The following is an 82296-nucleotide window of genomic DNA, read 5'->3' on the forward strand; positions in this document are numbered from 1 at the left end:
CCTCCGCGGCACCACAGGCTTGCTCAGCGGCCCGGTCCTCCGCGGCACCACAGGCTTGCTCAGCGGCCCGGTCCTCCGCGGCACCACAGGCTTGCTCAGCGGCCCGGTCCTCCGCGGCACCACAGGCTTGCTCGGCGGCCCGGTCCTCCGCGGCGGCACGGGCGCCCTCGGTGTTCGGGACCTCATGCTCCGCAGGAGCCTGACCAGCCGCCGAGGCGGCCCCTGCGACGCCGGCACCCGAGACCGCCTGAGCTCCTCCTGCGACACCAGCCCGGCCGGCATCCGCGGCAACCCGGTCCTGATCCGCTGCGGTGTCCCGGCCGGCCGCCGGAGCCTTCGCGGCGGAACCGGTCTCTCCCCAGGTCGGGACAGCGGGCTGATCCGCCCTCGAGCGCCTGCTCCCCGGATCCGGAGAAGGTCCGGGGGTCCAGTCGTCGGCCGCGCCCCCGTCGGCCTTGCGGCGTGCGGGCGTCGTCATGGCGTCTCGGCCTCGTCCGCCCAGCGAAGGGCGAGCGCGGCCGCCTTCCGGGCGGCTTCGGCCACGGCCTCGGCTCCGCTGCCGTCGCCGCTCGCCTTCGCCGCCGCGTACCCGACCAGGAAGGTCGTCAGGGGCGCGGCGGGCCGGGCCACACCGTGGGCGGCATCACGGGCGAGGTCGAGCAGGACGTCGGTGTCGACGTCGAGTTCGATGCCCAGTTCGTTCTTGACTGCGGTGATCCATTCGTCCAGCACGGTCCCATGCTCTCTGATACGGGCCCGGGCTGCGGCAACGTCCTCCCAGGTGTCGCAGTCGAAGGAGGCGAGCGGATCGGCCTCGACGCGGGCGAGGTCCAGTTCGTGCGTCAGCAGGCGCAGCGGGAGCCCGGCCAGGCTGCCGTGCTCGGCGGCCAGCAGGGCCAGCTCGCGACGGAGCGGCTCGGAACGGTAGACGGCGACCAGCGGCTGGTCCCGCCCGTCCTGATCCACGCACAGCGCCCCGTCACGCTCCCCGTGAGCAGCTGCGGCCAGCAGTTCCTCGACCGTGCTCTCCCCCAGGAACGGCAGATCGGCGGAGAGCACGAGCAGATGCCCGGCCGACGTGAGCCGCACCCCGGCACCGAGCGCCGCCAACGGCCCGCCGCCCTGCGGCTCCTCGCGCGCCCAGGTCACTGGGCGTACGGTGGGCCGCCGACCGCCCACCACGACGGTGGCTGCGGCGTCCGGGCAGGCGGCCAGCACCCGGTCGAGCAGCGCCCGGCCGCCCACCCGCAGGGCCGGCTTGTCAGCACCCCCGAGGCGCTTGGCGGCCCCTCCGGCAAGGACGATGGCGTCATACACGGTCATGTCCCGAGTATGAGTGCCACACGCTCCGGTTGAACCTCCCCCTCCCTTCCTCCGCTTCCTCTCCTCTTCTCCTCTTCTCCTCTTCTCCTACAACGTGCGCAGCAGCAGCGCGGGCTGTTCCACGCAGTCGGCCACGTACCGCAGGAAGCCGCCTGCCGTGCCGCCGTCGCAGACCCGGTGGTCGAAGGTCAGCGAGAGCTGAACAACCTGGCGCACAGCCAACTCACCCTGGTGCACCCACGGTTTGGTCACGATGCGACCGACACCCAGCATGGCCGCCTCCGGGTGGTTGATGATCGGCGTCGAACCGTCGACCCCGAACACCCCGTAGTTGTTCAGCGTGAACGTTCCGCCGCTCAGATCCGCCGGGGTCAGCTTCCCCATCCGGGCAGCCTCGGTCAGCCGGCCGATCTCGGCACCGATCGACTCCACGTTACGGTCCTGCGCCTTCCGCACGACAGGGACGACGAGCCCTCGGTCGGTCTGGGCCGCGAACCCCAAATGGACGTCGGGCAGCCGCACGATCTCCCGCGCGTCCAGGTCCACCGTGGAGTTGAGCTCGGGGAACCGGGCCAGCGCAGCCGTGCAGATACGGGCCAGCAGGGCGAGCACCGACACCTTCGGCCCCGCAGCCGGACCGCCGACGCCGTTCATCGCGGCTCTCGCGGCCATCAGCTCGGTGGCGTCCGCGTCGACCCAGCACGTGGCGTCGGGTATCTCGCGCCGGCTGCGTGCCAACTTGTCGGCGACCGCGCCCCGTACACCGCGCAGCGGAATCCGCTCGCCGGCGAGCCCACGGGCAACCGAAGGGGCCACCGATGCCGCGGACGACACCGAAGCCGACGCCGGGACTGCGGACGCAGGAGCCGACTCCACTGCTCCGCTTGCCGCCGCCCTGATGGCGGATTCGACATCGGACCGGAGGATCAGACCGTCCCGCCCCGACCCCGTCAGCTGCCTCAGGTCGAGATCATGCTGCCGCGCCAGCTTCCGGACCAAAGGCGAGACGACCGCCACCGGCCCCGGCTCCTCACCGGGAACAGCCGCGGGGACCGCCCCTGCGACAGCCCCCCGGGCCGGCTCCGCCGCAGGCACCGTCACAGACCCGGCACCGGTGACCGCCTCGGGCCTGACCCGCCGACGACGCGCCGCCGGTGCCCCCGTCCCGTACCCCACCAGCACATTGCCGGACGCCTCGGCCTCCGCAGCCCCATCAGCGGAGAGTTCTCCCGCAGCGGACCCGACCGCCACCGTCAACAACGGTGCCCCGACCGGAAGTTCCGTGCCCTCCTCGCCGAACCTGGCGGTCACCACACCTCCGTAGGGGCACGGCACCTCCACCATCGCCTTGGCCGTCTCGACCTCGACGACCGGCTGGTCGATGGCGACCACGTCGCCGACCTCCACCAGCCAGCGCACGATCTCCGCCTCGGTCAGTCCTTCGCCGAGGTCGGGCAGCTTGAATTCGAGCACCTGGGTCATCAGCTCTCCGCCTCCCACTGCAGCCGCGCAACCGCGTCGAGCACCCGGTCCACACCCGGCAGATGGTGCCGCTCCAGCATCGGCGGCGGATAGGGGATGTCGAATCCGGCGACCCGCAGCACCGGCGCCTCCAGGTGGTGGAAGCAGCGCTCGGTGATCCGGGCGGCTATCTCCCCGCCGGGGCCGCCGAAGCCGGACGACTCATGGACGACGACCGCGCGACCGGTGCGCCGCACCGAAGCGGCAACCGTCTCGTCGTCGAACGGGACCAGCGAACGCAGATCGACCACTTCGAGGTCCCAGCCCTCCTCGACGGCCGCTTCCGCGGCCTCCAGGCAGACAGGCAGGGACGGCCCGTACGTGATCAGCGTCGCGCTGCGCCCGGGGCGGCGGACGACGGCCCGCCCGATCGGTTCGACGGCCACCGGCGCCTCCGGCGACCAGGCCGCCTTCGACCAGTACAGCCGCTTCGGCTCCAGGAAGACCACCGGGTCGTCGGAGGCGATCGAGGCCCGCAGCAGCCCGTACGCGTCGTCGACCGTGGCGGGCGTGACGACATGCAGGCCGGGCGTGGCCATGTAGTACGCCTCAGACGAGTCGCTGTGGTGCTCGACTCCGCCGATCCCGCCGCCGTACGGCACCCGCACCGTGATCGGCAGCGGCATGGCACCACGGGTCCGGTTCCGCATCTTGGCGACGTGGCTGATGAGCTGCTCGAACGCCGGGTAGGCGAACGCGTCGAACTGCATCTCCACCACGGGCCGCAGCCCGTACATCGCCATACCGACAGCCGTCCCGAGAATGCCCGCCTCGGCCAGCGGCGTGTCTGTACAGCGGTCCTCGCCGAACTCCTTCGCCAGCCCGTCGGTGATCCGGAAGACCCCGCCGAGCGTGCCGACATCCTCACCGAGGACATGCACCGTCGGGTCCTCGGCCATCGAGTCACGCAGTGCACGCCCCAGAGCCTGCGCCATGGTGGCCGGCTTGGCCTTCTCCGTCTGCTCGCCGGTCACAGCCGCCACCGTCGTCATCGCCTTCCCTCCGCACCACGTGGGCCGCTCTGGCCGTGGTGGTCCTGCTCGGCGTCGAGCTCGACCCGCAACCGGGCCGCCTGCTCGCGCAGTTGCGTGGTCTGTTCCGCGTACACATGGGTGAAGATGTCCATCGGGTCGAGCACCGGATCGGCGTTCATCCGCTCACGGAGCCCGGCGGCCATCCGCTCCGCGGCCGCGCGCGCCTCCTCGATGCCGTCTTCAGCGAGCAGCCCGCGCCCGGTCAGCTCCCGCTCCAGAAGCTGAATCGGGTCGTGCGCCCGCCACGCCTCCACCTCGCTGTCGACGCGATAGCGCGTGGCGTCGTCGGCGTTCGTATGGGCGTCCATCCGGTACGTCACAGCCTCGACGAGCGTCGGACCGCCTCCGGCCCTGGCACGCGCCACCGCCTCGCCGAGCACCTGATGCACCGCGGCCGCGTCGTTGCCGTCGACCAGCCGGCCCGGCATCCCGTACCCCACCGCCTTGTGCGCCAGGGACGGCGCCGCCGTCTGCTTGGACAGGGGCACGGAGATGGCAAAGCCGTTGTTCTGGACCAGGAAGACCACGGGGGCCCGCCAGACAGCCGCGAAATTCAGACCCTCGTGGAAGTCTCCCTCGCTCGTCCCGCCGTCGCCGACCATGGCGAGCGCGACCACGTCGTCGCCGGCCAGCCGCGCCGCGTGCGCCAGGCCCACGGCGTGCGGGAGCTGGGTGGCGAGCGGGGTGCAGAGCGGGGCGATGCGGTGCTCGCGCGGGTCGTAACCGGTGTGCCGATCCCCTCGCAGCAGGGTCAGTGCCTCGACCGGATCGAGACCGCGCGCGACCGCCGCGAGGGTGTCGCGGTAGCTGGGAAAGAGCCAGTCACGCTCTTCCAGCACCAGCGCCGCCGCTATCTCGCAGGCCTCCTGCCCGGTGCTGGAAGGGTAGACGGCAAGTCGGCCCTGCTTGGTGAGGGCAGTCGCCTGTGCGTTGTATCTCCGGCCGCGCACCAGCTCGGCGTAGAGCCGCAGGAGCAGCTCCGGGTCTGCGTCGGCCGCGGCATCCGTACCGAGCACGCGGTACGGCTCGGGGTCCGGGAGCAGCGGCGCGGGGTCGGTGAGCGGCTTCCAGGCCGGGGGCGGCGTGGGCCGGTAAGCGGCCGCGCCGGGCAGCTCTTGGACCGTCATGACAAGCACCTCCTGGCATCGAGGGGTATCGAGCGGCATCTGGCGATATCGAGGGATCACCTGATATCGAGGTGTGGCTGAATATGTCGAAATGTCGAGCACGCACCGAGGCGCGGATATGGCGTGCCTCACCTACCGATTGTTCGGTCGCGAACGCATTTTGGCTACAGGCACCGTCAGCCTGTGGACAAACGGTTCTCCACAGCCTGGGATAGGGGCAGGTCGTCCAGGGCAGGGAGGCACGGGGACATGGCAGCTGAACAAATGGCCGAGGGAGCCGAGGACCCCGGCCGGGTTCCGCCCGCGCGGCCCCTCGACGCCATCGACCGCGACATCCTCCGGCTGCTTCAGACGGACGGCCGCGCCTCGATACGGTCAGTGGCCGACCGCGTCCACGTGTCGCGCGCCAATGCCTACGCCCGGATCAACCGGCTCATCGACGACGGGGTGATCCGCGGCTTCAGCGCGCGGGTGGACCATGAGCGGGCGGGACAGGGCGCCTCCGCGTACATCACGCTCAAGATCGTCCAGAACACCTGGCGAACGGTGCGCGAGCAACTCCAGGCACTGCCGGGGGCTACCCACATCGCACTGGTCAGCGGCGATTTCGACGTGCTGCTGCTCGTGCACACACCGGACAACCGGTCGCTGCGCGAGCTCGTCCTGACCAGGATCCAGGCCATCCCCGAGGTGCTCTCCACCCGCACGCTGCTGGTGTTCGAGGAGACGGACCTGGACCCGGGCCCCGAGCGCCCCACCGAGCTGACCTAGGTGTACTGCCCGGGGAGGTTGTGGACAGGTGAGTGAGATCGCAAGGCAGCCGGACGTCCTGGGGTGGAGTCTCCCCTGCTCGAACGAAGCCGAGAGCTTGGCGAAGGAGCTACCAGGGCTTAGACCGACCGGCACATGGGGGGTGGGAGAAGGAGCGGGGCTGGGTGGGTGCAGCTGCAAGGCGGAGGAGGGAGGCAACGCGGAGGGGGCCCCTCCCATGCCTTTCGGGCTATGGGGGAGTTGTCGACTGACGACAACGCCGCAGATGTGCGCACCCAGCCCCGCGACGCCGCCCCCCATGTGCCGGTCGGTCTTTTGGCCAACGCAGCGAGCGAGCGTGCCGGGCGGCGCGACGGGGCAAAGCTTGCCAGGAGGGACACCAGGGCCTCTCACGAACCGTATTTCTTGAGGAACGCCCGTACCGCGGCCCAGTTCTCCTGGCTGTTGAGCAACGCCACTCCGTGCTCACCGGCGCCCTTGACGTAGATCAGCCTGTGCTCCGCCGCCTTGGTGCTCGCCCGGTTCAGCGTCTTCGCATCGTCCCCGAAGTACTCGTCGTACTCGGCGGCCATGTAGAGCACCGGCACGGTCAGCTTGGGCACGGCGCCCAGCGCGTTCATTCCGGAGTACAGCGTCGGCGCGGACAGCGAGACCACCGCGTCCGGCTGCGGCTGCAGCTCCGGCGCCGCGGTGAGCACGGCAGTACCCCCCTTGGACGCCCCCATCAGCAGCAGCTTCTTCGCGCCCTTGCCGCGCAGATACCCGGCCGCCCCGATGATCTCGGAGACCTCCTGGCCCGTCGAATTGACCGCGAGCACCCGATAGCCGGCCCGGTGCAGCTCGTCGGCCTTGTCCTTCCACTGGCAGGCGGTGCCGTCGGACTGGTGGGTCAGCACGATCCCCGCGCCTGTCCCGGCGCCGCTCGCACCGCCGGGCATATAGCCGCCGGTCTCGGTGGAGTCGGCGGACTTGAAGGTGATGGACGCCGCCTCGGCCTCGGCCGATGTCAGACAGCCGAAGTCATCAGGCTGCCGGGCCTCCTCACTCGCGTCCGCCCCCTTCTCGGCACCGCTGCCACCGGTGTCGCCGCTGCCGCCCCCTCCGCAGCCGGTCAGCGACACGGCGGCAAGCAACGTGACAGCACACAAGAACCCGGGAACACGAAGGAAGGCAGCCATGCCGAAGGATGGTGGTCTGGACCTGTCCGGCCGTCAACGGTTCAGCGGTCGGAACGCATCCCCTCGAAGGCCAGCTGGACGACCGTGTCCGCCAGCTGCTCCCCCTCTGCGTCGCCCCCCGGCTGCGGCCGATACCACTCCACCAGAGAGTTGACCATTCCGAAGAGCAGCCTCGTCGCCAGACGTATGTCGATGTCGGAGCGGAGATCGCCGTCCGCGACGGCCGCCTGCAGCAGTTCGGCCACCCGCTGGTCGAACTCACGCCGACGCTCCATGGCCCAGCGCTCGGCCTTTGTATTGCCCCGTACGCGCAGCAGCAGCGTGACGTAGGGCAGTTCGGCTATCAGCACCTCGACGGTACGTCGCGTGACGTACTCGACCCGCACGATCGCGCGCCCGCGCGTCGCACCCGGCTCGTCGAGAATCCCGAAGAGCCCGTCCAGCGCCCGGCTGACCGCGCGCCGCAGCAGCTCCTCCTTGCCTGTGACGTGGTGATAGATGGACGATTTGGAGATGCCCGCCGCCTTGGACAGGTGCTCCATGGACGTGCCGTCGTAACCGCGCTCGTTGAAGACACGGACGGCGACGGTGAGGAGAGTCTCCGGGGTGTACGTGTCCCGCTTGGCCGTGGTCATGTCCGCGATCCTCCCCTACGAGTTGTCCACAGGTTTCGTGGGGCCCCTTGTCCCGACCGATCGTTCGGTTACTCTAACTCTGTCCGCCCGTCCCTGCCCAGCTCGATGAGGAGTTGGTCCGCCATGGCCGCCGAGCTCTCCCCGCACCTGCTGTCCGAGAAGCACCGCCCCACGCTCGACCAGGCCCTCGACGCGATCCGCACGCGCGCGTACTGGTCCCCGCACCCCGAGCACCCGAAGGCGTACGGCGAGGGCGGTGCACCGGGCAGCCTGAGCGCCGCCGAGGGCAAGGCCGCCTTCGACGCCGTACTGCACACCCGGCTCGACCTCGGTCAGCCGGGCACCGACGGCTGGACGGGCGGCGAGACCTCGCCCTACGGACCGGAGCTCGGCGTCGAGTATCCGCACGCCGACCTGGATGTGCTGCTTCCGGCGATGCGCGCGGGAATGGCAGTGTGGCGCGAGGCAGGGCCCGAGACCAGGGCGCTGGTCTGCCTGGAGATCCTGGCGCGCATCAGCGCCCGCACCCATGAGTTCGGCCACGCCGTGATGCACACCAGCGGTCAGGCGTTCATGATGGCGTTCCAGGCGGGCGGCCCGCATGCCCAGGACCGCGGCCTGGAGGCGGTGGCGTATGCGTACGAGGAGCAGATCCGCACCCCACGGACGACGGACTGGTCCAAGCCGCAGGGCAAGCGCGATCCGCTGCAGCTGCACAAGACGTACATCGCGGCGGGCCGCGGCATCGCGCTGCTGATCGGCTGCAACACCTTCCCCACGTGGAACGGCTATCCGGGACTGTTCGCTTCTCTCGCCACCGGCAATCCCGTCCTGGTGAAGCCGCACCCGCGCGCCGTGCTCCCTCTGGCGCTCACGGTGCAGGTGGCCCGCGAGGTACTGAGCGAGGCCGGCTTCGACCCCAATCTCGTCTGTCTGGCCGCCGAGCGTCCGGGCGAGGGCATCGCGAAGGCCCTGGCGGTCCGCCCCGAGATCAAGATCATCGACTACACCGGGTCCACCGCCTTCGGCGACTGGCTGGAGACCCACGCCCGCCAGGCACAGGTCTACACGGAGAAGGCGGGGGTCAACACGATCGTCGTCGACTCCACCGACGACTACCGCGGCATGCTGTCCAACCTGGCGTTCTCCCTCTCCCTGTACAGCGGCCAGATGTGCACCACCCCGCAGAACCTGCTGATCCCCCGGGACGGCATCGCGACGGACACGGGCGACAAGACGTACGACGACGTGGTGGGCGACATCGCAGCCGCGGTCACCGGTCTGCTCGGCGACGACGCCCGGGCGAACGCGCTGCTCGGCGCGCTGGTCAACCCGGATGTGAAGGCCCGCCTGGAGGCAGCGGCAGGGCTGGGCGAAGTCGCCTTGGCCTCAAGGGAGGTGGCCAACCCGGAGTTCCCCGACGCGGTGGTCCGAACCCCGGTCATCGTGAAGCTCGACGGCACGAAGCCGGACGACGAAGCGGCGTATCTGTCGGAGTGCTTCGGTCCGGTGGCATTCGCGGTCGCGGTCGACTCGACGGCGGACGCTGTGGAGCTGCTCCGCCGCACGATCCGTGACAAGGGCGCGATGACGGTCGGGGCGTACACGACGTCACCGGAGGTGGAGCGCGCGGTGGAGGACGTCTGCCTGGACGAGTCGGCCCAGCTCTCGCTGAATCTGACGGGCGGGGTGTACGTCAACCAGACTGCGGCGTTCTCCGACTTCCACGGCTCGGGCGGCAACCCTGCGGCCAACGCGGCCCTGTGCGACGGAGCGTTCGTATCAAATCGCTTCCGCATGGTGGAAGTCCGCCGCCAGGCCTGACACGGCCTGCCCCGCTCCTCCCGGCTCCAGCCCCTCGGCGTCTCTTGAGCTCCCCCGGCGTTCGAGGAGCGGGGCCCGGGGGGCGGAGCCCCCATTTCGGGAAGAGCGCCCGCTACGGGCAGGGGCGCGAGAGACCTGCCGCAGGCGCCGCCCCGCCCGCACAGTCGGCTCCCGGCCTCAGCCCGCTCCCACGCCCCTCGAAATATCCGCATACCGCTGCACCCACGCATGCATGGCAATGGCCGCCGCGGCCCCCGCGTTGATCGACCGCGTGGATCCGAACTGCGCAATCGAGCACACCATCGTCGCGTGCTTACGCGCCTCCTCGGTCAGCCCCGGCCCCTCCTGCCCGAAGAGCAGCACACAGCGCCGCGGCAGCTCGGTCCGCTCCAGCGGCACCGCCCCCGGCAGATTGTCGATCCCGATGATCGGCAGCCCTTCGGCCGCCGCCCAGACGGTCAGATCCGCCGTGTCGGGGTGATGCCGCACGTGCTGGTACCGGTCGGTGACCATCGCACCGCGCCTGTTCCACCGCCGTCGGCCCACGATGTGGATCTCCTTGGCGAGGAAGGCATTCGCAGTCCGCACCACCGACCCGATATTGAAGTCGTGGCCCCAGTTCTCCACCGCTACGTGGAAGTCGTGCCGCCGAAGATCCAGATCGGCGACGATCGCCTCCCTCGTCCAGTAGCGGTACTCGTCACCGACATTGCGCCGGTCGCCCTGGGCGAGCAACTCGGGGTCGTACCGCTCGCCCTCGGGCCAGGGCAGCGGATGCGGCCCGACGCCGATCTCCGCCCCGAATCCGTCGTCGTACTGCAACGCCTCCGCGGACTGCTCACCGACCCCGAGGCCATCGGCCGACGGACTCTCACTGCTACTGCTCCTACTACTGCCGGTATCACTGCTCACCCGACGAGCGTATGGCCACTGCTTCTGCTGTGCTGCGGTGCCTCCTCCTCGCCGCCCCGCTGCTGCTCGGGCACCCGGCCCGTGCGCGAGAACAGCAGCTGCCGCCCGAGCGTCACCCGGCCGCCCAGCCAGACCAGGAAGACCGTCGGCAGGAAGACGGAGTCGGCGGCGATCATCGCCATCGAGAAGAAGGGCAGCCCCAGCAGCAGAGCGATACCCACGTGCTCACACATCATGGCGACGAGCAGGACGTTCTTGACGCGCCGGTTGAAAAGAGTGAAGGGGAAGGCGACCTGCACGATGACCGTGCCGTACGTCAGCACCATGACCATCACGCCATGGGACGCGAGGAGGTCCGACAGCGCGGGCCACGGGGTGAAGTAGTCGAGATTGAGCGGGTAGTACAGCGCCGTGCCATCCTGCCAACGCGATCCCTGGACCTTGTACCAGCCCGCGGTCGCGTAGATCAGACAGACCTCGGCCATGATCACGACGAGAGTGGCGTTGTGCACGAGGTTGGCGAGGACATCGAGCAGCGTGCGTGGTTCGCTCTGCGGCGCGTAACGGTTCACGGCCCACCAGACACCGTGCCCGATCCACAGCACCCAGAAGAGAGTCGGCAGCCACCAGGTGCCACCGAGGCCGTCTGTCGCCGTAGCCACAACAAGGACCAGGCCGAGCACTAGCCACAGAATCGTGCCGGCGACATTCAAGGCCGGCCGGGCGCCTCCCGCCCCCGGCTCCTGCTCCGACCTCGACTCGTCGTCCGCCCCTGACTCCGTACGGCGTGCCCGCGCCGCACGTCGCGCATCCAGCGACCAGACCTGCCCGCAGCGCGTCAGCACGAGGTAGATCGCCATCAGATGGACGACGTTGTCCCCGCCGTCACCCAGGAAAACGCTGCGGTTCTGCAGCGAGAGCACACCGACCATGAAAAGGATGGACATCGCGCGGGTGTGCCAGCCGACCATCAGCAGTGCGGCGGACAGCAGGACGACCGCATAGACGATCTCGAACCAGGCCGTGCTGTCCGACCACATGAGCACCGAGAAGGACTCATTGCCCGATATGAGCTCCTTCGCCATGTCCCAATGCCATGGGGCGTCGGGGCCGTACATCTCATGGCGGTGCGGCAGCTCACGCAGCAGGAACAGCAGGTACGTGGCGGAGAAACCGATCCGGACAACGGCGCTCTGATACCGGCCGAGGGCCGAGGAGGTAATGCGCTGCACGCCACCGGCGAGCTTGCGGCCGGGGTTAGCCGTACTCACTTGACCGCCCCCTTGGCGTTCCCGGGGAGGTCGGCGGGGGTGACGGTCCACCACGGCAGCACCCGGTAGTTCGGCTTGGTGCTGATCTTCTCCGTGCTCCACGGCGGCGCGGAGAGGGAACGCACCTCGGAGCGGACCTGGATGCGCTCGACGGTGCCGCCGTAGTCGTGCTCGCCGAGGCGCAGCATCACGATGCGGCGGATGTAGCGCTCGGAGAGAGCACCGCGCGGTCCGTTCGGGCGGTTCTGGATGTCGTGGGAGTTGAGATAGAAGTCCCAGGCGCGGCGGAGCTGGTTCTGGTGGATGTGACTGGGGAGGAGATTGCCTCGTATCCCTCTGACGTCCTCGGCCGAGAGACTCATCCACTGAGTGGTGCGACGACCTTCGGGACCGGCTATCTCAGCCCGTACGTGCAGAGCGACGTTCTGCTGGAGCGGATTGGGAGCGAAGAGCTTCCAGTTCTGCTCGAACTCGGGATAGACCCAGTCGTCGACCGCTTTGCCGTGCTGCTTGGTCAGCGTGTTGGACGGGGCGACGTGCAGAAACACCATGGCCAGATGGGTGCAGGCAATCGTCCCGATGACCGACAGCGCGATGGCGGCCACGATCTGGTACGGACGGGACAGTCCGGCGATACCGGAGCGTCCCGGCGTGGGAGCTCCGGCGAATTCAGCGGACGGTGCCGTACGCAGACGCAGGTACGAACCCGGGTCCACCCCCGGACCACCGCTCCCGTTCCCGTCTCCGACGCCCCTGTCGTCGTACGAATCCATCCCGCCCCGATCCCCGTCGATCCCCGGTCAGTTATCCACAGGGTTGACACCCTACGGGCCACCGACTCACCATTGAAGCCATCGAACCGAACGATCGGTCGGTAGGGAGCCCGGGATGGCGGCAGTGACTACGGACCAGACAGCGCAGGGCCAGGCGCGAGGGACCGCGCCGGCGACAGCAGGTGGGCCCGATGGGCCGGCCGGGGCGGACGCGGCTCAGCAAGCAGCCTTCGACGCCGCGGTGGCGGCCGACGAGCGCATCGAGCCGCGCGACTGGATGCCGGACGCGTACCGGGCCTCGCTGGTCAGGCAAATGGCCCAGCACGCCCACTCCGAAATCATCGGCATGCAGCCCGAGGCCAACTGGATCAGCCGCGCGCCCTCGCTGCGCCGCAAAGCGATCCTGATGGCCAAGGTGCAGGACGAGGCGGGACACGGGCTGTATCTCTACAGCGCGGCGGAAACGCTGGGGACGAGCCGCGAGGACATGCTCGACAAGCTCCACGCGGGCCGCCAGAGGTATTCGTCAATTTTCAATTACCCCACGCTGACCTGGGCGGATGTCGGCGCGATCGGCTGGCTGGTGGACGGCGCCGCGATCACCAACCAGGTGCCGCTCTGCCGCTGCTCGTACGGTCCGTACGCACGGGCCATGGTCCGTATCTGCAAGGAGGAGTCCTTCCACCAGCGCCAGGGGTACGAGCTGTTGCTCACCCTCGGCCGCGGGACCCCGGAGCAGCGCGAGATGGCGCAGGATGCGGTGAACCGCTGGTGGTGGCCGTCCCTGATGATGTTCGGCCCGCCGGACGACGCATCGGCGCACTCGGCGCAGTCGATGACCTGGAAGATCAAGCGGCACTCCAACGACGAGCTGCGGCAGCGGTTCGTCGACATCTGTGTCCCGCAGGCCGAGGTGCTGGGGCTCACCCTCCCGGACCCGGACCTCCGGTGGAATGAGGAGCGCGGACACCACGACTTCGGGGCGATCGACTGGACGGAGTTCCAGGAGGTCCTGAAGGGCAACGGCCCGTGCAACGAACAGCGCCTCACACAGCGGCGCCGGGCACACGAAGAGGGCGCCTGGGTCCGGGACGCGGCGGCTTCGTACGCGCTCAAGCACCCCGCACCGACGCGCCACGCCCACGCACCGGCCCACGTCGCAGAAGCACCACACGCGGAAATGCCCCGGACAGGCATGCACACCTCACCGAACGCGGAGGCGACGGCATGAGCAGCTCGACCGACTGGCCGCTCTGGGAGGTGTTCGTGCGCTCGCGGCGCGGCCTCTCCCACACCCACGCGGGCAGCCTGCACGCCCCGGACGCCGAGATGGCCCTGCGCAACGCCCGTGACCTGTACACACGCCGTTCCGAGGGCGTCTCCATCTGGGTGGTGCCATCCACGGAGATCACGGCCTCCTCACCGGACGAGAAGGACTCGTTCTTCGAGCCGGCGGGCGACAAGCCCTACCGGCACCCCACGTTCTACGAGATCCCGGAAGGGGTGAAGAACCTGTGACCGCGGCCCTCGCCCTCGGCGACGACGCGCTGGTGCTCTCGCACCGGCTGGGGGAGTGGGCGGGCCACGCGCCCGTGCTGGAGGAGGAGGTGACCCTCGCCAACATCGCCCTGGACCTCCTGGGACAGGCCCGGGTGCTGCTCTCGCTCGCCGGGGACGAGGACGAGCTGGCGTTCCTGCGCGAGGAGCGCGCCTTTCGCAACGTCCAGCTGGTCGAACAGCCCAACGGCGACTTCGCCCACACCATCGCCCGCCAGCTGTACTTCTCCGTCTACCAGCGGGGGTTGTACGAGCAACTGGCGACCGGCGGAGGCGAGTTCGCCGAGCTGGCCGCGAAGGCCGTCAAGGAGGTCGCATACCACCAGGACCACGCCACGCACTGGACGCTGCGGTTGGGCGACGGCACGGAGGAGAGTCATCAGCGGATGCAGCGCGGGGTGGATGCGCTGTGGCGGTTCACCGGTGAACTGTTCCAGCCGGTCGAGGGAGTGGAGACCGACTGGCCGTCGCTGCACACCGACTGGCTGGCCACCGTCACCGGCGTCCTGCAGCAGGCGACGCTGACGGTGCCGACCGGTCCGCAGTCCGGGGCCTGGGCGGCCGGGGCAGGACGGCAGGGCATCCATACGGAACCCTTCGGGCGGATGCTCGCCGAGATGCAGCATCTGCACCGCAGCCACCCGGGGGCGTCATGGTGACCGGCACGCTGCTGGAAGAGGAGGTGCGCCGGCTCGCCGGATCCGTGCCCGACCCCGAGCTGCCTGTGCTCACCCTGGAGGAGCTGGGCGTGCTCCGCGGAGTGGAGGTGCTCGCCCCCGGCAAAGTCACCGTCCGCCTCACCCCGACGTACACCGGCTGCCCGGCGATCGAGGCCATGTCGGCCGATATCGAGCAGGTGCTGCACGACCACGGCATACCGGAGGTCTCCGTGGTCACTGTGCTCGCACCGGCCTGGTCGACCGACGACATCAGCGCGGAGGGGCGGCGCAAGCTCGCCGAGTTCGGCATAGCACCCCCGCGCCCGCATGATGCCGGCACCGGGTCCGGCGGACCGGTGCCGCTCACCCTCTCGGTGCGCTGCCCGCACTGCGGCTCCACGGACACGGAGCTGCTGAGCCGGTTCTCCTCCACCGCCTGCAAGGCGTTGCGCCGCTGCGCGAGCTGCCGTGAACCGTTCGACCACTTCAAGGAGTTGTAGATGTTCCATCCGCTCCGGGTCCGAGCGATCGAGCGGCTGACCGACGACTCGGTGGCCGTGACCTTCGCGGTGCCCCCCGAGCTGCGCGAGACCTTCCGCCACAAGCCAGGGCAGCACCTCAATGTGCGCTACACGGTCCAGGGCGAAGAGATCCGGCGTTCGTACTCGATCTGCACCCCGGCCGCCGATGCCCCAGCCGATCCCGAGCTGAAGGTGGGCATCCGCCTGGTCGACGGCGGTGCGTTCTCCACGTACGCCCTCAAGGAACTCGCCGTCGGCGACCAGGTCGAAGCGATGCCCCCGATGGGACGCTTCGTGCTCACGCCCCGTGCCGGTCACTACGCGGCGATCGTCGGCGGCAGCGGCATCACCCCGGTGCTGTCGATCGCGTCGACTCTGCTGGCCCGTGAGCCCGAGGCCCGGTTCTGTCTGATCCGGAGCGACCGGACGGCTGCCTCGACGATGTTCCTGGACGAGGTCGCCGACCTCAAGGACCGCTACCCGGACCGCTTCCAGCTGGTGACAGCGCTCTCCCGCGAGGAGCAGCAGGCAGGCCTCCCGTCCGGCCGGCTCGACCGGGAGCGGCTGACCGGGCTGCTGCCCGCGCTCCTGTCGGTGGGAGAGGTGGACGGCTGGTATCTCTGTGGGCCGTTCGGCCTGGTCCGGGCGGCAGAGGGTGCGCTGCACGGCCTCGGTGTCGACCGGGCCCGTGTCCACCAGGAGATCTTCCACGTCGACGACGGCCCAGCCGCTCCCACCCGCACGCGGGTCGAGGCGCCCGCACACAGCACGCTCACCGCGACACTGGACGGACGCTCGGGCAACTGGCCGGTCCAGGACGGCGAATCGCTGCTGGAAACGGTCTTGCGCAGCCGCTCCGACGCTCCGTACGCCTGTAAGAGCGGGGTGTGCGGGACGTGCAGGGCGTTCCTGGTCTCGGGCAAGGTCCGGATGAACCGCAACTTCGCGCTGGAGCCGGAAGAGACAGGGGCGGGTTATGTGCTCGCCTGCCAGTCGCATCCGCTCACACCGGAGGTGGAACTCGACTTCGACCGCTGACCCCTCTGATCACTCGGATCCCACCGGGTTCGATTGGATCTTCTCGGAACCTCCCCGAACCTCCTCGGACCTCCGGGTCTCCCGCACCGCCGCGTCCTTTCCCTGTTCCCTTCTCGTAGAACTTGTTCTATCTTGACGCTCCGTCAGGTTCGGTTACGGGCACAGCGGTTCGCGGGAGGTCAGTGCAGTGGACTTCACCTTCACCGAGGAGCAGCAGGCAGCCGTCGAGGCGGCAAGGGCGGTCTTCTCGGGCGTCGAGCCCGACGGAGTGCCCAGCCCCGCGCTCACTCCGGGAGCGGTGGCCGAGGACATCGACCGGTCCGTGTGGGCGGGGCTGGCCGCAGGTGACCTGCTGAGCCTGACGCTGGCACCGGAACACGGCGGGGCCGGGCTCGACGCGGTCGCGCTCTGCCTGATCCTGCGCGAATCGGCGAAGGTGCTCGCCCGGGTGCCGCTGCTGGAGACCTGCGCGGTCGCGATGACGATCCAGCAGCACGGCGACCCTGGCCTCGCAGCCGAGCTGCTGCCCCGCGTCGGCCGGGGCGAGCTGGTCCTCACCGTCGGGGCCAACGGCCGCACCGGCCACGACCCGGCCGAGCTCGCCGTCACAGCCCGCCGGGACCTTGCGGGAAAGGCCGGCCAGGACCATGACCGGTTCAGCGGCGAGGACGGCGAAAGCGCGGGCTGGGTACTCGACGGAGTGCAGTCGGGGGTGCCGTGGGCCCAGTCCGCGGACTGGATCGCGGTGCCGGCCCACACGGACGAGGGCCTGGCCGTGCTGGCACTGGTCCGCCGCACGGCCGAGGGCGTCGCACTCGCCGAACAGGTCTCCACGAGCGGCGAGTTGTTCGCCGAGGTCCGACTGGACACGGTACGGATCGAGAACAGCGCGCTGATCAGTACGCCGGGTGCCTGGGAGTGGCTGCGCACCCTGCTCACTACTGGAACCTGCGCGTTCGCGCTGGGTCTCGGCGAGGCCGTGCTCGCCATGACAAGCGAATACACCGGAAAGCGCGAGCAGTTCGGGTATCCCGTCGCGACGTTTCAGTCCGTCGCCGTCCAGGCCGCGGACCGGTACATCGATCTGCGGGCCATGGAAGTGACCCTCTGGCAGGCTGCCTGGCGGATCTCCACCGGTGCGCCCGGAACGCTGCCCGTCGCGGGCGATGTCGCGGTGGCGAAGATCTGGGCGTCGGACGGAATCCGTCGGGTCGTGCAGACCGCCCAGCATCTGCACGGCGGCTTCGGCGCGGACACCGACTACCCGCTGCACCGCTTCCACGCCTGGGCGAAACAGATCGAGCTGTCGCTCGGCCCCGCAATGATGCACGAGGAGGCACTGGGCGACCTGCTGGCCGCCCATCCCCTCGGCTGAGCCCCCCGGCCCGCTCCGGCTCCCACCGGAGCGCGGGAGGATCCCCGCCGGATCAGAGAACGAAGGCCGGGTTGTCGTTGTCCGTGACCATCGGGCGCCCGGCACCGTCCCAGGCAAGCATCCCGCCGTCGACGTTCACGGCGTCGATGCCCTGCTGCACCAGGTACTGAGTGACCCGGGCAGACCGGCCGCCGACCCGGCACATCACATGCACGCGCCGACCGTCCTCCGCCGCCTCGGTCACCTCACCGAAGCGGCCGACGAAGTCACTCATCGGAATATGCAGGGCACCATCGACGTGCCCCGCCGCCCATTCGTCGTTCTCCCGGACGTCCAGCACAAGGCCGTCCGACGGCACCGCCGCGACATCCACCGAGGGCAGCGGGGCGAAATTCATGGGTCATGCCTTCTCTCGTACGAACGCTCCGGACTTACCAGAAACGCTACTGCACCAGACCTGCCAGCTCCGCCTCTCGCTGCGAGACCTCACCCAGCAGCTGTTCGGCGATCTCGTCGAGCAGCCGGTCCGGGTCGTCGGGCGCCATCCGCAGCATGGCCCCGATCGCGCCCTCCTCCAGCTCCTGGGCGAGCACCGTCAAAAGTTCCTTGCGCTGGGTCAGCCAGTTCAGCCGGGCGTAGAGCTCCTCGCTCTCGCTGAGCTCCGCCTGCGGTGGAACCGGCCCCGCCGCCCACTCTTCCGCCAGCTCCTTCAGCAGGGCCTCGTCCCCACGCCCGTAAGCGGCGTTGACGCGGGTGATGAACTCGTCCCGGCGCGCCCGCTCCGTCTCGTCCTGGGCGAGATCCGGGTGGGCACTGCGCGCCAGCTCGCGGTAGAGCTTGCGCGCCTCCTCGGTCGGCCGGACCCGCTTGGGCGGCCGCACCGGCTGCTCGGTCAGCATCGCCGCCGCCTCGGGGGACAGCCCGTCGGAGTCGAGCCAGTCGTGGAAAAGCTCGTCGATGCCCGGCATCGGCATCACGAGCGCCCGAGCCTCCTGAGCCCTGCGCAGATCCTCGGGGTCACCGCTCCGAGCGGCTCGGGCCTCCGCGATCTGCGCGTCGAGCTCGTCGAGGCGGGCGTACATCGGGCCGAGCTTCTGGTGGTGCAGCCGGGAGAAGTTCTCCACCTCGACCCGGAAGGTCTCCACCGCGATCTCGAACTCGATCAGCGCCTGCTCCGCCACCCGCACGGCCTTCGCCAGCCGCGCCTCGGGGCGCGCGTCAGCGGCAGCGCCCGCGTCGGCGTCACCCCGAGGGCCTTGCTGCTCGTGCTGCTCCTGCTGCCGGTCGTTGTCCTGCCGGTCATCGTCGTTCCGGGTGGTCGGCACCCCGGCGGCTTCGTGGGTCACCCGTCCAGCGTATGGCCCCGGCCCGTGCCCCGAGGACGCACGGTCGGCGGAACACCCCTCACACCCCGAGCTCGGCCGCTATTCGCCCTGAACCGACGGCCCGCACCAGCTCCGCGTGATCCGCCTCCGTACGGTCCGCGTACGTCACAGCGAAGCTCGCCACCGCCTCGTCCAGCTCGTCGTTCTTGCCGCAGTAGCCTGCGATCAACCGCGGATCGGCGCTGTGGGCGTGGGCCCTCGCCAGCAGTGCACCTGTCATCCGCCCGTAGTCGTCGACCTGGTCGGGCGACAGGGCTGCCGGGTCCACACTGCCCTTGCGGTTCCTGAATTGCCGCACCTGGAACGGCCGCCCCTGCACGGTCGCCCAGCCCAGCAGAATGTCGCTGACCACCTGCATCCGCTTCTGCCCGAGCACCACTCGGTGGCCCTCGTGCGCCGTCTCGGGCACCTCGAAACCGACGGCGGGCAGATACGGCGCCAGCGCGGAGGGCCGCGCCTCCTTCACCTGCAGGACCAACGGCTCGCCGCGGTGATCGAGCAGCAGCACCACGTAGGACCGGGTTCCGACGCTCCCCGTGCCGACCACCCGGAACGCCACGTCATGGATCGCGTAACGGGCGAGCAGCGGCACCCGGTCCTCCGAGATCGTGCCCACATAGTCGCCGAGCGCCGCCGCGACCGCTGCGGCCTCCGCATCCGGCACTCGCCGCAGCACCGGCGGTGCGTCGACAAAGCGGCGTCCGCTGCCCTCGGCCTCCTCCGTGGACTTGGCGGCGAAGCGGGCGCTGGTGTTCTTACGGGCCTTCTGCGAGACCCGTTCCAGCATGCCGACCAGATCCCGCGCGTCCGTGTGCGAGACGAGTTCCTCGTCGGCGATGGCATTCCAGGCGTCGAGCGCGGGCAGTCTGGCCAGCAATCGCATCGTCCTGCGGTACGCACCCACCGTGTCGTACGCACCCCGCCGACAGGTGTCCTCGTCCGCCCCGGCCTCACGCCCCGCGAGTACCAGCGAGGTGGCGAGCCGCTTGAGGTCCCACTCCCACGGGCCGAACACGGTCTCGTCGAAATCGTTCAGATCGATGACCAGACTGCCTCGCGCATCGCCGTACAACCCGAAGTTGGCCGCGTGCGCATCGCCGCAGAGCTGGGCGCCCACCCCGGTCACCGGTGTGCCCATCAGGTCATGGGCCATCAGCCCGGCCGAACCGCGCAGAAACGCGAACGGTGTGGCGGCCATCCGCCCCACCCGGATGGGCGCGAGGTCGGGCACTCGGCCCCGGTTCGACTCCTCGACCGCCTGCACGGCGTCGGGCCGGCCTGAGGGAAGGATCAGCGCATCGTGCGAGGTCCTGGGCACCCGGTCACGCAGTGCCTTGCCCGTCCGCCTCGGCGACTGCGGCGCGCTGTCCGCCGCAACGGCCGCGCGCCGGGCGAACCCGGGCACGACCGGTATGCGCGGCTCATCCGTCACAACCCGCTGCCTCGGCACTGCCGCTTCGAACTCACCCATGGCGCGCAGCCTTCCCCGCCCTCGACCGACGTCCTGTCCAACATCAACTGCCGACGACGGTACCGCCGTCCGTCAACAGCCGTCTGCCCCTGTGGAAAACCTGACCGAACACCTGTGGACAGCGCCTTGCCCTGGTCAGACGCCGACAGCCTCCTCCAGCTCCTCCTCCAACTCTTCCCTCGCCTCGACCTCGGCCCGACGCTCCGCCGTCACCCTGTTCTCCGTGCCCGTCCGGTTCTCCGACCCGGCCCGGTGCCGGGACGAACCCACACCCTGAGCCTGCGCAGCAACCTTCCGCCGCTTCCCCTCGGCCAACCCGGCCGCTCCCATCGCGACCAGCCCCACCAGGAACCAGAGCGCGAGCACCAGCACGTGTCCGCCGAGTCCGTGCCCATCGAAGTACACATGGCTCCTCACACCCTCGACGAAGCCCGCGCCGTTCCAGAACGCGTGCAGCGATCCGAAGAAGCCGGGCTGCAGTTCGGGCCGGAAGATGCCGCCGGAACTGGTGAAGTTCAGCATCACGAACAGCACCATCACGCCGAGCGTCGTCCACCGCTTGAGGAACGTGTGCAGCCCCACACCGATCAGGAGAATGCCCGCCGAGTAGAGCCAGGCCATCGCCCAGAGTCCGCCCAGCCCGTGGTCCACCAGCCCGAACATCGGCCCCGCGAACACCGCCCCGATCACGCTCACCACGAGTGACGCACCGAGGGCCAGCGCCGCCCTGATCCGCAACGCCAGCACCGCACCCGCGCCACCGATCACCGCGACCGACGCGTACGACCCGATGCTCACCGCGACCAGCAGGAAGAAGATCCCCTGGCCGGTCGGGTCGCCGTCCGCGGTCGGTGCCGTGTCCGTCACTTTCAGCGGGGCTCCCTGCGCGGCCGCCACCTTCGTGAAGACTTTCTCCACCACTGTGGCGCTGGTGTCGGAGGAGGCGCTGGCCACAAGAAGCTCGGGGTGCTTCCCCGGCAGGTAGGCACCGTAACTCGCCTGTGTCTTCAGGTGGTTCACCGCGGTGTCCCGGTCGGGGACGGTACGCACGCTGAGCGCGCCGTCACCCTTGTCCTGCAGCCTCTGCGCGAGCACCTGCGCGCTCGGCCCCGATCCGACCACGTCCACCCGCAGCTCGTGCGGTTCCGGAGCGTGGAACGCCCCCAGGTAGGCGAGTCCCATCCCGATGCACATCAGCAGGGGCGTGACGAGATGGCTCAGCACATGGCGCAGGGCAGCGGCGGTCGTGCCGCCGGCGGCACGTGAACCCGTGGACATCGGACTCCAATGGTTGGCTTTTACAACTCTTATATCCGTTGTACTATACAACTGAACATGGGGAAAGGTGAGACCGTGCAAGACGCCGCCGGGGAACGCGAAGAGTCGCTGGACGTCATCGAGCGCGAACTGACGGCGTTCGCGCGCCGGGCGCGCGCCGCCGCGGCCCGCCTCCATCCGGAGCTGCCGCTGGTCTCGTACACACTGCTGTCGCACATCGACGACCAGCAGGGCTGCCGCGCAACGGATCTGGCCGCGCACTACATGCTCGACAAGTCAACGGTCAGCCGGCAGATCGCCACCCTGGAGAGGCTCGGCCTGGTCGAGCGCCACCCGGACCCCACGGACCACCGGATCCAGGTGCTGCACCCCACCGAAGCCGGAACGCAGGCCCTCGCCTCGACACAGGCCAGCCGTCACGCGGCCTACCAGCAGCGCCTCGCGGAGTGGACCGCGGACGATCTCGCACGGTTCGCCGAATACCTGCTGCGCTACAACGCGTCGGGCGGGACGAGCACCCCGGGCGCGGGCACGCCCCAGTAACCGCCGGGAGCCGTCAGCAGCCGCCCTCGTCGACCACGAGGTACGTCTGCGCCCAGAGCGCCAGCTCCTTCAGGGCAGGCTCCATCGCGGCGCCGGCCCGCGTCAGCCGGTACGAGACCCGCAGCGGCGGACCCTCGTCGACCTCACGCACCACCAGCCCGGCCGCACCGAGTTCGGTCAGCCGGTCCGAGAGCATGCGCTCACTGATGCCCGGAATCGCCCGCCGCAGATCCGCGAAGTGCACCGGCTGCTGCAGAAGCACGGAGACGATCGGGCCCGTCCAGCGCTTCCCGAACAGCTCGAAGACGCGCGTGATGCTCTCGTCGACCCGCCGACACGCCTGCTCACTGTGATCCGCCATACACCCAGGGTACTGCGTCGCAGTGGGGTGCTTATGTTTAGTAAGCTCCTATGTTATTACTAGGTACATACGAAAAAGATGCCCTGCATCCCCAGCAGGGCACCGCTCTCTCAATATCCGTGGAGATCCCCCATGACCACGCTTCTGCACCTCGACTCCGCCGTATTCCCGCAGGGCTCCGCATCGCGCGAGGTCACCGCCACCTTCGTCAAGACCTGGCTCGAGCAGCACCCGGACGGACAGGTCGTCTACCGCGACCTCGCGGCGAACCCGCTGCCCCACCTGGACGCCGCAGCGGCAGCCGCCGGCGCCGAGGACCCGTTGCGCAGCGAGCTCGCCGCCGAGCTGGAGGCCGCGGATGCCGTCCTGATCGGCGCCCCTATGTACAACTTCAGCATCCCGTCGACCCTGAAGGCCTGGCTCGACCAGGTGATCATCGTCGGCCGCAACGTGGGCCCCGACAGCCCGGTGGCGGGCACCCCGATCACCGTCGTCGCCAGCCGCGGCGGCTCGTATGCCCCCGGCACCCCGCGCGAGGACTCCGAGTTCGTCCAGAACTACCTGCAGAAGCTGCTGACAAGCATGTTCGGCGCCGAGGTCGACTTCATCGTCCCGGAGCTGACGCTGGCCCACTCCCAGCCCGCGATGGCCGAACTCATCCCGCTCGCCGAGGCCTCCCGCGCCAGGGCGTTCACCGAGGCCACGGAGAAGGCCAAGGCTCTCGCCGCGCGACTCGCCGCCTGAGAGACTGTCGGGCTATCTCTGAGCCGTGGCACGGCGGAAAACCGGCCGGGGCTCGCGGAGATCGGACAGTCCCGCGAGCCGCGGCCCGCCGCCGCATGGGGATACACAAGCACCCCGCCACACAGGAACGCCCCGACGTACTGGAATGCCCCGAATCGGACGTTTCACGTGAAACAAAGCCCAGCGTTCCAAAGCCTCCAGAGCACGCCTACAGCCCCGCATCCCTCGCCAACAGCGCAGCCTGCACCCGGTTCTCGCACCCCAGTTTCGCCAGGATCCGGCTCACATACGTCTTCACCGTTGCTTCGCTCATGTGCAGCCGCCTACCCGCGTCGGCGTTGGACAGCCCCTCGCCGAGCAGGACCAGTACCTCGCGCTCCCGCCCGCTGAGTTCCGCCACCCGCCGCCGCGCCCCTTCACCCCGCTTGGCCGCCCGTCCCATGGCCAGCTGATCGACCACATGCCGAGTGGCACCGGGCGAGAGATAGGCATCACCGGCCGCTGCCGCCCGAACCGCCTGGATCAGCTCGGCCGGCGCGGTGTCCTTGAGCAGGAATCCGGCGCCCCCTTGCTCCAGCGCCCGCAGAACGTTCTCCCGCTCCCCGAACGTCGTGAGCACAATCACCCGCGCCCCCGGTGCTGCCGTGCGCAGTTCCACCAGTGCTGTGAGCCCGTCCATCACCGGCATCTGGATGTCGAGCAGCACCACGTCCGCCGCATGGGCACGGACCTGATCCACAGCCTCGCGCCCATTCGCCGCCTCGGCAACAACCTCGATGGAGCGGTCCGAGGTCAGGATCATCCGTATCCCCGCCCGGATGAGGGGCTCGTCGTCAGCGATGACGACTCTGATCGGCTGCCCCGTCACACATACCCCCGTACTCGTCCTGTCCGCCTCATCTACTGGGGACCTCATAGGACTTCTTCTCGATCAGCCTGCCGTCCCGGAAGCAGAACCGGAACACCGGATCGGTACTGAAGCTGTCGCCCACCTCTGAGGACATCAGGACCAGACACCGCGCCCCGGCCGGCTCCTCGGGCCCCGCGCCGTCCAGCCCGGCCGACATGAACGTATCCCCTGCGGGAAGCTGGTCCCGCACCTCGCCCTCCGCCGCCCCGATCCTGATCGCCCGGTACTGGCTCGGATCGATCATCGCCTTGTCCATCTCTCTCACCAAGAAATAGAGGCCGAACCCACCGATCAGCATCAACAGCACCAGGGCGCCCACCGCTATCCCGCAGCCCAGCGCGATGCCACTGCCCGTGCTTCTCGTCCTGCCGCTCATCGCCAACTCCCGCTCGGAAACCGTCCAGTCCATGACCGGACCACCGTTCCCCCGCGGGACCGTCCGTGACTGCTGCCGGAAGTCGTCCTCCGCATCGACCATCGGCGTACCCACGAACCCCCCGGCCACGGACTCGGCTCCGTACGGCAGCACGCCGGCCACCCGGAAGCCGCCGCCCTCGGTCCGCCCGGTGTGCACCATGCCACCGACCAGCCGGGCCCGCTCGTGCAGCCCGGGCAGCCCCTGCCCGCCGCTGACCACCCCACCCACGGCCTGTGCGCGCCGCTGCGGACCACTGACGATCTCGACGACGAAGGAATCCGGCTCATAGCGCAGCTCGACCGTGATGGCCGCGCCCGGTGCGTGCTTGTACGCATTGGTCAGTGCCTCCTGGACGATGCGGTACGCCGCATGGTCCGAGGCAGCCGCGAGCGCCCGGCTCTCCCCCGTACGACGAAGCTCCACAGCGCTTCCGGCGGCACGCGCCGCCTCCGCCAGCTCCTCGATGCCCGCGATCCCCCGCGCCGCCCGCTGCCCGTCCTCGCCGCGCCCGGGTCCCGGGACGTCGTCCCGCAGAATCCCGACGACTTCCCGCAGCTCGTGCATGGCACGGACCGACGCACCGCGCAGCACACCGACCGCCTCGCGCTGCCGCACCGTCAGCTCCGGGTCGACCTCCAGTGCCCCCGTATGGACAGAGATCAGCGCCAGCTGGTGACCGAGGCTGTCGTGCATGTCCTGAGCGATCCGCTGGCGCTCCATGAGCCGCGCCTGCCCCACGATCATGGCCCGCTCCCGGATCAGCTGTGCATTGCGCTCCTGGAGGGCGTGCAGCAGGGTCCGGCGCTGCGTCCAATACCGGCTGGCGAGACCGGGCACGAGCGTCGTCGCCAAGAAGTAGAGGGTGGTGAACAACACCTGGGTCAGCGGCCGCAGCCCCGGCCAGGTCATCGCAACGGTCACACCCACGTAGAGGACGTACGAGGCGGTGAACGCCCCCAACGCCCGCCCTGCCCCGGCGATCCGGCGCCCGGAACTCCACGCCACCACCATCAGCAGCAGCGCGAATCCGCCGGCGAGCCCGGCCAGGGCGGACGTCACCACCAGCACGCTCACGGGCAGCCGACGCCTGAGCAGCGACAGCACCACGACCATGGACGGCACCACCCACAGCCGCACTTCCCCGCCGCGCAGCAGTTCTTCCGTCCCCGCGGCCAGCAGCCCGAGCACCACGGCCAGCACGGCCTCCCCGGCCGTCCTGCGCCGGGACCACAGCTCCGGCGCCGCACACCACTGCCAGCCGGCCCGGAGTTTCGATATCGCGTACACGCCCCGCACCCTAGGCAGCCCTTCGCACACGCGACGCCTTTCTTTCGTTGCGCCCGCGCACGACGAAAGTCGCCCCGCCGCCGACACCTCGTCCGGGAACGAAGAAGCCCCACAGGCCGTTGGCCTGTGGGGCTTCTCTCTTGCTTGTGCGCGAGGGGGGATTTGAACCCCCACGTCCCTAAGGACACTGGCACCTGAAGCCAGCGCGTCTGCCGTTCCGCCACTCGCGCATGAGTGGTGCTTTCAGACTCTCTCACCTGTTGGTGCGAGCGCCTGGCGACATCCGGAAGATTAGCACGCTGGACAGGGTGGATTCACATCCGTTGTTTTGCCGAGCGGATGACGGGAAGCGGGAACGCGGACGGGTCACCCCCACTCCTCCTATGCACACCGCAGGTGCGGGACACTGTGAGGAGCGGCCACCTCTACGATCCGTGTGAGGGGTGACACTCATCCACTGGGCAGACAAGGGGAACCAGCCGATTTCCCGACGCGTGGATACGATCAGTAAGCAGTACAGGGACGAGAACACCGGAGGAGGTGCCCCATGGGAGTCATGAAGCGTTTCGAGCAGCGTCTCGAAGGTCTGGTCAACGGCACCTTCGCCAAAGTGTTCAAGTCCGAGGTCCAGCCGGTCGAGATCGCGGGTGCCCTCCAGCGCGAGTGCGACAACAACGCAACCATCTGGAACCGCGAGCGGACCGTCGTCCCCAACGACTTCATCGTTGAGCTCAGCGCCCCGGACTACGAGCGCCTGAGCCCGTACTCCGGCCAGCTCGGCGACGAGCTCTCCGGTCTGGTCCGGGACTACGCCAAGCAGCAGCGCTACACCTTCATGGGACCGATCAAGGTTCATCTGGAGAAGGCGGAGGACCTCGACACCGGGCTCTACCGCGTGCGCAGCCGCACCCTTGCTTCGAGCTCCTCGCAGCAGGACCAGCAGGCTCCACCGGGCCAGCCCGGCCACCCCGGCCACGGGCGCCCCGCCGCCCCGCAGCCCACCGGCGGCTACGGCTATCCCCCCCGCTCCGTCCCGCCCATGCCCGCGGCCCCGCCGCCGGGCAGCGGCCGTCCCGGAGCGCCCACCACCGACCGGCGCCCGCCGGCGGCGCCCGGCCCCATGCCGGGCGCGCAGGTACGACGTTGGATCGAGATCAACGGCACCCGCCATCAGATCTCCCGCCCGACGCTGGTGCTGGGACGCAGCACCGACGCCGACGTGCGGATCGACGACCCCGGCGTATCGCGCCGGCACTGTGAGATCCGGACCGGAACGCCCTCGACGATCCAGGATCTCGGGTCTACCAACGGCATCGTGGTAGACGGGCAGCACACCACCCGCGCTACGCTCCGCGACGGCTCGCGGATCGTCGTGGGCAGCACCACCATCGTTTACCGGCAAGCCGAAGGGTGAAGCGGGGGCAATGTCAGAGCTGACCCTGACGGTCATGCGGCTAGGTTTCCTGGCTGTTCTGTGGCTGTTCGTCATCGTGGCCGTTCAGGTCATCCGCAGCGACCTGTTCGGTACGCGCGTCACGCAGCGCGGCTCACGCCGCAGCGCGGGCGACACGCGATCGCAACAGGCACGCCAAACCGCCGCGGCACCGCCGCAGCAACGCCAGCAGCCCGGCCGCCAGCGCCGTGGGGCACCCACAAAGCTGGTCGTCTCCGAGGGCACCCTCACCGGCACCACGGTGGCGCTCCAGGGACAGACCATCACCCTGGGCCGGGCGCACGATTCAACGATCGTGCTGGACGACGACTACGCGTCCAGCAGGCATGCCAGGATCTACCCCGACCGTGACGGCCAGTGGATCGTCGAGGATCTCGGGTCCACCAATGGCACGTATCTCGACCGGACCCGCCTCACCACCCCGACGCCTGTTCCGCTGGGCGCGCCGATCCGGATCGGCAAGACCGTCATCGAGCTGCGGAAGTAGTACGACAATGAGCGAGCGGAGCGAGCGGGCCGCAGCGGTCTGGGCAACGGACCCGGCCCTGCTCCCGACCGGAGGGTGGGCAGTGTGGCGCGAGACCGGCTGTACCCCGAGCCGACGGGCGAGGTGCGCATGAGTCTGTCCCTGCGCTTCGCCGCCGGATCGCACAAGGGCATGATCCGGGAGGGCAACGAGGACTCCGGCTACGCCGGTCCGCGCCTTCTCGCCATCGCCGACGGCATGGGCGGCCAGGCGGCCGGTGAAGTCGCCAGCTCCGAGGTGATCTCCACGCTCGTCCAGCTCGACGACGACGTGCCCGGCTCGGACATCCTCACCTCGCTCGGTGCGGCGGTCCAGCGGGCCAACGACCAGCTGCGCATGATGGTCGAGGAGGACCCCCAGCTGGAGGGCATGGGCACCACGCTCACCGCTCTGCTCTGGACCGGTCAGCGCCTCGGCCTGGTCCACGTCGGCGACTCCCGCGCGTACCTGCTGCGCGACGGTGTGCTGACCCAGATCACACAGGACCACACCTGGGTCCAGCGGCTGGTCGACGAGGGCCGCATCACCGAGGAAGAAGCCACCACCCACCCGCAGCGCTCCCTGCTGATGCGCGCGCTGGGCAGCGGCGACCACGTCGAACCCGACCTCTCCATCCGTGAGGTACGGGTCGGCGACCGCTATCTGATCTGCTCCGACGGGCTCTCCGGCGTCGTCTCGCACCAGACCATGGAAGAGACCCTCGCCAGCTACCAGGGCCCGCAGGAGACGATCCAGGAGCTCATCCAGCTCGCTCTGCGCGGCGGCGGCCCGGACAACATCACCTGCATCGTCGCCGACGTCCTCGACGTCGACAGCAACGACACCCTGGCCGGGCAGCTCAACGACACCCCGGTCGTCGTCGGCGCGGTCGCCGAGAACCAGTCCGCCCAGCTGAACGACGGCGACGCCATGACCACCCCGGCCGGCCGGGCGGCCGGTCTCGGCCGCCCCGTCCCGCCGCCTGCGGGCGGCTTCGGCCCGCCCGGAAGCGGTGACGGCCTCGGCTACGGCGAAATGCCGGACGACTCCTTCGACGCGTACACCGACGACGACTTCGCCAAGCCCGGCGGCGGCCGCAAGTGGCTGAAGCGTTCGTTCTCCATCGTGCTCGCGCTGGCCGTCATCGGTGGTGGTGCGTACGGCGGTTACCGCTGGACCCAGAACCAGTTCTTCGTAGGCGCGAAGAACGATCACATCGCGCTGTACCGCGGCATCAGCCAGGACCTCGCATGGGTCTCGCTCTCGAAGGTCGAGAAGGACCACCCCGAGATCGAACTCAAGTACCTCCCGCCCTACCAGCGCAAGCAGGTCAAGGCGACCATCGCCGAGGGCAATCTGGCCGACGCCCGCGAGAAGATCAGCGAGCTCTCGACCCAGGCGTCCGCCTGCAAGAAGGACGCACAGCGCCGCGCGGCCGAGGCGGCGGGCAAGGCCAGCACCGGCGAGGGTGAAGCCGACGGCACGGGCTCGGACCTCTCGAAGACGTCCACCGGGTCCGGCACCACGTCCACCGCCACCAAGACCAAGCCGACCACAGCGACTCCCACTCCCGGCCCCAGCCTCTCGGAGGAAGAGACGAAGCTGGTCCCGCAGTGCGGTAAGCAGTAAAGCCGTAGGGGGCCTTCAGCACCATGAGCGTTGTCACCAACACGACCACGATCGGCGCGATCGACGCACCGAGCCGCCGCAACACCGAGCTGGGCCTGATGGCTTTCGCCATCGGCATCTCGGTGTTCGCGTACGCCAATGTGGGCCTTGCCATGGACGGCACACTGCCTTCCGGCATGCTCGGATACGGGCTCGGCCTGATTCTGCTCGGCGGCGTCGCCCACCTCGTGGTGCGCAAGTTCGCTCCGTACGCGGACCCGCTGCTGCTGCCACTGGCGACCCTGCTCAATGGGCTGGGGCTGGTACTGATCTGGCGGCTGGACAAGTCACCTCGGCTGATCCAGCGAGCCGAGACGTTGTTCGGCGCCTTCAGTCCCGACGCGCCCAAGCAGCTGATGTACTCCGCGATTGGCGTCGCCCTGTTCGTCGCCGTACTGATGCTGCTCAAGGACCATCGCATCCTGCAGCGCTACACGTACATCTCCATGGTTGTGGCGCTGATCCTGCTGATCCTGCCAATGTTCTTCCCCTCGGTGAACGGCGCCAAGATCTGGATTAGCCTCGGCCCGTTCTCCATCCAGCCCGGCGAGTTCGCCAAGATCATCATCGCGGTGTTCTTCTCCGGGTATCTGATGGTGAAGCGCGACGCCCTGGCCCTCGCCAGCCGCCGCTTCATGGGCCTGTACCTGCCCCGCGGCCGTGACCTCGGACCGATCCTCGTGATCTGGGGGCTGTCGATCCTGATCCTGGTCTTCGAGACCGACCTCGGTACGTCTCTGCTCTTCTTCGGCCTGTTCGTGATCATGCTGTACGTCGCCACGGAACGGACCAGCTGGATCGTTTTCGGTCTACTGATGTCCGCAGTCGGTGCGGTCGGCGTTGCCACCTTTGAACCGCACGTCCAGTCCCGTGTGAACGCCTGGTTGGACCCATTCGCGTGCTACACGACGGACAAGAGCGGCGCCTGCGAACAGATCGCCAACGCCATCATGTCCTTCGGTTCCGGCGGCACCCTCGGCACCGGCTGGGGCCAGGGCAACTCCGATCTGATCGGCTTCGCCGCCAACGCCGACTTCGTCCTCTCCACCGTCGGTGAAGAGCTCGGTCTCGCCGGAATGATGGCCGTCCTGCTGATCTACGGTCTGATCGTCGAGCGCGGTGTCCGCACCGCCCTCGCCGCCCGCGACCCGTTCGGCAAGCTCCTCGCGATCGGTCTCTCCGGCGCCTTCGCGATCCAGGTCTTCGTCGTCGCTGGTGGTGTCATGGGTCTCATCCCGCTGACCGGTATGACGATGCCGTTCCTCGCGGCCGGTGGATCGTCGGTGATCGCCAACTGGGCGCTGATCGGCATCCTGATCCGGATCAGCGACACCGCACGCCGGCCCGCTCCGGCCCCCGCCCCGTCCTCCGACGCAGAGATGACCCAGGTGGTCCGACCGTGAACAAGCCCCTGCGCCGGATCGCGATCTTCTGCGGCGTCCTCATCCTCGCCCTGCTCGTGCGGACCAACTATCTCCAGTACGTCCGCGCCGACGAGCTGAACACCCGCGACGAGAACCGCCGCGTCCGCATCGAGCGGTACGCCCATGAACGCGGCAACATCATCGTCGACGGCAACCCTGTGACCAGCTCGGTCGAGACCAAGGACAGCGACTTCAAGTACAAGCGGGCCTGGAAGAACGGCCCCATGTGGGCGCCCGTCACCGGCTATTCGTCGCAGGCCTTCGACGCCTCGCAGCTCGAAAGCCTTGAGGACGGCATCCTCACCGGCAACGACGACCAGCTCTTCTTCGACCGCACCCTGTCGATGTTCACGGGCGAGAAGAAGCAGGGCGGCAACATCGTCACCACCCTCAACGCCGCCGCCCAGAAGGCCGCCTTCCAGGGGCTGGGCGACAAGAAGGGTGCCGTGGCCGCGCTCGACCCGCAGACCGGCGCGATCCTGGCCCTCGCCAGCACTCCCTCGTACGACCCCTCGACCTTCGCGGGCAACTCCAACGCGGACACCAAGGCGTGGCAGAAGCTCCTGAAGGACAAGGACAAGCCGATGCTCAACCGGGCATTGCGCGAGACCTACCCGCCCGGCTCGACGTTCAAGGTCGTCACCGCCGCCGCTGCCCTGGAGAACGGCCTCTACACCGACATCGACGGCAAGACGAACTCCCCGCTGCCGTACAAGCTTCCGCAGACGACCACCGTCCTGCAGAACGAGGGCAACATCCCGTGCGAGAACGCCTCGCTCCGGGAAGCGCTGCGGATGTCCTGCAACACCGTGTTCGGCAAGATCAGCGACGACCTGGGCAACCAGAAGATGATGGACGAGGCCGCCAAGTTCGGCTTCAACAAGGAGATCTTCACCCCGGTCCGCGCCGACGCGAGCATCTACCCCAAGGACAACCGGCCGCAGAACGCCATGGCGGGCATCGGCCAGGCCTCCAACCGCGCCACCCCGCTCCAGATGGCCATGGTCGCCGCCGCAGTCGCCAACGACGGCAAGCTCATGCAGCCGTACATGGTCGCCGAGCGGCAGGCGCCCGGCCTCGACACGATCTACACCCACGAGAAGGAAGAGCTCGGCCGGCCTCTCTCGGGCGAGAACGCGCAGAAGCTCCAGCAGATGATGGAGACCGTCGTCAAGAGCGGCACGGGAACCAGGGCCCTCATCGACGGCGTCACTGTCGGCGGCAAGACCGGTACCGCCCAGCACGGTCTGAACAACAGTGAGAAGCCGTACGCCTGGTTCATCTCGTACGCGAAGACCAGCAGCGGCTCGCCCGTCGCCGTGGCCGTGGTGGTCGAGGACAGCAATGCCAACCGGGACGACGTCTCCGGCGGCGGCCTCGCCGCTCCGATCGCCAAGGCTGTGATGGAGGCGGTCATCAACAAGAGGTGACGCCCATCACATCGAGGGCCATGCCTGCACACTGGGATACCGGTCAGATATCAGCTCACGGCTGTGGGCCGATCAGGTAGCGCGTGGCCGGTACCGTATGCGCGAGCAGCACACCGCCGGACCACACACCGGTGCGGTCGGGACTGACGGAGAGGGCTGGAACAGTTATGGAAGAGCCGCGTCGCCTCGGCGGCCGGTACGAGCTGGGCTCGGTGCTCGGCCGTGGTGGCATGGCCGAGGTCTACCTCGCGCACGACACCCGGCTCGGCCGCACCGTCGCTGTGAAGACGCTGCGGACCGATCTCGCCCGCGACCCGTCTTTCCAAGCCCGGTTCCGCCGCGAGGCCCAGTCCGCCGCCTCGCTCAATCACCCGGCGATCGTCGCCGTCTACGACACCGGCGAGGACTACGTCGACGGTGTCTCCATCCCGTACATCGTGATGGAGTACGTCGACGGCTCGACGCTCAGAGAACTTCTGCACTCCGGCCGCAAACTGCTGCCCGAGCGCACCCTCGAGATGACGGTCGGGATCCTCCAGGCGCTGGAGTACTCGCACCGCGCGGGCATCGTCCACCGCGACATCAAGCCGGCGAACGTCATGCTGACGCGCACCGGCCAGGTCAAGGTCATGGACTTCGGTATCGCCCGTGCCATGGGCGACTCCGGCATGACGATGACCCAGACCTCGGCCGTCATCGGCACCGCCCAGTACCTTTCCCCGGAGCAGGCCAAGGGCGAGCAGGTCGATGCGCGCTCCGACCTGTACTCGACCGGCTGTCTGCTCTACGAGCTGCTGACCGTCCGGCCGCCGTTCGTCGGTGACTCGCCCGTCGCGGTCGCCTACCAGCACGTGCGGGAAGAGCCGCAGCCCCCCAGCACCTTCGACCCCGAGATCACGCCCGAAATGGACGCGATCGTGTTGAAGGCTCTGGTCAAGGACCCGGACTACCGCTACCAGTCGGCCGACGAGATGCGAGCCGACATCGAGGCCTGCCTCGATGGCCAGCCGGTCGCCGCCACCGCGGCCATGGGCGCGGCCGGTTACGGCGGCTACGACGGGTACGGAAACGACCAGCCCACCACCGCGCTGCGCGCAGCCGACCCGAACGGCGCCCAGACCTCCATGCTGCCCCCGGTCAATCCGGACGACGGCGGCTATGGATACGACGAGCGCCCGGACCGCCGCCGCCAGAAGAAGAACAACACCTCGACGATCCTGCTGATCGTCGCGGGCATCCTGGTGCTGATCGGCGCGATCCTGATCGGCAAGTCCCTCTTCGGCGGCGGCAGCGGCGACGACGGCAAGGTCGACGTGCCGAACATGGTCGGTTCGACCGTGGCAGAGGCGGAGGAACTCGCGAAGAACGCCGTTGTCCACGTCAAGGTCGGCGCGCGCGAACCGTGCGAGACCCAGGACGCGGGCAAGATCTGCAGCCAGAATCCCAAGGGCGGCAAGATGGCGGAGAACGAGACCGTCACGGTCGTCGTCTCCACCGGCGCGCCGAAGGTGGAGGTCCCGAACGTCACGAACGAGTCCGAGGAGAACGCCCGCAAGATCCTGGAGGAAAAGGGCCTCTCGGTGAAGGTCGTCACGACCGAGTCCTCCACCGCGAAGCCCGACACCGTACTCGACCAGAACCCCAAGGGCGGCGAGAAGGCCAAGCGGGATTCCGAGGTCAAGATCACGGTTGCCAAGCAGGTTCTGGTGGAGGTACCGCCAGTCGTCGACCGGGACTACGCCGCCGCGCTGGACCAGCTCAACCGCCTGGGCTTCACTAACGTGTCGCAGACCCCAGTCGACTCGAACGAGCCGGCGAACAAGGTGATCGAGGAGACCCCGCTGGCGGGCACCAAGCAGCCGAAGGACGTCCAGATCGTCCTGAAGGTCTCCAAAGGCCCGACGCAGCCGGCGACGGTCCCGGTCCCCGAAGTCAGGGGCAGCACGGTCGCCCAGGCCAAGCAGGCCCTGGCCGAGAAGGGCTTCACTCAAATTCAGTTCGCGCAGGACAGCTCGGACGACGACAACGCCAGGGTCGCCAACATCGATCCGCAGCCGGGCACCCAGGCCGACCCCGCGACCACCGTCATCACCCTCATCACGGTAGGCGGCAAGGGAAACGGGAACGGCAATATCTTCGGCGGCCCATCGGGCTCGCAGAACTGAGCCGCGCCGCACGAACGTGAAGGGCCCCGGTCACCGAAACGGTGACCGGGGCCCTTCGCTGTGCCTGACGCAACGAGTGGCCCGCATACCGCACATGTGGTCGCAAACCGATCGTGTCTTCATATGTCCTGAATCGTTGAATCGATGGGGCGGGGTGTCGAGCTCTTCCCTCTCTTCTGCACACATAGGAGGTCAGGAGCATGATCAACGAAGCAGTTCTGCTGGAGTCGAGGTCACTGCGCGATGGCGTGGTGGACCGGACGCACGTCATCGACGAGGTCAAAGCCTTGTCTCTTCTTCCGGACGGCATGCACGTGACGACGGCAATGGTCGCCACGTACTTCGAAGTGACCGAAACCGTCATTCGGGCCATGGTGTTCGACCATCGTGAAGAGCTCGAAAGCAACGGCTATCGCGTCCTCACTGGGTCGGAACTGAGTTACTTCAAGCAACTCAGTGGAATCCAGTCACGCACGGCGTCGCTTGCGCTCTTCCCCCGGCGAGCTGTCCTCAACGTCGCCATGCTGCTCCGCGACAGCGAAGTCGCACGTCAGGTGCGTACATACCTCCTCGACATGGAGTACGTCTCACGAACTCATCCTGTGGATAACTCTGTCCACAGCCCCTCCGCCGACCTGTTCGCCAACCTCGACGAACGCATCGACAGGCGCATCACAGACGTCCTCGGCAAGTCCGTCGTCCCCATGCTCAACGCCCTCATCGAAAGCTCGGGCGAACAGCGCAGGGACCTCCTCTCGGTCCGAGAGGACATCCACCGCGTACAACGCAAGCTCGCCCAGCACGAACGGAAGCTGTACAGGCTGGAGCGCGCTGGAGAACAGCGGCCACTCAGCGGTGTCATGGCATCGATGGATGCCATGAACTGGCGGGAGTTCGAGCAGCACATCGCAAGCCTGCTGCGTCGGGACGGCTGCACCGACGTCGCGATCCACGGCGGAAGCGGCGACCGCGGGGCCGACATCACCGCCTACACCTCCGACGGGCGCCGACTGGTCGTCCAGTGCAAGAATTTCGCCCCGTACCGTTCGGTGTGGAGCGGCGAGATGCAGAAGTTCGTCGGCACCAAGACACTGCACCGGGCGGACGTTGCCGTGTACGTGGCGACCTGCCCGTTCTCCCGCGAGGCGCTCGACATCGCTGTCCAGGTTGGTGTCACAGCCGTCCACCGCGGACTGCTGGAAGCCTGGAGCGCGGGCGCGACGCTACAGGTTCTGCGCTAGTCACACGGGATGCCGAAGGGCCCGAAGTCGCAAGGGAAAGTTGCGGCTTCGGGCCCAGCTCATACTGACACCTCGTGACTGCCCTCCTCCAAGGAGGGCAGTCACGTCAACGCAGCTCCGCCGGCTTCGTGCGGTCCTTGTCGACCTTCTCCGTACGCACCAGCTCGCCCCACACGATGTACCGGTACTTCGACGTGTAGACCGGCGTGCAGGTCGTCAGCGTGATGTAGCGGCCGGGCTTCTTCACGCCCGACTCCTCGGGGACCGGCTGGAGCACCTTGACGTTGTACTTCGACGTCTCGGGAAGCTCCTTGAAGACCTTGTAGACGTACCAGGTGTCCTTGGTCTCGAAGACGACGGCATCGCCCGTCTTCACCTTGTCGATGTTGTGGAACTTCGCCCCGTGCCCGTCGCGGTGCGCCGCCAGCGTGAAGTTGCCCTGCTTGTCCCAGGGGAGAGCCGACTTCACCGGGTCCGTGTAGTAGCCGGCGATGCCGTCGTTGAGGTTCTTGGTGCCGGTGCCCTTCTTGACGAGGACCTCGCCGTTCTTCATCGCGGGTACGTGCAGGAAGCCGATGCCGTCCTTGGTGTCGAGGGCCCCGGGTCCCTCGGCCCAGCGGTCGCGGACGGTGTGCCCCTGCTTCTCGGCCTCGCGGTCGGCGAGCACATTCGTCCACCACAGGGAGTAGACGACGAAGAGGCCCAGCACCAGGCCTGCGGTGATCAGCAGCTCACCGAAGACACTCACAGCAGTCGCAACGAGATGGCGGTCCCTGCTCCGCACCGGAGGCGCGGACTCGTCGGTCTGCTCGTCCTGCTGCTGGGTCCTCGCTGCCACCGCACCCGTCCCTGTCGTGATGAAGTTCAGCCGACGAGCGCGTCGGGCTTCCCCTTGCTGCGCGGCCGTTCGTCGACCATCTTGCCCCAGACGATCAGCCGGTACGTACTTGTGAATTCAGGCGTACACGTCGTCAGAGTGATGTAGCGGCCGGGCTTGGCGAAGCCCGAACCGGGCGGCACCGGGGTGATCACCGAGACATTGGACGGAGACGTCTGAGGAAGGACGCTGGTCATCTCGTACGTGTAGTACGCATCCTGCGTCTCGACCACGATCGGGTCACCCTTGCGCAGCCGGTTGATGTAGCGGAACGGTTCGCCGTGGGTGTTCCGGTGACCGGCCAGCGCGAAGTTGCCCTGCGCGGCCGACGGCATCGCCGTCTTGAGTGCGCCCTGGCCGTAGTGACCGACCATGCCGCGGTCCAGGACCTTCTCCTTGCTGATGCCCTCGGCGATCGGGGCGACCACGTCCAGCTTCGGGATGTGGATGATGGCGAAGCCCTGCCCCGGCTCGAACGCCCCGGGCTTGCGGCCCTTCGCCCAGCCGTCCTGGATCTTGTGCGTCTCTTTCCCGGCCATCTGGTCGGCACGCACATTCGTCCACCACAGCTGGTACGTGACGAACAGCAGCATCAGCACGCCGAGCGAGATGAACAGCTCGCCGACGACCCGGCTGGCGACCACGGCCGGGCTGTCCTTGGCCGCGCGGGCGGCCCGCCGCGCCTCGACGCGGGACAGCGGACGTCCCTCCGGTGTCGCCGCCGACCGGGTCCCCGGCTGCGGCTCGGCGCGACGGCGGCCGCGCCCCTTGGCGGCGCGCCGACGCTCGGCCCGGCCTCCGGTGGGCGGTTCCGTACGCGATTCGAGTTCTGTGGTCTCCGGGCCGGGATCTTGAGCGGCGGCAGGCTCCGTGTCGTACGGCTCTGCTTGCGGTGCCGGAGCCGTCACCGTCCGGTCGGCCAGGCGCCGGGGGTCCGCCGTCCGCAGACCGATCGTCTCGTCGTTACGGGGGAGCGGCGGCGCGGGCGGAGGCGCCGCGACAGGCTCCTGCTGCCCGTACCAGTCCCGCTCATACCCCTCGGGGTCGTACCACTCACGCGGCGCCCCCTGAGGCCCCTGTGCCCCTTGTGACGCCTGCACCTGGCCTTCCCACTGCCGGCCCTGCACCGCCCCGGTGCCCGCTGTCTCCGCTGTCTCCGCTGTCTCCGCCGGAATGCTCTCCGCCCGGAACCACGGCGCGTGTTGCCCCGGCAACGGATCGTTCAGCGGGTCCGCCAGCTGGTCGACTGCCGCCTCGAACGCACCCGCGGCCTCGTACGCTCGTTGCTCGTACGGGCCTTCCTCACCGGTGTCGTGCTCGGGGCGGAGTGCGGTCACGCGACAGCCTTGCCCACCACCGGCGCGAGCCCCTCCGACCTCGCGACGGCTCCCGTATCACCGCACCGCACCAGCCAGTTGGCCAGCATCAGGTGGCCGTACTCGGTCAGGACCGACTCCGGATGGAACTGCACACCCTCCACCGGCAGTTCGCGATGGCGCAGCCCCATGATGATGCCGTCGGCCGTGCGCGCCGTGACCTCCAACTCCTGCGGGATCGTCTCCGGTTCGGCGGCGAGCGAGTGGTAGCGGGTGGCGGTGAACGGGGACGGCAGCCCGGCGAAAACGCCCTGGCCCTCGTGCGTCACCGGCGACGTCTTGCCGTGCAGCAGCTCGGGGGCGCGGTCCACCACACCGCCGTACGCCACGGCCATCGACTGCATGCCGAGGCAGACGCCGAAGACCGGGACGCCGGTCGCCGCGCAGTGGCGCACCATCTCGACGCAGACGCCCGCCTGCTCCGGGGTCCCGGGGCCGGGCGAGAGCAGAACGCCGTCGAAGCCGTCCTGGGCGTGTGCCGTGGTCACCTCGTCGTTGCGCAGGACCTCGCACTCGGCGCCGAGCTGGTAGAGGTACTGGACGAGGTTGAAGACGAAGCTGTCGTAGTTGTCGACGACAAGGATGCGGGCGCTCACTGGCCGGTCCCCGTTCCGCTCGTGCCGTCGACCGTCACGTCGCCGAACGGAAGCAGCGGCTCGGCCCACGGGAAGACGTACTGGAAAAGCACATAGACGACGGCGAGTGCCAGTACGAGCGAGATGAGCCCGCGCACCCACGCGTTGCCCGGCAGATGCCGCCAGATCCAGCCGTACATGCTGTCCCCTTCATTCGGTACGGGACCAGACTAAAGGGCCGGGGCAGAGGCATGGGTCAGCTGTGGAAAGCTGCCGGTTTACCGTCCGTCACAGGCTGCGTCGCGTCGAGATGCGCCCAGACGATGAGCCGGTGGCTGCTGCCCCACTCGGGATCGCAGGTGGTCAGCGTCAGATAGCGGCCGGGCCCGTCGAAGCCGGACTTACGGGGGACGGCGTCGATGACACCGGTGTCGCTCGGCACGGTGCGGTACGGCTTCTTCTCGATCCGGTACGTGAACCACGTCGTCCCGTCCGTCAGCACCACCGCGTCGCCGCGGCGCAGCGTCGGGAAGTCCTTGAAGGGGTCCCCGTAGGTGCGACGGTGTCCGGCCACCGCGAAATTGCCGACGCCGCCGAGGGGGGCGGTTCCGCGGTAGTGGCCGAGCCCCTTCTGCAAGGTTGTGACCTCGGTGTTCTCCAGGACGGGCCGCTCCCAGCCCTTGCCGAAGCGGGGGATGTACAGCATCGCGAACGGCTTCCCGTCCCGGTAGGCGGCGGGGGCCGGCGATGCCGTGGGTGCGGACGACGGCGAGGCCGAGGACGACGGCGTGCCTGTCGCGTCCGGCCCGGGTACGGACACGGCCCCCCGCGCCCACTGGTTCTGCAGGGTGTCGATCTGCCCCTCGGTGGCACCGGCGGCCTTCACGCCTGTCCAGAACAGCACGTACACGACAAAAAGGATGATCAAGGCGCCCGCGGTGATGCACAGTTCGCTGAAGGTCCTGACGATCAGTCGCACCGACACCGGTCGGCCTCCCCGGAACTGCTCGCTACTTCACCGGCTTCGCATAGTGGAGATCCACTGTGCCCGAGTAGCCGGGAAGAGTCACCGCCTCGTGCTCGTCGACTTTCCAGCCGAGCCCGTACGCCTTCACGTACAGCAGGTAGTTTTGGATCGAGGACGAGTCGTCGAGGGCCTTCTTGAGCCGATCGGGGTCGCCGACCGCAGTGATCTTGTACGGCGGCGAGTAGACCCGGCCCTGGAGAATCAGCGTGTTGCCGACGCAGCGCACCGCGCTGGTGGAGATCAGCCGCTGGTCCATGACCTGGATGCCGCGGGCACCGCCCTGCCAGAGAGCGTTGACGACCGCCTGCAGATCCTGCTGGTGGATGACCAGGTCGTTGGGTTGCGGGTCGGGGTAGCCGGGGTTCGCGGTGGCGTTCGGTGGGGCGTCGTCGAGCGTGACGGCGACGGCCCGGCCGGAGAGCTTCTTGGTGCCCGTTGCCCGCTCCAGCGCCTTGAGCTTGACGTCCTCCGCCTTGGTGCTGCCATCGTCGCGCTGGGCAAGGGCATCGATGTCCTCGCGTACGGACGCGTTGGAGCTGTCGAGCCCCGCGTTCTTCTCGCTGCGCTGTTGAATGAGGTCGGAGAGCTTCAGCAGCGACGAGTCGGTGCGGATGTTGGTGCCCTTGGCCGTGTTGGCGCTGGTGACGAAGATCAGCCCGGCAAGGGCGAAAACGGCAGCGGTGAGCACTCGGACCGGGTGCCGGAAGGTGCGCCGGACCGGCCCTTGGGGAGAGTCGGCAGAATTGCTCAACGTATCCTTATCTCCTTCGGCGCCACGGAAGCACTACGCTAACGGACGTCCGGGGGAGGCGGCATTCCCCCTCGCGCCCCGCCCCGGCGTCAGCCACAGTTCCCTGCGCGGTCACGCAGCGCATCGACAGGAGAGTTCCTCGTGCCGAAGTCACGTATCCGCAAGAAGGCCGACTTCACGCCGCCTCCGGCGAAGCAGGCAGCCAACATAAAGCTGACCAGCCGCAGTTGGGTGGCGCCGGTGATGCTGGCGTTCTTCCTGATCGGTCTGGCCTGGATCGTCGTGTTCTACGTGACCGACGGCGATCTGCCCATCAAGACGCTGGGTAACTGGAACATCGTCGTGGGCTTCGGCTTCATCGCCGGTGGCTTCGGCGTCTCCACGCAGTGGAAGTAGCCGGACTGCACCCGTAGAACCACAGCCGGCCCCGGTACCGCAACCCTTGCCCTGAGTTACCCACAGCGTTATCCACAGGCAGGGGAAAAGGTCAGACGATCTGTGGATAACTCCCCGGATGTTGACGCCGGTGTGACTGCAGTCTCCCTCGTTGAGGGGTGGCACGCCCCTTGTCTCTGCTGGAAAAACCCAGCTCAGCGACAAGGGGCACAGTTGTACCCACAGAATGCACAAGATCGCGCACCCGCTGTGGACAACTGCCCGAGAAAGCCCCCCTGGCGCCTGCGATCAGGTCAGTGCGGCAGTTCTGGCAACCACGATGAGGACCACCGCCACCAGGACCAGCGCACAGGTGCCGTACTGCACCAGCGACCGCCGTTCACGCGGTGCGTGCACCATGGCGATGGCGATCAGCGTGCCCGCGATCAGACCGCCGACATGTGCCTGCCAGGCGATTCCGCCCCAGGGATTGAACGTGAAGAGCAGGTTCAGCGCGAGGAGCACGAGGACCGGCCGCATGTCGTAGTTCAGCCGACGCATGAGCACGGCGGTGGCGCCCAGCAGACCGAAGATGGCGCCGGAGGCACCGAGCGAGCCCTGGTTCGGCGCAGCGAGCCAATAGGTGAGCGCGCTGCCCGCCAGACCGGAGAGCAGGTAGAGCGCAAGGTAGCGGGCGCGGCCGAGCGCCGCCTCCAGAGGACCGCCGAGCCACCACAGTCCCAGCATGTTGAACGCGATGTGCCACACCTCCTGGTGCAGGAACATCGACGTCACCAGCCGATACCACTGACCCTCCGCGACCCCTTCCACTGGACCGCCCACGTAGTAGGTGGCCCGTCCCAGCAGTGTCAGGTCGTCGAGCAGTGACACCTTCACATGGACCGCGATGAACAGGACGACATTGATGGCGAGCAGGATCTTGGTGACCAGCCGCGGGTCGGCGGTGACGGTGCCGCCGGCCAGGGTGCGCGGCTGATTGGCAGCCGGGCCGTGACCCGTACCTGAACCCTGGCGGACGCAGTCCGGGCACTGGAAGCCGACCGAGGCGCTGACCATGCACTCGGTGCAGATCGGACGGTCGCAGCGCGTGCAGCGGATCCCCGTCTCACGGCCCGGGTGGCGGTAGCAGCTGAAGGAGCCGCGGGCGTCGGCGGACTGGTCCCGGGCGCCGGGCGGCTGCTCGTCCATCGGTCCCATCACTTGCTGGCCCCCTCGGGTTACGTCGTGGGCGACAGCGCGCATGATGCCGCCCTGCTCGTCCGCTATGTAACCAAGTACGGACAAGCAGGGCGGTTGGTTCCCGAGACGGCCGATCAGAGAGTGATCACGCCGTGACCACAGGAAATCATCGGGTCTCGACGACGACCGACTCGATCACCACATCCTGCACCGGGCGGTCGGTGCGCGCGTTGGTCTGGGTGTTCGCGATGGCGTCCACGACCTTCTTGCCGGCCTCGTCCGCCACCTCACCGAAGATGGTGTGCTTGCCGGTCAGCCACGCGGTGGGCGAGACGGTCACAAAGAACTGCGAGCCGTTGGTGCCCGGGCCGGCGTTGGCCATGGCCAGGAGGTACGGCTTGTTGAAGCTGAGGTCCGGGTGGAACTCGTCACCGAACTCGTAACCCGGGCCGCCGGTCCCGTTGCCCAGCGGGTCCCCGCCCTGGATCATGAAGCCGCTGATGACCCGGTGGAAGACGGTCCCGTCGTACAGCCTGTCCTTGGACTTCTTGCCGGTCGCGGGGTGGGTCCACTCCCGCTCGCCCGTGGCGAGCTCGACGAAGTTCTTGACCGTCTTGGGCGCGTGGTTCGGCAGAAGCCGGATCTCGATGTCGCCTTGGCTGGTCTTCAAGGTGGCGTAAAGCTGCTCGGCCACGATCTGCCTTCCGTAAGTCTTCGCTGACGTCCACCGATCCTCGCACGGCCGGTCCGTCACACAGCCTTCTTGCGGCTCCCCGCAGGAAGAAAAGAGGCCAAGTGCGTGACGAACCGGCGCCTGCTGAACCGGACCGTGGCATTGTCATCGACAAGTCCCTCTTGCACGACATTGCCCACAAACATCGCTTATGACCGTTTCGCATGACCGTCTCTCATGCCCCGGATGCCCGCCCCACATGCCGCACCCGCCATCGCGGGGCATGATTTCGAAATGGGTGGAAAGGCGGAGTACCTACCCGCCACCAAGGAGGAGGATCCCGTGACCCGCATCGACAGCGTGCGCGCCGCAACCGACTCGGCGAAGGAGAGCGTGCAGCACGCCGCGGAAGTGGTGGCGCCCTACGCCGACTCGGCCAAGGACCAGGCGGCACACTATGCGCACGAGGCCCGTGCGCGGCTCGCACCGAGGGTGTCGAAGGCAGCCCAGCAGGCCCGCGTCCAGTACGACGCGCATCTCGCACCACGTATCGAACTGGCTCGCGCGCATGTGCCCCCCAAGGTCGACGAGGCCGCCCAGCGCGCCGCGCTCCGCACCCGTCAGGCAGCCAGGAGCGCCGCGGAGTACACCGTGCCCCGCGTCGAGCAGGCGATGGCCGCCGCCCAGCCCGTCGCCGAGGAAGCCGCGGCCCGCAGCGCTGCGGCACTGGCTGCACTGCGCGGGCAGGTCACGGCGAAGGAGATCAAGAAGCTGGCCAGAAAGCACGAGCGGCGCGCCAAGGCCGGGCGCGTGCTCAAGGTGGCCGCTGTGGTCTCCGTGCTGGCAGTCGGCGCCTACGCGGCGTGGCGGTGGTGGGACAAGCAGGCCAATCCGGACTGGCTGGTCGAGCCCCCCGCCCCCACGGAGGTCGCCGACCGGACGCCGCTGACCTCGGTCGACGGCAGCGGGCCGACCGCTGTGGACCCCGAGGTCCGCGCCAAGGAGGCCGAGTCGGACAAGACGGACGAGGTGGACGGCACCGACCTCGACGACGACCGCTGAGCCGCCATAGCCGCCCGGCCCACGGCAGACACACAAGAGGAGCCCCTCCGATCTACGTTTCCGCAGATCGGAGGGGCTCTTGACGTGGAGCCTAGGAGATTCGAACTCCTGACATCTGCCTTGCAAAGGCAGCGCTCTACCAACTGAGCTAAGGCCCCGAAAAAGAGGACAGCACCAGACGCATCAGCGTCGTGGTCACCGCCGCAGACCAGACTACCGGGTGACCCCCTGAATCTTCCAAAAAGATGGGGACTCCCGGTCGGCAACCACTCTCCGTAAGATGCTGGACGAGGTTCGCAGCAGCGAAGCCTCAGCGAAGGGGAGACGCCATGGACGCAGTTCAGCAGGAAGCAACGGCAAGAGCCAGGGAACTTCAGCGCAGCTGGTACGGGGAACCCCTGGGCGCACTGTTCCGCCGGCTCATCGACGATCTGGGCCTGAACCAGGCCCGGCTCGCCGCCGTACTCGGACTGTCCGCACCCATGCTCTCCCAGCTGATGAGCGGTCAGCGGGCGAAGATCGGCAACCCCGCGGTCGTCCAGCGTGTCCAGGCTCTGCAGGAGCTGGCCGGCCAGGTGGCCGACGGCAGCGTCAGCGCGGGCGAGGCCACCGACCGGATGGAAGAGATCAAGAAGTCCCAGGGCGGTTCCGTCCTCACCGGCACCGGTCAGACCACGACCAGCGGCGGGGCACCCACCGTCCGCCGCGTGGTCCGTGAGATCCAGTCGCTGCTGCGGTCGGTCGCTGCCGCCGGTGACATCATCGATGCCGCCGACTCCCTCGCCCCGACCCACCCGGAACTGGCAGAGTTCCTGAGGGTGTACGGCGCCGGCCGCACCGCGGACGCGGTCGCGCACTACGAAGGACACCAGAGCTAGTGCCGTGACCGGCAATGTCTGCCCCATGAGGCAAAGCTTGCCGGTCACGGCGCTAGGACCTTTCTGTCGGTTCGGGCCGGATTCAGGGGGCGGAACCTGGTACGTGCGGCTGCCAGGCGGAGGAGGGAAACAGCGCCGGGCGTTGTGGACCGACGACAACACGGCGGATGTGCGTACCAGGCCCACAAGCTCAGCCGAACGAAAGATTCTGGTGCACTACCCCCGAGAGCCGGGCACGAGCCGAAACAGGAACTGGGAGCGGGCACAGCGCAATGGGTGAGGTCTTCGCGGGTCGGTACGAGCTGATCGATCCGATCGGACGTGGTGGCGTCGGCGCCGTCTGGCGAGCCTGGGACCACCGGCGCCGCCGGTATGTGGCGGCCAAGGTGCTTCAGCAGAGCGACGCACACACGCTGCTGCGCTTCGTCCGCGAGCAGGCCCTGCGGATCGAGCATCCTCATGTGCTCGCCCCGGCCAGTTGGGCCGCGGACGACGACAAGGTCCTGTTCACCATGGATCTGGTGAGCGGCGGCTCGCTTGCGCATGTCATCGGCGACTACGGCCCGCTGCCCCTGCGCTTCGTCTGCACGCTGCTCGACCAGCTGCTGTCCGGACTGTCGACCGTGCATGCGGAAGGCGTCGTGCACCGCGACATCAAGCCCGCGAACATCCTGATGGAAGCCACCGGCACCGGCCGGCCGCACCTGCGGCTCTCCGACTTCGGCATCTCCATGCGCAAGGGCGAGCCCCGCCTGACCGAGACCAACTATGTGGTGGGAACGCCGGGTTACTTCGCGCCCGAGCAGATGATGGGCGCAGAACCCGACTTCCCCGCAGATCTCTTCGCCGTAGGGCTTGTCGCGCTCTATCTGCTGCAGGGGAAGAAGCCGGATGCCCGGGCCCTCGTCGAATACTTCGCCTCGCACGGCACCCCCAGCACCCCGCAAGGCATCCCGGAACCGCTGTGGCAGGTCCTCGCAGGTCTTCTGCAGCCGGATCCGCAGGCCCGGTTCCGCACGGCCACCGGCGCGCGGAAGGCGCTGACGGCCGCGGTCGAGATGCTGCCGGAGCCAGGTGTCGACGACGAACCGGTGGAGGTCTTCGACCAACTCGGCCCGCTGCCCGCCGGTTTCGGCCCGGAAGGCCCGATCGCCACCCCCAGGCAGCCGTCCCCGACCGACCACACCGCACACGCGGGCCAGGCCGCACAGCAGGCCATACAGCAGCCGCACACCCCACCGCCCTCCTCGATGTCGGAGACGGGCAGCTTTCATCTCGCCCCGCCTCCGCAGCAGCCGCTCCCCACGCCGCTGCCCCGGCAGGCCCAGCCTGCCCCTGCCCCCACTCCGCTCCCGGCGCATACGGGTTCCCCCTTCTCTGCCGCCCCACCGGATCTCTCCCAGGCCCCGACATCCGCAGTGCGGCACGAACCGGTTCCTACTCGTGCATACACCGCCGAGCAGCAGCAGGTTCCGCACCCCGGGGCAGGCATGTCCCCGCACTTCGCTGCGGCATCGCCTCCGGCCCACCCCATGGTCGCCGCTCCCGCACAGGCATCGCAGAAGCGTCCGGGACCGCCCTCGAGGGTGGCGATCCCGGTCCTGCTGGTGGCGCTGGTCTGTTTCGCTGTCGGAATCTGGGCACTGACCCAGGCCTGAGGCCCGGTGGCTGCAGTCGCTGTCACCAGGCCTGCGGCGGTCCTCCGTAGGGCTGCCGCCCGGCCGCGCCACCGGCAGGACCGCCCACGGCGGCCGCCGCGCGGCGACGCGCAAGCAGCGTCCACGCCCCGAGGCCGAGCACCAGCACGGCGCCTGCGCCGATCCCGGCCGCGCCCACCGTCTTCATCGTGTTGCTCTTGTCGGCTTGAGGGGCACTCTGACCGCTCCTGGCCATGTCCTTGTCGTCCTGCGTCACACCGAAGATTCCGGCGGAACCCCCGTACGGCGACGTTGTCGCCGCGTTCTCGACCTGCACCTTGAGAATCATCGGGATCGCCTTCTCCCCGTAGGCATGAGCGACCTTCGGGCTGAGCGACACCGACAGGTAGTACCAGCCCGCGAACCGCATGGCGCTCTCGTCGGCACTGAACGTGAACCGGTTCTCGTACCGCACCGGGGGCAGCGGATCGAGCGACACCGATGCGGGCTTGCCGGAGTACGACAGCGGCGAGGCGTCGTCGACATGGCCGTGCGCCGGATTGTCCAGGGAGAGTGCGAGCGCGTTGCCGACGTACTCGTCCGAGCCGCCGACACTGTTGCCGAGGTCGACGGTGGCGAAGATCTGCTGTCCCCAGTCCACCGGCACCCGGTAGAAGAGGGTCTGTCCCGGCTTGATGCCGTCCGTCCAGGTGCCGGTCTCCAGGCTGGTGGCGTCGTAATAGCTCGTGCCGCCGGGCCGTTCCTCCTTCTTGGCCTGCGTGGGCGGTGTCGGCGACGCCGAGGGCCAGTCCTCGGGCGCCTCGGTCGGCGCCGTACCACCCTTCTTCAGCTTCGGCTCCGACTCGTAACGGAGTTCCAGGTCCCAGGTGTCGGGCGTCGAGGTGGCCTTGCTCTCCCGCTCGATCAGGACGTTGTACGTACCGGCGTCCTGGCAGGGGCTGCTGTCCTTGTCCGTGACCCGGTAGGCGTACGCGGCGATCGGATGCGGGAACTCCGCCGCCTCGAAGCGGGCGTCCTCGGAACTGCACTGCAGGTCCCTGCTGTCCCTGATGCTGACCGTGATGCCGTCCCCGTACGCGACCTTGCCACCAGCCTTGGGTACGACCACCGCCGAGACGTACGCGTTCGTGTCGGCGTCGAGGTAGAGGCGGTAGTAGAGCTTCTCGCCCGGCTTGATCGAGCTCTTGTAGACGGATCCGGGCTCCAGGGCCGACGCGTCGGTGCTGACCTCCGCGCCCGGGACCGCCTTCGCCCCGGGGACGAAGAGGTACGCGGCAGGCTCACCGGCCGCGTACGCCTGCCCCGGCAGCGCCGTCACCGCGCACATCGCCGCTGCCGCGGCCAGCGTCGCCCGGCCCCTGTTGCGCTGCCTCATCACGCGCTTCCCCTCGTCGTCTGTGTGGCCGACCTGCGGCGGCTGCGTACGAACACGAGCCCGGCGATCACCACCACGGCGCCCGCCCCGGCAGCGGCCGCAACGCCGGTCCATCCTGCCCCGCCCGTACCTCCGCTGTCTCCGGCCGCAGCCGAAGTGCCCTTCTTGTCGGTCCCGCTGCCCTCTGCCCTGTCCGGCTTCCCGGCGAGGACAGCGGCATGGTGCTCGGGGCCGGCCCGCTCGTCCCCGAGCACCGCCACCCGCAGCACCACACCGATCCGCGCGTTCTCGGCAATCTCGGCAGCCTGCGCGCCCAGCGTCACCGAGATGTAGAACTCGCCCCCGGCATGCACCGGCTGGACCGTTGAGCGGTACTCGTAGCAGTTGGTCCAGGCGACCGGCACCGAACCCATCCTGACCGCGGCCGGGCGGCCGCTGTACAGGGCCGACGAGGTGAACTCACCACCGCCGCCGACCGGGAAGCGGGCGGGCGTGAACAGCTGCGTCGCACCGTACGAGTACGTCGAGGCGACCCCAGCGACCGTGGGTTCGTTGGTGAACTCCACGTCGTAGCGCACCTGCTGGCCCCAGCCTGCCGGAACCTTGTACCAGAGCGTCTGCGCCGGCAGGATCCGGTCGCGCCACACGCCCCGGCCGAGCTCCTCGGCGTCGTTGAATCCGGTGCCTCCCCGCACATCGCGGGGGTTGCCGGAGGGCAGCACCGCGCTCTTGCCGCCCGCCCCGTAATCGGGCTCGGACGCGGCGGGCGTGACACCCGTCTTCAGCGGTGCCTCCACCCCGTACACGAGCTCCAGCGGCCAACGCGCGGCATCGGAACCCTTCTTGCTCGCTCGTTCCACCACCAGCCAGTAGTGGCCGGCCCGGTCGCAGCTGCGGGTCCCCTCGGGGGAAGGATACGGGCGACGGCCGAGGTCAGCGGGGTCGCACCCTCCTTCTGGTAGAAGCGCGCGGTGTCCGTCGCACAGGAGCTTTCAGTGCCGTAGGCAATGCTGGTACGCAGCGCGTCGAAGGTGTCGACGGCGGCCCCGGGCTGCGGCACCGCCGTCGCCGAGAAGTCCGCCGTGGACGCGGCGTCCAGACCGACCGCGTAGTACCGCCTCTCGCCCGGACCGATGGTGTCCAGATACTGATGGGGTACGAGCGCGGGCGCCCGGCCGCCGGTCGCGGCGCCCTCGACCTGCTTGCCACGGAAGCGGTAGCCGTCTGCAGAGAGGTGCGCTGCCCGCTGCAACTGCCTGGCCAGCGACTTGGCGTCCGGTGCGTCGTAGTAGCGGCCGTTGCCCGCCTCCGCGATGCATGCGAGCTGCTCGCGGGCTTGTCCCTTCACCTGGAAGCCGATGGTGTCGATGCGCAGCCCGATCCCCTCCTTGCCGAGCCGCTCGGCCACCTCGCAGGGCTTCGGCGTACCGCAGTTGTCCTCGCCGTCGGAGATCAGCAGGATCGTGCGCGTCCCGATGGCACCGTCCGCGGGCTCCGGCAGGTCGTTCGCGGCCTTCTGCAGGGAGAGCCCGACAGGAGTGTCGCCCCTGGGCCGCAGGTCCACCACGGCCTCCTTCACCGCGGCCCGGTCGAGCGCCTGCACCGGACGGACGAGACGGGTGTCCGTGCAGCCCCGGGGGCGGTCGGCGCCGTACACCCGCAGACCGGCCGGGTAGCCATCGGGAAGACCGTCCACGACGGTGCCCACAGCGGTACGTGCCGACTCCATCCGGGTCCGGCCCGTTCCGTCGTCATCCGCCATGGAGCCGGAGGAGTCCAGCACCATGAGCAGGCTGCTGCTGCCGTCGCGAGAGGTCGTGGCCGGGGTTGCAGCTGTGCCGTCCGCAGCCGTGCCGTCCGCCGTGGCGGGCATCGCACCCGCGACAAGGGCGAGCAGTGCCCCGCCGATCCCAGTCCCCACTGCTGAAGTACGGCGATGGTTCCGTGCTCTCACCCGTGCCCCCTCGATCAGCCTCTCGGCTTCTTTGCTCTCGCAACCTATTGATTTGCGTAGGTGAACTCAAGAGCACAGGCGTCACGGCCCCGCAACAGCACGAAGCCCCGGTCGCTCAGCGACCGGGGCCCGCGAAAGGCTGTTCTGTCTCAGACACCCGAACCTGCGGGCACGGAGTCAGTCGCCTCCGTCCACAGATCCTGCTCGGCGCGATCCGCCTGGATCTGGCGGTACACGAGGAGCCCGCCGATGGCGGCCAGTGCGACCAGGAGAAGCTTCTTCACCGCGCGACCTCGTCTTTCCTTGGCGTAGGGGACTTCTGCCGCCCGACTATACACACCGACCGATACCGATCAGTGACCTACCTGCCACCTGGCCGGTTCTCGGGCAAAAGCGGCCATCCCGCCCAGCCTCAGATCAGTCCGTCCAGCCCGGTTGCACCAGACGAGTGGTGTTCATCTGAAGATCGGCGGATCCACGGCGTCGGTCCCCGAAATCGAGAGCTACATCCACATCATCAGAAAGGTAAGCAAACCGGACCACCCGAAAGCGAGGGGCCATGAGCACCTTCAAGGCCAAGAGCATCTGGACCGCCTTCATCACCGCCTTCTTCGCGCTTCTCGCGTCGATGGGGCTCATCAGCACCCCCGCCACGGCCGCGCAGCCGAAGGCCACGGCTCAGGAGCACACAGGTGCGATCGCGGCAACCGCAACCACCCCGTCGGTGCGATGGACCCTTCCGCGTGACAGGTCGCTGCCACCCACGATGAAGCAGCGCATCCGTGCCGAAGCACACGGCTCCGCACCGGCCACCAGGCACCTGCTGACGGACATGAGGGACACCATGGACGCCACAGGCACCACCGGCGCCCCCCGCACCGCCCACGGGGCCCCGGCGGGGGAGGCATCCCTCCTGCCACCGTGAGAGCGGCGCCACTGGCGCACAGGGCCCGCGGTCCGGTTCACACCGGACCGCGGGCCTTTTCGTGTGCCGGGCAGCCGGGGGGGGCGGCTTCGTGCTCACCATGGCGTGGTGGACAGGCCCGCAGTCCGCGAAGCCTTGCTTCACGGTTCCCGATCGCGCGATTCCCTGCGCCGACAGGGCCGTTCCCGTGCCCCGCACTCCCATGCCCCGAGACCTCCCACGACGACCGCACCCGTTGAGGTCGGCAGTAGACGACGAAGACCCCCGGTCCAAGTGGACCGGGGGTCTTCGTACTGGTGGGGCTAACAGGATTTGAACCTGTGGCCTCATCCTTATCAGGGATGCGCTCTAACCAACTGAGCTATAGCCCCGCCGCGCCTGCGCGCTGACTTCTGAAGATTAGCGCACGTCGGGGCCAGTCCCAAAATCGATACCCGCAGCCCTACTCGTCCTCGGCCAGCGTGAGCTCGACACCGCCCACGAAACCGGCCGACAAGTTGTAGATGAAGGCGCCCAGCGTCGCCAGCGCGGTCGCCAGCACGACGTCGATCACCGCGATGACCGACGTGAAGATGAGGACGTGCGGAAGCGACAGGAACGACTGCACATCGAAGCCGGTGCTGTCGTTGGAGCCGGTCGCCTCGCTGATGGTGCCGCCCACAGTGGAGAAGACGCCCATGGCGTTCATCACCATCCACAGGACCGCGGCCGCCACGACCGTGCAGATGCCGAGCGCGATGGAGAGCAGGAAGCTGACCTTCATCACCGACCACGGATCGGCCTTCGCCACCCGCAGTCGCGCCTTGCGGGTACGCGGAGTGGTCCGCGCCCCCGTCCGTGGGCGACGGGCCGCCTGAGCGGCACCGACGCCCTGCTGCGCGCCCTGCGTCCCGCCCGCGGGCGAGGGGTATGCCTGCGGCGGGTGGTAAGGCCCGCCTGCCTGCCCCGGCGCGGGCTCGCGCTCACCGGGCAGGGGCCCGGTCGTGTATCCCTCGTACTGGGGCTGAGGCCCCCGGGTGTCCGTCACAGTGCCCCCTTGGGAGTCCGTGGCAGGGCCACGGGCACCGTTCGCTCCAGCTCCGGAAGCGGCCGAACCGGCGCCCGTGGCTCCACTCACGCTCTACTCCTCGTGCTCCCCGGCCGAAGGCGACGTGCCTTCGACAGTGCCCTCGACAGTGTTCTCTGCGGTCGCCTCGGCAGTCGCCTCGGCATCCGCATCTCCATCGACCTCTTCGGCCTCGCGGCCGGCCTCGGCGTTACGTGCGATGCCGACGACCGCGTCACGCTTGCCCAGATTGATCAGTTGGACGCCCATGGTGTCACGGCCCGTCTCCCTGACTTCATTGACTCGCGTACGAATCACACCGCCGCCGAGCGTGATGGCGAGGATTTCGTCCGTCTCCTCCACCACCAGCGCGCCGACCAGCGAGCCCCGATCCTCCACGATCTTGGCGGCCTTGATACCCAGGCCGCCACGACCCTGAACGCGGTACTCGTCGACGGGGGTCCGCTTCGCGTACCCACCATCGGTGGCAGTGAACACGAACGTACCGGGCCTGACGACATTCATCGAGAGCAGTTCGTCGCCTTCGCGGAAACTCATGCCCTTGACGCCCGAGGTGGCGCGGCCCATCGGGCGCAGCGCTTCGTCCGTCGCGGTGAACCTGATGGACTGGGCCTTCTTGCTGATGAGCAGCAGATCATCCTCGGCCGAGACCAGCTCCGCACCGATCAGCTCGTCGTCGCTGCCGTCCTCCGTCTCGCGGAGGTTGATCGCGATGACACCGCCGGAACGCGGGGAGTCGTAGTCCTTCAGCGCGGTCTTCTTCACCAGGCCGCCCTTGGTGGCGAGGATCAGATAGGGCGCGGCCTCGTAGTCCCGGATCGCCAGGATCTCGGCGATCTGCTCGTCCGGCTGGAAGGCCAGCAGGTTGGCGACGTGCTGGCCGCGTGCGTCCCGGCCGGCGTCCGGAAGCTCGTACGCCTTGGCCCGGTAGACGCGGCCCTTGTTGGTGAAGAACAGCAGCCAGTGGTGGGTCGTCGACACGAAGAAGTGGTCGACGATGTCGTCTTCCTTGAGCTTCGTGCCGCGGACGCCCTTGCCACCGCGCTTCTGCGAGCGGTAGTCGTCCGTCTTCGTACGCTTCACATAGCCGCCGCGCGAGATGGTGACGACAATGTCCTCCTCGGCGATCAGGTCCTCGATGGACATGTCACCGTCGAAGGGCACCAGCTTGGAGCGCCGGTCGTCGCCGAACTTCTCGACGATCGCCGCCAGCTCCTCGCTGACGATCTGCCGCTGCCGTACCGGCGACGCCAGAATCTCGTTGTACTCGTTAATCTTCGCCTGGAGCTCATCGTGCTCGGCCGTGATCTTCTGGTGCTCCAGCGCGGCCAGTCGGCGCAGCTGCATCTCCAGAATCGCGTTCGCCTGGATCTCGTCGATCTCCAGCAGGCCCATCAGGCCCTCACGCGCGATCTCGACCGTCTGGCTGCGCCGGATGAGGGCGATGACCTCGTCGATCGCGTCGAGTGCCTTGAGCAGACCGCGCAGGATGTGCGCCCGCTCCTCCGCCTTGCGCAGGCGGAACCTCGTACGCCGGACGATGACCTCGATCTGGTGCGTCACCCAGTGGCGGATGAACGCGTCGATCGACAGCGTGCGCGGCACCCCGTCGACGAGCGCCAGCATGTTCGCGCCGAAGTTCGTCTGGAGATCGGTGTGCTTGTACAGGTTGTTCAGTACGACCTTGGCGACCGCGTCCCGCTTCAGCACGACCACGAGGCGCTGGCCGGTGCGCGAGGACGTCTCGTCGCGGACGTCCGCGATGCCGCCGACCTTGCCGTCCTTGACCAGGTCGGCGATCTTCTGCGCGAGGTTGTCGGGGTTGGTCTGGTACGGAAGCTCCGTGACGACCAGGCACTGCCGGTTCTGGATCTCCTCGACCGCGACGACCGCACGCATCGTGATGGAGCCACGGCCCGTGCGGTACGCCTCCTCGATGCCCTTGCGGCCGACGACGAGCGCTCCGGTCGGAAAGTCCGGGCCCTTGATCCGCTCGATCAGGGCGTCCAGCAGCTCCTCGTGCGAGGCCTCCGGGTGCTCCAGGTACCACTGGGCACCGGCCGCGACCTCGCGCAGATTGTGCGGCGGGATGTTGGTCGCCATGCCGACCGCGATGCCCGCGGAGCCGTTGACCAGCAGGTTCGGGAAGCGCGCCGGCAGAACCGTCGGCTCCTGGTTGCGGCCGTCGTAGTTGTCCTGGAAGTCGACGGTCTCCTCGTCGATGTCCCGGACCATCTCCATGGACTGCGGCATCATCTTGCACTCGGTGTACCGCATGGCTGCGGCCGGGTCGTTGCCCGGAGAACCGAAGTTGCCGTTGGAGTCGACCAGCGGCATGCGCATCGACCAGGGCTGCGCCAGTCGCACGAGCGCGTCGTAGATCGAGGAGTCGCCGTGCGGGTGGTACGTACCCATGACGTCACCGACGACACGGGCGCACTTGTAGAAGCCCTTCTCGGGCCGGTACCCGCCGTCGTACATGGCGTACAGCACACGGCGGTGGACGGGCTTGAGGCCGTCCCGTACGTCCGGCAGCGCACGCGACACGATGACGGACATCGCGTAGTCGAGGTAGGAGCGCTGCATCTCCGTCTCGAGCCCCACGGGCTCGACACGCATGCCCACACCCGCGAGTGCGGGTTCCTCTTCAGGGGTCACAGGGGTGTTCTCGTCGGCCATTGCTGGTCAAAGTCCTTTCGAGCTGCGGCTTGCTTGGTACGGCCGACTCAGATGTCGAGGAAGCGGACGTCCTTCGCGTTGCGCTGGATGAACGAGCGCCGTGCCTCGACGTCCTCACCCATCAGCACCGAGAAGAGGTCGTCGGCCTGCGCCGCGTCGTCCAGCGTGACCTGGCCGAGCACGCGGTGGTCGACGTCCATCGTCGTGATGCGCAGCTCCTCGGCGTTCATCTCGCCGAGACCCTTGAAGCGCTGGATCGAGTCTTCCTTGATCCGCTTGCCGTTCTGCTTGCCGAGCTCGACCAGGGCGTCGCGCTCGCGGTCCGAGTACGCGTACTCGAAGTCGTCGCGGCCCCACTTGATCTTGTAGAGCGGCGGGCGGGAGAGATAAACGTGGCCGGCCTCGACCAACGGCCGCATGAAGCGGAAGAGGAACGTCAGCAGCAGCGTGTTGATGTGCTGACCGTCGACGTCGGCGTCCGCCATCAGAATGATCTTGTGATAGCGGAGCTTCTCGATGTCGAAGTCCTCGTGGACTCCGGTACCGAAGGCCGAGATCAGCGCCTGGACCTCGGTGTTCTGCAGGATCTTGTCGACCCGGGCCTTCTCGACGTTCAGGATCTTGCCTCGGATCGGCAGGATGGCCTGGTACATCGGGTTACGGCCGGACTTCGCCGAACCACCGGCGGAGTCACCCTCGACGATGAAGATCTCGCACTTCGTCGGGTCGTTCGACTGGCAGTCGCTCAGCTTGCCCGGCAGCGAGGCGCTCTCCAGGAGCCCCTTGCGTCGGGTCAGGTCGCGCGCCTTCCGGGCGGCGACGCGGGCCGTGGCCGCCGCGATGCCCTTGCGGATGATGTCCGCGGCCTCGTTCGGGTTCCGGTCGAACCAGTCCGTGAGGTGCTCGTGGACCACCTTCTGGACGAAGGTCTTCGCCTCCGTGTTGCCCAGCTTGGTCTTCGTCTGGCCCTCGAACTGCGGCTCACCCAGCTTCACCGAGATGATCGCCGTCAGACCCTCACGGATGTCGTCACCGGTGAGGTTGTCGTCCTTCTCGCGCAGCAGCTTCTTGTCCCGCGCGTACTTGTTGACCAGCGTGGTCAGCGCCGCGCGGAAGCCCTCCTCGTGCGTACCGCCCTCGTGCGTGTGGATCGTGTTGGCGAAGGAGTAGACGCCCTCGCTGTACTGCGTGTTCCACTGCATCGCGATCTCGGCCGAGAGGAGTCGCTCCTTGTCCTCGGCCTCGATGTCGATCACCGACTGGTGAATGACGTCGCCCTTGCGGGAGTTGAGGTACTTCACGAAGTCGACGATGCCGCCCTCGTAGTGGTACGTGACCGTACGGGCCGCTTCCTCCTCGGCGACCTCGACCGCCTCCGCGACATCCGCGCCCGCCGTCGCCTTCGCCGACTCACGCTCGTCCGTGAGCTTGATCGTCAGGCCCTTGTTGAGGAACGCCATCTCCTGGAAGCGGCGCGACAGGGTCTCGAAGGAGTACTCGATGGTCTCGAAGATGTCGCCGTCGGCCCAGAAGGTGACGGTCGTACCGGTCTCCTCGGTGGCCTCGTTCCGGGCCAGCGGCGCCGTGGGCACACCGAGCTTGTAGTCCTGGGTCCAGCGGTAGCCGTCCCGCCTGACCTCGACGGAGACGCGCGTCGACAGGGCGTTCACGACGGAGACACCGACACCGTGCAGACCGCCGGAGACGGCATATCCGCCACCGCCGAACTTGCCGCCGGCGTGCAGCACCGTCAGCACGACCTCGACCGCCGGCTTCTTCTCCGACGGCACGATGTCGACGGGAATACCGCGACCGTTGTCGATCACTCGGACCCCGCCGTCGGCAAGGATCGTGACGTCGATGGTGTCCGCGTGCCCGGCCAGGGCTTCGTCGACCGAGTTGTCGACGACCTCTTGCACAAGGTGGTGAAGTCCACGCTCACCGGTCGAGCCGATGTACATGCCAGGTCGCTTACGGACCGCGTCCAGGCCCTCGAGGACGGTGATCGCGCTGGCGTCGTACGAGGCAGCTGCCTCGCCGCTCTCACCGGGGGTGGACGGAATGTTCTCGTTGGGGTTGCCGGAATCGGCCACGAAGCGCCCTTTCTGGCACAGCACAGGCCGTTCTCCGGGCAAGCGGGAGCGGCTGCGTCGTTCGGCTTGTATCGACGACTCCCGCAGATGCGGGATTGTTCACCAGTCTACCGGTAGCGCCGACACGAATGGGGGTTTGCCGGTACCTGAGTCCGCATGTGCCGCCCTGAATGAGCGCCTGACGACTCCCCATATTCGGGATGGGGCCCCAAGAGGCTCACGCGGGCATTGAGCGCTTCGGCCTGTCAACCTCTCACTACGGTGAGGGACGCCTCGGCCGCACCGCAGGATTTCAACCTGTACAAACCCGTACATCACGGAAGCAGCAGACAAAACCGCAGAAAAGGCAGCACACCACCGCAGCCGAACTCCTCCGGACTGCGGGACGGCAGCCGCCGACATCGGGCAAAGAACCGCGCAGAGAGAGAAAAGCCCAGGTCAGCCGTAAGTATCGCCCGGGCCGACGCTTCCCGGCGCACGCAGCGGACCGAATCTGCGCTGCGGACCACCCGGCCCCAGAACCTTGATCAACTTCACGGTGCCATGCCCCAGATCCGCGTTCAGCCGGGCAACCAGCTGCGGCGCCAGCAGCCGCAGCTGCGTCGCCCAGGCCGTCGAATCGCACTGCACCGTGAGCACCCGTTCCTCGGGGGCCTCGTCGTACCGCAGCGGCACACAGTGATTGGCCAGATCATCACCGACGATCTGTGGCCAGCGGCCCATCACACCACCCACCGCCGCGGGGGTCTCCCAACCGCGCTCGGTGATCAGACGATTGATCGCGGCGCCCAGCGGCAACGGATCGCGCCCGTCCGCCCGCGCGCCCGAACGCAGCCCACCGCCCCGTCTGGCCTGTTTCTTCTGCTGCGCCGCGGCCCCACGTGCCCGCGCCTGCTCCTTCGCGGCACGCAGAGCGACCCGCGCCAGATCGACACCGGACGCCTCCGGCTGCTTCGCCTCGCCCAACGGCTCCTGCGGGCCGCCGGCAGCGCCCTTCGCCGGATCGACGGAGCCGCTCATATCCGCTTCACCTCGCCCGCTGACACCGCATACCGCGATCCCGCCAGCACACCCGGAACGTCATCGTCCACCGCCGCCGTCACCAGCACCTGCTCACCCGGAGCCACTAGCTCCGCCAGCCGCTCCCGGCGCCGCGCGTCCAGCTCGGCGAAGACATCGTCCAGGACGAGCACCGGCTCATTGCCCTCGGTGCGCAGCAGATCGTACGAGGCAAGCCGCAGCGCCAGCGCGTACGACCAGGACTCGCCATGGCTCGCGTATCCCTTGGCGGGCATCCCGCGCAGTCCCAGCAGCAGATCGTCACGGTGCGGACCGACCAGCGTCACACCCCGCTCGATCTCCTGCTTGCGGACCTCCGCGAGCGCAGCGAGCAGCTGCTCATACAGCTCGTCACGGGTACGGGCGGGCTCCACGCCCGCACCGACGGAACTGCGGTACTCCAGCGTCACCGCGCCACCACCGGGCGCGACATCCGCGTATGCCTTGTCCGTCAGCGGCTGCAGGGTCGCGATCAGATCCAGCCGCTGCGCCAGCAGCTCCGCGCCCACCCGGCCCAGATGCTGGTCCCACACATCGAGGGTGGACAGATCCATCGACCGGCCGCCGTGCCTGCGCGCCATCGCCGCGGACTTCAGCAGGGTGTTGCGCTGCTTCAGCACCCGCTCGTAGTCCGAACGGACACCGGCCATCCGCGGCGAACGCGCAGTGATCAGCTCGTCGAGGAAGCGCCGGCGCTCCCCGGGATCGCCCTTGACGAGCGCCAGATCCTCCGGCGCGAACAGCACGGTTCGGACGATCCCCAGCACGTCACGGGGCCTGACCTGCGGCGATCGATTGATTCGGGCGCGATTGGCCTTGCCCGGGTTGAGCTCCAGCTCGATCAGCTGCGCGCGCTCGCCCTGGGTGACGGCGGCCCGGATGACGGCCCGGTCCGCCCCCATCCGCACCAGTGGCGCATCGGAGGAAACACGATGGCTACCGAGCGTCGCGAGGTAGCCGACGGCCTCGACCAGATTCGTCTTGCCCTGACCGTTCGCCCCCACGAACGCGGTGACGCCCGGGTCGAGAGGAACCTCGACCCGGGCGTACGAGCGGAAGTCGGCCAGCGAGAGATGCGTGACATGCATGGTGTATGCCGACCTTCCCGGCTTCCTGCTCCGTGCTCCGCGGCGCGGGCCGGTGATGTCGGCCCGCCCTCGGTGCGGTTACTTCTTGTTCTCGACTGCGTGGCCACCGAACTGGTTGCGCAGCGCGGCGATCATCTTCATCTGCGGGGAGTCGTCCTGGCGCGAGGCGAATCGCGCGAAGAGCGACGCGGTGATCGCGGGCAGCGGCACCGCGTTGTCGATCGCGGCCTCCACCGTCCACCGGCCCTCACCGGAGTCGGCGGCGAAGCCACGGAGCTTGTCGAGGTGCTCGTCGTCGTCCAGCGCGTTGACCGCCAGGTCGAGCAGCCAGGAACGGATGACCGTGCCCTCCTGCCAGGAGCGGAAGACCTCGCGCACATCGGTGACGGAGTCGACCTTCTCCAGCAGCTCCCAGCCCTCGGCGTAGGCCTGCATCATGGCGTACTCGATGCCGTTGTGGACCATCTTCGCGAAGTGGCCGGCGCCGACCTTGCCCGCGTGGACGGAGCCGAAGTCGCCTTCCGGCTTCAGCGCATCGAAGATCGGCTGGACCTTCGCCACGCTCTCGGCGTCGCCGCCATACATCAGCGCGTAACCGTTCTCCAGGCCCCAGACGCCGCCCGAGACACCGCAGTCGACGAAGCCGATGCCCTTGATGCCCAGCTCGACCGCATGCTTCTCGTCGTCCGTCCAGCGGGAGTTCCCGCCGTCCACGACGATGTCGCCGGGCGAGAGCAGCGCAGCCAGCTCGTCGATCGTGGACTGGGTCGCGGCACCGGCCGGGACCATCACCCAGATGACCCGCGGGCCCTTCAGCTTGCCCACAAGCTCTTCGAGGCTGTGGACATCGGAGACGTCCGGGTTGCGGTCGTAACCGATGACGGTGTGGCCTGCGCGGCGGATGCGCTCGCGCATGTTGCCGCCCATCTTGCCGAGGCCGACGAGACCGAGCTCCATCAGAGATTCCTTAAGCGTTGTGCCGATTCGTACCCAAGGCCGAGCCTACGCCCGGCCTGGGACAGACCGACGGGCATGCTCGGAGCCGAGCGTGCCCGTCGGACGCTGCCGTGACAGGACCGGTGGCCGGATCATCCGGAGAGGCGGACCGGCATGATCAGGTACTTGTACGCGTCATCCGCCTCGGCATCCACAGCCGGCCGGCCGCTGAGCAGCGCGGGCTTGGTGGACGTCGTGAAGGAGAGCTGGGCGACCGGGGAGTCGATCGCGCTGAGCCCGTCGAGCAGGAAGGTCGGGTTGAAGGCGATCGAGATGTCGTCACCGTCCAGCACGGCGTCGACGCGCTCCACAGCCTGTGCATCGTCGCTGGATCCGGCTTCCAGGATCAGCACACCCTGCTCGAAGCTGAGCCGCACCGGGGTGTTCCGCTCAGCGACGAGGGCCACACGCTTGACGGCCTCGACGAACGGGGCGGTCTCGATGACGGCGACCGAGTTGAACTCGGTGGGGAACAGCGTCCGGTACTTCGGCAGATCGCCTTCGAGCAGTCGCGTGGTCGTACGCCGGCCCGCGCCCTCGAAACCGATCAGACCTTCACCGGCACCCGAGCCGGACAGCGCCAGCGTGACCGTGTCACCGCTGGTCAGAGCCTTGGCAGTGTCCAGCAGCGTCTTGGCGGGCACCAGGGCCACGGCCGACGCGTCCGGGTTCTCCGGCTTCCACAGGAACTCGCGGACCGCGAAGCGGTAGCGGTCGGTGGACGCCAGGGTGACAGTGTCGCCCTCGATCTCGATCCGCACACCGGTCAGGACGGGCAGCGTGTCGTCCCGGCCCGCGGCGATGGCGACCTGAGCGGCGGCCGAGGCGAAGACCTCGCCGGGAACCGTGCCCGTCGCCGTCGGCATCTGCGGCAGCGCCGGGTACTCCTCCACAGGAAGGGTGTGGAGTGTGAATCGCGAGGAGCCGCAGACCACGGTGGCCCGTACACCGTCGGTGGAAATCTCCACCGGTCGGTTGGGGAGGGCGCGGCAGATATCGGCGAGCAGCCGGCCGGAGACCAGCACCGTGCCGTCCTCCTCGACCTCGGCATCCACCGAGACCCGGGCCGAGACCTCGTAGTCGAAGCTGGAGAAGCTGAGGGCGCCGTCCTCAGCCTTCAGAAGAAGGCCCGCAAGAACGGGCGCCGGCGGACGGGCCGGAAGGCTGCGGGCCACCCAGGCCACTGCCTCCGCGAGTACATCGCGCTCCACCCGGATCTTCACCGGAACCGCCTCCTGCTGTTGCTCGCTCGCCCTGCTGGCCTTCGTGGTCTGGTCGGGGTCGCTCCGCCGATGGCAGGGGGAGGACGTCCCGGGACCAGTCTGACGCACGGCACCGACACTCGGTGCTGCTCGGGGTCAAGTCGCGACAAGAGGTTCGGAGAGCTCCGGCGCCGAGTTGTGCACAGCACCCACTTCGAAGCGGAATCCGAGCTAACTCTATGTGGCAGTAGTAGTAGGGCCTGTGGAAACCGTGGATAACGTCGTTTTCGCAGGTCAGGCCCGGTTTTTTATCCACTGCCCCTGTGGGTGGCATCGGTGGACAACCCGGCGTTTCTGTGGACACGCAAAAGTTCTGCACACCCGATGCACAGGGCAGGGGGGTTTCTCCCCAGGGCTGTCCCCAGTTTTACCCAGGTTCCCCACAGCCCAACCGGGCTCCCCGGTGTGACGCCTTTCACTCCGCGCGGTGAAAGCGGGTGTTGTGTTGCCGAACAGTGGACAGGGGTGTGGAGAAGCTGGGGACAACACAGCCCCGCCTGTGGGCTGCCGGTGGACAACATCGGGTGGTCCCTGTGGACGAATATTTTGTCCACAGGCTGTGGATCGCTGTTGACCACAAATCCCCAGGCCCTTGACCTGGCCTGATGGAGTATCGGCAGTCGCCCCTGTGGAAGCAATATGGACAACTTCGCGATCCCCAGGCTGTGGAGGGGAAATTTTCCCCAGATCTGTGGAGAACCGCAGGTCGGCGGCGTGTATTCGAACACCAAGGCCAGGGCGGCAGCGCGCGGATGGCGCCGGGAAGGGGTCCGGGAGGCCGCTGGAGGCTCCGCCGAGGTGTCCCGGAGCCCCACGGAGGCGTTCCGGAGGCGTTCCGGAGGCCGGCAGAAAAGCTTCCGGTGGCCGACAGAAACGCTTCAGGACCACGCCGAGGCGTGCCCCGACCCATGGATGCGGGCAGGAGACGACGAAGGGCGCCCCTGCCAGACTTCCGCGGAAGTCCGGCAGGGGCGCCCTCGGCGCCGTGCATGAAGTCGTGCCAGAAGCCGTACCGGCGCTCTGTCAGCCGTTCTTGATGCGGTTGGTGAGCTCGGTGACCTGGTTGTAGATGGAGCGTCGCTCCGCCATCAGCGCACGGATCTTGCGGTCCGCGTGCATCACCGTCGTGTGGTCGCGGCCGCCGAACTGCGCGCCGATCTTGGGCAGCGAGAGATCCGTCAGCTCACGGCAGAGATACATCGCGATCTGGCGAGCCGTCACCAGCACCCGGCTGCGTGAGGATCCGCAGAGGTCCTCCACGGTCAGACCGAAGTAGTCGGCGGTCGCCGCCATGATGGCCGTAGCCGTGATCTCCGGAGCCGAGTCCTCGCCACCCGGGATCAGGTCCTTCAGCACGATCTCGGTCAGCCCGAGATCCACCGGCTGCCGGTTGAGGCTGGCGAAGGCCGTCACCCGGATCAGCGCTCCCTCCAGCTCCCGGATGTTGCGCGAGATGCGGGAGGCGATGAACTCCAGGACCTCCGGCGGGGCGTTGAGCTGCTCCTGCACCGCCTTCTTACGGAGGATCGCGATGCGCGTCTCCAGCTCCGGCGGCTGCACATCGGTGGTCAGACCCCACTCGAAACGGTTCCGCAGCCGGTCCTCCAGGGTGACCAGCTGCTTGGGCGGCCGGTCCGAGGACAGCACGATCTGCTTGTTGGCGTTGTGGAGCGTGTTGAAGGTGTGGAAGAACTCCTCCTGCGTCGACTCCTTGCTCGCCAGGAACTGGATGTCGTCGACCAGCAGGATGTCCACGTCGCGGTACCGCTTGCGGAAGGTGTCGCCCTTGCCGTCGCGGATCGAGTTGATGAACTCGTTGGTGAACTCCTCGGAGCTCACATAGCGCACCCGGGTGCCCGGGTAGAGACTGCGCGCGTAGTGCCCGATGGCATGCAGCAGGTGCGTCTTGCCGAGCCCCGACTCCCCATAGATGAAGAGGGGGTTGTACGCCTTCGCGGGTGCCTCGGCGACAGCGACGGCGGCGGCGTGCGCGAATCGGTTGGATGCGCCGATGACAAAGGTGTCGAAGAGGTACTTCGGATTCAGCCGGGCATGGGGTTCGCCGGGACCGGGTGCGGGTGCGAGCTGTGCACCTATCGGTCCGGTGGCGCCGCCGGGGCGTCCGGTGCCGGGACCGCCCTGCCGGTGCTGGGGGTCCGGCATGTCGTGGCGCTCGGGGCGCAGCTGCTCGTAACCCTGGTGCTCGGGCGGCTGGGACCGGTAGTCGTGCTGCTGGGGGCGGTAGTCGTGCTGCGGCTCACGCCACTGCTCCGCGGACGCGTCGCGCTCCTGGAATCCGCCGAGCCGGGGCTGCTGCCAGGAGAGGTCCTCCTGGGTGCGCGGCCAGGCGCCGGGCTCGGGGCGCTGCTGCTGGTAGTCGGGGTAGGCGGGGCGGGCCGTCGGCATGCCGTCGTCCGAGGGCCGGTGGCCGTATCCGTCGTACGCGTCGTTGTGCTGCCGCTCGTCGTGCTGCGGTCCCTGGTAGCGATGCTGTTCCAGCTGCTGGGACTGGTGCATCGGGGGTGCCGGCGGGTTCGGCGGCTCGCCCGCCGAGTCGTCGACAGTGATCGCGATCCGGATCGGGCGTCCGCATTCACGGCTCAGGGTCTCGCTGATGAGCGGCGCAAGCCGTCCCTCGAGGACGCGCTTGCCCCATTCGTTGGGCACGGCGAGCAGCGCGGTGTCGGCGACCAGTGCGAGCGGCTGGCAGCGCTCGATCCACTGCTTGTCCTTCGGCTCGATGCCCTGCTGGCCCTCCCCGAGGAGTTGCTCCAGCACTCGTGGCCACACTGCGGCAAGATCGGCAGGTACGTCAGCCACAAGGCACGCTTTCTCGCTGGTCCCACGAATGTGTGGTTCTCGGGACGGGATGGGTCGGGACGGGTGAGGCCCGGCAGGCGGGAAGAAAAAGAACCGCAGTCCAGCCACGGTAGTCAGGCCGACCCGTGAGGTTCAAGTCGTTGTCCACAGGCTGTGTACAGCGTGGGCCCTCGCGGGGCGGGTTTGACCGGATGGCGTAGCCGCGCGTACCGTGACCAGGTCGAGTTGTCGATGGCTGCTGCCGCCTGCCTCCGATGGGCAAAGATCACGATCTGTGATTGTGAAGCGGTGCACTAAGGCGTTTACGCGAAATCCCTCGTGGGCGCACGGTGACAGCCAGGCGATGTCCCGCCAACACACAATCATTTCTGGAGCCCCCGAGTGAGCAAGCGCACCTTCCAGCCGAACAACCGTCGTCGCGCGAAGACCCACGGCTTCCGGCTGCGTATGCGCACCCGTGCCGGCCGCGCGATTCTCGCGTCCCGCCGTGGCAAGGGTCGCGCCAACCTGTCCGCCTGATCGCGCACAGGTCATGACGTGCTGCCTACCGAGAATCGGCTGAGGCGGCGCGAGGACTTCGCGACCGCAGTACGTCGAGGACGCCGGGCCGGACGGCCGCTACTCGTCGTCCATCTACGCAGCGGTGCAACGGACCCGCACGTGACTGGGGAGAGTGCTCCCCCGCCGCGTGCGGGTTTCGTTGTCAGCAAAGCCGTGGGTGGCGCGGTCGTGCGCACAGCCGTGAAGCGGAGGCTTCGCCATCTGGTCCGCGATCGTCTGGCCATGCTGCCCCCCGGTAGCCTGGTTGTCGTACGAGCGCTGCCCGGATCGGGCGACGCCGACCATGAACAGCTGGCCCGAGACCTGGACGCCGCCCTTCAGCGGCTGCTGGGAGGGGGCGCGCGATGAAGTACCCGCTGCTGGCTCTGATCAAGCTGTACCAGTGGACGATCAGCCCACTCCTCGGGCCTGTCTGCCGTTACTACCCGTCGTGTTCCCACTATGGATATACGGCGATCGACCGGCACGGAGCGATCAAAGGAACCGCGCTGACCGCGTGGCGCATCCTGCGGTGCAATCCGTGGTCACCCGGCGGCGTGGACCATGTTCCGCCACGCAAACGTCCGCGTTGGCACGAACTGCTGCGTAATGCACTGCGTGGCAGCAAGGCCGGGGACTCCGCCGCTGACGTGCCTCTTGGGGGGACGGCCTCCGAACCCCCAAGCCCGGCCGCAGAGACTTCGCCCAATGCTCAAGGAGCCTGATTAGTGGACACGATTGCCAGTCTGTTCAGCTTTATCACTTACCCCGTTTCGTGGGTCATCGTCCAGTTCCACACGCTGTACGGAGCGATCTTCGGCGATAACACGGGCTGGGCCTGGGGCCTGTCCATCGTGTCCCTAGTGGTGCTGATCCGGATCTGCCTGATCCCGCTTTTCGTCAAGCAGATCAAGTCGACCCGGAACATGCAGGTGCTCCAGCCGAAGATGAAGGCGATCCAGGAGCGCTACAAGAGCGACAAGCAGCGTCAGTCCGAAGAGATGATGAAGCTGTACAAGGAGACGGGTACCAACCCGCTCTCCTCGTGCCTTCCCATCCTGGCGCAGTCGCCGTTCTTCTTCGCCCTGTATCACGTGCTTTCGGCCATCGCCTCGGGCAAGACGATCGGTGTCATCGACCAGCCGCTGCTCGACAGCGCCCGCCAGGCGCACATCTTCGGTGCTCCGCTCGCTGCCAAGTTCATGGACAGCGAAGCGACCGTCCAGGCGCTCGGTGCCTCGCTGACCGATGTCCGGGTCGTCACCGCGGTCATGATCGTCATGATGTCGGCGTCGCAGTTCTTCACCCAGCGCCAGCTGATGACGAAGAACGTCGACCTGACGGTCAAGACGCCGTACATGCAGCAGCAGAAGATGCTCATGTACATCTTCCCGCTGATCTTTGCCGGCATGGGCATCAACTTCCCTGTCGGTGTCCTCGTCTACTGGCTGACCACGAACGTCTGGACCATGGGCCAGCAGATGTACGTGATCAACCAGAACCCGACCCCGGGCAGCAAGGCGCAGAACCAGTACCTGGAACGTCTGCTGAAGAGCGTCGTCGCTCACGGGGAGGTGCGCGGCCGCACCAGGCGCAACATGATCAAGCGGATCGTGGCCAAGGGCCCGGACCGCAACGACATCGAGCGGAAGTTCGTCACCGGACTGGCCAAGCTCGGCCTTGCCGCCCAGGAGGACGGCACGGTGACGAAGAGCGATACCGCTCTTGCCGAGGCCGAGGGTGGATCCGCACAGAAGCGCCAGCAGCCCAAGCGCCAGACCAAGGCGAAGCGTCAGAGCGGTGCGACTCAGGCCGGTTCCGCTCAGCCCGGTGCGGCGAAGGAGACACACTCCACCGAGTCGGAGGCCAAGGCCTCGCTGCAGAAGCAGGACGCACCCCAGGACGACAAGCCGAAGCCGGCGGGCAAGCCCGCGTCCGGCTCCTCACGCCAAGCCAAGTCCGGACAGCGCAGGGGCCCGCAGCGGCCCAAGCACCCGTCCAAGAAGTAAGAAGGAGTCCATCCGTGACGGAAGGCACCACCTCCACGGCCGCTGAGGGCAGCGACACCTTGACCCGCCTTGAGCAGGAAGGGGAGATCGCAGCCGACTACCTCGAGGGCCTGCTCGACATCGCCGACCTCGACGGTGACATCGACATGGACGTCGAGGCTGACCGGGCCGCGGTCTCGATCATCAGCGACTCGGCACGTGAACTGCAGAAGCTCGTGGGCCGCGACGGTGAGGTGCTGGAGGCGCTCCAGGAGCTGACGCGCCTGGCTGTGCACCGGGAGACCGGTGACCGTAGCCGTCTGATGCTGGACATCGCAGGCTTCCGGGCCAAGAAGCGTGCGGTCCTGGCCGAGCTGGGTGCCAAGGCCGCGGACGAGGTCAAGAAGACCGGTGAGCCGGTGAAGCTGGACCCGATGACACCGTTCGAGCGCAAGGTTGTGCATGATGCGGTTGCGGCCGCAGGTCTGCGCAGCGAGTCGGAGGGCGAGGAGCCGCAGCGCTTCGTCGTCGTTCTCCCGGCCTGACCGGACCCTTGTTCTGTCGGCCCCGTCTGTTCGCAGGCGGGGCCGATCTTTGTCAGCCTGATAGTCAGCCACCGACAGTGCGGTAGTGCGGTATGGAAGGACGGTTCCCGTGACGGCGGAAGTAGGGCTTCCCCAGGCACCTGAAGAGGCGCGGGCGGTTTTCGGTGAGTTCTTCCCGGAGGCTGTCCGGTACGCGGAGCTCCTTGCCGATGCTGGGGTCAAGCGCGGTCTGATCGGCCCCCGCGAAGTGCCTCGGCTGTGGGAAAGGCATCTGCTGAACTGCGCGGTGCTCTCCGAAGTGGTGCCCGAAGGTGTCACGGTCTGCGACGTGGGCTCCGGAGCAGGTCTTCCGGGGATTCCACTGGCGTTGGTGCGTCCCGACTTGAAGATCACCTTGCTGGAGCCGCTGCTTCGGCGGACGAACTTTCTCCAGGAAGTCGTCGAGTTGCTCGGGCTGGACCATGTGACCGTGGTCCGCGGCCGGGCCGAGGAAGTCCTGGGGACGCTTCAGCCGGTCCATGTCGTCACGGCCCGGGCTGTGGCGCCGCTCGATCGACTCGCCGGCTGGGGTGTGCCACTGCTGCGCCCCTACGGGGAGATGTTGGCGCTCAAGGGCGACACCGCCGAGGAGGAGATCAACGGCGCACGGGCTGCTTTGAGCAAGCTCGGAGTGGTGGAGACCGAGGTGCTGCACGTTGGGGAGGGCGTGGTCGAGCCGATGTCCACCGTGGTGCGCGTGGTGGTCGGCGAGAGCCCGGGTGGTGTGAGGTTCGCCGCAAAGAGGGCCAAGGCCGCAAGGACGAGCCGCACGCGACGGCGGCGCTGAGCCGCGTAGTCACGTTGCGAGATCAGTCATTACGTACAGTTTGTGCCGTCTATCGGTAATGCTCCGCACAAGCAGCCATACGCACTCTGTGCGGAGTGTCGTGCCCCTGTAGCTAGGCTGCAGGGGCATCGTGTTTCACGTGAAACGTCGCTCTCTGCTGCATGGAATCATCGGCCGCGGCCGTGCGGCTGCCGCTCCGCGCCATCGCAGGCCCGCTAGGGCTACGGAGTTGTCCACAGAAGTGGATTCATCCACAGAAGAGCGGGCCTCGCTGGTTCACGACCCCGAAAGCATGGCAGGCTCTGCTCATTGCGAGCCTGAAGTCGAGGAGAGTGAATCCTTGCGGTCCGACGCCAACATCGCGGGACCGATGACCGATCCGGTCCCCGGTCCCCGAACCGAATCGGCGGGGGACGGTGTTTCACGTGAAACACCGCCGCCGATGGATGACACACCCATCGGTCGTGCGGCCCAGCTGGCGGTCGAGGCCCTCGGCCGCGCCGGCGAGGGGCTGCCCCGCCCTGACCAGACACGCGTCATGGTGGTGGCCAACCAGAAGGGCGGCGTGGGCAAGACGACCACGACGGTGAACCTTGCCGCCTCGCTTGCACTCCACGGCGCACGTGTTCTGGTGGTCGACCTCGACCCGCAGGGAAACGCCTCCACGGCCCTGGGCATCGACCACCATGCCGAAGTTCCCTCTATTTATGACGTTCTGGTGGAGAGCAAGCCGCTCTCCGACGTGGTGCAGCCCGTACCGGACGTCGAAGGTCTCTTCTGCGCCCCCGCCACCATCGATCTCGCCGGTGCGGAGATCGAACTGGTATCGCTGGTGGCGCGGGAGAGTCGACTGCAGCGAGCGATCCAGGCGTATGAGCAGCCACTGGACTACATCCTTATTGACTGCCCGCCTTCGCTCGGTCTGCTGACGGTCAACGCCATGGTCGCCGGCGCCGAGGTGCTGATCCCCATTCAGTGCGAGTACTACGCGCTGGAAGGACTGGGACAGCTGCTGAGGAACGTCGATCTCGTCCGGGGACATCTGAACCCCGATCTGCATGTGTCGACGATCCTTCTCACCATGTACGACGGCAGGACCCGGCTCGCCTCCCAGGTGGCGGAGGAGGTGCGCAGTCACTTCGGCAAGGAGGTGCTGCGCACAAACATCCCCCGGTCGGTACGAATCTCGGAGGCACCGAGTTATGGGCAGACCGTTCTGACCTACGACCCGGGTTCCAGCGGATCCTTGTCGTATCTCGAAGCAGCTCGTGAGATTGCCCTGCGGGGGGTCGGGGTGCACTACGAGGCCCAGCACGCCCACTCAGACAGCCAGAACAGTCAGCGGAACATTTCGGAGGGGATCCAGTGAGTGAGCGTCGTAGAGGATTGGGGCGTGGGCTCGGCGCGCTGATCCCCGCTGCCCCGCAGGAACGTCAGGTACCAGCCTCCGAGCCGGGCGCGGCCTCGCCCAGCGCGATTCCGGTGATGACGGCTGAGCGAGGAGTGGCCGCTGCAAAGGTGGCCACGCTCGCGGCTGCTTCCGCTGTAGCGGGGCCGAGTGCACCCGTCTCACAGCCAGAAGCCTCCTCCGACGCGACGGGCGCTGCGGGAGCGTACTTCGCCGAGGTTCTCCTCGGCTCCATCACTCCGAATCCCCGGCAGCCTCGTGAGGTGTTCGACGAGGACGCGCTTGCCGAGCTCGTCACCTCCATCAAGGAGGTCGGTCTCCTCCAGCCTGTCGTCGTGCGGAAGCTGGGACCGGAGCGCTACGAACTCATCATGGGCGAGCGGCGCTGGAGGGCCTGCCGTGAGGCGGGTCTGGAGCGCATCCCGGCCATCGTGCGGGCCACGGACGACGAGAAGCTGCTCCTGGACGCACTCCTGGAGAACCTCCATCGGGCTCAGTTGAACCCACTGGAGGAGGCAGCCGCGTACGACCAGCTGCTCAAGGACTTCAAGTGCACGCATGACCAGCTGGCCGACCGTATCGGGCGGTCGCGCCCGCAGGTGTCGAACACGCTGCGGCTGCTGCGGCTTTCTCCGCCTGTGCAGCGCAGGGTCGCTGCCGGGGTGCTGTCGGCCGGTCATGCCCGAGCGCTGTTGTCTGTGGACGACTCCGAGGAGCAGGATCGGCTGGCCCATCGCATCGTGGCCGAAGGCCTCTCGGTGCGTGCGGTCGAGGAGATCGTGACCCTGATGGGTTCCCGGACCACCAGTACCCCAAAGGCCAAGGGGCCCCGCGCCGGCGGTCGGCTGTCTCCCGCTCTCTCCGATCTTGCTTCCCGGCTCTCGGACCGCTTCGAGACCAGGGTGAAGGTCGACCTCGGGCAGAAGAAGGGAAAGATCGTCGTCGAGTTCGCCTCGATGGAAGATCTGGACCGCATTCTCGGCAGTCTGGCGCCGGGTGAGGGCCGCGTGCTGGAACGGCGTCTTTCCGAGGAGTCGGCCGAGGACGGCGAGGGCTGACACCCGCTGAGTGAGCCGTGGGGCGGGCCGTGTGCGGGTACCTACCGGAACACGGCCCGCCCTTTACTTTCTCACGGTGTCGGCTTCGTCTCCGGGTGGATACGATTCGTTCTGATATGGCACATCCAGCTTGATCCACCTCGGCGGAGGGAGGGCCATGCGATCAGTGAGCCGCAGCCGGCTGGTGACAGTGGGGCTGGGCTTGGGAGCCGTCGGAGGGTTTGTCGGCGGCCTGCTCCGCGAACGGAGTGCACTGACCGCCGCACGTGATGCGGCGGGCGAAGGAAGTGAGGAACAGCCTTCATGGGACGGCGGCTCGTACCGCTCACACTGGATAACCTTCCCGATCTCCCCAAGCGCTGCCGCTCCTGTGTCTTCTGGGAGCTTGATCCGGTCAGTGGGGAAGCTGCGGTAAAGGCAGGCACTCCGGAGCTGGAAAAGGAAGCGTGGATCTCGGCTGTCCTGCTGGAGTGGGGATCGTGTGGCCGGGTCGTCTATGTGGACGATGTGCCGGTCGGCTTCGTCCTCTATGCGCCACCGGCGTATGTTCCGCGTTCGACCGCCTTTCCCACCAGTCCCGTGTCCCCCGATGCCGTGCAGTTGATGACTGCGTGGATCATGCCCGGATATCAGGGGCAGGGTCTGGGGCGGGTCATGGTGCAGACCGTCGCCAAGGACCTGCTGCGACGAGGGTTCAAGGCGATCGAGGCCTTCGGTGATGCCCGGTGGAAGGAGCCGGCCTGTGTACTTCCGGCTGACCATCTGCTGGCGGTGGGCTTCAAGACTGTACGCCCGCATCCGGTGCATCCACGGCTGAGACTGGAGCTGCGCACGACGCTTTCGTGGAAGGAAGACGTCGAATTGGCACTGGACCGGTTGCTGGGTGCCGTGCAGAAGGAACCGGCACTACGCCCACTGTGATCCGAGAGCTCGGGAGAACGTGAAACGGGTCCATCCCCTCAAGGGATGGACCCGTTTCACGTGAAACAGCGCACCCTGGTCCTACTTGGCGATGAAGCCTTCGAGGTCGCGGAGGATTGCGGCCTTCGGCTTGGCGCCGACGATGGTCTTGGCGACCTCGCCGCCCTGGTACACGTTCAGCGTCGGGATCGACATCACGCCGTACTTGGCGGCGGTCGCCGGGTTCTCGTCGATGTTGAGCTTGACGATTTCGATCTCGTCGCCGTGCTCGGCCGCGATTGCCTCCAGGGAGGGAGCGATCTGGCGGCACGGGCCGCACCAGGCTGCCCAGAAGTCCACCAGTACGGGCTTCTCGCTCTTCAGGACGTCCTCCTCAAAGGAGTCGTCAGTCACGTTCTTCAGGGCGCCGGCCACGGCGGCCTCCTTAACTTCGCGGGGGTGTGGGGTGAGAAGCGTGGATCAGACGGCTGCCGCAGCGGCCTTCTCTTCGTCGGCGAGCACGGCAAGGAAACGCTCGGCGTCGAGGGCGGCGGAGCAGCCGGTGCCGGCAGCGGTGATGGCCTGCCGATACGTGTGGTCGACGACATCGCCGGCGCCGAAGACGCCGGTCAGGTTGGTGCGGGTCGAGGGAGCGTCGACCTTGAGGTAACCCTCGTCGTCCAGGTCGAGCTGCCCCTTGAAGAGCTCGGTACGCGGGTCATGGCCGACGGCGATGAACAGACCAGTCACCGCAAGCTCGGACGTCTCGCCGGTCTTGGTGTTGCGCAGGGTCAGACCGGAGAGCTTCTGCTCGCCGTGAACCCCGGCGACTTCGCTGTCCCAGGCGAACTTGATCTTCGGGTCGGCGAAGGCGCGCTCCTGCATGGCCTTGGAGGCGCGCAGCGAGTCGCGGCGGTGGACGATCGTGACCGACTTGGCGAAGCGGGAGAGGAACGTCGCCTCCTCCATGGCCGTGTCGCCGCCGCCGACCACAGCGATGTCCTGGTCCTTGAAAAAGAAGCCGTCACAAGTGGCGCACCAAGAGACGCCGCGTCCGGAGAGCGCGTCCTCGTTGGGCAGACCGAGCTTGCGGTGCTGGGAGCCGGTGGTGACGATGACAGCCTTGGCGCGGTGCACGGTGCCGGCCGTGTCGGTGACGGTCTTGATGTCTCCGGCGAGGTCGACGGCGATCACATCGTCGGGAATGAGTTCGGCGCCGAAGCGCTCCGCCTGGGCGCGCATGTTGTCCATGAGCTCGGGGCCCATGATCCCGTCCTGGAATCCGGGGAAGTTCTCCACGTCGGTGGTGTTCATCAGCGCGCCACCAGCGGTGACGGCGCCCTCGAAGACCAGAGGCTTCAGCGACGCGCGTGCGGTGTAAAGGGCGGCTGTGTAGCCCGCGGGGCCGGAGCCGATGATGATCACGTTACGGACGTCGCTCACGGGTTTCTTCCTCGTCTCTGCAGACTGCCTACTGTCCACGCCTACTGGGGTCGGTTCAACGACTCTCACCCCACCCAACGGATCCTACGGGGGATGCATTCCCGACGTGCCGGAGCGGCGTCCGGTGGCATTTTCAGGGGCGGGGGTAGGCGTGGGTCAGGAGAAGATCGCCCCTGCCTGCGGGGTCTGTGCGGACGCAGCCGGCATCGATGACGTAGGCCTGGACGAGGGTGGCGTCGGTCTCGTGCGGCAGAACGACCAGGAAGGCGTTGGTGTCTTCGTAAGTGCCTTCCTCGACGGCGAGTGGGGCAGTCTCTCGTCCGGTGCCCAGCTGTACACAGGCGGGGACGGACGCGACGGGAGCGCGCAGCGGTGTGCCGGAGGCTGAGGTGGCAGGGGACTCGCCCTCCGGGGTCGGCTGGACATCGACGGACGGCGCCTGCTTCTCGGCGTCGGGATGCTTGGGAGGGGACGTCTCGGCATTGCTCAGGAGGCTGTGCACGCGCTGGCTGAGCGGGGAGCCCGAGAATGCGCTCGCTCCCGCCTTCGAGGCACTGACGCCCATGTCCGCCGCCTTGGACCCTGCGGAGTTCTGGGACGTCTGGACCATCTGCAGCATGAGGACGCTCATGCCCACCGCCGCCGCGCCGAGCGCTGTGCCGAGGACGATGCGGCGGCGCCGTGACGACTGGCGGCCAGGGCCGCCGGTGGCCCTGGGGTGCCCTGAGGGACGGTCCGCAACGTTGGACTGAGCCGCCCTGTTCGCCGCTTCGCGGCCCCGCGCCTCTTGCTTTCCCGCAACCTGACGCTGTTCTGCGGCGGCTTCTGTTTCACGTGAAACATCGGCCTCGGCGGCCAGCGCGGCATCGATACGGTCTGCGACATCCTCGGGCATACGCACGGGAGGGGGCAGAGTGCCGAGTAGTCCGCGGATCTCTTCGAGAGCGGACCGGACATCGCCACAGAGTGCGCAGTCATCCACGTGGCGGCTCACTTCCGCCGTGCGGGACGGCGAGAGCAGCCCTTCGGCGAGCTCAGAGATCTCCGAGACGTCCGGGTGCTGGCTCGTGTCGGTCGTTGATGTCACGTGCGCCCACCTCCGCCCTTCACTCCGGCGGGATCACTGGTCTCTGCGTCCCTTGGCCCCGATGCGGGTGGGACGGATGGTCTCTGCGGCCGGTTCCTTCCCATGCCGAGTTCACCGCTCTCTCCGACTTCACCGCGGAGGTGGGTCAGGAGGGGGGCCAGTCTGGCTCGGCCCCGTGCACAGCGGCTTTTCACGGTGCCGGTCGGCACTCCGAGGATGAGAGCGGCCTCCGCCACGGGATATCCCTGCATGTCCACGAGAACCAGTGCGGCCCGTTGTTCGGCGGGAAGCGTGCCGAGGGCCGCCAGAAGTTCACGGTGCAGATCCTGACGCTCGGCTGGTGCCTCGGCGGACTCGTGGGGCTCCAGGAGCTGTTCGAGTCGCTCGGTGTCGTCGACGGGTGATGTCTTGCGTGACGCCGCCTTGCGGACCCGGTCGAGGCAGGCATTGACCGTGATGCGATGCAGCCAGGTGGTGACGGCAGACTGGCCGCGGAAGGTATGAGCGGCCCGGAAGGCGGAGACCAGAGCGTCCTGAACCGCGTCGGCCGCTTCCTCGCGGTCTCCCAGCGTTCGCAGTGCCACGGCCCACAGCCGGTCCCGGTGGCGCCGTACGAGCTCACCGAAGGCGTCCGGTTCACCGGCTACATGACGAGCGAGGAGGTCTGAGTCGCTGAGTGGCTCTGAAGGCTCGGCGGCCACCTCCCCCCCTTCCCTCCTCTGTGTGTCAGGTCCGTTTGTCTATCACGATTCAGGCGAGCGGGGGCAGAGAGATGAGGAAGCTCGGTCCGATGAGTGCTGCGGTCGTTCGCTACTGCTCGCGCAGCAGGCCGGCGGGGAGGATGCGTCCCCGCCGGCCTGTGCTGTCAGCCGAGAACGGAGATCTCCGAGATGCCGCCGCGGAAGAGGCTCGCTGACCCGTCCGGCGGAAGTTCGGTGATGTGGATCAGGATGTAGCGAGTCCGCACCGGCTCGTCGAGGTTCTTCTCCAGGCCGTTACCCGCCGTAGCGAGCTTCGTGAGGTGCTGCGGGAAGTCGGACAGGGATGACGGCGCGGATGCGCTCTTGTCGGCGGCCAGCACTTCGGCCTTCTGACCGCTGCGGTACATCTCGATTTTGATGCCTCGCACATCCTGCACACTGCCGAGGTCAACGACTATGCCGCTGCCCTGCTTGCGGTTCGCGAGGTTGCCGAAATTTGCGTAGCCCTTGTACTGAGGGGTGACCCAGGCGGTGTCCGACTTACCGTCCACGGCATAGGGCACGTCCTCCTGCTTTATCCCCGAGCCGCCGGGCATGAACTCCGTCGCTGTGACGATCCGCAGCGGCTTGGTCGGAGCGGGAGCGTGCTTGTCGCCGTTCGACGGGTTGGTCTGTGTGGTGCCGGGGTCATCCGGGGCGTTGTCGTGACCGAGTAGCGTCTCGGCGAGCTGCCAGCTGCCGAGACCCAGGGCCGCGATCAGCAATGCGGACACGGCCCACTTGAGGGCCTTGCCGGTGCGGCTCTGGAGCGGCGCCGGGGGTGCGGCCGTCACGGGCTGAGTCACGGATACGCCGGGACGGGCGGCCGGACGTCCGTAGGTGCCCTGCTGGTAGGTCGTCCGCTGGTACTCGGGCGGAGCTGTGAACGTGGGCTCGGGCGGGCGGATGCGCGGCATCGCCGCGACGGCCTTGGCAAGCTCGTCCGGGGTGGTGCACGGCTGTTCCTGCCGGGAGGCGGTGGCGCCGTCATTGGCCAGGGCGCGCATGGCGAGCTCGGAGAGACCTCGGTGCACGCCGGCCCGCACCTGGTCGGGGGCGATCAGCCCCACGCCCTTGGGTAGTCCGGAGAGACCGTACGCGTCGTTCTCGTACGGCCAGCGCTGGGTCAGCGCGGCGTAGAGCAGGGCGCCGATCGCCTCCGTGTCCGTGCGCTGAGGACGCTCTGCGGTGATGCCGCGCAAGGCGGCGTTAACGGCGAGGCCACGGATCCGGTACTGACCGGTCGAACTCCGCAGCACCGCTCCCGGGGTGAGCCTCAGATGCGCGAGGCCCTCGCGGTGCGCGGCCGCCATGGCCTGGGAGATCTGGCTGACCAGCTGGTACGCGTCGTGAGCGTCCATGGGGCCGGAGGCCAGCAGAGCCGTGAGCTCGGTGGCGTCGGGAAGCCATTCATGGACGACGTAGACAAGGTCGTCCTCCTCGACCGCGTCGAGGACCTGCACGAAGCGGGGGTCGCCGAGCAGTGCGGAGGACCGGGCCGCGGCCAGCACGGAGCGGGCTCGCGGGTGGTCCGCGGGGAGCAGATGGACGCCCACCGCGCGGCGCAGTTTCTCGTCGACAGCACGCCAGCTGCTGAATCCGTCCAGGCGGGTGACGCACTCTTCCAGACGGTAGCGCTGGGCAAGTCTGTGGCCGCTGTGCAGATCAGGGGTCGCCGAGGCGGCCTCCGGGCTGCTTCGCTCATCGTCTGCGTCCCGGGGGCTGGTGCCCGCCGATTCCTGGGCTTCTGCCGTCCCGTCGGTCGTGGCCTCGTCCGCCTTGGCGGCCAGCGGCTCATCACCGCTGTTGTCGGCCACGTCGACGGCAGCCGTGCTACGTTCCGCCACCGTCGTTCCTGCCTCCCCATCCGTTGCGCGATGCCAGCCAGCTCTGCACAGTCACGCCAATTGTGCCCACACTCCAGCGCTATGCACGACACACGGAGAGCAGCGATGGTTGTGCGGGCCGATTGATCCTCAGCGTCCGAGCCGCCCGCGGACCATCCCGACCATGCCGTTGATCTCTTCGATCCGCATGCGCTTCGCCGCGATGAAGAAGACCCCCATCAGCACGGTTCCACCGCAGAGCAGGGCGACCAGCGAACCGAAGGCACCCTCGCCCAAGGCCTGGAGCAGTGCGAAGCCCGCGCCACCGCCCAGGATCGCCGCAGGGATCGCTGCGAGGCACAGACGGGCGTAGGTACGGACGACGTGTGCGCCGTCCAGGTCGCCGCCCAGCCGGTTGCGCAGCCGGCGCCAGGCGATGCCCACGCCGACGGCATAGGCCAGCCCGTACGAAGCCGCCATGCCGACGACCGCCCACTGGGCCGGAAGCACCACGTAGCAGAGAGCGGAAGCGGCGGCATTGACCCCGGCGACGATGACCGTGTTGTAGAAGGGCGTGCGGGTGTCCTCGTAGGCGTAGAAGCCACGGAGCACCACGTACTGCACGGAGTACGGGATGAGGCCGAGGGCGAACGCCATCAGGATGAAGCCCATGGACCTGGCGGCCTCGGTGCCGCTGGAGGAGTACAGCAGCGTGCACATCGGCACGCCCAGCGCGAGGAACGCGAAGGCGACTGGCACGATCGCCACGGCGGAGTTGCGCAGCCCCTGCGAGATGTCGTCGCGGACCGCGCCGGGGTCGTTGTCGTGGGCGGCCCGGGAGATACGGGGCAGCAGGGCTGCCATGACCGAGACGGTGATGATCGCCTGAGGCATGCCCCAGATCAGCTGCGCATTGGAGTAGGCGAGAAATCCCGTGCCGTTCCTGTCGGAAGCCTTGCCGGCGGCGGTTGCGAGCTGCGTGACGACCAGTACGCCGGCCTGGTTGGCGAAGACGAACAGAACGGTCCACTTGGCCAGCTTGACCGTCTTGCCGAGTCCATGGCCCTTCCAGTCGAAGCGCGGACGGAAGCGGAAGCCGGCCTCGCGCAGATACGGAATCATCGCCAGGGCTTGGACGACAAGGCCGAGCAGTGTGCCGATACCCAGCAGCCGGACGCCCTCCGGCGGAATCGTCTGCACACCCATGTGGGATTCGGCGGAGGTGCCGTAGACCCAGATGAACATGCCGAACGTGAAAATCATGACGATGTTGTTGAGGACCGGGGTCCACATCATCGCGCCGAACTTTCCGCGGGCGTTGAGGATCTGGCCCATCACCACGTGCACGCCCATGAAGAAGATGGTCGGCAGGCAGTATCGGGCGAAGGTGGTGGCCACATTGTCGGCCGCCGGATCGTTCGCGATCGTGCTCGACATCAGATGGATCAGCAGGGGAGCGGCGAAGACCGCGATCGCGACGATCACGCCGAGTGCGACCATGACGAGCGTGAGCAGGCGGTTGGCGTATGCCTCGCCGCCGTCCTCGTCATCCTTCATGGAACGGACGAGCTGAGGAACGAAGACCGAGTTGAGCCCGCCGCCCACGGTGAGGATGTAGATCATCGTCGGCAGCGTGTAGGCGACGGTGAAGCTGTCGCCGAGCAGCGCCGCGCCCAGCGCGGCGGTGATCACCAGGCTGCGGACAAAGCCGGTAAGACGGGACACGAGTGTGCCGGCCGCCATCACCGCGCTGGACTTCAGCAGGCTGGAGGCCCGGCCGCCGGACTTCGGCGGGGCGGGTGCCGGAGCCGGTTCTGGCTCGGACGGAGCGGGGGACCCGGCCGGGCCCTCCTGGTCCCGGAACAGGTGAGCGAACGCGTCCGGTTCCTTGTGGTGCTCGGATGCCTGGGTGACGAGGTCGTCCACGCCGACGAACTGCGTGGTCGCCGCGTCGTCCCCGTACGGCAGGTGCCGGGACGGGCCGTCGGGCTCGGGCGGCGGGGTCTGCGCCCAGATGCGTGGATCGGGGGCGTACTGCGCCGCAGGCGGCTGCTGGTAGAGCGGCTGCGGCGGCTGGTACATGCCAGGGGGTGGCGGCGGATGGGCGGCGCGGTCGTACAGCGCCTCGGCCACCGGGTCCTGGGCGGACAGATCGTGAGCGCGGTAAGGGTCGCGGTCGTACGTGTCCTGGACGTAAGGGTCGGGCGGCAGCGGCACCTGGCCCGGGCCAGGTGGCATCGGGGGGCCACCGGAAGAACCATCTCCGCCCGCACCCTGACCACGGTCACCGTCGTACGGCGCGTTCATCGAAACCCCACCTCATCGTCCCCGGCCGACCGGCCACGACAGACATCGCTCAACGGTCTACTTTCTCACCCGTGCCTGAAGGCCCCCCGCTTTCCGGACCGGTGTCCGGCGTCGGGTCACTCGGCTGCTCGGGTTCACCGCCGTCGTCCCCGGCCGGGCCGCTTGCGTTGGCGCGCTTGCGATGGGCGTACATCCTGATGCCTGCGAGGACCAGCAGCAGCAGCCCGCCGGCGATCACCAGCAACACGGTCGGTGTGACCTCGGAGACCTTTACCGTGAAGGTCATCTCTTCGCCGTACGGCATGCCGTCCTCGGTGTACAGCTGCGCCACAACCTGTACCTGGCCGTTGGCATTCGCAGCTGCGTCGAACTTCACGGACTGGCTGTGGCCACCGGCGATACGGATCGGCTTCTCGGCCACCGCGCCGCCGTTGTTCAGCTTGAGCCGCGTCGGGTTTTCCGACTTCAGCCGGAGCTCCAGATGATCGACATCCTGCAACAGCCTGTTCTGCACGGTCACAGGGATCGTGGCGCTGCGGCCGGACAACGTGACGTCCGACTTCGAGATGAGCTGCACCTCGTTGATGAGGCCCTGCAGATATGTGCGTACCGAGTCCCGGTACTGCTGTGCCTCCAACGGCCTGCCGCGCCAGGACGTCGACATGGCCCGGTTGATCGCGTTGCCGAAGGGGGTCACCACCCGCTCCGGCTGAGTGAGGATGACCTGGAAGCTGCCCAGCGAGACCTGGGTGGACTTGATGTCCTGGAAGGCTTGGGTGGGCAGCTCCTGGCTGCGGAGCCTCTTCGGGTATTGGGAGGTCCCGGGGACCCGCGTCGTCGCCTGGGCGTCGGGCTCGGCCTCGGCCGCGCCCACGAGGTCGAGAGGCTGCGTCCACCGTTCGTCGTCGAGGGCGTGCAGGGCGCGTGCCATCGACTGCGCCTGAGCGGCGGTCGGCATCCGTTGTGGCGCGATGACGATGCTGCGCTTGGTGTCCGTGTCCTGCTCGGTCAGCGCGAGGGTTGTGGCGAGGAACTTCTGAACGGCGAGAGTGGAATCCTCCGCACGCGACATGTCTCCCTCGAAGGCCTTGGAGAGCCGGGAGTCGGCCACGATGGCGTTGGTACCGCCACCGATCGGCCGGGCTGCGGTCGGTGTGTACGGCAGTTTCCCTGTTTCCTGGAGGCTGTCGCTGCGGGCGATCACGTTGTGGGCACCGGCCGACGTGGCGACATCAACGATCGAGGGGTCGATCGCGCCGTCGACCGGCCATGCGAAGTCGGTGGACGGCTTCACGTGCAGGATCGTCTCCACCGTTGTGCCGGCCACCTCGGTGGCGGTCTGCAGGTGGCTGAGAGTCCCCGAGACGTTCTTGCCGCGGTGTGCGATGGACGCAAGATCCGGATCGGCGAAGGGCAGCGCCACAACCTTGCTGTCCGCCACCGCCTTCTCCAGTGAGCTGAGCCACTGCTTGGCAACGGCCTGGTTCTTCCCGGGAACGGTGGTGTCGTCGACCTTGACGCGGTAGTTCCTCGCCATCGCATCGACGCTGGCCAGCAGATCCGGGTCGATCACCCAGGTGACGGGCAGCTGGCTGCCCAGCGAGACCATCTGGTCGAGGCGACCGCCCGGAGCGATCTCGGCCGCCAGGTTGTCATCGGCGAAGACCGGTGTCTGCTGCTCGTCCGAGCCGGTCTCGGCAGTGACATGGGGGGATGCGATCAGCGGCCAGAGATAGGTGACATCGGTCCTGGAACCGCTCTCCTCCGGCTGCCAGGGGAGGAAGGTGCGCTGGATTCCGAGCACCTGCTCGTACTGGGCGCGGGCGGTCTGCCCGGACAGGGAGACACCGAGCTGGTAGACACCTGCGTCGTCGAGTCCCAGCTTGTCGACAGGCACGGACAGCGTGAAGTCCTGGCTGATGCCCGAAGGGAGCTTTGCGAATTCCACCGTGTACTTACCGCCGATCGCTGCGGGATCGCTGCTGGGCATGTACCCGGTGCGCTCCGCGGCATCGTCGATCGATGTCCTGCTGAAGAGCCTCGGCCCGACACGCAGATCAACCCGGGCATCGGTGACCGATTCCTTGCTCCTGTTGGTCAGGGTGCCGGAGACGGTGAGGGTGTCCCCCTTGACCGGTGCACTGGGAGCCAGGGTGTCCAGGGACACATCGACGGTGCTGGAGCCGGTGGAATCCTTGCTCGCCACGTCGGCCCGCGCCGTGGGCGCGGCCGTGCCGGCCAGCAGCGCTGCCACGAGCGGTGCTGCGAGGACCAAGGATGCTGTGCGCCGCAGCCACCGGCGGGCAGGAGAAGGACTGATCCCCTGGATGTCTGCCGCCTCGGCCACGCGCCTACCCGTCCCTCGTCGTCGTCAGCTGCTGTCGATGGTTGTCGGTTGCTGCGTCCCCGCATGGTAACGATGTGCGCGGGGGCTAAGTGCTCGGGTGTGCGCTACATGATCGGGAGAGTCTTGCAGGGCGGAAAGAAACGATGACGCCTGGGCCGGTCCGGGCACGTACCCTTTTCTGTTGTGCCGAACGTCAATGAAGAGAATTCCAGTGCCCTGACCCAGGTGCAGCATCGCGCAGTCAGTGAGCTGCTTCGGGTCTCCCCGGTCGCCGACGACCTTGCCCGCCGATTCCAGGATGCCGGATTCAGTCTGGCCCTGGTCGGTGGCTCGGTCCGGGATGCGCTTCTCGGCAGGCTGGGGAACGACCTGGACTTCACCACTGACGCCCTGCCCGAGGACGTTCTGAAGATCGTGCGTCCATGGGCCGACTCGGTGTGGGAGGTCGGTATCGCCTTCGGCACAGTGGGCTGCCAGAAGAACGGCTACCAGATCGAAGTCACTACGTACCGGTCGGAGGCGTACGACAGGACCTCGCGTAAACCCGAGGTCTCCTACGGCGACTCCATCGAGGAGGACCTCGTACGCCGAGACTTCACGGTCAACGCCATGGCCGTCGCGCTGCCGCAGAAGGAATTCATCGACCCGCACGGCGGTCTGGAGGACCTGGCGGAGCGGGTGCTGCGCACCCCCGGGACACCCGAGGAGTCCTTCTCCGACGATCCCCTGCGCATGCTGCGTGCCGCGCGCTTCGCCGCGCAGCTGGACTTCGAGGTCGCTTCTGATGTCATCACCGCGATGACCGAGATGGCGGGCCGTATCGAGATCGTCTCCGCCGAGCGGGTCCGTGAGGAACTCAACAAGCTGCTGCTCTCCGCGCGCCCTCGCAAGGGACTGGCACTCCTGGTCGATACGGGACTGGCGCAGCGGGTGCTGCCGGAGCTGCCTGCGCTGCGGCTGGAAAGTGACGAGCATCACCGTCACAAGGACGTCTACGAGCACTCGCTGACCGTTCTGGAGCAGGCGGTCGACCTGGAGGAGGACGGTCCCGACCTGACTCTTCGGCTTGCCGCGTTGCTCCATGACATCGGTAAGCCGCGGACTCGGCGTTTCGAGAAGGACGGACGCGTCTCGTTCCATCACCACGAGGTGGTGGGCGCCAAGATGGTCAAGAAGCGCATGACGGAGCTCAAGTACTCCAATGACACGGTCAAGGACGTCGCGAAGCTGGTGGAGCTGCATCTGCGCTTCCACGGCTATGGCGACGGCGAGTGGACCGACTCCGCCGTCCGCCGGTATGTGCGGGATGCGGGCCCGCTGCTGGAGCGGCTGCACAAGCTGACGCGCTCGGACTGCACGACGCGGAACAAGCGCAAGGCCGGCGCGCTCTCGCGCACCTATGACGCGCTTGAGGAGCGCATCGCACAGTTGAAGGAGCAGGAGGAGCTGGACGCCATCCGGCCCGACCTGGACGGCAACGAGATCATGAAGACGCTGGGTGTCGGCCCTGGGCCGGTGATCGGCAAGGCGTACGCGTTCCTGCTGGAGATGCGGCTGGAGAACGGCCCGATGGGGCATGACGTGGCCGTCGCGGAGCTCAAGAAGTGGTGGGCCGAGCAGAGCTGAGCGTGGGGCCGGGGGGGGGGGGGGGGGGGGTGGGGTGGGGGGGGGGGGGGTGTTGTGCCCGGGATTCGGCGCTCCCTACGCCCC

At 68.1% G+C, this 82296-nt stretch carries 73 protein-coding genes, 3 tRNA genes and 1 pseudogene; 32 read left to right on the forward strand and 45 right to left on the reverse strand.

Annotated features, from left to right (window positions below):
• Positions 1-474: 474 nt before the first annotated feature.
• The 4 genes from AB0N06_RS19795 to pdhA form a co-directional block, all read right to left on the reverse strand.
• Positions 475-1323, reverse strand: coding sequence for an NTP transferase domain-containing protein (locus AB0N06_RS19795; RefSeq protein WP_366135983.1), 849 nt, complete (start codon positions 1321-1323; stop codon positions 475-477).
• Positions 1324-1410: 87 nt separating this feature from the next.
• A complete protein-coding gene (locus AB0N06_RS19800; RefSeq protein ID WP_366135984.1) occupies positions 1411-2805 on the reverse strand; it encodes a dihydrolipoamide acetyltransferase family protein in 1395 nt (464 codons plus the stop codon).
• A complete protein-coding gene (locus AB0N06_RS19805; RefSeq protein ID WP_358856701.1) occupies positions 2805-3836 on the reverse strand; it encodes an alpha-ketoacid dehydrogenase subunit beta in 1032 nt (343 codons plus the stop codon). The genes AB0N06_RS19800 and AB0N06_RS19805 overlap by 1 nt, the downstream gene beginning before the upstream one ends.
• Positions 3833-5005 (reverse strand): pyruvate dehydrogenase (acetyl-transferring) E1 component subunit alpha, encoded by a 1173-nt coding sequence (pdhA, locus tag AB0N06_RS19810; RefSeq protein ID WP_366135985.1) that lies wholly within the window; start codon positions 5003-5005, stop codon positions 3833-3835. Before pdhA ends, AB0N06_RS19805 begins: the two co-directional genes overlap by 4 nt.
• A 249-nt stretch (positions 5006-5254) precedes the next feature.
• Here pdhA and AB0N06_RS19815 point away from each other — a divergent pair, with 249 nt between their 5' ends.
• Complete coding sequence (locus AB0N06_RS19815) at positions 5255-5776, forward strand: Lrp/AsnC family transcriptional regulator (protein ID WP_366135986.1); 522 nt, start codon at positions 5255-5257, stop codon at positions 5774-5776.
• Between the two features lie 389 nt (positions 5777-6165).
• Here the strand turns inward: AB0N06_RS19815 and AB0N06_RS19820 are convergent, their stop codons facing one another.
• On the reverse strand, positions 6166-6954 hold the full coding sequence (locus AB0N06_RS19820; protein ID WP_366135987.1) for a hypothetical protein: 789 nt from the start codon (positions 6952-6954) through the stop codon (positions 6166-6168).
• Between the two features lie 41 nt (positions 6955-6995).
• On the reverse strand, positions 6996-7589 hold the full coding sequence (locus tag AB0N06_RS19825) for a TetR/AcrR family transcriptional regulator (protein ID WP_366135988.1): 594 nt from the start codon (positions 7587-7589) through the stop codon (positions 6996-6998).
• 123 nt (positions 7590-7712) lie between these two features.
• Here AB0N06_RS19825 and paaN point away from each other — a divergent pair, with 123 nt between their 5' ends.
• Entirely contained in the window at positions 7713-9413 is a 1701-nt protein-coding gene (gene paaN, locus AB0N06_RS19830) for a phenylacetic acid degradation protein PaaN (protein ID WP_366135989.1), read from the forward strand.
• 177 nt (positions 9414-9590) lie between these two features.
• Here the strand turns inward: paaN and AB0N06_RS19835 are convergent, their stop codons facing one another.
• From AB0N06_RS19835 to AB0N06_RS19845, 3 genes are read right to left on the reverse strand one after another with little or no spacing between them, the layout of a single operon-like run.
• Positions 9591-10325 (reverse strand): TrmH family RNA methyltransferase, encoded by a 735-nt coding sequence (locus tag AB0N06_RS19835; RefSeq protein ID WP_366135990.1) that lies wholly within the window; start codon positions 10323-10325, stop codon positions 9591-9593.
• On the reverse strand, positions 10322-11596 hold the full coding sequence (locus AB0N06_RS19840; RefSeq protein ID WP_366135991.1) for an HTTM domain-containing protein: 1275 nt from the start codon (positions 11594-11596) through the stop codon (positions 10322-10324). Before AB0N06_RS19840 ends, AB0N06_RS19835 begins: the two co-directional genes overlap by 4 nt.
• A complete protein-coding gene (locus tag AB0N06_RS19845) occupies positions 11593-12369 on the reverse strand; it encodes a DUF5819 family protein (RefSeq protein ID WP_366135992.1) in 777 nt (258 codons plus the stop codon). Before AB0N06_RS19845 ends, AB0N06_RS19840 begins: the two co-directional genes overlap by 4 nt.
• A 115-nt stretch (positions 12370-12484) precedes the next feature.
• On the opposite strand from AB0N06_RS19845, the gene paaA reads away from it, so the two are divergent.
• The 6 genes from paaA (at position 12485) to AB0N06_RS19875 (ending at position 17519) form a co-directional block, all read left to right on the forward strand.
• Positions 12485-13600 (forward strand): 1,2-phenylacetyl-CoA epoxidase subunit PaaA, encoded by a 1116-nt coding sequence (paaA, locus tag AB0N06_RS19850; RefSeq protein ID WP_366135993.1) that lies wholly within the window; start codon positions 12485-12487, stop codon positions 13598-13600.
• A complete protein-coding gene (gene paaB / locus AB0N06_RS19855) occupies positions 13597-13887 on the forward strand; it encodes a 1,2-phenylacetyl-CoA epoxidase subunit PaaB (protein ID WP_366135994.1) in 291 nt (96 codons plus the stop codon). Before paaA ends, paaB begins: the two co-directional genes overlap by 4 nt.
• Positions 13884-14585 (forward strand): 1,2-phenylacetyl-CoA epoxidase subunit PaaC, encoded by a 702-nt coding sequence (gene paaC / locus AB0N06_RS19860; RefSeq protein WP_366135995.1) that lies wholly within the window; start codon positions 13884-13886, stop codon positions 14583-14585. Before paaB ends, paaC begins: the two co-directional genes overlap by 4 nt.
• The gene (gene paaD, locus AB0N06_RS19865; protein WP_366135996.1) at positions 14579-15085 is read left to right on the forward strand and encodes a 1,2-phenylacetyl-CoA epoxidase subunit PaaD; all 507 of its coding nucleotides are present in this window, start codon (positions 14579-14581) and stop codon (positions 15083-15085) included. The genes paaC and paaD overlap by 7 nt, the downstream gene beginning before the upstream one ends.
• Positions 15086-16144 carry a 2Fe-2S iron-sulfur cluster-binding protein gene (locus AB0N06_RS19870; protein WP_366135997.1) on the forward strand — a complete coding sequence of 353 codons (1059 nt, stop codon included), beginning with the start codon at positions 15086-15088 and terminating at the stop codon, positions 16142-16144.
• 187 nt (positions 16145-16331) lie between these two features.
• Entirely contained in the window at positions 16332-17519 is a 1188-nt protein-coding gene (locus AB0N06_RS19875) for an acyl-CoA dehydrogenase family protein (protein ID WP_366135998.1), read from the forward strand.
• A gap of 52 nt (positions 17520-17571) precedes the next feature.
• Here the strand turns inward: AB0N06_RS19875 and AB0N06_RS19880 are convergent, their stop codons facing one another.
• From AB0N06_RS19880 to AB0N06_RS19895, 4 genes are all read right to left on the reverse strand, one after another.
• A complete protein-coding gene (locus AB0N06_RS19880) occupies positions 17572-17916 on the reverse strand; it encodes a rhodanese-like domain-containing protein (RefSeq protein WP_366135999.1) in 345 nt (114 codons plus the stop codon).
• 46 nt (positions 17917-17962) lie between these two features.
• A complete protein-coding gene (locus tag AB0N06_RS19885) occupies positions 17963-18865 on the reverse strand; it encodes a hypothetical protein (RefSeq protein ID WP_366136000.1) in 903 nt (300 codons plus the stop codon).
• A gap of 58 nt (positions 18866-18923) precedes the next feature.
• Positions 18924-20375, reverse strand: coding sequence for a DUF2252 domain-containing protein (locus tag AB0N06_RS19890; RefSeq protein WP_366136002.1), 1452 nt, complete (start codon positions 20373-20375; stop codon positions 18924-18926).
• A 135-nt stretch (positions 20376-20510) separates the two neighbouring features.
• Positions 20511-21653: a hypothetical protein gene (locus AB0N06_RS19895; protein ID WP_366136003.1), complete on the reverse strand. Its 1143-nt coding sequence runs from the start codon at positions 21651-21653 to the stop codon at positions 20511-20513.
• Positions 21654-21728: 75 nt separating this feature from the next.
• Here AB0N06_RS19895 and AB0N06_RS19900 point away from each other — a divergent pair, with 75 nt between their 5' ends.
• Positions 21729-22196, forward strand: a complete 468-nt coding sequence (locus tag AB0N06_RS19900; protein ID WP_366136004.1) for a MarR family winged helix-turn-helix transcriptional regulator — start codon at positions 21729-21731, stop codon at positions 22194-22196.
• 13 nt (positions 22197-22209) lie between these two features.
• On the opposite strand, the gene AB0N06_RS19905 is transcribed toward AB0N06_RS19900, so the two are convergent.
• Positions 22210-22557: a helix-turn-helix domain-containing protein gene (locus AB0N06_RS19905; RefSeq protein ID WP_366136005.1), complete on the reverse strand. Its 348-nt coding sequence runs from the start codon at positions 22555-22557 to the stop codon at positions 22210-22212.
• Positions 22558-22689: 132 nt separating this feature from the next.
• Here AB0N06_RS19905 and AB0N06_RS19910 point away from each other — a divergent pair, with 132 nt between their 5' ends.
• Positions 22690-23301, forward strand: a complete 612-nt coding sequence (locus AB0N06_RS19910) for an NAD(P)H-dependent oxidoreductase (protein ID WP_366136006.1) — start codon at positions 22690-22692, stop codon at positions 23299-23301.
• Positions 23302-23509: 208 nt separating this feature from the next.
• On the opposite strand, the gene AB0N06_RS19915 is transcribed toward AB0N06_RS19910, so the two are convergent.
• From AB0N06_RS19915 to AB0N06_RS19925, 3 genes are all read right to left on the reverse strand, one after another.
• Positions 23510-24169: a response regulator transcription factor gene (locus tag AB0N06_RS19915; protein ID WP_366136007.1), complete on the reverse strand. Its 660-nt coding sequence runs from the start codon at positions 24167-24169 to the stop codon at positions 23510-23512.
• Positions 24170-24197: 28 nt separating this feature from the next.
• On the reverse strand, positions 24198-25916 hold the full coding sequence (locus tag AB0N06_RS19920) for a histidine kinase (protein ID WP_366136008.1): 1719 nt from the start codon (positions 25914-25916) through the stop codon (positions 24198-24200).
• A 147-nt stretch (positions 25917-26063) separates the two neighbouring features.
• Positions 26064-26146 (reverse strand) — tRNA-Leu (locus AB0N06_RS19925).
• A 317-nt stretch (positions 26147-26463) separates the two neighbouring features.
• Here AB0N06_RS19925 and AB0N06_RS19930 point away from each other — a divergent pair.
• The 7 genes from AB0N06_RS19930 to AB0N06_RS19960 all read left to right on the forward strand — a co-directional run bounded on the left by AB0N06_RS19930 (position 26464) and on the right by AB0N06_RS19960 (position 35802).
• A complete protein-coding gene (locus AB0N06_RS19930) occupies positions 26464-27330 on the forward strand; it encodes a DUF3662 and FHA domain-containing protein (protein WP_366136009.1) in 867 nt (288 codons plus the stop codon).
• Positions 27331-27340: 10 nt separating this feature from the next.
• On the forward strand, positions 27341-27856 hold the full coding sequence (locus tag AB0N06_RS19935; RefSeq protein WP_366136010.1) for an FHA domain-containing protein: 516 nt from the start codon (positions 27341-27343) through the stop codon (positions 27854-27856).
• Between the two features lie 129 nt (positions 27857-27985).
• Positions 27986-29503, forward strand: coding sequence for a Stp1/IreP family PP2C-type Ser/Thr phosphatase (locus AB0N06_RS19940; RefSeq protein WP_366136011.1), 1518 nt, complete (start codon positions 27986-27988; stop codon positions 29501-29503).
• Between the two features lie 23 nt (positions 29504-29526).
• Positions 29527-30945, forward strand: a complete 1419-nt coding sequence (locus tag AB0N06_RS19945; protein WP_366136012.1) for an FtsW/RodA/SpoVE family cell cycle protein — start codon at positions 29527-29529, stop codon at positions 30943-30945.
• Complete coding sequence (locus AB0N06_RS19950) at positions 30942-32396, forward strand: penicillin-binding transpeptidase domain-containing protein (protein WP_366136013.1); 1455 nt, start codon at positions 30942-30944, stop codon at positions 32394-32396. Before AB0N06_RS19945 ends, AB0N06_RS19950 begins: the two co-directional genes overlap by 4 nt.
• Before the next feature lie 167 nt (positions 32397-32563).
• Positions 32564-34561 carry a Stk1 family PASTA domain-containing Ser/Thr kinase gene (pknB, locus tag AB0N06_RS19955; protein ID WP_366136014.1) on the forward strand — a complete coding sequence of 666 codons (1998 nt, stop codon included), beginning with the start codon at positions 32564-32566 and terminating at the stop codon, positions 34559-34561.
• 200 nt (positions 34562-34761) lie between these two features.
• The gene (locus AB0N06_RS19960) at positions 34762-35802 is read left to right on the forward strand and encodes a restriction endonuclease (protein WP_366136015.1); all 1041 of its coding nucleotides are present in this window, start codon (positions 34762-34764) and stop codon (positions 35800-35802) included.
• Positions 35803-35908: 106 nt separating this feature from the next.
• On the opposite strand, the gene AB0N06_RS19965 is transcribed toward AB0N06_RS19960, so the two are convergent.
• The 6 genes from AB0N06_RS19965 to AB0N06_RS19990 are packed head-to-tail and all read right to left on the reverse strand — an operon-like array spanning position 35909 to position 40408.
• A complete protein-coding gene (locus AB0N06_RS19965) occupies positions 35909-36640 on the reverse strand; it encodes a class E sortase (RefSeq protein WP_366136016.1) in 732 nt (243 codons plus the stop codon).
• 26 nt (positions 36641-36666) lie between these two features.
• Positions 36667-38016 (reverse strand): class E sortase, encoded by a 1350-nt coding sequence (locus AB0N06_RS19970; protein WP_366136017.1) that lies wholly within the window; start codon positions 38014-38016, stop codon positions 36667-36669.
• The gene (locus AB0N06_RS19975) at positions 38013-38651 is read right to left on the reverse strand and encodes an aminodeoxychorismate/anthranilate synthase component II (protein ID WP_358856668.1); all 639 of its coding nucleotides are present in this window, start codon (positions 38649-38651) and stop codon (positions 38013-38015) included. The genes AB0N06_RS19970 and AB0N06_RS19975 overlap by 4 nt, the downstream gene beginning before the upstream one ends.
• Positions 38648-38830 (reverse strand): hypothetical protein, encoded by a 183-nt coding sequence (locus tag AB0N06_RS19980; RefSeq protein WP_366136018.1) that lies wholly within the window; start codon positions 38828-38830, stop codon positions 38648-38650. The genes AB0N06_RS19975 and AB0N06_RS19980 overlap by 4 nt, the downstream gene beginning before the upstream one ends.
• 56 nt (positions 38831-38886) lie before the next feature.
• Complete coding sequence (locus AB0N06_RS19985; RefSeq protein ID WP_366136019.1) at positions 38887-39615, reverse strand: class E sortase; 729 nt, start codon at positions 39613-39615, stop codon at positions 38887-38889.
• A 25-nt stretch (positions 39616-39640) separates the two neighbouring features.
• A complete protein-coding gene (locus tag AB0N06_RS19990) occupies positions 39641-40408 on the reverse strand; it encodes a DUF881 domain-containing protein (RefSeq protein WP_366136020.1) in 768 nt (255 codons plus the stop codon).
• Between the two features lie 141 nt (positions 40409-40549).
• On the opposite strand from AB0N06_RS19990, the gene crgA reads away from it, so the two are divergent.
• Positions 40550-40804 carry a cell division protein CrgA gene (gene crgA, locus AB0N06_RS19995; protein WP_358856664.1) on the forward strand — a complete coding sequence of 85 codons (255 nt, stop codon included), beginning with the start codon at positions 40550-40552 and terminating at the stop codon, positions 40802-40804.
• 288 nt (positions 40805-41092) lie between these two features.
• Here the strand turns inward: crgA and AB0N06_RS20000 are convergent, their stop codons facing one another.
• Both AB0N06_RS20000 and AB0N06_RS20005 read right to left on the reverse strand, forming a co-directional pair.
• Entirely contained in the window at positions 41093-41992 is a 900-nt protein-coding gene (locus AB0N06_RS20000; protein WP_366136044.1) for a rhomboid family intramembrane serine protease, read from the reverse strand.
• A gap of 157 nt (positions 41993-42149) precedes the next feature.
• Complete coding sequence (locus tag AB0N06_RS20005) at positions 42150-42677, reverse strand: peptidylprolyl isomerase (RefSeq protein WP_366136021.1); 528 nt, start codon at positions 42675-42677, stop codon at positions 42150-42152.
• A 321-nt stretch (positions 42678-42998) separates the two neighbouring features.
• On the opposite strand from AB0N06_RS20005, the gene AB0N06_RS20010 reads away from it, so the two are divergent.
• Complete coding sequence (locus AB0N06_RS20010) at positions 42999-43718, forward strand: DUF5324 family protein (protein ID WP_366136022.1); 720 nt, start codon at positions 42999-43001, stop codon at positions 43716-43718.
• 85 nt (positions 43719-43803) lie between these two features.
• On the opposite strand, the gene AB0N06_RS20015 is transcribed toward AB0N06_RS20010, so the two are convergent.
• A tRNA-Ala gene (locus tag AB0N06_RS20015) sits at positions 43804-43876 on the reverse strand.
• Positions 43877-44047: 171 nt separating this feature from the next.
• Between AB0N06_RS20015 and AB0N06_RS20020 the strand changes: the two genes are divergently transcribed.
• Both AB0N06_RS20020 and AB0N06_RS20025 read left to right on the forward strand, forming a co-directional pair.
• Complete coding sequence (locus tag AB0N06_RS20020; RefSeq protein ID WP_366136023.1) at positions 44048-44596, forward strand: DNA-binding protein; 549 nt, start codon at positions 44048-44050, stop codon at positions 44594-44596.
• Positions 44597-44868: 272 nt separating this feature from the next.
• Complete coding sequence (locus AB0N06_RS20025) at positions 44869-46254, forward strand: protein kinase (RefSeq protein ID WP_366136024.1); 1386 nt, start codon at positions 44869-44871, stop codon at positions 46252-46254.
• 22 nt (positions 46255-46276) lie between these two features.
• Here AB0N06_RS20025 and AB0N06_RS20030 read toward each other — a convergent pair whose 3' ends face one another.
• The 3 genes and pseudogenes from AB0N06_RS20030 to AB0N06_RS20040 all read right to left on the reverse strand — a co-directional run bounded on the left by AB0N06_RS20030 (position 46277) and on the right by AB0N06_RS20040 (position 49867).
• Positions 46277-47629 (reverse strand): hypothetical protein, encoded by a 1353-nt coding sequence (locus AB0N06_RS20030; RefSeq protein ID WP_366136025.1) that lies wholly within the window; start codon positions 47627-47629, stop codon positions 46277-46279.
• Positions 47629-49502: pseudogene (locus AB0N06_RS20035) on the reverse strand (VWA domain-containing protein). Before AB0N06_RS20035 ends, AB0N06_RS20030 begins: the two are co-directional and overlap by 1 nt.
• A 230-nt stretch (positions 49503-49732) precedes the next feature.
• Positions 49733-49867: a DLW-39 family protein gene (locus tag AB0N06_RS20040; RefSeq protein WP_003958712.1), complete on the reverse strand. Its 135-nt coding sequence runs from the start codon at positions 49865-49867 to the stop codon at positions 49733-49735.
• 275 nt (positions 49868-50142) lie between these two features.
• Between AB0N06_RS20040 and AB0N06_RS20045 the strand changes: the two genes are divergently transcribed.
• Entirely contained in the window at positions 50143-50508 is a 366-nt protein-coding gene (locus tag AB0N06_RS20045; RefSeq protein ID WP_366136026.1) for a DUF6344 domain-containing protein, read from the forward strand.
• Positions 50509-50802: 294 nt separating this feature from the next.
• Here the strand turns inward: AB0N06_RS20045 and AB0N06_RS20050 are convergent.
• The 9 genes from AB0N06_RS20050 to dnaA form a co-directional block, all read right to left on the reverse strand.
• Positions 50803-50879 (reverse strand) — tRNA-Ile (locus AB0N06_RS20050).
• A 71-nt stretch (positions 50880-50950) separates the two neighbouring features.
• On the reverse strand, positions 50951-51535 hold the full coding sequence (locus AB0N06_RS20055) for a DUF3566 domain-containing protein (protein ID WP_366136027.1): 585 nt from the start codon (positions 51533-51535) through the stop codon (positions 50951-50953).
• Between the two features lie 93 nt (positions 51536-51628).
• Positions 51629-54253: a DNA gyrase subunit A gene (gene gyrA / locus AB0N06_RS20060; protein WP_366136028.1), complete on the reverse strand. Its 2625-nt coding sequence runs from the start codon at positions 54251-54253 to the stop codon at positions 51629-51631.
• A gap of 47 nt (positions 54254-54300) precedes the next feature.
• Positions 54301-56370 (reverse strand): DNA topoisomerase (ATP-hydrolyzing) subunit B, encoded by a 2070-nt coding sequence (gyrB, locus tag AB0N06_RS20065; protein ID WP_366136029.1) that lies wholly within the window; start codon positions 56368-56370, stop codon positions 54301-54303.
• 414 nt (positions 56371-56784) lie between these two features.
• The gene (locus AB0N06_RS20070; protein ID WP_366136030.1) at positions 56785-57366 is read right to left on the reverse strand and encodes a DciA family protein; all 582 of its coding nucleotides are present in this window, start codon (positions 57364-57366) and stop codon (positions 56785-56787) included.
• On the reverse strand, positions 57363-58493 hold the full coding sequence (gene recF / locus AB0N06_RS20075) for a DNA replication/repair protein RecF (protein ID WP_366136031.1): 1131 nt from the start codon (positions 58491-58493) through the stop codon (positions 57363-57365). The genes AB0N06_RS20070 and recF overlap by 4 nt, the downstream gene beginning before the upstream one ends.
• Positions 58494-58571: 78 nt before the next feature.
• Positions 58572-59450: a phosphogluconate dehydrogenase (NAD(+)-dependent, decarboxylating) gene (gene gnd / locus AB0N06_RS20080; protein WP_358856653.1), complete on the reverse strand. Its 879-nt coding sequence runs from the start codon at positions 59448-59450 to the stop codon at positions 58572-58574.
• A 131-nt stretch (positions 59451-59581) separates the two neighbouring features.
• Entirely contained in the window at positions 59582-60712 is a 1131-nt protein-coding gene (gene dnaN / locus AB0N06_RS20085) for a DNA polymerase III subunit beta (protein WP_030930479.1), read from the reverse strand.
• Between the two features lie 1062 nt (positions 60713-61774).
• A complete protein-coding gene (gene dnaA, locus AB0N06_RS20090) occupies positions 61775-63571 on the reverse strand; it encodes a chromosomal replication initiator protein DnaA (RefSeq protein ID WP_366136032.1) in 1797 nt (598 codons plus the stop codon).
• 381 nt (positions 63572-63952) lie between these two features.
• Here dnaA and rpmH point away from each other — a divergent pair, with 381 nt between their 5' ends.
• The 9 genes from rpmH to AB0N06_RS20135 all read left to right on the forward strand — a co-directional run bounded on the left by rpmH (position 63953) and on the right by AB0N06_RS20135 (position 70857).
• Positions 63953-64090: a 50S ribosomal protein L34 gene (rpmH, locus tag AB0N06_RS20095; RefSeq protein ID WP_030930485.1), complete on the forward strand. Its 138-nt coding sequence runs from the start codon at positions 63953-63955 to the stop codon at positions 64088-64090.
• Positions 64091-64108: 18 nt separating this feature from the next.
• On the forward strand, positions 64109-64480 hold the full coding sequence (gene rnpA, locus AB0N06_RS20100) for a ribonuclease P protein component (RefSeq protein WP_078840444.1): 372 nt from the start codon (positions 64109-64111) through the stop codon (positions 64478-64480).
• Positions 64477-64836 (forward strand): membrane protein insertion efficiency factor YidD, encoded by a 360-nt coding sequence (gene yidD, locus AB0N06_RS20105; protein WP_358856651.1) that lies wholly within the window; start codon positions 64477-64479, stop codon positions 64834-64836. The genes rnpA and yidD overlap by 4 nt, the downstream gene beginning before the upstream one ends.
• A gap of 3 nt (positions 64837-64839) precedes the next feature.
• A complete protein-coding gene (gene yidC / locus AB0N06_RS20110; protein WP_366136033.1) occupies positions 64840-66120 on the forward strand; it encodes a membrane protein insertase YidC in 1281 nt (426 codons plus the stop codon).
• Positions 66121-66134: 14 nt separating this feature from the next.
• Positions 66135-66644: a R3H domain-containing nucleic acid-binding protein gene (locus tag AB0N06_RS20115; RefSeq protein WP_030930494.1), complete on the forward strand. Its 510-nt coding sequence runs from the start codon at positions 66135-66137 to the stop codon at positions 66642-66644.
• 109 nt (positions 66645-66753) lie between these two features.
• Positions 66754-67470 (forward strand): 16S rRNA (guanine(527)-N(7))-methyltransferase RsmG, encoded by a 717-nt coding sequence (gene rsmG / locus AB0N06_RS20120; RefSeq protein ID WP_366136034.1) that lies wholly within the window; start codon positions 66754-66756, stop codon positions 67468-67470.
• A gap of 292 nt (positions 67471-67762) precedes the next feature.
• A complete protein-coding gene (locus tag AB0N06_RS20125) occupies positions 67763-68839 on the forward strand; it encodes a ParA family protein (RefSeq protein ID WP_366136045.1) in 1077 nt (358 codons plus the stop codon).
• Positions 68836-69936, forward strand: coding sequence for a ParB/RepB/Spo0J family partition protein (locus AB0N06_RS20130; protein WP_366136035.1), 1101 nt, complete (start codon positions 68836-68838; stop codon positions 69934-69936). Before AB0N06_RS20125 ends, AB0N06_RS20130 begins: the two co-directional genes overlap by 4 nt.
• Before the next feature lie 303 nt (positions 69937-70239).
• On the forward strand, positions 70240-70857 hold the full coding sequence (locus AB0N06_RS20135) for a GNAT family N-acetyltransferase (RefSeq protein WP_366136036.1): 618 nt from the start codon (positions 70240-70242) through the stop codon (positions 70855-70857).
• Positions 70858-70938: 81 nt separating this feature from the next.
• Here the strand turns inward: AB0N06_RS20135 and trxA are convergent, their stop codons facing one another.
• The 7 genes from trxA to AB0N06_RS20170 form a co-directional block, all read right to left on the reverse strand.
• A complete protein-coding gene (gene trxA, locus AB0N06_RS20140; protein WP_366136037.1) occupies positions 70939-71271 on the reverse strand; it encodes a thioredoxin in 333 nt (110 codons plus the stop codon).
• Between the two features lie 45 nt (positions 71272-71316).
• Positions 71317-72279: a thioredoxin-disulfide reductase gene (gene trxB / locus AB0N06_RS20145; protein WP_358856646.1), complete on the reverse strand. Its 963-nt coding sequence runs from the start codon at positions 72277-72279 to the stop codon at positions 71317-71319.
• Positions 72280-72412: 133 nt separating this feature from the next.
• Positions 72413-73366, reverse strand: coding sequence for a hypothetical protein (locus AB0N06_RS20150; RefSeq protein ID WP_366136038.1), 954 nt, complete (start codon positions 73364-73366; stop codon positions 72413-72415).
• Entirely contained in the window at positions 73363-74067 is a 705-nt protein-coding gene (sigM, locus tag AB0N06_RS20155) for an RNA polymerase sigma factor SigM (protein WP_366136039.1), read from the reverse strand. Before sigM ends, AB0N06_RS20150 begins: the two co-directional genes overlap by 4 nt.
• Positions 74068-74231: 164 nt before the next feature.
• Positions 74232-75953, reverse strand: a complete 1722-nt coding sequence (locus AB0N06_RS20160; protein ID WP_366136040.1) for a serine/threonine protein kinase — start codon at positions 75951-75953, stop codon at positions 74232-74234.
• A gap of 129 nt (positions 75954-76082) precedes the next feature.
• Complete coding sequence (gene murJ, locus AB0N06_RS20165; RefSeq protein ID WP_366136041.1) at positions 76083-78239, reverse strand: murein biosynthesis integral membrane protein MurJ; 2157 nt, start codon at positions 78237-78239, stop codon at positions 76083-76085.
• Positions 78240-78288: 49 nt separating this feature from the next.
• Positions 78289-80586, reverse strand: coding sequence for a DUF6049 family protein (locus tag AB0N06_RS20170; RefSeq protein ID WP_366136042.1), 2298 nt, complete (start codon positions 80584-80586; stop codon positions 78289-78291).
• A 183-nt stretch (positions 80587-80769) separates the two neighbouring features.
• Here AB0N06_RS20170 and AB0N06_RS20175 point away from each other — a divergent pair, with 183 nt between their 5' ends.
• Complete coding sequence (locus AB0N06_RS20175; RefSeq protein ID WP_366136043.1) at positions 80770-82212, forward strand: CCA tRNA nucleotidyltransferase; 1443 nt, start codon at positions 80770-80772, stop codon at positions 82210-82212.
• Positions 82213-82296: the final 84 nt, after the last annotated feature.

Source organism: Streptomyces sp. NPDC051020 (genome assembly GCF_040683105.1).
Classification (GTDB): domain Bacteria; phylum Actinomycetota; class Actinomycetes; order Streptomycetales; family Streptomycetaceae; genus Streptomyces.

Coding starts and splice junctions, on each gene's coding strand:
- AB0N06_RS20000 (WP_366136044.1), bottom strand. CDS start 41,992: ATGGACGAGCAGCCGCCCGGCGCCCGGGACCAGTCCGCCGACGCCCGC.
- AB0N06_RS19895 (WP_366136003.1), bottom strand. CDS start 21,653: ATGTCCACGGGTTCACGTGCCGCCGGCGGCACGACCGCCGCTGCCCTG.
- AB0N06_RS20045 (WP_366136026.1), top strand. CDS start 50,143: ATGAGCACCTTCAAGGCCAAGAGCATCTGGACCGCCTTCATCACCGCC.
- AB0N06_RS19805 (WP_358856701.1), bottom strand. CDS start 3,836: ATGACGACGGTGGCGGCTGTGACCGGCGAGCAGACGGAGAAGGCCAAG.
- gnd (WP_358856653.1), bottom strand. CDS start 59,450: ATGGAGCTCGGTCTCGTCGGCCTCGGCAAGATGGGCGGCAACATGCGC.
- murJ (WP_366136041.1), bottom strand. CDS start 78,239: ATGAACGCGCCGTACGACGGTGACCGTGGTCAGGGTGCGGGCGGAGAT.
- paaB (WP_366135994.1), top strand. CDS start 13,597: ATGAGCAGCTCGACCGACTGGCCGCTCTGGGAGGTGTTCGTGCGCTCG.
- yidD (WP_358856651.1), top strand. CDS start 64,477: ATGAAGTACCCGCTGCTGGCTCTGATCAAGCTGTACCAGTGGACGATC.
- pknB (WP_366136014.1), top strand. CDS start 32,564: ATGGAAGAGCCGCGTCGCCTCGGCGGCCGGTACGAGCTGGGCTCGGTG.
- AB0N06_RS19815 (WP_366135986.1), top strand. CDS start 5,255: ATGGCAGCTGAACAAATGGCCGAGGGAGCCGAGGACCCCGGCCGGGTT.
- recF (WP_366136031.1), bottom strand. CDS start 58,493: ATGCATGTCACGCATCTCTCGCTGGCCGACTTCCGCTCGTACGCCCGG.
- AB0N06_RS19935 (WP_366136010.1), top strand. CDS start 27,341: ATGTCAGAGCTGACCCTGACGGTCATGCGGCTAGGTTTCCTGGCTGTT.
- AB0N06_RS19890 (WP_366136002.1), bottom strand. CDS start 20,375: ATGGGTGAGTTCGAAGCGGCAGTGCCGAGGCAGCGGGTTGTGACGGAT.
- AB0N06_RS19845 (WP_366135992.1), bottom strand. CDS start 12,369: ATGGATTCGTACGACGACAGGGGCGTCGGAGACGGGAACGGGAGCGGT.
- AB0N06_RS19880 (WP_366135999.1), bottom strand. CDS start 17,916: ATGAATTTCGCCCCGCTGCCCTCGGTGGATGTCGCGGCGGTGCCGTCG.
- AB0N06_RS20135 (WP_366136036.1), top strand. CDS start 70,240: ATGGGACGGCGGCTCGTACCGCTCACACTGGATAACCTTCCCGATCTC.
- AB0N06_RS19825 (WP_366135988.1), bottom strand. CDS start 7,589: ATGACCACGGCCAAGCGGGACACGTACACCCCGGAGACTCTCCTCACC.
- AB0N06_RS19930 (WP_366136009.1), top strand. CDS start 26,464: ATGGGAGTCATGAAGCGTTTCGAGCAGCGTCTCGAAGGTCTGGTCAAC.
- pdhA (WP_366135985.1), bottom strand. CDS start 5,005: ATGACGGTCCAAGAGCTGCCCGGCGCGGCCGCTTACCGGCCCACGCCG.
- AB0N06_RS19940 (WP_366136011.1), top strand. CDS start 27,986: ATGAGTCTGTCCCTGCGCTTCGCCGCCGGATCGCACAAGGGCATGATC.
- gyrA (WP_366136028.1), bottom strand. CDS start 54,253: ATGGCCGACGAGAACACCCCTGTGACCCCTGAAGAGGAACCCGCACTC.
- AB0N06_RS20070 (WP_366136030.1), bottom strand. CDS start 57,366: ATGAGCGGCTCCGTCGATCCGGCGAAGGGCGCTGCCGGCGGCCCGCAG.
- AB0N06_RS20025 (WP_366136024.1), top strand. CDS start 44,869: ATGGGTGAGGTCTTCGCGGGTCGGTACGAGCTGATCGATCCGATCGGA.
- AB0N06_RS19910 (WP_366136006.1), top strand. CDS start 22,690: ATGACCACGCTTCTGCACCTCGACTCCGCCGTATTCCCGCAGGGCTCC.
- AB0N06_RS19820 (WP_366135987.1), bottom strand. CDS start 6,954: ATGGCTGCCTTCCTTCGTGTTCCCGGGTTCTTGTGTGCTGTCACGTTG.
- AB0N06_RS19905 (WP_366136005.1), bottom strand. CDS start 22,557: ATGGCGGATCACAGTGAGCAGGCGTGTCGGCGGGTCGACGAGAGCATC.
- AB0N06_RS20020 (WP_366136023.1), top strand. CDS start 44,048: ATGGACGCAGTTCAGCAGGAAGCAACGGCAAGAGCCAGGGAACTTCAG.
- paaD (WP_366135996.1), top strand. CDS start 14,579: ATGGTGACCGGCACGCTGCTGGAAGAGGAGGTGCGCCGGCTCGCCGGA.
- AB0N06_RS19980 (WP_366136018.1), bottom strand. CDS start 38,830: ATGTACGGCTGGATCTGGCGGCATCTGCCGGGCAACGCGTGGGTGCGC.
- paaA (WP_366135993.1), top strand. CDS start 12,485: ATGGCGGCAGTGACTACGGACCAGACAGCGCAGGGCCAGGCGCGAGGG.
- AB0N06_RS20125 (WP_366136045.1), top strand. CDS start 67,763: ATGGCAGGCTCTGCTCATTGCGAGCCTGAAGTCGAGGAGAGTGAATCC.
- paaN (WP_366135989.1), top strand. CDS start 7,713: ATGGCCGCCGAGCTCTCCCCGCACCTGCTGTCCGAGAAGCACCGCCCC.
- AB0N06_RS19870 (WP_366135997.1), top strand. CDS start 15,086: ATGTTCCATCCGCTCCGGGTCCGAGCGATCGAGCGGCTGACCGACGAC.
- AB0N06_RS19945 (WP_366136012.1), top strand. CDS start 29,527: ATGAGCGTTGTCACCAACACGACCACGATCGGCGCGATCGACGCACCG.
- AB0N06_RS20030 (WP_366136025.1), bottom strand. CDS start 47,629: ATGAGGCAGCGCAACAGGGGCCGGGCGACGCTGGCCGCGGCAGCGGCG.
- AB0N06_RS19800 (WP_366135984.1), bottom strand. CDS start 2,805: ATGACCCAGGTGCTCGAATTCAAGCTGCCCGACCTCGGCGAAGGACTG.
- AB0N06_RS19795 (WP_366135983.1), bottom strand. CDS start 1,323: ATGACCGTGTATGACGCCATCGTCCTTGCCGGAGGGGCCGCCAAGCGC.
- AB0N06_RS19960 (WP_366136015.1), top strand. CDS start 34,762: ATGATCAACGAAGCAGTTCTGCTGGAGTCGAGGTCACTGCGCGATGGC.